The organism is Pontibacter anaerobius, from assembly GCF_026241195.1.
GTDB classification, from domain to species: domain Bacteria; phylum Bacteroidota; class Bacteroidia; order Cytophagales; family Hymenobacteraceae; genus Pontibacter; species Pontibacter anaerobius.
Map to the genome: position 1 here is coordinate 230,687 of NZ_JAPFQO010000003.1, position 115,343 is coordinate 346,029.

The 115,343-nt window shown below is 51.8% G+C and carries 91 protein-coding genes and 1 tRNA gene (2 of these 92 running past the window's edge); 59 read left to right on the top strand and 33 right to left on the bottom strand.

Annotation, left to right across the window (positions count from 1 at the left end):
- The 4 genes from OO017_RS06575 to OO017_RS06590 all read right to left on the bottom strand — a co-directional run.
- Positions 1 to 2,495, bottom strand: the 5' portion of a protein-coding gene (locus tag OO017_RS06575) for a DUF5916 domain-containing protein (protein ID WP_266051666.1). Its footprint begins 22 nt before the window's first position; only the first 2,495 of its 2,517 coding nucleotides appear in the window; the start codon lies at positions 2,493 to 2,495; its stop codon lies beyond the left edge, outside the window.
- 94 nt (positions 2,496 to 2,589) lie between these two features.
- Positions 2,590 to 3,432, bottom strand: a complete 843-nt coding sequence (locus OO017_RS06580) for a CvfB family protein (RefSeq protein WP_266051667.1) — start codon at positions 3,430 to 3,432, stop codon at positions 2,590 to 2,592.
- A gap of 886 nt (positions 3,433 to 4,318) precedes the next feature.
- Complete coding sequence (locus tag OO017_RS06585; protein WP_266051668.1) at positions 4,319 to 4,921, bottom strand: Dps family protein; 603 nt, start codon at positions 4,919 to 4,921, stop codon at positions 4,319 to 4,321.
- Positions 4,922 to 4,992: 71 nt separating this feature from the next.
- Positions 4,993 to 6,915 (bottom strand): BamA/TamA family outer membrane protein, encoded by a 1,923-nt coding sequence (locus tag OO017_RS06590; RefSeq protein WP_266051669.1) that lies wholly within the window; start codon positions 6,913 to 6,915, stop codon positions 4,993 to 4,995.
- Positions 6,916 to 7,143: 228 nt separating this feature from the next.
- On the opposite strand from OO017_RS06590, the gene OO017_RS06595 reads away from it, so the two are divergent.
- The 4 genes from OO017_RS06595 (at position 7,144) to OO017_RS06610 (ending at position 10,008) form a co-directional block, all read left to right on the top strand.
- Positions 7,144 to 8,409, top strand: a complete 1,266-nt coding sequence (locus OO017_RS06595; RefSeq protein WP_266051845.1) for a putative DNA modification/repair radical SAM protein — start codon at positions 7,144 to 7,146, stop codon at positions 8,407 to 8,409.
- 98 nt (positions 8,410 to 8,507) lie between these two features.
- Positions 8,508 to 8,639, top strand: coding sequence for a hypothetical protein (locus OO017_RS06600; protein ID WP_266051670.1), 132 nt, complete (start codon positions 8,508 to 8,510; stop codon positions 8,637 to 8,639).
- A 36-nt stretch (positions 8,640 to 8,675) separates the two neighbouring features.
- The gene (locus tag OO017_RS06605) at positions 8,676 to 9,452 is read left to right on the top strand and encodes a TIGR03915 family putative DNA repair protein (protein ID WP_266051671.1); all 777 of its coding nucleotides are present in this window, start codon (positions 8,676 to 8,678) and stop codon (positions 9,450 to 9,452) included.
- Between the two features lie 244 nt (positions 9,453 to 9,696).
- Positions 9,697 to 10,008: a hypothetical protein gene (locus tag OO017_RS06610; protein ID WP_266051672.1), complete on the top strand. Its 312-nt coding sequence runs from the start codon at positions 9,697 to 9,699 to the stop codon at positions 10,006 to 10,008.
- Between the two features lie 72 nt (positions 10,009 to 10,080).
- On the opposite strand, the gene OO017_RS06615 is transcribed toward OO017_RS06610, so the two are convergent.
- Positions 10,081 to 10,773 (bottom strand): hypothetical protein, encoded by a 693-nt coding sequence (locus OO017_RS06615; protein ID WP_266051673.1) that lies wholly within the window; start codon positions 10,771 to 10,773, stop codon positions 10,081 to 10,083.
- Between the two features lie 296 nt (positions 10,774 to 11,069).
- Between OO017_RS06615 and OO017_RS06620 the strand changes: the two genes are divergently transcribed.
- From OO017_RS06620 to sigZ, 6 genes are all read left to right on the top strand, one after another.
- Positions 11,070 to 13,055: a DUF3858 domain-containing protein gene (locus OO017_RS06620; RefSeq protein ID WP_266051674.1), complete on the top strand. Its 1,986-nt coding sequence runs from the start codon at positions 11,070 to 11,072 to the stop codon at positions 13,053 to 13,055.
- Positions 13,056 to 13,111: 56 nt separating this feature from the next.
- A complete protein-coding gene (locus OO017_RS06625) occupies positions 13,112 to 15,025 on the top strand; it encodes a DUF3858 domain-containing protein (protein WP_266051675.1) in 1,914 nt (637 codons plus the stop codon).
- A 25-nt stretch (positions 15,026 to 15,050) separates the two neighbouring features.
- Positions 15,051 to 15,635 (top strand): hypothetical protein, encoded by a 585-nt coding sequence (locus OO017_RS06630; protein WP_266051676.1) that lies wholly within the window; start codon positions 15,051 to 15,053, stop codon positions 15,633 to 15,635.
- A 174-nt stretch (positions 15,636 to 15,809) separates the two neighbouring features.
- Positions 15,810 to 16,226, top strand: coding sequence for an ArsI/CadI family heavy metal resistance metalloenzyme (locus OO017_RS06635; RefSeq protein ID WP_266051677.1), 417 nt, complete (start codon positions 15,810 to 15,812; stop codon positions 16,224 to 16,226).
- Positions 16,227 to 16,314: 88 nt separating this feature from the next.
- Entirely contained in the window at positions 16,315 to 16,830 is a 516-nt protein-coding gene (locus tag OO017_RS06640; protein ID WP_266051678.1) for a GNAT family N-acetyltransferase, read from the top strand.
- Between the two features lie 2 nt (positions 16,831 to 16,832).
- Complete coding sequence (sigZ, locus tag OO017_RS06645; RefSeq protein ID WP_266051679.1) at positions 16,833 to 17,474, top strand: RNA polymerase sigma factor SigZ; 642 nt, start codon at positions 16,833 to 16,835, stop codon at positions 17,472 to 17,474.
- 523 nt (positions 17,475 to 17,997) lie between these two features.
- On the opposite strand, the gene OO017_RS06650 is transcribed toward sigZ, so the two are convergent.
- Positions 17,998 to 20,088: a ComEA family DNA-binding protein gene (locus tag OO017_RS06650; RefSeq protein WP_266051680.1), complete on the bottom strand. Its 2,091-nt coding sequence runs from the start codon at positions 20,086 to 20,088 to the stop codon at positions 17,998 to 18,000.
- An 82-nt stretch (positions 20,089 to 20,170) separates the two neighbouring features.
- Here OO017_RS06650 and OO017_RS06655 point away from each other — a divergent pair, with 82 nt between their 5' ends.
- A complete protein-coding gene (locus tag OO017_RS06655; RefSeq protein ID WP_266051681.1) occupies positions 20,171 to 21,418 on the top strand; it encodes a cation:proton antiporter in 1,248 nt (415 codons plus the stop codon).
- Positions 21,419 to 21,452: 34 nt separating this feature from the next.
- On the opposite strand, the gene OO017_RS06660 is transcribed toward OO017_RS06655, so the two are convergent.
- A complete protein-coding gene (locus OO017_RS06660; protein WP_266051682.1) occupies positions 21,453 to 22,295 on the bottom strand; it encodes a PorV/PorQ family protein in 843 nt (280 codons plus the stop codon).
- A 314-nt stretch (positions 22,296 to 22,609) separates the two neighbouring features.
- On the opposite strand from OO017_RS06660, the gene OO017_RS06665 reads away from it, so the two are divergent.
- Both OO017_RS06665 and OO017_RS06670 read left to right on the top strand, forming a co-directional pair.
- On the top strand, positions 22,610 to 25,798 hold the full coding sequence (locus OO017_RS06665) for a SusC/RagA family TonB-linked outer membrane protein (RefSeq protein ID WP_266051683.1): 3,189 nt from the start codon (positions 22,610 to 22,612) through the stop codon (positions 25,796 to 25,798).
- 23 nt (positions 25,799 to 25,821) lie between these two features.
- Positions 25,822 to 27,183 (top strand): SusD/RagB family nutrient-binding outer membrane lipoprotein, encoded by a 1,362-nt coding sequence (locus tag OO017_RS06670; protein ID WP_266051684.1) that lies wholly within the window; start codon positions 25,822 to 25,824, stop codon positions 27,181 to 27,183.
- Positions 27,184 to 27,258: 75 nt separating this feature from the next.
- Here the strand turns inward: OO017_RS06670 and OO017_RS06675 are convergent, their stop codons facing one another.
- Together OO017_RS06675 and OO017_RS06680 are read right to left on the bottom strand one after the other, a co-directional pair.
- On the bottom strand, positions 27,259 to 29,592 hold the full coding sequence (locus OO017_RS06675; RefSeq protein ID WP_266051685.1) for a glycoside hydrolase family 20 protein: 2,334 nt from the start codon (positions 29,590 to 29,592) through the stop codon (positions 27,259 to 27,261).
- A gap of 774 nt (positions 29,593 to 30,366) precedes the next feature.
- Complete coding sequence (locus tag OO017_RS06680; protein ID WP_266051686.1) at positions 30,367 to 32,691, bottom strand: S46 family peptidase; 2,325 nt, start codon at positions 32,689 to 32,691, stop codon at positions 30,367 to 30,369.
- A 98-nt stretch (positions 32,692 to 32,789) separates the two neighbouring features.
- Here OO017_RS06680 and yidD point away from each other — a divergent pair, with 98 nt between their 5' ends.
- The 4 genes from yidD to OO017_RS06700 all read left to right on the top strand — a co-directional run bounded on the left by yidD (position 32,790) and on the right by OO017_RS06700 (position 37,438).
- Entirely contained in the window at positions 32,790 to 33,011 is a 222-nt protein-coding gene (gene yidD, locus OO017_RS06685; RefSeq protein ID WP_266051687.1) for a membrane protein insertion efficiency factor YidD, read from the top strand.
- Positions 33,012 to 33,902: 891 nt separating this feature from the next.
- Positions 33,903 to 35,378, top strand: a complete 1,476-nt coding sequence (locus OO017_RS06690) for a DUF5687 family protein (RefSeq protein ID WP_266051688.1) — start codon at positions 33,903 to 33,905, stop codon at positions 35,376 to 35,378.
- A 44-nt stretch (positions 35,379 to 35,422) separates the two neighbouring features.
- The gene (locus tag OO017_RS06695) at positions 35,423 to 36,118 is read left to right on the top strand and encodes an ABC transporter ATP-binding protein (RefSeq protein ID WP_266051689.1); all 696 of its coding nucleotides are present in this window, start codon (positions 35,423 to 35,425) and stop codon (positions 36,116 to 36,118) included.
- Positions 36,119 to 36,139: 21 nt separating this feature from the next.
- Positions 36,140 to 37,438 (top strand): serine hydrolase domain-containing protein, encoded by a 1,299-nt coding sequence (locus OO017_RS06700; protein ID WP_266051690.1) that lies wholly within the window; start codon positions 36,140 to 36,142, stop codon positions 37,436 to 37,438.
- A 76-nt stretch (positions 37,439 to 37,514) separates the two neighbouring features.
- Here OO017_RS06700 and OO017_RS06705 read toward each other — a convergent pair whose 3' ends face one another.
- The 6 genes from OO017_RS06705 to OO017_RS06730 all read right to left on the bottom strand — a co-directional run bounded on the left by OO017_RS06705 (position 37,515) and on the right by OO017_RS06730 (position 42,387).
- Positions 37,515 to 38,135 (bottom strand): class I SAM-dependent methyltransferase, encoded by a 621-nt coding sequence (locus OO017_RS06705; RefSeq protein ID WP_266051691.1) that lies wholly within the window; start codon positions 38,133 to 38,135, stop codon positions 37,515 to 37,517.
- Positions 38,136 to 38,209: 74 nt separating this feature from the next.
- Positions 38,210 to 39,079 (bottom strand): hypothetical protein, encoded by an 870-nt coding sequence (locus tag OO017_RS06710; protein ID WP_266051692.1) that lies wholly within the window; start codon positions 39,077 to 39,079, stop codon positions 38,210 to 38,212.
- A gap of 5 nt (positions 39,080 to 39,084) precedes the next feature.
- Complete coding sequence (locus OO017_RS06715) at positions 39,085 to 39,660, bottom strand: sugar O-acetyltransferase (protein WP_266051693.1); 576 nt, start codon at positions 39,658 to 39,660, stop codon at positions 39,085 to 39,087.
- Between the two features lie 108 nt (positions 39,661 to 39,768).
- Positions 39,769 to 40,545: a DUF3223 domain-containing protein gene (locus tag OO017_RS06720; protein ID WP_266051694.1), complete on the bottom strand. Its 777-nt coding sequence runs from the start codon at positions 40,543 to 40,545 to the stop codon at positions 39,769 to 39,771.
- A gap of 30 nt (positions 40,546 to 40,575) precedes the next feature.
- A complete protein-coding gene (locus tag OO017_RS06725) occupies positions 40,576 to 41,985 on the bottom strand; it encodes an alpha/beta hydrolase family protein (RefSeq protein ID WP_266051695.1) in 1,410 nt (469 codons plus the stop codon).
- Between the two features lie 21 nt (positions 41,986 to 42,006).
- On the bottom strand, positions 42,007 to 42,387 hold the full coding sequence (locus OO017_RS06730; protein WP_266051696.1) for a DUF6334 family protein: 381 nt from the start codon (positions 42,385 to 42,387) through the stop codon (positions 42,007 to 42,009).
- Positions 42,388 to 42,481: 94 nt separating this feature from the next.
- Here OO017_RS06730 and OO017_RS06735 point away from each other — a divergent pair, with 94 nt between their 5' ends.
- Together OO017_RS06735 and OO017_RS06740 are read left to right on the top strand one after the other, a co-directional pair.
- Positions 42,482 to 43,504, top strand: coding sequence for an AraC family transcriptional regulator (locus OO017_RS06735; protein ID WP_266051697.1), 1,023 nt, complete (start codon positions 42,482 to 42,484; stop codon positions 43,502 to 43,504).
- Positions 43,505 to 43,792: 288 nt separating this feature from the next.
- Entirely contained in the window at positions 43,793 to 44,716 is a 924-nt protein-coding gene (locus tag OO017_RS06740) for a DUF1684 domain-containing protein (protein ID WP_266051698.1), read from the top strand.
- Positions 44,717 to 44,996: 280 nt separating this feature from the next.
- Here OO017_RS06740 and OO017_RS06745 read toward each other — a convergent pair whose 3' ends face one another.
- Positions 44,997 to 45,965 carry an NAD-dependent epimerase/dehydratase family protein gene (locus tag OO017_RS06745; protein WP_266051699.1) on the bottom strand — a complete coding sequence of 323 codons (969 nt, stop codon included), beginning with the start codon at positions 45,963 to 45,965 and terminating at the stop codon, positions 44,997 to 44,999.
- A 277-nt stretch (positions 45,966 to 46,242) separates the two neighbouring features.
- Between OO017_RS06745 and OO017_RS06750 the strand changes: the two genes are divergently transcribed.
- A complete protein-coding gene (locus OO017_RS06750; protein ID WP_266051700.1) occupies positions 46,243 to 46,836 on the top strand; it encodes a thioredoxin family protein in 594 nt (197 codons plus the stop codon).
- Positions 46,837 to 46,890: 54 nt separating this feature from the next.
- On the opposite strand, the gene OO017_RS06755 is transcribed toward OO017_RS06750, so the two are convergent.
- Positions 46,891 to 47,310 carry a VOC family protein gene (locus OO017_RS06755; RefSeq protein WP_266051701.1) on the bottom strand — a complete coding sequence of 140 codons (420 nt, stop codon included), beginning with the start codon at positions 47,308 to 47,310 and terminating at the stop codon, positions 46,891 to 46,893.
- Positions 47,311 to 47,328: 18 nt separating this feature from the next.
- Positions 47,329 to 49,317: a peptidylprolyl isomerase gene (locus OO017_RS06760; RefSeq protein ID WP_266051702.1), complete on the bottom strand. Its 1,989-nt coding sequence runs from the start codon at positions 49,315 to 49,317 to the stop codon at positions 47,329 to 47,331.
- 119 nt (positions 49,318 to 49,436) lie between these two features.
- Here OO017_RS06760 and OO017_RS06765 point away from each other — a divergent pair, with 119 nt between their 5' ends.
- From OO017_RS06765 to cysK, 6 genes are all read left to right on the top strand, one after another.
- Positions 49,437 to 49,913 carry a hypothetical protein gene (locus OO017_RS06765; protein WP_266051703.1) on the top strand — a complete coding sequence of 159 codons (477 nt, stop codon included), beginning with the start codon at positions 49,437 to 49,439 and terminating at the stop codon, positions 49,911 to 49,913.
- A gap of 17 nt (positions 49,914 to 49,930) precedes the next feature.
- Positions 49,931 to 50,431 carry a hypothetical protein gene (locus OO017_RS06770; protein ID WP_266051704.1) on the top strand — a complete coding sequence of 167 codons (501 nt, stop codon included), beginning with the start codon at positions 49,931 to 49,933 and terminating at the stop codon, positions 50,429 to 50,431.
- 224 nt (positions 50,432 to 50,655) lie between these two features.
- On the top strand, positions 50,656 to 51,828 hold the full coding sequence (locus tag OO017_RS06775) for an MFS transporter (RefSeq protein WP_266051705.1): 1,173 nt from the start codon (positions 50,656 to 50,658) through the stop codon (positions 51,826 to 51,828).
- 288 nt (positions 51,829 to 52,116) lie between these two features.
- Entirely contained in the window at positions 52,117 to 53,283 is a 1,167-nt protein-coding gene (locus tag OO017_RS06780) for a hypothetical protein (protein WP_266051706.1), read from the top strand.
- A gap of 146 nt (positions 53,284 to 53,429) precedes the next feature.
- The gene (epsC, locus tag OO017_RS06785; protein WP_266051707.1) at positions 53,430 to 54,263 is read left to right on the top strand and encodes a serine O-acetyltransferase EpsC; all 834 of its coding nucleotides are present in this window, start codon (positions 53,430 to 53,432) and stop codon (positions 54,261 to 54,263) included.
- A 15-nt stretch (positions 54,264 to 54,278) separates the two neighbouring features.
- The gene (cysK, locus tag OO017_RS06790) at positions 54,279 to 55,196 is read left to right on the top strand and encodes a cysteine synthase A (RefSeq protein WP_266051708.1); all 918 of its coding nucleotides are present in this window, start codon (positions 54,279 to 54,281) and stop codon (positions 55,194 to 55,196) included.
- A 63-nt stretch (positions 55,197 to 55,259) separates the two neighbouring features.
- On the opposite strand, the gene OO017_RS06795 is transcribed toward cysK, so the two are convergent.
- Both OO017_RS06795 and OO017_RS06800 read right to left on the bottom strand, forming a co-directional pair.
- Positions 55,260 to 56,045, bottom strand: coding sequence for a hypothetical protein (locus OO017_RS06795; protein WP_266051709.1), 786 nt, complete (start codon positions 56,043 to 56,045; stop codon positions 55,260 to 55,262).
- Positions 56,046 to 56,122: 77 nt separating this feature from the next.
- Positions 56,123 to 56,557 (bottom strand): DUF2267 domain-containing protein, encoded by a 435-nt coding sequence (locus tag OO017_RS06800; protein ID WP_266051710.1) that lies wholly within the window; start codon positions 56,555 to 56,557, stop codon positions 56,123 to 56,125.
- A gap of 440 nt (positions 56,558 to 56,997) precedes the next feature.
- Between OO017_RS06800 and OO017_RS06805 the strand changes: the two genes are divergently transcribed.
- Together OO017_RS06805 and OO017_RS06810 are read left to right on the top strand one after the other, a co-directional pair.
- The gene (locus tag OO017_RS06805) at positions 56,998 to 57,198 is read left to right on the top strand and encodes a hypothetical protein (RefSeq protein WP_266051711.1); all 201 of its coding nucleotides are present in this window, start codon (positions 56,998 to 57,000) and stop codon (positions 57,196 to 57,198) included.
- Between the two features lie 409 nt (positions 57,199 to 57,607).
- Positions 57,608 to 59,068: an Ig-like domain-containing protein gene (locus OO017_RS06810; protein WP_266051712.1), complete on the top strand. Its 1,461-nt coding sequence runs from the start codon at positions 57,608 to 57,610 to the stop codon at positions 59,066 to 59,068.
- Positions 59,069 to 59,779: 711 nt separating this feature from the next.
- On the opposite strand, the gene OO017_RS06815 is transcribed toward OO017_RS06810, so the two are convergent.
- Positions 59,780 to 59,853, bottom strand: a tRNA-Ala gene (locus tag OO017_RS06815).
- A gap of 430 nt (positions 59,854 to 60,283) precedes the next feature.
- On the opposite strand from OO017_RS06815, the gene OO017_RS06820 reads away from it, so the two are divergent.
- Complete coding sequence (locus OO017_RS06820) at positions 60,284 to 62,833, top strand: TonB-dependent receptor (RefSeq protein WP_266051713.1); 2,550 nt, start codon at positions 60,284 to 60,286, stop codon at positions 62,831 to 62,833.
- A gap of 20 nt (positions 62,834 to 62,853) precedes the next feature.
- Positions 62,854 to 63,981 (top strand): hypothetical protein, encoded by a 1,128-nt coding sequence (locus tag OO017_RS06825; RefSeq protein WP_266051714.1) that lies wholly within the window; start codon positions 62,854 to 62,856, stop codon positions 63,979 to 63,981.
- A 69-nt stretch (positions 63,982 to 64,050) separates the two neighbouring features.
- Here OO017_RS06825 and OO017_RS06830 read toward each other — a convergent pair whose 3' ends face one another.
- Positions 64,051 to 67,179 (bottom strand): TonB-dependent receptor, encoded by a 3,129-nt coding sequence (locus tag OO017_RS06830; protein ID WP_266051715.1) that lies wholly within the window; start codon positions 67,177 to 67,179, stop codon positions 64,051 to 64,053.
- Between the two features lie 136 nt (positions 67,180 to 67,315).
- Positions 67,316 to 67,945: a C40 family peptidase gene (locus OO017_RS06835; protein WP_266051716.1), complete on the bottom strand. Its 630-nt coding sequence runs from the start codon at positions 67,943 to 67,945 to the stop codon at positions 67,316 to 67,318.
- A 74-nt stretch (positions 67,946 to 68,019) separates the two neighbouring features.
- On the opposite strand from OO017_RS06835, the gene OO017_RS06840 reads away from it, so the two are divergent.
- Positions 68,020 to 69,423, top strand: a complete 1,404-nt coding sequence (locus OO017_RS06840; RefSeq protein WP_266051717.1) for an FAD-binding oxidoreductase — start codon at positions 68,020 to 68,022, stop codon at positions 69,421 to 69,423.
- Between the two features lie 100 nt (positions 69,424 to 69,523).
- Here OO017_RS06840 and OO017_RS06845 read toward each other — a convergent pair whose 3' ends face one another.
- Both OO017_RS06845 and OO017_RS06850 read right to left on the bottom strand, forming a co-directional pair.
- Complete coding sequence (locus tag OO017_RS06845; protein WP_266051718.1) at positions 69,524 to 69,703, bottom strand: hypothetical protein; 180 nt, start codon at positions 69,701 to 69,703, stop codon at positions 69,524 to 69,526.
- 117 nt (positions 69,704 to 69,820) lie between these two features.
- Positions 69,821 to 70,714, bottom strand: coding sequence for an alpha/beta fold hydrolase (locus OO017_RS06850; RefSeq protein ID WP_266051719.1), 894 nt, complete (start codon positions 70,712 to 70,714; stop codon positions 69,821 to 69,823).
- Positions 70,715 to 71,455: 741 nt separating this feature from the next.
- Here OO017_RS06850 and OO017_RS06855 point away from each other — a divergent pair.
- Both OO017_RS06855 and OO017_RS06860 read left to right on the top strand, forming a co-directional pair.
- Positions 71,456 to 72,808, top strand: a complete 1,353-nt coding sequence (locus OO017_RS06855) for a UDP-glucose dehydrogenase family protein (RefSeq protein ID WP_266051720.1) — start codon at positions 71,456 to 71,458, stop codon at positions 72,806 to 72,808.
- A gap of 7 nt (positions 72,809 to 72,815) precedes the next feature.
- Entirely contained in the window at positions 72,816 to 73,778 is a 963-nt protein-coding gene (locus OO017_RS06860) for a UDP-glucuronic acid decarboxylase family protein (RefSeq protein ID WP_266051721.1), read from the top strand.
- Between the two features lie 92 nt (positions 73,779 to 73,870).
- On the opposite strand, the gene OO017_RS06865 is transcribed toward OO017_RS06860, so the two are convergent.
- Positions 73,871 to 75,118 carry a tetratricopeptide repeat protein gene (locus OO017_RS06865; protein ID WP_266051722.1) on the bottom strand — a complete coding sequence of 416 codons (1,248 nt, stop codon included), beginning with the start codon at positions 75,116 to 75,118 and terminating at the stop codon, positions 73,871 to 73,873.
- Positions 75,119 to 75,227: 109 nt separating this feature from the next.
- On the opposite strand from OO017_RS06865, the gene OO017_RS06870 reads away from it, so the two are divergent.
- The 11 genes from OO017_RS06870 (at position 75,228) to OO017_RS06920 (ending at position 87,813) form a co-directional block, all read left to right on the top strand.
- A complete protein-coding gene (locus OO017_RS06870) occupies positions 75,228 to 76,142 on the top strand; it encodes a M20/M25/M40 family metallo-hydrolase (protein ID WP_266051723.1) in 915 nt (304 codons plus the stop codon).
- A 906-nt stretch (positions 76,143 to 77,048) separates the two neighbouring features.
- Positions 77,049 to 79,307, top strand: a complete 2,259-nt coding sequence (locus tag OO017_RS06875) for a sodium-translocating pyrophosphatase (RefSeq protein ID WP_266051724.1) — start codon at positions 77,049 to 77,051, stop codon at positions 79,305 to 79,307.
- Between the two features lie 93 nt (positions 79,308 to 79,400).
- Positions 79,401 to 79,943 (top strand): hypoxanthine phosphoribosyltransferase, encoded by a 543-nt coding sequence (gene hpt, locus OO017_RS06880; protein WP_266051725.1) that lies wholly within the window; start codon positions 79,401 to 79,403, stop codon positions 79,941 to 79,943.
- 125 nt (positions 79,944 to 80,068) lie between these two features.
- On the top strand, positions 80,069 to 80,665 hold the full coding sequence (locus OO017_RS06885; protein WP_266051726.1) for an adenylate kinase: 597 nt from the start codon (positions 80,069 to 80,071) through the stop codon (positions 80,663 to 80,665).
- A gap of 19 nt (positions 80,666 to 80,684) precedes the next feature.
- Positions 80,685 to 81,677, top strand: a complete 993-nt coding sequence (gene obgE / locus OO017_RS06890; RefSeq protein ID WP_266051727.1) for a GTPase ObgE — start codon at positions 80,685 to 80,687, stop codon at positions 81,675 to 81,677.
- Between the two features lie 304 nt (positions 81,678 to 81,981).
- Complete coding sequence (locus OO017_RS06895) at positions 81,982 to 82,557, top strand: nucleotide exchange factor GrpE (protein WP_266051728.1); 576 nt, start codon at positions 81,982 to 81,984, stop codon at positions 82,555 to 82,557.
- Positions 82,558 to 82,560: 3 nt separating this feature from the next.
- Positions 82,561 to 83,700 (top strand): molecular chaperone DnaJ, encoded by a 1,140-nt coding sequence (gene dnaJ / locus OO017_RS06900; RefSeq protein ID WP_266051729.1) that lies wholly within the window; start codon positions 82,561 to 82,563, stop codon positions 83,698 to 83,700.
- A gap of 194 nt (positions 83,701 to 83,894) precedes the next feature.
- Positions 83,895 to 84,806: an ABC transporter ATP-binding protein gene (locus OO017_RS06905; RefSeq protein ID WP_266051730.1), complete on the top strand. Its 912-nt coding sequence runs from the start codon at positions 83,895 to 83,897 to the stop codon at positions 84,804 to 84,806.
- A complete protein-coding gene (locus OO017_RS06910; protein WP_266051731.1) occupies positions 84,799 to 86,157 on the top strand; it encodes an ABC transporter permease in 1,359 nt (452 codons plus the stop codon). Before OO017_RS06905 ends, OO017_RS06910 begins: the two co-directional genes overlap by 8 nt.
- A gap of 10 nt (positions 86,158 to 86,167) precedes the next feature.
- Entirely contained in the window at positions 86,168 to 86,824 is a 657-nt protein-coding gene (locus OO017_RS06915) for a DUF6624 domain-containing protein (RefSeq protein WP_266051732.1), read from the top strand.
- Positions 86,825 to 86,931: 107 nt separating this feature from the next.
- Positions 86,932 to 87,813: a ChaN family lipoprotein gene (locus OO017_RS06920; RefSeq protein WP_304608443.1), complete on the top strand. Its 882-nt coding sequence runs from the start codon at positions 86,932 to 86,934 to the stop codon at positions 87,811 to 87,813.
- Between the two features lie 154 nt (positions 87,814 to 87,967).
- Here OO017_RS06920 and OO017_RS06925 read toward each other — a convergent pair whose 3' ends face one another.
- Positions 87,968 to 88,315: a HesB/IscA family protein gene (locus OO017_RS06925; protein WP_266051734.1), complete on the bottom strand. Its 348-nt coding sequence runs from the start codon at positions 88,313 to 88,315 to the stop codon at positions 87,968 to 87,970.
- Positions 88,316 to 88,473: 158 nt separating this feature from the next.
- On the opposite strand from OO017_RS06925, the gene OO017_RS06930 reads away from it, so the two are divergent.
- Complete coding sequence (locus OO017_RS06930; RefSeq protein ID WP_266051735.1) at positions 88,474 to 89,022, top strand: DUF7935 family protein; 549 nt, start codon at positions 88,474 to 88,476, stop codon at positions 89,020 to 89,022.
- 483 nt (positions 89,023 to 89,505) lie between these two features.
- On the opposite strand, the gene OO017_RS06935 is transcribed toward OO017_RS06930, so the two are convergent.
- The 4 genes from OO017_RS06935 to OO017_RS06950 all read right to left on the bottom strand — a co-directional run bounded on the left by OO017_RS06935 (position 89,506) and on the right by OO017_RS06950 (position 96,910).
- On the bottom strand, positions 89,506 to 90,591 hold the full coding sequence (locus OO017_RS06935) for an aminotransferase class V-fold PLP-dependent enzyme (protein ID WP_266051736.1): 1,086 nt from the start codon (positions 90,589 to 90,591) through the stop codon (positions 89,506 to 89,508).
- Between the two features lie 161 nt (positions 90,592 to 90,752).
- Positions 90,753 to 92,645: a phosphoglycerate dehydrogenase gene (gene serA / locus OO017_RS06940; RefSeq protein ID WP_266051737.1), complete on the bottom strand. Its 1,893-nt coding sequence runs from the start codon at positions 92,643 to 92,645 to the stop codon at positions 90,753 to 90,755.
- Between the two features lie 107 nt (positions 92,646 to 92,752).
- A complete protein-coding gene (gene bshA, locus OO017_RS06945; RefSeq protein ID WP_266051738.1) occupies positions 92,753 to 93,889 on the bottom strand; it encodes an N-acetyl-alpha-D-glucosaminyl L-malate synthase BshA in 1,137 nt (378 codons plus the stop codon).
- A 72-nt stretch (positions 93,890 to 93,961) separates the two neighbouring features.
- On the bottom strand, positions 93,962 to 96,910 hold the full coding sequence (locus OO017_RS06950) for a serine hydrolase domain-containing protein (protein ID WP_266051739.1): 2,949 nt from the start codon (positions 96,908 to 96,910) through the stop codon (positions 93,962 to 93,964).
- Positions 96,911 to 97,338: 428 nt separating this feature from the next.
- Between OO017_RS06950 and mutL the strand changes: the two genes are divergently transcribed.
- The 5 genes from mutL to OO017_RS06975 all read left to right on the top strand — a co-directional run bounded on the left by mutL (position 97,339) and on the right by OO017_RS06975 (position 104,708).
- Positions 97,339 to 99,204 carry a DNA mismatch repair endonuclease MutL gene (gene mutL / locus OO017_RS06955; RefSeq protein WP_266051740.1) on the top strand — a complete coding sequence of 622 codons (1,866 nt, stop codon included), beginning with the start codon at positions 97,339 to 97,341 and terminating at the stop codon, positions 99,202 to 99,204.
- A 126-nt stretch (positions 99,205 to 99,330) separates the two neighbouring features.
- The gene (locus tag OO017_RS06960) at positions 99,331 to 100,110 is read left to right on the top strand and encodes a rhomboid family intramembrane serine protease (protein WP_266051741.1); all 780 of its coding nucleotides are present in this window, start codon (positions 99,331 to 99,333) and stop codon (positions 100,108 to 100,110) included.
- Between the two features lie 6 nt (positions 100,111 to 100,116).
- Positions 100,117 to 101,031, top strand: a complete 915-nt coding sequence (locus tag OO017_RS06965) for a rhomboid family protein (protein WP_266051742.1) — start codon at positions 100,117 to 100,119, stop codon at positions 101,029 to 101,031.
- 175 nt (positions 101,032 to 101,206) lie between these two features.
- A complete protein-coding gene (locus OO017_RS06970) occupies positions 101,207 to 103,798 on the top strand; it encodes a BamA/TamA family outer membrane protein (protein ID WP_266051743.1) in 2,592 nt (863 codons plus the stop codon).
- Positions 103,799 to 104,399: 601 nt separating this feature from the next.
- The gene (locus OO017_RS06975) at positions 104,400 to 104,708 is read left to right on the top strand and encodes a hypothetical protein (protein ID WP_266051744.1); all 309 of its coding nucleotides are present in this window, start codon (positions 104,400 to 104,402) and stop codon (positions 104,706 to 104,708) included.
- Here OO017_RS06975 and mdh read toward each other — a convergent pair.
- Entirely contained in the window at positions 104,689 to 105,630 is a 942-nt protein-coding gene (mdh, locus tag OO017_RS06980; protein ID WP_266051745.1) for a malate dehydrogenase, read from the bottom strand. The two genes, OO017_RS06975 and mdh, sit on opposite strands and share 20 nt — an antisense overlap.
- A 219-nt stretch (positions 105,631 to 105,849) precedes the next feature.
- Entirely contained in the window at positions 105,850 to 107,181 is a 1,332-nt protein-coding gene (gene tilS, locus OO017_RS06985) for a tRNA lysidine(34) synthetase TilS (protein WP_266051746.1), read from the bottom strand.
- 124 nt (positions 107,182 to 107,305) lie between these two features.
- Here tilS and OO017_RS06990 point away from each other — a divergent pair, with 124 nt between their 5' ends.
- The 9 genes from OO017_RS06990 to OO017_RS07025 form a co-directional block, all read left to right on the top strand.
- The gene (locus OO017_RS06990; protein WP_266051747.1) at positions 107,306 to 108,934 is read left to right on the top strand and encodes an OstA-like protein; all 1,629 of its coding nucleotides are present in this window, start codon (positions 107,306 to 107,308) and stop codon (positions 108,932 to 108,934) included.
- Positions 108,935 to 109,004: 70 nt separating this feature from the next.
- The gene (locus OO017_RS06995; RefSeq protein ID WP_266051748.1) at positions 109,005 to 109,829 is read left to right on the top strand and encodes an outer membrane protein assembly factor BamD; all 825 of its coding nucleotides are present in this window, start codon (positions 109,005 to 109,007) and stop codon (positions 109,827 to 109,829) included.
- Positions 109,830 to 109,840: 11 nt separating this feature from the next.
- Positions 109,841 to 110,170 carry a DNA-directed RNA polymerase subunit omega gene (locus OO017_RS07000; RefSeq protein WP_266051749.1) on the top strand — a complete coding sequence of 110 codons (330 nt, stop codon included), beginning with the start codon at positions 109,841 to 109,843 and terminating at the stop codon, positions 110,168 to 110,170.
- 12 nt (positions 110,171 to 110,182) lie between these two features.
- On the top strand, positions 110,183 to 110,743 hold the full coding sequence (locus OO017_RS19975; RefSeq protein WP_369426420.1) for a flavoprotein: 561 nt from the start codon (positions 110,183 to 110,185) through the stop codon (positions 110,741 to 110,743).
- A complete protein-coding gene (gene coaBC / locus OO017_RS19980; protein WP_369426421.1) occupies positions 110,724 to 111,386 on the top strand; it encodes a bifunctional phosphopantothenoylcysteine decarboxylase/phosphopantothenate--cysteine ligase CoaBC in 663 nt (220 codons plus the stop codon). The genes OO017_RS19975 and coaBC overlap by 20 nt, the downstream gene beginning before the upstream one ends.
- Positions 111,379 to 112,284: a type IX secretion system protein PorD gene (gene porD, locus OO017_RS07010; RefSeq protein WP_266051750.1), complete on the top strand. Its 906-nt coding sequence runs from the start codon at positions 111,379 to 111,381 to the stop codon at positions 112,282 to 112,284. The genes coaBC and porD overlap by 8 nt, the downstream gene beginning before the upstream one ends.
- Positions 112,285 to 112,356: 72 nt before the next feature.
- Positions 112,357 to 112,587 (top strand): hypothetical protein, encoded by a 231-nt coding sequence (locus tag OO017_RS07015; RefSeq protein ID WP_266051751.1) that lies wholly within the window; start codon positions 112,357 to 112,359, stop codon positions 112,585 to 112,587.
- Positions 112,588 to 113,183: 596 nt separating this feature from the next.
- A complete protein-coding gene (gene recN, locus OO017_RS07020; RefSeq protein WP_266051752.1) occupies positions 113,184 to 114,881 on the top strand; it encodes a DNA repair protein RecN in 1,698 nt (565 codons plus the stop codon).
- Positions 114,882 to 114,961: 80 nt separating this feature from the next.
- A protein-coding gene (locus tag OO017_RS07025; protein WP_266051753.1) for an enoyl-ACP reductase FabI crosses the window boundary here: on the top strand, positions 114,962 to 115,343 show its start. 431 nt of this gene lie beyond the right edge of the window; the window shows 382 of its 813 coding nt (coding positions 1-382); its start codon is at positions 114,962 to 114,964; its stop codon lies beyond the right edge, outside the window.

Sequence of the window (115,343 nt, forward strand, 5' to 3'; positions counted from 1 at the left end):
AGCGCTATATAGTCTATAAAGTATAGCAGTTTAACCGAGAAATTATTGTTTTGCGGCACTGCAAAGGTGTTAGACATATTATCGAAGTAGCGGTTCTCTATCTGGCTGCTTCTATCCTCTATAAAGTTCTTCCAGACAACACGCAGTTCGCTGCCCGGGGCAAAGCGCCAGCTATACACCAGGTCCATGGTAAAGGTGTTGTAGTTGATGTTGTTGATACCGGAAGTATAAACGCCCTGCTCCGCTGTGGCTGGCTGCAGCAGCCCCTCCTTTGTCAGCTCAAAAAACTCTTTGTAAGCGGCCCTGGACCAATAGTGACGCATGTTAAGCGTAAGGCCTGATCGCTCGTTAAAGATATAGGCGCTGCTGATGGTCGTGCTGACGGTGGTGAGGGTGCGGTCGCCGAAGAGGATGTGGGTGTTCTGTCCGGCATCTTCATACTTATCGGCAAAGCCGATATTGCGCTTGCCTATGCTGTAGCTGTTGCCATTCACGATAGAGAACTTATCGTTTACGCGGAAGCGCGGCGACAGGCTGAACGACCAGCTGTTCTGGTCGTAGCGGCGGGAGCGCCAGAAATTGGCCGTAGCATCCAGGGCCAGTCTTCTGCGGTAATCGCTGCTGATGCCGATGTTGGTGCTGACAGCCGGGGGCTGCACAAACACCTGCGGAAAAGTGCGTGCCTCAAAGTAATCATACCGCTCACCGGGGCGTAGGCCTACCCCCATCCACAGGCTGATAAAGTTACGGAAGCGCACACTGGAGCTGGCGTTCATATCGAAGGCGATAAACTTGCTGGGGTCATAGAGCATGCTGTGGCCCACGCTAAAGCTGTTGCTCCACGACAGGAACTTCCAGACAGGCTGATAGAAGTTATAGCTGATGCTAGCGCTTGTCCTTACCTCGTTGTTGTTGCTCAGGAAGCCCAGGTCGTTAATGTCGTAGGTGTCGGACTCCACGTTGTGGTTAACACCATAGCGCAGGTTGCCGCTTATCTTGCTCAGGTTTACGGAGTACTGGTGCCCCAGCTTAACGCCATTCTCTTCATCCTTGCCATAGAGCTGGCTCAGGTTACCGCCGGTGGTCAGGGCGAACATGTTGCGCTTATCGGCAAAGCGCATGCGCAGGCCGGTTACGTTGGCGTCGTAAAAGCCGTTGGCACGGGTTACGTTGGTATTGGTAAAGGTAACGTAGGAGTTGCGCGGCAGCGTCTGGTCCAGCACGAACACGTTGTAGTTGGTAAACGGGTCGGTAAGCACCTCGCGGGTGGCACCGGTAGAGTCTTGCACGGTGGCGTGGGTGTTGCCGGTAAACGCATTGAACAGGCCAATACCAAGGCCGCGGCGCGTCCTGCCCGATACCTTGGCGGCGTTCAGCAGTTGTGTCTCCACAGGGTTGCGGGTTATCTCTTCACCTTCCTCCAACTGATCCTCCACGCTGCCATACCCTACGGGCCTTGCCCCGATGCGGCGGGAGTAGAACAGGCCTGCTTTGTTGAACAGCTCCGTGCCTTCGGTAAAGAACTGGCGGTTCTCGCTATACTTCACTTCAAATGGCCCCAGGTTCAGAACCTGGTTATCCGACTGGGTTTGGCCGAAGTCAGGGATCAGCGTTACATCTAGGGTAAAGGCATCGTTGATACCATACTTCACATCCATGCCACCGTTTACAGAGTGGGTGAAATCCTTTGCGTCTGTCTCGCTGTTGTCTTTGTTAGGGTAGTGGTTCACGTAGCCCGACACGTAGGGCATAAATTGCAGCCGCACCGGCGACTTCACGCCTTCAATGCCGATCACGCGGCCTGCCTGGTTTATCAAGCCACTAACAGAGTTGTCTACATGGCTCCAGAACGATTTTTCGCGGTTGCGCCGAATGACACGCATGTAGTTTACGCCCCAGGTCTGCACCTCGGCCTTCGGAAAACGGATGGCCCCATACGGGATGCGCATTTCTACCGTCCAGCCTTTTTCATGGGTTTTTACGCTGCTCTCCCACACGGCATCCCAGTTCCAGTCCTCGCGCCCCTGCGAGTGCTTGATATCCGTTTGAACCCCGGCCGCTGAAATAAGGAAGGCGAAGGCGTTTTGCTGGTCGTTATACGTGTCGAGGTAAACGCCGAACATATCGGAGTTGTTCTCACCGGAGTCGCGCTGGCCTAGTTGGGTCAGCACGGAGTCGGGGGCGGTATCGTGCAGCAGTGCGCCAATGTACACGGCATCGTCATCATAGAGCATGTACACCTCGGTCTGCTGGGAAGAGGGTTTGCCGTTGAGCGGGTCGTAGCGGTAGAAGTTTGAAGCCGGTTTTACCTGTTGCCATACTTCAGGCTCCAGGTAGCCGTCCAGCACGGGCGCAACCTGCGTCCGCATCACCTTGGCGGTTTTGCTTGCTTTGTTATTTTCTGTTTCTGTGTCGTTGTTGTCTGTACTACGGGCCTGGGCCCCTCCGGCGCACAGGCCTAGTATCAGCGCGAAAGGTAATAGCTTGGTAAACATATGTCAGAGCCACGCCGGTACAGGGCGCAGCAGGTTTTAAAGTGAGACGTCAGGTATAGTAGGGTAGCGTGTACTGTGGTGGCGGAGGGGCGGGTTAGTCCTTCCTCAGCCGGATACTGTCTGGCTCAATCGTGATCTTGCCAGCTTTGTATAAACCGCCGATGGCGCGTTTAAAGGTTTTCTTGCTCATGCCCAGTGTCTGGTAAATATCCTCTGGAGAGCTGCTGTCGGAAAGGGGCATCCAGCCGCTGCCCTGCTCCAGGGAGCGCATGATCTTGTCAGCGGCCTCGTCTTTTTCCTCTTTCTGGTTTACGCCGAGCTTGCGCAGTGTTACATCGATCTTATTGTCGGGGCGGATGAGTTTGATATAGCCGGTGGTTTTGTCACCGATGCGTAGGTCCTGGAATACTTCATTCTTGTAAAGTATACCCATATACGCGCTGTTGATGAGAACCTTGATGCCGATATCCGTAAGCCCGGCCACCAGCAGCTCCACCTCGTCGCCCTCTTTCAGCTGGATGTCTTCGTTGTGCAGGTACTTGCCCAGTTTAGAGGTAGCCACTACACGGTCAGAGGTTTCATCCAGATATACGTATACGCAGTACTTGCGGCCCACCTGCATCTTGTTCTTCTGGTTGTTGAGCGGCACGAGCAGGTCTTTCTCCAGGCCCCAGTCCAGGAAAGCGCCGAAAGGCGTTTCGTCGGTGCAGGTAAGGCAGGCAAACTCCCCCACGGTGGCGTAGGGCTCCAGGGTAGTGGCAATCATGCGGTCTTCGGAGTCGCGGTACACAAACACACGCAGCTTGTCGCCTACCTTTGCACCTTCGGGGAGGTACTTGCCCGGCAGCAGAATGTCTCCGTCTTCTGAGGACAGGTATACGCCAAAGTCCACTTCACGCGCTATCTCCAGCTCGTTGTAATTGCCTAAATCTACCATGGTTGTGTTACTTAAGAGGTGTTTTGGTGCAGAGGTTGCACGCCCTCTACAAATCTAATAAAAAGCAGGCGGGGTTAAAAGTTGTAACAATAGATTAATAGGTGTAAAGTATATATTTTTCTAAAAGTATAAGTATGAGCTGGTTAATTTATATGTTGAGGGATGGAGATTGGTTTTGTTTTCTGGCGCAAGTCCTCAGACTTGTGTCCTTTTATGGTGTTGAGTTTGTAACTCAACTGGCTCGTAGAGCCATATTTTATACTTTAGCCGCTGGTTTCTTCAACCTGGACCAAGCTAAAGCTATCCTTGCTAGCCACCGTTCATCCTCAGTCTTACGAACCTACCGTTTCATCTTATACTTGGCTCCCTCAAGGCCGGGAGGCCTTGTCCTAGGGGTAGGGGCCCTCGATAAGGGCATCGCGCGGTGTACATTTCCTTTGCTGTCGCAATTTCGCTAAAGCTAAACCGGAGATCTACAAGGCGCTCTTTTTCGAGGGCCCCTACCCCCACCCAAGGACTGGGATCAGTTCTCGATAGGCGCCGCACTCGGCACTGTCCCCTTGAGGGAACCATAGGGGTGTAACCACCTGCCGAAAACTCCCCTCCAGGGAGGGGAATAAGGTGTGGTAAATAAGTCCCTTCAAAGTCGTAGATCCAGAACTTGTTCGGGAGGGAGCAGGGTGAGGTTAATCGTTTGGAGACTCGCGCCAGAAATAAACAGCGTGTTGCAGGAAAATCCTGTCTATCCACTATTCCTGCAAATCCTGATGCTGATGGCGAGACAACAACTTGATAAGAGGCCTCCAACGCAGTAAGGGGGTATCAAGTATAAACCCCGGTAGCCTGCACTACCGGGGTTTATACTTGATACTTGCTCTGGAATAACTTATGCCTTCGCCTTTTTCTTTCCTTTTGATTTAGACTCCTCAGCCCCTCCGTCTTCCATGATATCACTTGGCTTAGCAATCAGGCCGATGGACAGGCCGTCCTCACCCAGGAAGTGCTCAATGTGGTGGCAGCGGTCCTCAGTCTTCAGCAGGATTCCCTCCAGCAATGATTTAGTGGCGAAATCCTCCATTTCAAAAGCTTTTTTGATGGATTTGCGCAGCTCCACGGCAATGGATTTCTCATCATCCATATCCTTGTTCAGCATTTCGCGGATTCGGAACTCTCCCTCCTCCTCGTGCTCCAGGTAAGCTATCTTGAGTTGGTTGGCCGGGTGGCAGGTAGGGCAGTAACCCATCACGGTCAGGCGTTCGGCAATAGCGTCGTACTGCTCGTGTATTTCATTGTAATGTTCCTCAAAAAACAGGTGCAGGTCGCGGAACTGCGGGCCCTCCACCAGCCAGTGATGCTTGTGGTACTGATGGTATAATACAATAAAAGAAGCCAGGTGGCGGTCCAGCTCTTTTGCCATGGCTGTTGCCGTTTCCTTCGATAAGCCTACCGGGTTTCCTTCGTATTCGTTCTTCTCTCTAACTTTTTTCATAGTTGCGTTATTGTCGTTATAGGGTTTACACCCCCTATAAACAGGTGACAGCGCAAAAAAGATACAGGAGATTAGTAAAACTCTGCCACGCCGGGGCGGTCGAACTGGAAGTTGCGGAAATCGTAGAACGGCGCCGAGGATTCGTAAAGTCTGAAATCGCGCATGTTACTGTTGGGCGGCAGCTGCGGGTAATATCCCAAGGTAACCTGGATAGTGCTGAAGGACGTGAACTCGTTACGGAGCCTGAAGCCAATGCCGTAACTGCTGTAGGGTTTCTCTTTAAAAGGGGAGCTCTGGTTGCCAACCGATAGCCAGGCCACATCGGCATAAATAAAGGTGGCTAGGCGGAAGCCCAGCAGCGAGAGCGGCGTGTACAGGTTAGCCTCGTAGTTAAAAGATGCCCTTCGGGTGCCGCGCACCAGGTCGGAGCGGAAGCCCCGGATGCCGCTTTCGTTGTTAATGGAGAGCATCTCCTCCGGGTTCCGGTTAATACCCAACGTGCCGCGCCCCAGCAGGTAGTGCCGCAGTTTCCAGTTGCCCCACTCGGCTAGCCGCGTTATGTACAGCGTTTCCAGGTCCAGCACGCCCTGCTCCCAGCGGTCGTCGCGGATAAAGGTGCCGTAGCCTACCCGGCTGTAGAGGTAACCGAAATTGGTGCCGTACCTGGCAAACGAGAGGGAGGAGCCAAAATAACGCCTGTCCCATACTTCCCCGTCCTGGTAGCCGCCTGTTATAGAAAACAGTGTGCCCACGGGGATGTCCTCGGTGCGGCCGAAACCGAAAATAAAGCGGTCTTTGTAATACTTCCGGATGCTGTAGCCCACACTGCCCAGCATGAGGATGTTGTCCTGGAAATTCTCAGTGGGGGTGGTGGTGTAGTTGGTGTTAATGACGCGGGTGCCAAGTATAACCCGCCCCCGCGGCTCGTAGCCCAGGTTATAGGTTTTAAACTTTAGGGTACGGCCTAGCCAGGCATCCTGCCGCGTGTAGCCTACATTGCCGAACCGGGCCACTGTGTCCTCGGGTGTGGCGGGCAGCAGGATGCGCTCGTCTATCCAGCTGGCTCCTATCGCGCCTGCATACTTGGTGGTAAGGGAGAAGAAATCACGGCGCAGGAACAGGCTTTTCTCTTTGTAGTAATTCTCATCCACATAAGCCAGGTCTGCCGAAATGTAAGTCCTCCCGATGTTATCTACGGTATAATATCCGGCCGCCTCCCAAGGGCGGGGCCTGTTCAGGTTAAATTTATACGTGCCTTCCAGTTGGTGGCCTTGCCCCAGAAAGTTGAGCTCGCGCAGTGTAATGCGCCCTTTGCCGGAGGAGGGAGAGTAAGAGCCGGAGCCGCCCAGGCTAAAAATGTCCCGAGTGATCACGAATACGTCCACGCTGTCGTTGGTGGTGGTTTCTTCATTCACGATAATGCGGGCATCCAGGATGTGGCGCGTCTGGCGCAGCAAACGCTCCGATTCTACGAGGGCAAGCGGTTCCAGGGGCTCCATTTTCCGGAAGAGAAGTTTGTTGCGCACCTCCGCCCGCCCGGTTTTAACATGCAGCGAGTTGCCCGCTTTTTCAAAAAAGTTACGGGGCAGGCGGGAGGTGTCGTTCACGGAGTAGCCAAACGGGTCCAGGCTCAGGATGTCGATGTTGCGGACCACTTTGAAATTATGCAGCTCATATTCCTTTCGTATCAGCTCGGCATCCAGGCCATACACCTCTTCAGAGTTCCTCTCGAAGTCGAGCAGCGCCTTCAGCAACTTGCCCATAATGGTCTTTCGCTCCGACATCTGCTTCAGGTTCTGGATAACGCGATCGTTAAAGGTCTGCCGTACGGAGTCGTCTTGTATGGGCTGCGCCTGCGTGGTGTCTTGCGGCAGCACCTGGGCCCGGCACACATTCACGCAGAGCAACAGCATGCACAGCAGGCATGCCAGTGGCAACGGTCTGAATGGAGGGTGCAGATAAGGCATAGGTACGCGTGTGGCGATGTGGTTCACTTCAACCTCCTAATATAACGCTTTCTGCAGCCATAAGTAGCAGCAGAAGGCTATAAAATAGCTATACAGCCATGTTCAGGGGCTAACTGGGGAGAAAAAATGTTGCTAATAAAATTAGTTTGTCAACAGCTGTAGATAAGTGTGTGGATAAAATATTGCTAAAATTATTGGTTTTATACTTGTGATGCACGTATCTTTAAACCGTTGAAAGTACAGAAGCACAGCGTAATGGAAAGCAGGTTAATTGAAAAGCTAACTATTTTAGCAGATGCGGCCAAGTATGATGTGTCCTGCTCCTCCAGCGGCGGAAAGCGCAAGAATGAGAACAAAGGGCTGGGCAACGCCGAAGGCATGGGTATCTGCCACAGTTACACGGAAGATGGCCGCTGTGTGTCTTTGCTGAAGGTGCTGCTGACCAACCACTGCATCTATGACTGCGCCTACTGTGTTACCAGGAGAAGCAACGATGTGAAGCGTGCGGCCTTTACAGTGCAGGAAGTGGTGGACCTTACAGTTAACTTTTACCGCCGCAACTACATAGAGGGGCTGTTCCTGAGTTCGGGCATATTTAAGAATGTCGATTATACGATGGAGCGCCTTGTGCGAGTGGCTAAAAAGCTGCGGCAGGAGCACAGGTTCAACGGCTACATACACCTCAAAACGATACCGGGTGCTAGCGAAGAACTGATAAAGGAGGCGGGGCTGTATGCCGACAGGCTGAGCGTGAACATTGAGCTGCCCTCCGAGATGAGCCTGCAGCAACTGGCGCCGGAGAAGAACTACAAAGAGGTGCTGGAGCCGATGGGCAACATCAAACAACAGCTGGTGCAGGCAAAGGAGGAGAAGAAGCTGTTTAAGTCGGCACCCAGTTTTGCGCCGGCTGGCCAGAGCACGCAGCTGATTGTGGGGGCCTCGGCAGAGAGCGACCACCAGATACTGCAGCTCTCAAGCCAGCTGTACAAAGATTATAGCCTGAAGCGTGTGTACTACTCCGGCTACGTGCCCATCAGCAGCGACAACCGCCTGCCGATCATCACGGAGCCACCCATTATCAGGGAAAACCGCATTTACCAGGCTGACTGGCTGATGCGCTTCTACGGGTTTGATGCGAAGGAGATCGTGGATGAGCTGCATCCGCACCTGGACCTGGACATTGACCCGAAACTAGGCTGGGCGCTGCGTAACCGCCATGTGTTTCCGGTGGAGCTGAACACGGCAGATTACGAGATGATCCTGCGGGTGCCGGGTATCGGGGTGAAGAGTGCGCAGAAGATCGTGTCAGCGAGGAGGTTTACGTCGCTGAACTTTGAGCACCTGCGGCAGATGGGCGTGGTGCTGAAGCGGGCGAAGTATTTTATCACCTGCCAGACCAAGAGCCTGCAGCGGCAGGATTATGAATCGGAGTTGATCCGCAGAAAGATATTGTTTGGCGAGGGTTCGGTTCGTAGCGCCCTGCTGAAGCAGCAACTGGACCTGTTCCGGCAGGTTGGTTAACAAAAGAGGGGAGAGCAAGAGGCATGACAGCAAGAAAGAGAAAATCATTTATACCAAGTTATACTTCCAAGTCAATCCAACCTAAAGAGGTGTTAGTTATGAGAAAGAATCAGAAAGTAGCCCGTGTATCCGTTTACTGCAAGCTAAACATGCTGGTGCCACAGCTACAGAGCCTTTCGGCCCGCGCACAAGCCGACGCTGCCGACAAAAGCCGCAACGCGGGTAAGTAACATAGCCTGCAGGCAGCTGCCGGTTTATACTTCATCATGCATTTTTATACTTACGACGGTACATTTGAGGGGCTGCTGACGGTGGTTTTCGAGGCCTTTGAGCGAAAAGCCTGGCCAACCACCATTGAGCAGCAGCACCTGGCGCAACCGGGTATGTTCGGGGAGAACATAACTGTGGTAACCGACGAGGAGAAAGCAGGCCGCGTGTGGCAGGGGCTGCAGAAAAAACTTAGCGTGGGGGCGCTGCAGGCGCTGTACCATACTTACCTGTGGGAGCAGCCCGGCTTTGAGCAAACTGTTTTCGCCTATATAAAATTGGTTTTTAGCTCCGCGCAAAGTATAGAAGGCAACTATGCCGCCCCCTGTGTGCTGCAGGTGCAGCAGGCGGCCAAGCAGGTGCACCGAGAGAAACACCGCATGGAGGCCTTCGTGCGTTTTGAGAAGACTGCGGATAATTTATACTTTGCCACTATCTCCCCAGATTTTAATGTGCTGCCACTCATTGTGCGGCACTTTGAGAAGCGTTACGTCGACCAGCGCTGGGCCATTTACGATACCAGCCGTCACTACGGCGCCTACTATGACCTGGAACAGGTATCGCTGGTTAATCTGGAGCTGCCGCCCGGCAAGCGCCCAAATATAGTAGCGGCCGAAGCCAAAGACCAGGAGGAGGATATTTACCAGCAGCTTTGGCAGGTATACTTCGATAATGTAAACATACCCGAGCGTAAGAACCCAAAGCTGCACCTGCGGCACATGCCCCGGCGCTACTGGAAATATCTGTCCGAGAAACAGCCCCGGCGGCTAAGCTAGCAGCACCTTCTGCAGAAAATCCATTCTGTTGCATTAAAACGAGAATAAAATTGTACTCGTTATGCAACCTTTTTTCGATTTTATACGTTTATAAGTATATATATCTTTTTAACAGTATTACAGGGAACCAGCTTTGGGGATTTTTGCCACTCCTAAAGCTGGCCTGTGTAACCTCATATTTGCACCAATGAATTCACGCGTACGAAAGAAACTCATTCAAGTAGCTCGCGGTAGAGCGCATCTGATGTCATTTCAGAACCTTATCTACGAAGCTGAGCTGGGCCTCAACCTGGAAAACCCACACGAAAAGTCGATGCTGACCGAAGTGATCGACGAGATCTCGGAGAGAGAATACCGGGAAGGTCGCCCGCTGCTTAGCTCCCTTGTTAGAGTGAAAGGCCAGAAAAACCAGGGCGATAGCTTTTTCAGGATGTGCGAACGCCTGGGCTATGGCAACTGGAAAGACCTCAAGAAGAACTCTACCTTTATAGAAGAGCAGCGCGAAGCCTGCCGCGAGTTCTGGTCTGACAAGAACAATTTCACGGAGCATCTGTAAGCAGAAGCATCTGTAACTATAAAAGCAGAACGACAGCACCTTTTTTCACCCTTGGCTGTCGTTCTGCTTTTTTTATTTCCCCATCCATACCTCCTCAAACCTTCCTTCTGAGGTAACTTTTCCATCTTTCACAATCTGGAACACCAGCGGGAAAGTGTATCCTCCTCCCACTGGTTCATACTCCAACTCGTCAGCAAAGTATAAATACTGGCCATTTTCGTCCTCACGGCTGGAGGTCAGCACCTGCCCGTTTTCCTGATCTATAAACAGGTCCAGCACCAGCGTTTTGCTGTGCGGGTCGCTTACACGCACCACATCCACCCAGCGGGTTTTATACTTATCGCTGCGCAGGTACACAAACTGCAACTGCTTGTTTTGCAGCATAGGTATAAAGTTGAAGAAGAACGTACGCAGCAGCACCTCCTGCCCCTGTTCGGGTAAGGGTTTTCGCTGCCCGTTTATACTTTGCCAGGCTCCGCTTGCGTCTATACTTTTCATTTCTGTGCCAGCCGGGGTCTGTGTGGTGGTGGTTATGAAGCGGTTCTGTAGATCCAGGACATAGGTAGCGGAGCTGCTGGTGCCGCCGGGCGTGCTGCGGGTAAGGGTATAGCTGAAATGCGTGGCCTCCCTGATAAGCTGTTCTCCGCCGAAGGCATTGAGCATGCGCGCCCTGGCCGCTGCACCTTTTGTTGAGGCATCTGAAGACTGACTCTGCGCACAGGTGTAACAGAGGAGGAACAGGAGGAGCAGGATATGTTTTTTCATAGTTTAAGCAGAAAGTATAGAGCCAAAGTAAAGGTGCTGGCTCAAAATAAAAACAAGTTAAAATTACTTACTATCCTTATTTGTAAAATTTCTGCAAACAGATGGTGAAAAATTGTCATTGAATTTTAGGGTACATTTTGACTATATAGTAAAATATAGCTTTCTTTATAGAAAATTAGGGGGAGGGTAATAGGCTATTGCGCTGATTAAGCATAGGTTATGTAACTCTGCCTGTAGTTTTACATGCGCTAAGAATTGCACAGACAAAACAGTTATTTACTATTTGAGTATTGCCTATGAAAGCAAATTTTACAAAACTATTTGTACTGGCCCTGGTTTTGGCCGGTTTTTCACACCACTCAGCCGCTCAGGCTGTAAAGTTCGGGAAGGTTTCCGAAGAAGAGCTCAAGATGAGCGTGTACGACAAAGACACCTCGGCCGCCGCCGTTATACTTTCGGACTATGGTTTCTCCCGCTTCGAGTACATGGGGGAACTGAAGGTAGTTTTTGAGCGGCAGGTTCGCATCAAGATCTTAAAAAAATCGGCCTACGACTGGGCCGATATGGAGGTGCCATACTTCCAGAAGGGCTCAGGCAAAGAGCGGGTAAGCTCCATCAAGGGCTATACTTATAACCTGGACAACGGTAAAATCACGAAAGAAAAACTGGAAAGCAAAAGCGTTTTTGAGGAGCAAAAGTCAGAATACTGGTTTGCCAAGAAGTTCACGATGCCTAACGTGAAGGAGGGCTCGGTGATCGACATAAGCTACACCGTGACTTCTGACTTTGTGTACACCCTTCGCGACTGGGAGTTTCAGCACAGCATCCCGGTAGTCTGGAGCGAGTACCGCGCCCGCATACCCGAGTACTTTGACTATAAGTTCCTGATGCAGGGCTACCACGGCCTTTACAAGAACGAAAGCCTGAAAGAGGCTGCAACAGGCTCTGCCTCCGCCTCCCCGGACATGCTCAATAATGCCTATGTATGGATCATGAAAGACGTGCCGGCCCTGAAAGAAGAAAAATACATCACCACGCTGGATGACTATCAGTCTAAAATAGAGTTTGAGCTGCAGCGTGTGAGCTTTCCGGGGCGGCCATCGCAGATCATGACCGGTGACTGGGCCAAAGTTACCTCTGACCTGATGACAGCGGACAAGTTTGGCGTGCAGCTAAACCGCAATGGTTTCTTTAAAGATGAGTTAGCCGCCATCCAGAGCAAGCACAAAAGCCAGCAGGAGCAGTTAGCCGCCATATACAACCTGGTGAAGAACCGCATGAAGTGGAATGACAGAAATGGCCTGGAAGCCACCACCAGCATACGCAAGGCTTGGGACGAGCGCACCGGAAACGCTGCCGATATTAACCTGCTGCTTACCTCTATGCTGCTGGAGGCCGGTTTTGATGCGGCACCGGTAATTATAAGCACGCGTAACAATGGCCGAATCAATACAGCTATGTCGCCTATGGTTACCAAGTTTAACTATGTAATTGCGCAGGTAAAAGTTGGCGAGAAGGAGTATTTGCTGGATGCCACCGACCCTTTGTTGCCGCTGGGCGTATTGCCGGGCCGCTGCCTGAACGGGCAGGGCCGTTTGGTTAAGAAAGGCAGCCCCGGCCGTTGGGTAGACCTGGCCCCAGCCATCAGTTACACCAAGCTTGTTAGTGCCAACCTTTTTATAAATGGGCAGGGCGAGATAGTGGGCACCGGCAGCGAGTCGTTAGGTGGCTACGGAGCGATAAGCATGCGCAGAACCATTCTGGATGAAGGGGAGAATAACTATACTGAGCGCCTGGCCAAAGAGGTGGGCGACTTTAAACTGACAAAGCCTGTTGTCAAGAACCTCGATGACCTGACGAACCCTGTCAATATCACCTATAATATTAACGTGAACGGTAGCGGCCGTGGCAACGACATTATTTACCTGAACCCGATGCTGGGCCGTGGCGAGAAAGAGAATCCCTTTAAGCTCACCGAGCGCCTGTACCCTGTAGATTTCGGCATGCCGATAGACGAAACGTACATCTGCAGCTTTACCATACCTGAGGGGTACGAAATGGAGGAAGCGCCGCAAAGTATTGCTGTAAACCTTCCGGAGAACGGTGGCCGCTTCATGTACATGGTGCAGCAGCAGGGCAACGCCATCCAGGTGATGAGCAAGGTAAACATCAGCAAGCCAGTTTTTTACGCTCAGGAGTACGCTCACCTGAAAGAGTTCTACAACCGGATTATTGCAAAGCATGCTGAGCAGATTGTGTTAAAGAAAACTGCGGCGAACTAAAATAAAGTATGGCTCCTGCCCGGCGCCTGTTTTACAGCATATTTAAATGATCGGCTATGCTACGTTTTAACAGAAACTACAACTGGCTCTGCGGCCTGCTCTGCTGGCTGCTACTGTTGGCCCCACAGGTGTTTGCGGCCGGCTCCTTAGAGGAGTTGGCGAAAGGTGCGAATGCCATTATTCGTGCCGAGGAAACGGTTTTTACCGTCAACTCCACTACCAGCGGTGTCCTGCGCTTTAAATCCACCATCACCATCCTGAATAAGTATGGCGACCATCATGCCACGCTCTACGTGCCTTACAACAAGATGAGCAAAGTAAATGCTATCAGCGGCACCTCCTACGACCGGTTTGGCAAACGCATAAAAAAGCTCAAGAACAGCGACATTAAAGATGTGAGCGCCATCAGCAGCATCTCGGTGTATGAGGACAGCCGCGTAAAAATTGCCAGCCTGGAGTACAACGTGTACCCTTACACAGTGGAGTTCGAGTACGAGGTGTCCAAATCGAACATGATGTTTTACCCGCGCTGGTATCCGCAGGGCGAGGAGAAACTGTCGGTGGAGCGGGCCAGCCTGCAGGTGCAGGTGCCGCTGGGCACCAAACTGCGCTACCTCGAAAACAATCTGCCTAAAAAAGTGGAGGTGGGCAGCAACACCACGCACGAAATTTATACCTGGGAGGTGAGTAACCTGAAGCCGGTAAGCCGGGAGCCTTATGGCCCAAGCTTCAGTGAACTGGTACCTATGGTGCTGACTGGCCCTAATGAATTTGAGGTGGATGGCTACAAAGGAAGTATGGCAACCTGGAAAGACTTTGGCCTTTGGGCGCATAAGCTGAACCAGGGGCGAGACGAGCTGCCTGCTGAGACTGTAGCCAAGCTGAAGAACTTAACCGCCAACGCTAAATCCACGGAAGAGAAGGTGCGCATGGTATATGACTACATGCAGGGTAAAACCCGCTACGTATCCATCCAGTTGGGTATCGGCAGCTGGCAGCCCTTTGAGGCGAGCTTCGTGGACGATAAAGGCTACGGCGACTGTAAAGCCCTTTCAAACTACACCCAAGCCATGCTGAAGGCGGTGGGGGTGGAGTCATACTACGCCCTGATCAATGCCGGGGAGGGCACACCGGATATTAAAATCGAATTCCCGAGCAGCCAGTTTAACCACGCTGTACTTTGCGTGCCGATGGCGCAGGATACCATGTGGCTGGAGTGCACGAGCCAGACAGCGGCTGCCGGTTACAATGGCAGCTTCACCGGCGACCGCCACGCCCTGCTCATCACACCGGAAGGAGGCAAACTGGTGAAGACCACCGCTTACACCGCCACCGAAAACCAGCAGATCAGAAGTATGAATGTGAGGCTGGATGAGGCCGGTGGCGGCATTGCCAGCGTGAGCACCCGCTATACCGGCACACAGCAGGAATCCCGCGACGGGGTGATACAAAACCTGAAGCCCGAGGAGCAGCGCAAGTGGCTCTACGAGAACACCACGGCCCCGCCTTTCGAGATCAGCAAGTATAGTTTCACCCAGAAAAAGGAACGAGTGCCCAGCGTAACAGAGAACCTGGAGCTGAGCATGCGCCAATGCGCCACCCTGAGTGGCAAGCGCATGTTCATCAGCCCGAACCTGATGAGCAAATGGACCTATGTGCCTGACCAAAAGGAAAAACGCCTGACCGACGTGGTGCGCATACAGGCATATATGGATGTGGATACCGTAGAGATAGAGGTGCCGGCCGGCTACTCCGTGGAGTACCTGCCAGGTGAGGTGAAGTATAAGTCCGTGTTTGGAGAGTATGCCGCCTCGGTAAAGGTAGATGGGCAGCGCGTAACATACGTGCGCCGCATGCAAATGCACAAGGGCCGTTTTGCTCCGGAGACCTTCGCCCAACTGGTGGAGTTCTACAACAGCATCATCAAAGCGGATGCCGAGCAGGTGGTATTTGTAAAAAACGTGCAGTAGGTGTGAGTAGTTTTATACTAAGGCAATGAAAAAAACCATACTTGCATTATTCGTCATCGGGCTGTGCTCCGGCTGCATGCATCAAAATAAGTTTGGCGAGCTGGGGGAGAAAAACGGGCACCTGGAGCTGACCATGCGCAACTTTAAGCAGGATTTCAAGTTTGGCGACTCCTTCCTGTACCAGGAGAATGACGAAAGATACCTACTGATCGTGACCGGGGTGCACAAGGGGGAGTATACGAGCTTTCTGCCGGTTGCCATCCCTGCAGTAGAAAGTATAGATGAGTTTTCGGTAGGCAAGTTTATGGTTAACTACTACTCCCGAGAACCTGGTTTTCTGGATACGATTTTAGGCGGAGAGGCCCCGCATGGCGGCTTCGGCTTTTCGGTTTTCTCCGAAGACCTGCCTCAGGTTACCCAAAGCCTCGACTACCTTTTTACGATTAACCTCAGCCCCGATAAGATGAAGGAGTACGGAGGCACATCTTATGTTGCAGATCAACCGCTAAGCTATACCATTAGGTTTTGCCTCGATTTCGAAAGTATGCAGCGTAACGCTCCAGACAGGCCCTTGGTAGCCAAACTGCCTTTGGAGAACCTGTGCATGTAACCCTCATACTTTAAATCCAGGCCTCAAATTAATAAGAACTCCGCCTTTGTATTTTTAAGTGCAGGCGGAGTTTTTTTATCTCCTAAAAAAATATCTTACAACAGCTGCGTCTTTCCAGGAGTGTCTCCGTCATCAGGGTGTAATAAGAACAAAACACCTATAAAAGATAGAGCCATGAAAAGATTTCACGTAAACGTAAGAGTAAAGAACCTACAGGAGTCCACTGCTTTTTACACAGCTGTATTCGGTGCCAAACCAACGGTGCTAAAGCCAGACTATGCCAAATGGATGCTGGAGGACCCGCGCGTGAACTTTGCCATTTCGCATCACCCCGAGAACGCTGGTATTGAGCACCTGGGTATACAGGCCGAGAGCGAAGAGGAGCTCGGCGAAGTATACAGCCGCCTGAAAAAAGCCAAAGGCGCCATCCGTGAGGAAGGCAAATGCACCTGTTGCTATGCCAAGTCCGAGAAGTCGTGGATAACAGACCCGCAGGGCGTGGATTGGGAAGCGTTCTATACCTTCGGGGAGTCTACCGTGTATGGCGAGCCCCAAACCAAGTGCTGCCCTGAAGCCGCCGATGCCATTTAGTACAAAACAGAAACTAGGAAAAACAAAACCAGCAGCAGGTATACTTTTATACGTGCTGCTGGTTTATATTTACTTCTGATATAAAACTATGGAAACCGCAACCTCTCGCTCGGTGCTGGTATCGGAGATGCTGCCCGAGCACTACCCGCAGGTAAAAGAAATTTATGAGTCAGGCATTGCCACCAACAACGCCACCCTGGAAACCAAAGCGCCGGAGTGGGAGGGCTGGGATAACAAGTTTCTGAAAGCCTGCCGCCTGGTGGCGCTGGCCAGGGATGGCCGTGTGGCGGGTTGGGCCGCGCTGACGGCGGTATCAGGCAGATGCGTGTACCAGGGAGTGGCCGAGGATACAGTATACGTTCACCCCGAATATAAAGGCCAGGGCATCGGCAAACTGCTGCTGATGCAACTGATAGAGGCTTCGGAGCAGGCTGGCATCTGGACCTTGCAGGCACATATATTAAAAGAGAATAATGCCAGCGTAAGACTGCACGAGCAATGCGGGTTTAGAGTGGTAGGCCTGCGTGAGCGGCTGGGCCAGCTGCATGGCCAGTGGCGCGACACCTGGTTATTGGAAAGACGAAGCAACAAAGTAGGCATATAAGTATGGATAACTGCTGTATTAACCCCAAAACCAATTTACCCGAGGATAGCTGTGCTGCTGTGGCACCTGTCTTTCTGGCGTATGAGGCGCAGTTGCGTGGCTTTGTGCTGAAGCGTGTGCAGGATAAAGAGGAAACTGATGAGATTCTGCAGCAACTTTACCTGAAGCTGTATAAAAACTGTGAGCAGCTGCAGGGCGTGCATAACCTGAAGGCCTGGCTCTACCAGATCACCCGCAACACCGTGCACGACTTTTTCAGGGAGAGCGGCCGCCGCCAGCCGCTGCACCCGGAGGCAGAGTTTGCTGAGCCGGAGGAAATGCCGGAGCGAAACCGGCAGGAGGTGGAGGCGCTGGTGGAGCCGCTGATCAGCTTACTACCCGCTGAGTACGCCGAGGCCCTGCGCCTGAGCGAGTTGGAGGGCATGAGCCAGAAAGATATAGCCGAGCGGCTGGGCATCTCTTACTCCGGGGCTAAATCCAGGGTGCAGCGTGGCCGGGAGAAGCTGAAGCAGCTGTTTCTGGAGTGCTGCCACCTCGAGCTGAGCCATAACGGGCAGTTGCTGGGGGCGGAAGTAAAGGCTGATTGTAAGGCACTGCAGGAACCGCAAAGCTGCTACGAGAAGTACGCGACTGGAATAAAGTAGCGCACTGTTTGGGCCTGATAGTGATTGTCTGCAGCACCCAGTCCAACCACCCCTGCGCTTCCTTGGCTACGGCGGGGGCTTTTCACCTCTCCCCAACCCTCTCCTAAGAACAGGAGAGGGAGCCCGGCTCAAGCTCCGTCAGCGGCGGCTATTGGAAACTGTACCCAGTCCTTGGGTTAAGCGCCTTTGGAGCTTTTAGGTCCCGCAGGGATTGCAAAGCGACAGCGAGCAAAGAAAAGGTCCCAGCGCGATGCCCGAGGACGAGCCCTCCCGGGCTGGAGGGAGCCAAAGCCAGAAATGAAACGGTAGGTTCGTAAGACTGAGGATGAACCGTGGCTAGTATGGATAGCTTGGTTCAGGTTGAAGAAAAAACCAGCGGCTAAAGTATAAAGTATGGCTCTCCGAGCCAGTTGAGTTGCAAACTCAACACCATTGTAAGACACAAGTCTGAAGACTTGCGCCAGATGGGGTAATTTGTAATGGTACATGAAGGCGTAGATACCACATTCTTTCAGCCCTCAAACTAAAACTTATAGCGCACTTGCACCTTCACATCCGATCTGCTCGGCCCCTCGATCAACTCTAAGCCACTGCCAATGGTATCCTGGTTGCGGTAGTGCGTCAAACTATACTTTACCCATACATCCAGGTCACGGAGCGGGCGAAACTGCAGCAAAGTATAAAAGCGTGTGCCCTTGCCGCTGAAGGCAGGTATAGAGAAGGCATACAGCACGTCACGTTCGTAGGCATACTGGCGGGTGTCGTAGCTGTCGGTGTCGAAGAGGGCGTAGCGGGTGCTTAATCGTATTTTATCAAACGTAAAATTTACATCCTGCGAGATAAAATAGCCCGTCTGCTGCGGCGACTCCTGCTCGTAGGTGCCAAACTGTACCCGCGATTTCAGGTTAAGCGTGCGGGTGGGCGATGTCTCGAAGTATAAAAGGTAATTCCGCCGCTCAGCCTGCGCCACATAGTCTAGGGCAGTGGTATTGCCGCTGAGATTGCGGCCCTTGCTCTCGTGGCGCATTTGGGCGTAAAGGCTGCTCTGGCGGTTGGGCTTAAAGTATAACCGCAGCAAGTACTCATCGCCCTGGGAGGGGGCATCTACCAGGTAGCGCAACCACGGAAAGGTAAACCTGTCGTAGTAGGCTGTTAGCTCCCACTTAGGCATTGGTTTTATCTTGATGCCTGTGTAAAGACCCTGCTCGTTTATGTTGTGGGTGCTCTCGCCGAAGGCGCTGCCATAGAAAGTATGAAAATCTCGGGCATAGTAACGGTACAGCATCGACAGCTCTACTTTGTTGGACAGGTTGGCGAGAAGCCCATTTATACTTCCTATACCGCCGCTTTTGCTCATGGCCGTTTCCCCGAACAGGTACACATTCTGAAAAGTATAGCTGTAGTTAGCACCTAAGTTGTAGTTGTGCGTGCCGCCGAACTCAAAGCGCTGGTATGGGGCGCCTGCTTTTTGGATGGATGAGCTGTAGTGGGTGCCAAGGGCGGTTACCCCAGCCGAGAAGGACTTGTCTGAGGACTGATACTGGGCGCTTCCACCATATACCTGCTCGCGTACCGCATCTTTATTGGCCAGTTCCGTAGGGGTGCGGTGGAAGCCGGTGGTCTGGATGCCGGAGAAGAATTGCCGCTCCGTAAGCAAAGTGTCGAGCTGCGTTTGCAGGTTTGCGTCCACCAGCTTGTTGGAATAAAATCCTGTTACATCCACCTTGCCCAGGTCGTAAGTAACGGCACCGCCGCGCAGAAAAGCATATTCCAGCACCGAGCTGTAGGGCCGGATGCCCAGGTTCGGGCGGCTTACGGTGGTGATGGTCTCGCTGCCTTTGCCCACGCTGTAACCAGAGGAGAGCAGCAGACCCTGCCCGAACTGCAGTTGGTAATCGCCGAGGGCGATGGTTTTGAAGCGCCCCTTGTTGTAGAGTTGCAGGTGCGCCGTGTAGTAATCGAAACCGTAGCGGCGAGTGCTGGGGCTCCAGGTAAGCTGCTCACCGGCGTCTTTCTCGGCCGTAATGCCAAAACTGTAGTCGCGGGCATGGCTGGTGCGGTAGCGCATGAAAAGCTTGTATGGGGAGCCCAGGTAGCGGGTGGTGGCGCGGCTGCTGGTATCCACGGAAGTATAGCCCCGGCGTTGCTGCAGCGTGCGCTCGTACCGAAGTATAAGCGCGTTGTTGTCCTCACCGATCATACGTTGCCAAAGTGGCCGCGTATCGGCCTGAAGCCCCGCATCCTGCACCCGCACAAAGGGCAGCAGCCGGTAAATGGTAGCCTGATCGAAGCCCGGAATAGCCTGTAGTTCATAGATGCTCAGCAGATCCCCGCTCTCCTCCAGGTAGTTAAAGAAGGATGCAATCTGCGGCCGCGAGAGCAGGTAAAGCGACGCCAGTTCCTCCGGGGTGGTGCGGTTCAGGTCGATGGGGCGCTGGTAATACTGGAAAAGCGTTTCGTAGAGATCCTCGTAGCTGATGCTCTCGTCGTCCTGCTCGGCAAACAGCTCCTGCACCAACAGGTCAAGGTCTATGTTCTGGCGCGGGTAGTCCTGTGCCTGCAGGGGCGGCAGCCACAGAATAAACAGCCAAAACAGAAGTAAACCACGCATCATAAGCAACGAAGAAGTATAAACAACAGTATCAGAATATTCTCATACTTATTTTGTACTTTAAGGTTGAACATTCAGCAATGCCATGGAAGTCTTTCACATCATCTCTGCCATACTTATTATCTCGGCTGTATTTGCCTATATAAACCAGCAGTACATCAAGCTGCCCGGCGCTATCGGGCTGCTGTTGGCGGGCCTGCTGCTGTCTGTGCTGGTGCAGGGGGCGGGGGCGGTGTCGCCGCAGTTTGAAGCGCTGGTGGAGGAGCGGCTCATGGCACTTGATTTTTCGGAGTTTCTGCTGGAGTTCATGCTGAGTTTCCTGCTTTTTGCCGGCGCCCTGCACACCGACCTGGAGAAGCTTCGCGAGAGCAAATGGCCCATACTGGTGTTTGCCACAGTGGGAGTAATGATTTCTACGTTCGTGACGGGCACCATTTTTTATTACCTCATGCAGTTCTTGGGCAATCCGATCGGGTATATCTACTGCCTGCTGTTCGGGGCGCTCATTTCTCCAACTGATCCTATTGCCGTGCTCGGCATCCTGAAAAAAGCTAATATTCCGAAGTCGCTGGAGGTAAGTATAACCGGTGAGTCGCTGTTTAACGATGGCGTGGGTGTGGTGGTGTTTTTGGCTATTTTTCAGATAGCGCAGCTGGGTTTTGCCAACGTGGAGGGCTCTTTTGTGGCAGAGCTGTTTGTGATGGAGGTTGGCGGCGGCATTGGCCTCGGGCTGCTTATCGGTTATATTGCCTTTCACTTCATGCGCCGCATCGACCATTACCAGACCGAGGTGATCATTTCGCTGGCGGTGGTAATGGGTGGCTACAGTATTGCGCAGATCTTCCACTTTTCAGGACCTCTGGCCATGGTGGCTGCAGGGTTGCTGATTGGTAACCAGGGTACTAAGCTGGCGATGAGCGAGCAAACTGCCGACTACCTGACCAAGTTTTGGGAGATGGTGGATGAGATCATGAACGCAGTGCTTTTCGTGCTGATAGGCCTGGAACTGATGGTGGTGGAGTTCAGGTGGGAGTACGCTGTCATCGGGCTCATAACGACAGGCATCGTGCTGGCGGTTCGTTATTTCGCCCTGGCCGTGCCGAGTTATACCCTGGGGCTGCACCGTACCTTCGCGCCCGGGGCGCTTTCCATCATGACCTGGGGAGGACTGCGTGGTGGTATCTCCATCGCCCTCGCGCTTTCGCTTACCAATGATATGTTTCGGGATGAAATTGTGGCGATCACCTACACGGTTGTACTGATGTCGCTGGTGGTGCAGGGGCTTACTATTGAGCCTTTTATTAAGCGCGTATCGCGCAGGGTAGGTGTGTAAGTATAAATGCTGATGTGGTGCTGGCTGGCAACGGCTACGGAGATGTGCTAGCTGCTGAAGCAAAAGAATAAACTACCGCTACATGGTGGCTGTTGCCGATGGGGGTGGTGGAGCCGAAGGCATAGTCTACCTGCAGTTGCCGTGCCTTGAAGCCTGCGCCAAAACTGAGGCTGCCGGTGAGGGTGCTGAAGCCGGTCCGAAGTACAAATTTCTCCTGCAGCAGCGCATACTCGGCCCCTGCCTTAAAATCAGCACCGTGGTCTATACTTTTCTCTGTTTCGGCGGCTAACAGTAATTTGGCGGTGGGGCGGTAAGAGAGGCCCGCTTTCATGGTCGTAGGCAGTCGTTCATCCTCGAAAGAGGCTAACTTAGCCTGGTTCAGGTTGTAGGCAAAGGCGCCAAAGTATAAATCGGGCATCACTTCCCCCTGCACTCCCGCTGCCAGTGCCACCGCCTTGCGACTGCCGTACTCCTGCACCGACACCTGCCACACATCCGCCTTAATACCCAGGCTAAACTGCCCCAGTTTGTGTGCCACCCCCAGCCCCGCATGCTGCTGGCTGAACAGCGCGTCGCCGAACCGGCTCAGGCTCAGTCCATAAGCGCCATACTTTTGCGTAGGGTAAACGGCTTGTAAAGCTATAGTAGTAAAAGCGCGCTCCCCGAATCTGTTCTCGGCATACACGCCAAGTGCCGGGGCCGAAAGGTTAGCTATACCGGCCGTGTTGTTGCCCATCGCCCATACATCAGCTACTGCCACAGATGTATATCCCATTCCTGCCGATCGTGCTCCGAAGTTGCACTGTTGCTGTGCCTGTGCCCCCTGCTGCCCGGCCATCAACCATATAAAAAGTATAAGTATAGAGTTGTATCTCATAGCTCAGGTTTTGGTTGCCGGTCAGACAGGTTTGTAACGTTGTAGAACTGTATTTAAAATGTAAAATATTGGTTTATAGTGATTTTAAGGTGGTTATCATTGTACGGGCATCCATTTTAATTTGATTTATATTTTATAGATATGTAAGGTATAATTGTATGAGTCCTCTGGCTAAAGATTTAGGTGTGTTAACATTGTATTTTTATTTGTTAGTATGTATTTATTTAAAAATTGTATTATTTGAGTGTAGTTGACAGGTGGTGAGTACGTACAAATAAACTGTAATACTATGTTTTACAGCTAAATACGTGCTTATGAAAAAGATTCTACTACTTAGTCTGATGCTGGCGCTGTTACTGCCACTGTCAGGCTACTCGCAGGGAAGAGTTGTGACAGGGAAGGTGGTAACAGCTGCCGATGCAATGCCATTACCTGGTGTTTCTGTTGTTGTTAAAGGAACAACAACTGGTACCGCAACCGACGCAGACGGAAACTTTTCCTTAAATGTGCCTGAAGGAAATAACGTATTGGTTTTCCGGTTTATCGGCTACAGAACAATGGAGCGAACCGTTGGAAACGAAAGCGTGATAAACGTTGCCTTGCAGGAAGACACCAGGCAGTTAGAAGAAGTTGTTGTTACGGCAATTGGTATTGAGCGGGAAACGAAAGCCTTAGGGTATTCTGTGCAAGAAGTTGGTACTGAAGAACTAGCTAGAAGTACACAGCCAAGTATAGCTAACGCGATAAACGGTAAGGTGGCCGGTGTAAACATTACCAGCTCATCGGGTGCCCCAGGTGCCGGCCAACGCATTGTCATTCGGGGAGCTACCTCTGTTACAGGTAATAACCAGCCGCTGTTCGTAATCGATGGCGTACCGATAGACAACTCTACCACGGCCGCCGGTAACCCAAACCAAGGAACAAATGCAGTGCTTTCAGGCGTGGCAAACTCAAACCGGGCCGTGGATATCAACCCGGAAGATATTGAGTCAGTTACTGTGTTGAAAGGACCTGCAGCTACGGCGCTTTACGGCATCAGGGCGGGTAGCGGAGCGATTGTCATCACCACCAAGAAAGGTAAGGAAGGCCGTGCCGTTATCAATTACAACACTTCGTTTACCTTGGATTATGTAAACAAGCTGCCTGAGCTGCAGCAAAGGTATTCACAGGGCTCGGACGGCGAATTTACAGGTACTTTCTCCGGCTTCAACAGTGTTTTATCCTGGGGAGCGCCTTTGGACCAGCTGCGTTTCGACGGACAGCCATACCCCTATGATCCTAATGGCTTTCTGGTGCCGGCCGACTCCTCTGCGGCTACTGACCAGCGGGCAATCGCCTATGATAACTTAGATAACTTCTTTGAAACCGGAAAGACATGGACGAATACACTAAGTATTTCAGGCGGTACAGAAAAAGCGGAGTATTATGTGTCCCTGGGGCACACTGACCAGGAAGGTGTCGTGCCGAAAAGTGATTTCCAGCGCACCTCTGTCCGTGTAACAGGATCTACACAGCTGAATGATAAGTTCAGAACCTTTGGCTCGGCGAACTACATCAAGTCGGGTGGCAGGCGTGTGCAGCAGGGGTCTAATATATCCGGTGTAATGTTGGGCTTACTACGGGCGCCGATCACGTTCGACCTTTCCGGCGGCTTTGGAGAGGAAGGTGACGAAAACCCGGGTGCTTATGTTTTTGAGGATGGTACGCAGCGTACGTACCGCGAAGGCGCTGGCTATGACAACCCCTTCTGGACCGTAAACCGCAACCCATTTGAAGACGATGTAAACCGCCTGATAGGCTATGTAGGCGCACAGTATGATTTCACCGATTGGGTAAACGCCTCTTTCAGGTTAGGCACTGACTGGTACTCAGACAGACGCACCGGCGGTTTTGATATCCAGTCCAGGGCCTTCCCGGAGGGCCAGGTGTACGAAGACCAGGTATTTAACCGCGACATCAACACTGACCTGCTGGTGACCTTCGACCGAGAGGTGACAACTGACGTATCGGCCAGGCTGATTCTGGGGCACAACTACTTTAACTCCAGGTTCCAGCGCCTCTACACACAAGGCGACGGATTGGCCGTCCCAACCTTTTTCGACCTGGCCAACGCTGCCAGTATCACCACAACAGAGAATACCATAAGGATAGAACGTGCAGCTGTTTACGCTGACCTCTCCCTGGACTATAAGAATTTTATCTTCCTGGGCTTTACTGGGCGGAACGAGTGGTCTTCTACTTTGCCAACAGATAACCAGTCTTTCTTTTACCCATCTATCAACTTAGGCTTTGTGTTTACCGAGGCCTTCGACCTGACGGGGGATGTCTTTGACTTTGGTAAGGTAAGAGCCTCTTACGCTGTAGTGGGTAAGGATGCACCGGCTTATGCCCTTACCACCCCATTTGCCAGCTCCACCTGGGGAGATGGTTGGACAAATGGTATTTTCTTCCCGTTTCAGGGGGTAGCCGGTTTTAACCAAGTGACTCAGCTGGGTAACCCTGACATCAAACCGGAAAAGAACAAGTCCATAGAGTTTGGGGTTGATTTGAGGTTCTTTGATAACAGGTTGGGTCTGGATGCCACCTACTATAAGAATAACTCAGAGGATCAGATCATCCCTGTTTCCATTTCCTCAGCTTCAGGCTTCCTGTCTGCCGTGCTTAACTCGGGCGAAATTGAGAATAAAGGTATAGAAGCCGTGTTGCGCGGAACGCCAGTACAGACAACCAATTTCTCCTGGGATGTGATCGTGAACTTTACCAGAAACCAGAGCGAGGTGATTTCACTTTATCCCGGTGTTGAGACGATCACACTCAACGGTTTCACAAGCCCATCTTCCAGAGCTATTGTGGGAGAGCCTTATGGCGTGCTCTTTGGTGGCCGATGGGCCAGAAACGACCAGGGCCAGCTGCTGATAGGCAATGACGGTTTTCCGTTCCCGGCTGACGAGGACGGTGTAATCGGTGACCCTAACCCGGACTGGACGGCGGGTATCACCAATACCATTACCTGGAAAGGCTTGAGCCTGTCTGCTCTGCTGGACATACGCGAGGGGGGCGACATCTGGAACGGTACGATAGGGGTTATGAACTTCTTCGGTACCTCCAAGAATACAGAAAACAGGGGAGAGACCAAGGTGTTTGAAGGGGTGCGGGTAGATGACGGCACCCCCAACACACAGGAAGTGGTACTGGATCAGGACTGGTACCAAGCTAACGGTGGTGGTTTTGGAGCCGTGGAAGAGCAGTTCGTAGAGGATGGTTCATGGGTCAGACTAAGAGAACTCACCCTCTCCTATAACCTGCCGGCAACCCTGCTGGAGAAAACCCCTGTAAAGGCCGCAAGTATAGCCTTTAACGCTCGCAACCTCTGGCTGAATACAGACTACAGCGGCATAGATCCTGAGAACAACCTGACCGGGCAGGGCAACGCCCTGGGCTTGGATTATTTCTCCATGCCTAACACAGAGGGCTATGGCCTGACACTTCGAGTAACATTTTAATTCTGACCTTAAAATTTACAGCCATGACTTTATATAATTATTTCAAATATATACTTACAGGAATGCTGATTTGCATGGTGGCATCCTGCGACTTAGAAGAGACGAACGTGAACCCGGACAACCCGGAAGAGGCGCCAAACAGGGTGCTGCTATCCTCTGCACAAGCGGGTTTTGCTTATGCTCTTGGGGGTGATATGGGCCGTTACGCAAACGTGATCACACAACACTTGGCGGGTGTCGGACGTCAGCACCTGGTGATAGGCAGAAACCAGATCACAGAGAACGATGTGAACAACGCATGGCGATTTAACTTATACCCGATCATGCAGAACCTGAAGGTTGTCATCCAGCAGGCCCAGGAAGAAGGTTCACCACATTTCTCTGGTGCGGCAAAGGTAATGCTCGCCAGCGTGCTGGGGGTTACTACCGACGCGTGGGGAGATATACCCTATACCAACGCCTTTCAGGGCCGAGAGGAGTTTAACCCAACTTATGACCCACAGGAGGTAATTTACGATACCATACAGGCACTGTTAGATGAGGCCATCGTAGAGCTACAGGCTAGCGAGAGCCTAAACACGCTGGAAAGCGAGGACCTGATCTACGGCGGAAACCTGAATAACTGGATTAAAGCCGCCTACACTCTGAAGGCGCGCTATTACAACCACTTAAGCCAGGTTAACCCTACGGAGTCAGCCCAAATGGCCCTGGCCGCCTTAGATAGCGGTTTTACGTCTAATGCTGAGAACATGACACTGGCCTTTGGGGGAACACAGACAGAGGCAAATCCCTACTATCAGTTTAACCAGCAGCGGGGCGATATTGTGATGGCAGAATTTTTTACGGACCTGCTGATCGATAGGGATGATCCACGGCTGGATGAGTATGTGACACCCCTTAAGGGCAACTTCGCCGGCGCAACTTCCGGGGAACCCGAAACCGGCTCCGACATGGGGCCATTCGTAGCCTCGATAGATTCGCCGGTGCCCTTTATTACGTATCCTGAGGCACAGTTTATCAGGGCAGAGGCACTTTTAAGATTAAATCAAGGGGGGGAGGCTGCCGAGGCGTACAACGAAGCGGTGAAAGCCTCGCTGCGGGAAGTTACCGGCTCCGATGACTATCCTGATTTTATAGCGCAATATGCCAGTGCATCGGGTTCCGTGACTCTGGAGCAGATCATGACCCAAAAGTATATCACCATGTTCGGCACTTTTGAAACGTGGGTGGATATACGCAGAACCGGTTTCCCGGACACGCCTGATCCGGTCATGGCTTTGGGACCAGAACCACTGCGCTTCCCGTATCCGCAGAGCGAGCGAACGTTCAACGCCGCTAACGTGCCGGATGTAACGCTAACCACCCCTTTGTATTGGGATAGATAGAAGTGTTTTTTGGTTAAAGTAAAAGGGCGGCCAGAGTTAATCTCCGGCCGCCCTTTTATAATTCGTGCCTGGTTACTACTCCACGCTCAGTTCATCTACCAACAGCCATGTTTTCTGCCCTGCCGAAGGGTATTTCTCAGGGCTGACACCCACATTCCGGGCTGTGATTTTTACGTAGCGGGTTTTGGTAGCCGGAATCTCGGCGGTTACGGCTTTGCGCAGAATGCCTTCTTCGTTTCCGATTTCCCCGTTACTGATCACTTTCACCGTTGTATAGTTCTTTCCGTCTTCAGATACGGCATACGCTATCTGCGCCGGCAGGAAAACACGGTAGCCGATGTGCTGGAAGTATGAACTGCTGATCCGGCGGACAGGCTGCACCTCCTTCAGGTCTATCACGGCCTCCAGGTTATCGCCGAGGTAACCTAGCCATTGCCCGTCGTAGTGGTCGGTGGTGCCGTGCAGGCCGTTTACAAGTGCGACTGTGCCCGGCGAGAAGCTCTTGTGCGGCTCGGTGGCTAGCGATACCTGTTTGTTCAGGGCCTTGTGTGCATCAAATACCTTGGAGGTTGCCTGCTCCATTTGCTTGCCATCCACAAAGGAGGCGGCCTTGATTACTGCGGCTTTATTCAGCTCAATCGGGCCGTCATACTTATTGGTCTGGGGCGTTGGGGCTGAGCCATCCAAGGTATAAAATATGTCGGTGCCTGTGGCATCTGTGGCAAACGTGACCTTGGCCGAATTGTGCTGCGGGTTCAACTCCAGCTGCTGGCGTACCTGGTAGGCACTTTTGGCGTAATGTACACCCATGGCATCGTAGCGCCGGTACTGCTGCTGCATACGTTGCTTAAAGCTGTCCCAGTCCTTGAGGTTGGCTGGAGTCCAGAGCACTTCGGAAAGGGCAGCGATGCGCGGGAAAACCATGTACTGCACATGCTCTTGGGTGGTGATATACTCTGTCCAGAGGTTGGCCTGGGCACCAAGTATAAACTTTCTCTCCTCCGGGGTAAGTTCGGCAGGCGTTGGGTCGTAAGAATATACTTTAGAAAGCGGGCTGTAACCGTGGATGGCGGTAGGCTCTAGCTCGCGGTCGCCCTGGTAGTGGTCGAAGTATACATGTGTGCCCGGCGTCATTACTACGTAATGCTTTTCTTTGGCTGCCGCGATGCCGCCCTTGGTGCCGCGCCAACTCATAACGGCTGCGTTTGGTGCCAAACCGCCCTCCAGAATCTCGTCCCAGCCAATGATTTGTCTGCCGTTGGCATTCACGAATTTCTCCATGCGCTGCACAAAATAGCTCTGTAGCTCGTGTTCGTCCTTCAAATGCTCGTCTGCGATGCGTTTCTGGCACTTAGGGCATTCTTCCCAGCGGGCCTTCGGGCTCTCGTCGCCGCCAACGTGGATGTACTTGCTCGGGAACAGCGCCATCACCTCTGTCAGTACGTCTTCCAGAAAGGTGAAGGTCTGCTCGTTGCCGGCACAAAACACATCCTTGAAAATGCCCCACTTGGATTCCACGCCGAACGGGCCGCCGGTGCAGGAAAGCTCCGGGTAAGCGGCAAGTGCGGCTACGGCATGGCCTGGCATTTCTATTTCAGGAACTACTGTAATGTAGCGCTCCTGCGCATACTTTACCACGTCCTTAATCTGCTCCTGGGTATAAAAACCGCCATGGCGCTCCTTTTTGTAGGTTTGCGGAAGATCCCAATAATGGCCTTCCAGCGTGCTGTCGCGCCAGGCGCTAATCTCGGTCAGTTTCGGGTACTTCTTGATCTCGATGCGCCAGCCCTGGTCATCGGTCAGGTGCCAGTGGAAGGTGTTCATCTTGTGCATGGCCAGGTAATCGATGTACTCCTTCACGAACTCCACCGGCTGAAAATGGCGTGTAACATCCAGGTGCATGCCACGCCACGCATAGCGGGGCTTATCGGCTATACTTACGCCAGGCACACTAACCGGCGCCTTTGTTGGCTGAGGCGGCAGCAGTTGCTTTAGGGTTTGCATCCCCAGAAAAAGGCCGTTCGGCTGGTTGGCGGCAAGTATGATTTTATCTAGGCTTACCTCCAGCGTGTAGCCCTCTTTGCCCAAGGTATCCGGGGTAGATGTTAGGTTGAGCTGGATAAAGTTTTTGTCTTTCTTCTTGGGCTTTTTTTGCACCACCTGCGGCTGCACGCCTGTGGCGGCTTTTATACTTTGGGCCAGCTGGTTGGCTATACTTTGCAGGTCCTCATTTTTAGGCGGCACATAGATGCGGGTATCGGCGTTAAGTATAAACTCGCCTTTTCGGAGAGAGAGGTGCTGGGGTTTAGGGATGATGGAAATGCGACTATCGCTCTGTGCAAATGCGAAGCCGGCGCTCAGCAGCAGGATAAGGCTGAGGAGCAGGGGTAAGGTTTTTCTGAGACTCATGTGAGGTGACAGTGGTGTTGGAACATCAAGAATAAGGAATATTTGAGAGAAATACCAGATGTATGGGGTGTGATGCTGTAGCTGTAAGTATCTGTCTGAGGGTTTCTGCTTTTCAGATGTTTCTTTGATTTATACTTTGGCGATACTTGTTAGAAGCCCCCCGCTGTACTGTACACCGCTGTCCGAAACTCCCGCTGTTCCGGACATCTTTGTCCGGAACCCTTCTGCTGCGGACTTCCTAGTCCGCGTAAACCGCACTTTATATTTTGGCCGCTGCTTTCTGCAACTTGAAGCAAGCTATCCTTTTCTGTTACTGTTCATCCTCAGTCTTACCTATCTATCGTTTCATCTCTGGCTGTGGTGCCCTCACGGCCGGGAGGCCTCGTCTTCCCGCATCGCGCTGTGTTCCCTTCCTTTGCTGCCCTCCGGTCGCAATGCCCTTGGCGGGCACCGGAATCTCACAAGGCGCTCTTTATACGAGGGCCCCTACCCCCACGGAAAGACTGGGATCGAGTTCGATAGCCATCGCTATATTACTTGAACCGGACTCCCTCTCCTGTTTTGGGGGTAGGGGCCCTCGAGAAAAGGAGAGGGCTGGGGAGAGGTATGATTCCCCTCCTCGGAGGGGTAGGTTCAGCTTTCCCTGGCTCTAAACTCTAAACTTTTAACTTCCAGTAATGGGCCATGAATGGTGCAACTCCATCCCTACAAAAACAAAACCGGCGCTGAGGATGCCCCAGCGCCGGTTTTTTATACTTGGTGTAAAGCAACTGCTTAGTCTTTTACCTGCAGTTTTACTTTGGCTTTGCCTTTCTTTTTCTCCACCTTAAACTCGGTTTTGCCTTGTTTCAGGATCTGCTCTGCTTCCTCCACAACAGCGTCCAGAAGCTCGGCTTGCGGAGTGGTGACTTCGGCTTCGGCAGCATCGCCGGCACCCGGGCTGTCACTCTGTACTAGTGTCATCTCGTTAACCAGGTTAGTGGCACCCGCATACTTGTCAATCAGGAAAAGCAGGTAACGGGAGTCTACGTTGATGCAGCGCTTGTAATCGGCGTCGTATACCAGGTCGCCGGTCATGGCTTCCCAGTTCCCGTCGAAGGCCAGGCCGATCAGCTCTCCTTTACCGTTGATCACCGGGGAACCAGAGTTACCGCCCGTGATGTCGTTGTCGGTGATGAAGTTTACCACCAACTCACCCTCTTTGTTGGCATAGCGGCCATAGTCTTTGGCTTCGTACAGCTGCTTCAGCTTGGCAGGCACGATGAATTCCTCATTGTTAGGATCTTCCTTGGCCATCAGGCCCTCCATGGTGGTGTAGTAGTTATACAACACACCATCATGCGGGCTGTAATCCTTCACCGCGCCGTAGCTCAGGCGGATAGTGGAGTTAGCGTCCGGGTAGTATACTTTATCCGGGTTCATCAAGCGCAGGCCGGCCACGTAAAGTCGGTTTGCCTTGGCCAGTTTCGCCTCGCTCTCCTGCAGTTTAGGGGCAATGTTGTTTCTGTAGTTGCTGATGATGGCATCCACGATCTGGAAAGCCGGGTCGTTCTCCAGGGCCTTCTGCGTTGGGTTCTGCAGCCAGCTGTTCAGTTTCTGCTGGTTCACCACCATCGAGTTGCTGTACACGTAATCAGCCAGCTTCTCGAAGTTGCCGTTATACTTCTTTACCATGGCCTTGAAAGCTTCCGGCTGCTGGTCTTTGGCAATATCTTCGTGGTAGTACTTCATCATGGCTGCGAATACTTTTTTGTCGGCAGGCAGGTGGTAGTCCTTGAAGAAGGCATCTACGCGTGGCTGCACATCTTCTGCGGCTTTCTTGGCTGCGGCAGCGTTACCTGCTTTCAGCGCCGTATAAACCGGCGTCAGGCGGTAAGCCATCAGTAACGCCTCTGTGCCCAGTACCGCTTCGTTCAGGTACACAGCACCCAGGTTATACTTCTCAATAGTGGCGTAAGCGTTAGCAATGTCCGTCAGCACGTTGCCGTAAGTGGCTTTGCGCTCGGCATCGGCATTAGCCCAGGCTTGGAACTTGTCCTCGTCCACAATCTTGCCTTCGATGGTGCGCATGCGCTTAATGCCCTCGTTCTGGCCGATGGAGTACTTGTAGTAGTTTGAAGTAGAAGCATACTTGGAGGCATACTTAATGCGGTTGGCATCAGCCTTGTCCATTTCCTCTTTCCAAAGGGCAAGCTTCTCCTCGCGCAGCTTGATGCGTGATTTGTTCAGCTGGTTCACTTCCAGTTTCAGGCCGTGCGAGGTCATGAAACGCTTGGTGCGGCCCGGGAATCCGAATACCATCGAGAAGTCGCCTGGCTCTTTGTTGCCGATGTTGATGGGCAGGTGGTGCGCTGGCTTGTATGGTACGTTCTCTTTGCTGTAAGTGGCAGGAGAGCCGTCCGGGGCCATGTACACGCGGAACATGGAGAAGTCGCCGGTGTGGCGTGGCCACATCCAGTTGTCGGTGTCGCCGCCGTACTTACCGATGGATGATGGCGGGGCACCTACCAGGCGTACGTCTGTGTAACGGTTGTACACGAACAGGTAGAACTCGTTACCGTTGAAGAAATCGCGCACATAGGTTACATACTTTCCGTTCTCAGAGGCCTCTTTGGCGATGGCCTGCATGCGCTGCGCTATCAGTTGCTGGCGCTGCTCTTCTGTGGTATTGTTGTCGATGCCTTCCAGCACTTTGCCGGTCACATCGTCCATGTAGTTAAGGATGTCCACGAACAGGCCTTCGTTTGGCAACTCCTGGTCTTTGGATGTAGCCCAGAAACCATTGGTCAGGTAATCGTTCTCCGGTGTAGAGTGCGACTGGATCTGGCCGTAACCGCAGTGATGGTTTGTCAGCAGCAGGCCCTCAGGAGAGATGAACTCACCGGTACAGAAACCACCGAACTGCACGATGGCGTCTTTCAGGCTGGAGTTGTTTACAGAGTAAATCTCTTCGGCTGTCAGCTGAAGTCCCTGCTTCTGCATATCGGTGTGGTTCAGACGCTTGATGAGCATCGGGAGCCACATACCTTCGTCTGCCCTGGCCGCGAACGGCACACTCAGCGAGACCAAAAGTAGGAGTGAAAGGATTCTTTTTAGCATGGAAATTTGTTTAGATTAGTTAAACTGATACAAATTTAATAAAATATTGCAGCTCCTAACAGCTGTTAGGGTAGTTTAGCAGTTTCAAATAGCAAACCATGGCCTGGATTCTGAAAAAAATAATGCTTTCGCTGGTGTGGGTATACCAGCATATGATCTCGCCGATGAAGCCTGCCACTTGCCGCTATACGCCTACCTGCTCTACCTATGCCGTGCATGCGATCAACAAGTATGGGCCGTTTAAAGGCGGATGGATGGCGCTAAGGCGCATCGGCCGTTGTCACCCCTGGGGTGGGAGCGGGTATGATCCTGTGAAGTAGGGTTGTTTGTAGCAAGTCTTCAGACTTGTGTTCTTTTAATGATGTTGAGTTTGTAACTCAACTATAGCGATCCCTTATACTTTGGCGGTGCTTTCTGGCTGTTGCTGTTCCGGACATCCCTGTCCGGAACCTTTCTGCCGCGGATTTCCTAATTCGCGTGAGCCATACTTTATACCTTTACCTTAATAACTGCTGCTTTCTGTAGCTTGAAACAAGCTATCCTTACTAGCCGCCGTTCATCCTCAGCCTTACGAACCTAAAGTTTCATTTCTGGCTGTGGCTCCCTCCAGCCCGGGAGGGCTCGTCTTCCCGCATCGCGCTGGGAGCTTTTCTTTGCTCGCTATCGCTTTGCAATCCCGCTCTCGCGGGACCGAAAAACTCCAAAGGCGCTCAACGGAAAGACTGGGATCAGGTTCGATAGCCATTGCTATACCAGTGGGACCGGACTCCCTCTCCTGTTTTTAGGAGAGGGCTGGGGTGAGGTATGATTCCCCTCCTCGGAGGGGTAGGGGTGGTTGGATAATCGGCTGCTGGAATTCCCCTCCTCGGAGGGGCTGGGGGTGGGTTAATCGCTCCCTAACTCTTAACTTCCAGCAAGGATAACAGTCTGCAGCAGAACTCAACCTAACGCCTCCGGCCTCAGTGAAGTCGGAGACTTCACATCATAGGTAAGACACGCGTCTGGAGACGAGCGCCAGAAGACAAGGGAGAGCAAGAGCAGAAATAGTTGGACCCGCCACTGCGGCAAACCCTGTTTCTCACAGAGGTTTTTATCCCGTCTATCACTCTGTAAGTATAAAACATCCTTGGGTTAGTCTAAAAATATGGAAGTGCTATTGGCTTTCAGTGTAATTCTGGTCATATTTAAAAAACAGTATATACTTCAACCATATGCTTTTAACCTTACTCTCGCACCAGTGGAAAGCCAATTACCGCTCCTCCGTATTTCAGAAGGGCTTAGTGCTCAACATTATCATGGGCCTGCTGATTTTATACTTTGGGGCGATCTTTCTGGTGCTGGGGCTCGCACTCCACAAGCTGCTGGGAAAAGTAGTGCCCGGCGAGTCGGCGGTGGCGGTTTTGAACGGGGTGCTGCTGTATTATTTTCTGTCAGACCTGTTTTTCCGGTTCCTGCTGCAGGAGTTGCCGGTGCTGGCGGTGCAGCCCTACCTGCACCTGCCCATCCCCAAAAGCAGGCTGATACACTTTGTGCTGCTCAAGTCGGTGCCGAGTGTGTTTAACCTGATCTTCCTGCTGATTTTCGTGCCGTTCATGGTGTCGGCGGTGGTGCCGGCATACGGGGCCGGGGCGGCGCTGGCCTGGCTTTTCGCTATCATTGGGCTCACGTTCCTTAACAACTTCCTGCTGATCTACTTTAAGCGGCAGCTCAGCACAAAGCCAATCCTTACCCTGCTGTTCGGGGTGGCGGTGGCCGGCCTGATACTGCTGGACTACCTGGGTGTTTTCTCGCTGTATACTTTGTCTCAGTCTGTTTTTGGGACGGTGCTGCAGTACCCGGTGCTGGCGATGGTGCCGGTACTTCTGGTGGCCGGAGCATACTTGCTGAACTACCGCTTCCTGAAGGCCCACACTTACCCTGAGGAGCTGACCGTGCGCCAGCAGACAAAGGTGGAGGGGGAAAGGCTTGCCTTCCTGGGCCGCTTCGGCGAGTTGGGCAAACTGATTGAGCTGGAGCTGAAACTCATCTGGCGGCACAAGCGCCCCAAGTCGCTCCTCACCATGTCGGTGTTCTTCCTGTTCTACGGGCTGATCTTTTACCGCAACGAAGCATACCTGGACGGCTTCGGGATGCTGATTTTCGTTGGAATCGTGATGACGGGGATGCCGATCTTTAATTATGGCCAGTTTGTGCCGAGCTGGCAGAGCAACCATTTCGACGCCATACTTACCCGACGCATTTCGCCGTACCAGTTCTATGCGGCCAAGTTCTGGATCTTCGTGCCCGTGGCCACGCTGGCCTACATGCTAACGCTGCCCTACGGCCTTATCAGCTATAAAATCATACTTATCAATACGGCTACGCTGCTGTATAACATTGGGGTGAACGTGTTCATCATCTTCTTCTTCTCGGTTTACAACACTACCCGCCTGGATCTGAGCAAAGGCTCGGCTTTTAACTGGCAGGGGGTTGGCGCGTCGCGCTTTGTGATGATGCTTCCAATGATGGTGCTGCCCATACTTCTCTACCTGCCTTTTAAGTTTCTGGGGGTGCCTTTTATGGGCATTGCCGCCATAGGCCTGGTTGGGTTGAGCGGATTTGTGCTGCAGAAGCAGTTGCTGCAGTGGTCGGCGGGTTGGTTCTTAAAGCACAAGTATAAACTGGCCACCGGCTTCCGGGAGCAATAGGCAAAGTATAAATTGATATTCTACACATGGATAATAAGCGCAGTATGTTAGAGGTAAAAAACATCGAAAAGATTTACAGCGGCAAGATGGCCGTGAACATTCCGGAGCTTTCGCTGGCGGCCGGGGAGGCTGTGGGGCTGGTGGGCAACAACGGAGCGGGCAAAACCACACTGTTCCGCATGATTCTGGACCTGATCCGGCCAAGTAAGGGCGAGGTATACTCCAAGGGACTGAACGTGGCGCAGAGCGAGGACTGGAAAGCATACACCGGCTCGCACCTGGACGAAGGTTTTCTGATAGACTACCTGACAGCGGAGGAGTATTTCAAGTTTATCGGCGATTTGCACGGGCTTTCCGAGGGCGACATTACCGAGCGCCTGCTGCCGTTTATGGATTTGTTTAACGACGAGATCCTGAACCAGCGCAAGTATATCCGCGATTTCTCGAAGGGCAACCAGAAGAAGATAGGCATTGCCGCGGCGGTGCTCTCGAACCCGGAGCTGCTCATACTCGACGAGCCATTCGCCAACCTCGACCCGAGTTCACAGATCCGCCTGAAAAACCTGCTGCGCAACCTGCGCACGCAAAAGCAGATGACCATGTTCATCTCCAGCCACGACCTGAGCCACGTGATCGAAGTATGCGAGCGCATCATGATCCTGGAGAAAGGCCAGCTGGTGCAGGACATGCAGACCAACGAAAACACCCTCCGCGAGCTGGAGTCATACTTTACGGTGTAATTGCGGGTAATCCCAACTTAAATGAAGAAACTGTACATCACCTTTATACTTCTTACTGGGCTGTTTATAGCCATATCCTACAAAATAAAGGACGACTACTATCACCTGCCTTACCCCAATGCGATTGAGTATGTGCTGGTTTTGCTTCTTCTGTTGCTGACAGCCATACTTCTGATTTGGAAAAAGCACCGGCAAAAGAAAGTATACCTTGGCCTGGTATCGGCAGCCACACTGCTGTTAGTGGTTAACGCGATGACCTACTACTTTGAGTGGCATCCGCTAAACCTTTCTCTGCCCTTTACAGATTCGCAGTCCTTTGAGGTGAGTCATGAGCCTTATGCATGGCAAACTGCCACACCAGCACGTGCAGGGTATAACCAGGAAGACATTGCGCAGTACCTTACGGAAATTGATGACTGGGAAAGACTACGGGGACTGGTTGTGATCAAAGATGGTAAGCTGGTCGTGGAGAAATATCAGAAGGGAGCCACCAGGTATAGCGCCTTCAACGTTCATTCCGTTACGAAAAGCATTACCTCTGCCTTAACTGGCCTATCCATTCAGAAAGGCTATCTAACATCCGAAAACGAGTATGTAATGCCTTTGTTCCCAGAGTACGGGCAGCATCACTTGAAGGAAAAGTTAACCGTAGCCCATCTACTCTCCATGCGGGGTGGGTTTACTGGCTGGGATGGCCCACAGAACGTAGAGCAGGTGCTAGTGAATGAAGAAGTTTCTGAAAGCAAACTGGGCCAGGAGTTCAAATATTTTACAGGCTCTCAAATGGTGCTTTCAGCCATGATCACGAAGGCCGCTAAAACCACAACAAAAGAATTCGCCCAGGCAGAACTGTTCAAACCGCTCGGCATCCAGTGCGGCTTTTGGCGGAAAGTGGACGGCTACTATGCCGGAGGCGATGAAACGTACTTTACCGCACGGGACCTGGCCAGGTTCGGAGAACTGTACCTGAACAAAGGCAGGGTAGATGGGACCCAACTGCTGGACTCCGCGTGGGTGGAGAAAAGCCTGGCAAACTACACGCCCGAAAGCAAGGATTTCCGCACCTTAGGCTGCTACCAAGAAGTGGGGTATGGCTACTCATGGTGGCTGCTGAACCACAACAATAAACCGGTTTACACAGCAAGAGGCAAAGGGGGGCAGTATATCCTCCTGTTGCCTGAGCAAAAGGTTGTTGCTGTGATACTTCAGGAATGGAATCTGCGGAAAGACTTTGAAAAGGAAAATGCATACTTGTGCAAGCTGCTCTCCATCCTGACGAAAGAAAACACCGGTACTGCTAGCGGTCTCGCACATAAGTAATGCTTCGGCTACGCCTCATGTACAAGGTTAGCAGCGCCAACTCATACTTCTCTACAGAAGTATAAGATCAACTTGGCTATACTTTCCTGAAGCTGCAGAAGAGGTAGTTCTGGATGTTGCCGGAGGGTGTGGTGTGGTCGGTGTGTTTACAGGTGATCTTCTCGAAGTGCATACCAAACCGATCTGTCAAAGACTTTTCAGAATACTGTTGCACGGGTAAGCCGCTGCAGGTGCTAGGGCCTTGCTCCGAGAAAGTGCCGATCACCAGGGCGCCACCCGGGTTTATACTTTGCCGGGCCGTGTTAATGTAGTTCTCTGTCTCCCGCTCATCGGTCAGGAAATGGAAAGCCGCGCGATCGTGCCAGAGATCATACTTTTCTGTTAGTCTGAACGTGGCTGCATCTGCCTCAATCCACGTTACTTTGCCTGCCCGCTGCCCAAGGCGTTGCTGCGCACGTTCAAGGGAGGCCGCCGAGATGTCCAGCACGGTAAGGTGCTGGTAGCCCAGGTCCAGCAGGTGATCCACGAGCAGGCTGTCGCCCCCGCCGATATCGATAATCTTGGCTGTTTTGGGGAGTTTGAACTGGCTGATGAGCTCCAGCGAGGTGGCGGGCACTGCCTGGTACCAGCCCATTTTGTCTAGCTGTTTTGTCTGGTATACTTTCTCCCAGTGTGTTTTTCTGCTGAGGTTCTCCATATGCTTCTTTCTCTTTTCACACCACCTGTAGTATAGATACGGGTAATCAGGGATAAGATTCCGGCTTGCCTGTGCTATCGGCTGCCTTTCTTTAGTTTCCTGACTAACTGCCTTTTTCTGCCGGCTTTAACTGTTGAGTTCCTGATGGCTGTTGCAGCACCTGCTGTGTTAAGATGAGGAGGTAAGTCAGAAAGCTTCAGTTTAACAACATCAAACTCAATGTCGCTCAGTTGATTGACTACCTGTAGGAATTGGCCCGGGTTGTGATGCATTAAGTGCACAAGGGCCTCCTGGTCTATGTCGCAAGCGCCGTAGCTGTTCAGGAACTCACGCACGAAGTCCGTGTTTACCAGTGCCGGATTCCCCCTGATCCAGGAGAGCCTCTGGGCTTTTTGTTGCTTGATCTGTTCGATGCGGGCAAGTTGATAGTGGCGCCACTTGCTGACCAGCAGTGTGAAATCGCTGTGGCATGTGGCGCGTTCCGCTGCGATGGAAGGCCTGCGTAAGCTAATGCTGTCTCTGAACTGTCGGTTGTCGTACCCGATCTCCTCTCTGGCGAAGGCGTCCAGCGCTGCGTATGTTCTGTGGCTTAGGGAGGAGTTCCTGATGCTGTTGATCGTTGAGTCGCAGCGGCTGTGGGTGCTGAAATTTTTACTGAGTGACAGGTTTACCTGCTTGCCCACGAACAAAGAGTCGTTTACTGACCGGAGGGTGTCTGTTCTATCCAGCCAATACACGTTTTTGAAATGTGTATACTTTTCGTAGATGTAACTCTTGTTGGCGGCAGGGATAGCAAGTTCAATCTGTGTCGCGATTTTAGCGGGCAATACCCGCACATGTATACTGTCCTGTGCCTTCGCATCCGGAAGCAGGCCAAATAATACCACAACAGCTAACAGGAGGGGTTTTATAGTTGGGCTAGAGGCTACAGGTACTGTTGTCATTTAAGTTACGCATCACGTTCATCTTTGTCCAGGTGCCGGATCACCTTGCACGGGTTACCCGCCGCAAATACATCAGCCGGAATATCCTTGGTAACCACGCTGCCCGCCCCGATAACAGAGCGGCTGCCTATACTTACGCCGGGGCAGATTACCACGCTGCCGCCAACCCATACATCCTCGCCAATGGTAATAGGTTTGGCAAACTCCAGCCCTGAAGCACGTTCTACATGGTTTATTGGATGGGTGGCGGTGTAAACCTGCACGTTAGGGCCGAACAATGTCCGGCTGCCGATGGTTACCTGCATCACATCCAGCACCACGCAGTTAAAGTTGAAGAACACCTTCTCGCCGACAACCATGTTATAGCCATAGTCGCAGTAAAAAGGCGGTTGCAGCCACAGCCCCTCACCGGCATTCGGGATCAGCTCCTTCAGGACGCGCGCCCGTTCCTCCACCTCGTCTTCGCGGCTATCGTTAAGTTCTTTCAGCAGCAGCCTTGTGCGTAGCCTGTCGTCGGCGAGTTCCTGGTCCAGCGGGTCGTACAGCTCGCCGGCCAGCATTTTTTCTTTTTCTGTTTTCATGGGAAAGTATGAGTGAGGTGTGTTCAGTCTCTTATGCTGGTGCGAGCTTGTAGCTCGTATCTTTTTGACTTCAATTATGTAGAGATACGAGCTACAAGCTCGCACCAGCTATTGTATTGTCAAGTCCCTTGAGCTTTTTCCAACTCTTGCCATACCTGTACGACTTGAATTACACTCCCTTCTAACAACTCTTAAGACAGACTTATTTTTATGATATTCTCTGAAATCCTTTATCAATGTCTCATCTTTGAAGATGATGTGATTTTGTTCATTTGAAGTATATTCAATAACGTCATGGTTAATGTTTTTGACCTCCTTAAACCTATCCACAATTATAGAGAAAGTGTTTGGCTGCCTATGATCAACCACTAACTCAGTCCATGTTGATAGCTCATCTGTTTCCTGACATTTAACCTGTCCTTTTACTGAATTACTGTCAAAGTATGCTTGTTTTACTGAGCGAATATCTTGATGAACAGCGTTTCTGCAGGCAACATAAAAGAGCCTTTCCTGACTGTAGCCCTTATTATTGATAAGCATTAGGTAAGAAATGTACAAGCTTGTTCTATCGCTGTAGAAGACTTCGAAGCATTTAGTGTTGAACTGTACCCTTGATACCTTAATGTCCTCTATAACTATTTCCTCATTGCTGCTTTCTGTAAAATTACTGTTGTTATCAATTTCTTCTTGATTGGCCTCTGCTAAGTTTTCATTTTCAGTTAGATAATTCAAATAGTCATAGTAAAGTAAATCAAGTATGTCTTCAAAATCATCTTTGCTTAAAGACTCTCCATAATTGTAAGAATTGAGAATGCCTTTATAATGAGCAATAGCGTCCTTTTTACACTTATACTTTTTGTTGCCTATGATTAGTGCCTTTCTCATGATTTGCTTTTTCTATTTATGGTATAGCACCTACCTCACCACCCCCATCATCCAGTCACCGATAACCTCCAGCGCTGCCGGGGAAAAGGTTTCTTCCAGCTGCCCGTACTCTGCCGGTGAGCCGGTTTTAGCTGTCTGGAAAAGGTGGTTAAGGTCTGGCATCTCTTTGATGGTGTACTTTTTATTTCCGCCGGATTTCAGGGCTTTTTCGGTGGCGGGTAGGTTTTGCTGGTGAGGCACCTGCAGATCTTTGGTGCCGTTCAGGGCCAGTACGGGCATCTTCAGCTTCTGCAAGGTTGGGGCGGGGTTGTAGGCCAGGTAGTAGCGCATCCAGGGCGAGCTGAGTTGGGCTACTACAGTTTGCTCGGCTTTGTCGGTGAGGCCCAGTTGCTGCTGTTCCTGCGCTGTCATACTTGCTTTTGCCTCCTGCTCCAGATTGCGTATCTGCTCAGCGGCTTTGGTAACGTCTTTTTCGGTGGCGGCTACCTTAAACTGTGCCTCGCGTAGCTGCAGGTATTTCTGAAGCTGCTCCTGAGGCACTCCGGCATTCTCGAAAACGGCTTTGTTCTGCGCCACCAGCAGCTCGGTGCCGGGTACGGCGTTACCTGCCATCAGTACCACAAAAGCTACGTTCGGGTTTGCAGCGGCTACCTTGGCGGCAATCAGGGCGCCCTCGCTGTGGCCTAGCAAACCCACTTTCTTCTTGTTTATACTACTATGATTTCGGAGGTAGTTGTATGCAGCGGTGGCATCTGAGGCAAAGTCCTCGGTGGTGGAGGTGGCAAAGTCGCCGCCCGATTTACCGGTGCCGCGGTCGTCGAGGCGCAGCACGGCAAAGCCCTGGCGGGTGAGGTAATCGGCCAGCACCAGGAACGGCTTATGACCCAAAATGGTCTGGTCGCGGTCTTGCGGGCCGGAGCCGGTAAAAAGTATAACTCCCGGGTGTGGTCCATCTGTGAGCGGAATGGTAAGCGTGCCAACCAGCTTAATGCCCGCTGCCTTATTCTCTATCGTTACCTCCGTGTTCTGGTAAGGGTATGGCTCTTTAGGTGTCTGCGGGCGCTTCATGGCTTCGGCGGGTGCACCTTTCTTCAGCAGCAGTGCGAAGCTCTGGCCGCCCTGCTGCCACTGCCCGTCTATGGTTTGGGCATCTGTAAGTTTGCCTACGTAGGCCGCGCCAATGTTTTTCATATCGATGTACAGGCTGTCCTGCACCTGCCGCACCTGCTGCACTGGTATGCCTGTAGCGCCTTGCTTGGGGCTGTCCATGGTGGCGGAGAGGGTGCCATCCTCGGCGGTGCTGATGTGGAAGATAACAGGGAGGTCGGTGCCCATTACTTTCAGGGAGCCACTCCAGTCACCTACGAATTGCGCTGGCTGCTGTGCATGAACTGCGGCTGTAAGCAACAGCAGCAGGAGGGGGAGGAGGAGTTTGTGCATCGTTTTATGAAGTATAGGTTATCAGTATCGCTGAAAAATGGTAAGCCGTAATTGCGATGCCTCCGCCAACAGCTGCACATTCGTCCCCTCTGCATCGTCAAACTCCAGCTGAAAGCCATCTTCGTAGCCATGCTGGTTGGTCATGCGCCAAAGCCAGCTAATTTTCTTGCGCTGGTTCGATATCTGGGTAAGGCTGAACTGCCGCTCCAGCATCCCGAAATCCAGCTCCGGAAGTACGGAAAGTATGATCTCGTCCGTCTGCTCGTTTACCGCCACCACCAGCCATACTTCCCCCACCCGAAATACCACCTGCTGCAGCCAGCCAAACGCCAACTCGTGCAAGGCAAAGGCTTGTGTTACATCTGTTCCGGCCAGCGCTTCTAAATTCGGGAGTTCTTCCATTTCCTTTCTAAGATAGAAAATTATACTTTGCCAAACTATAGCTGCATCTAAGCAAGCGCTTTATTATTTTTACAGTGGTTTATACTTTAAATTGATGACTCCCGAATCCCATTCGCTCAGTGCGCCATCGGTAGGTTTGCTTTTGCATGTGCTGCGCCAGCAGGGGCAGAACGTGGAGGCCATTTGCCAACAGGTAGGGCTGGGCCAGCAGCTGGTGCATGATGTGAACGCACGCGTTTCGGTAGAGATGGTGCAGGACCTGTGGACCGCCGCCATCGCCTCCACCAACGACCCCGACCTGGCGCTGCACGTGGCCGAAAGTATAAACCCGACCTCCATGGGCACCATTGCCTACGTGATGATGAACGCGCCAACCCTGCACGAGTCGCTGCGGAAACTGTGCAAGTACCAGGACATCATCTGCGGCGCCATCCGCACGAGCCTGGAGGTGCAGGGGCAGCAGGCGTTCGTAAAGCTGGAGGCAGTAAGTCCGGTGCTGCAGCACCCGCGCAATGCCCTGGACTCAGAGCTGGTGATCTATAAAAACGCCTTTCCGGCGCTGGTTGGGCAGGAACTGAAGTATAAACAGGTGCTGCTGGCCTACCCCCAGCCCCAAAGTATAAAAGAGCACAAACGTATTTTTGCGGGCGCGGAGCTGGTGTTCGGGGCAAGGTATAGTGGGCTCGTTTTTGATGCGGCTTACCTGCAGCTGCCGGTGGTAACGGCCAACCCGGAGCTGAACCAGTTTTTTGAGAAGTATGCCGAGGAGTACCTGCAGCGGCTGCACCAGCCGAAAACAGTGCGGGAGCAGGTGCAGCGCGAGATTGCCAACTTGCTAAAAGGGGAGGAGCCAGGCTTGAATACGGTAGCCCGCAGCCTGGCCATGAGCATGCGCAGCCTGCAAGGCAAGCTGAAGGAAGAAGGTACCACCTACCAGGCCCTGCTCGACGAAGTGCGCAAGCAAATAGCCGTAAAGCACCTGCAGGATAACCAAAGCACCATTACCGACATTGCCTACTTGCTGGGCTACTCCGAACCAAGCGTGTTCTCCCGCTCCTTCAAGAAATGGACCGGCATGGCCCCGGCTGCCTACCGGCAACGTATGGCTGCGGCGTAGGGTATTTTGTTCCTGCCGCAAGATTGCATCTTGTGGCTTCTGATGGGGCAAGTTTTCAGCTTGCGTAAGTGGGAAATGAGCAATCAACGCAAGCTGAAAGCTTGCCTCATGGGGAACCACGAGTTGAAAACTCGCGGCAGGTTAGGAGACTAGAGAACTTTAACCCAGTTTCTTTAGAACTTAACGGCCCTGCATTCTCTAAAGGAAGGCGAGTTTGTTATCAGAACAATTACCCGCATAAGTTTATACCTTTGTTCCTGCATCCAACACAACCATATCACCAATACCATGAAAAAGCTTCTTATTTCTGCCGCACTGGCCGGGTTTATACTCTCCTCCTGCTCCCAAACCCAGGATACCAACACCCAAAGTATGGCAACCGCTGCAGCGGCTGACTCCAGCTATGTGGCAAGTATAGACCAGTGGCACGCCACGCGTGTAGAAAACCTGCAGAAGGAAGACAGCTGGCTAGCGCTGGCCGGGTTGTATTGGCTGGAGCCGGGCAATAACAGCTTTGGCAGCGCTGAGGGCAACAAGGTGGTTTTCCCGGAGGGGAAGATTGCCGGACAGGCGGGCAGTTTTATACTTGATGGCGATGTGGTGAAGCTGCAGGTAGCCCAAGGTGCCGACATTACCCTGAACAACGAACCTGTGCAGCAGGAGGCGATAGTGTATAGGCCGGAGATGGAGCAGCCGGCAGAAATGCGCCATGGCTCTTTAAAGTGGGTGGTGATACAGCGCGGCGACAAGTATGGCGTCAGGTTGTGGGATGCTGAGAGCGAGGCCCGAAAGAACTTTGCCGGGATAGAGCGTTACCCGGTGCAGCCGGAGTGGAGGCTGGAGGCAGTGCTGGAGCAGAACCCGTTGCCAAAGCAGATCGCCATTACCAATGTGCTGGGGCAAACTTCGCAGGAGCCGTCGCCGGGGGCGGTGGTGTTTACTAAGGATGGACAGCAATACCGCCTCGATGCGCTGGAGGAGGGCGACGAACTGTTCATCATCTTCGCCGACCAGACAAACGGAACCGAAACCTACGGCTCCGGGCGCTACCTGTACATGCCAAAACCCGGCACCGACGGCAAGACAATCATTGATTTTAATAAAGCCTACAGCCCGCCCTGCGCCTTCACCGGCTTTGCCACCTGCCCCTTGCCGCCTAAGCAGAATATCCTGCCGATGGCCGTTACCGCCGGCGAGAAAAGCGAGCATTAGAAGTTAAAAAGTTAGAAGGTGGAGTTCTGCCGCAAGTTTAGCGAAGCGTAACTTGTGGCCACCTGTGGCAGAAGTTTTCAACTTCTTTGCTTTGCAAAAGCAAGGATAGTAGGGGCTGAGGCTACCTTCAAAGCTGATGTAAACCTGTAGGTGATTATATACTTTTGTATATTTTTCTGCTCCGCAGAAAGCAAGTTGAAAACTTGCGTGCATAGCAGCCACAAGTTACGCTGTTGCTATACTTGCGGCATAGTCCATCACTCCTAAACTCCTAAACCCTCTACCTCTCTAACTCCCCCATTTCTCTGTGCCACGCCAGCGTTTCGGCTATAGCTTGCTTCATCGGGGTGTGTTTCAAGTTCGGCAAGGTACGGCGCAATTTATCATCGTTCAGCAGGAGGGTGTTTTGCCAGAGGTAGCCCATTTCGCTGATCTCGCGCATGTCGGCAGAGAACAGCCCCATCAACCTGAAAACCCAGCCCGGGTACAGTTTATACTTAGGTGCAGTGCCCGCCCCTTCGGCAATCTGCGCTTGCCACAGTTTTATACTTGGTAGTACCTCCCCGGCATAGTTATATTCTGTGTATGCAGCCTGCTGAGGCAGTTTTGCCAGCTCGTAAAAGGCGTGGGCGGCATCAGGGGTGTACACCAACTGGTGCGGGATGTCATTGCGGTAAAGCCAGGGCATAGGCTTGCCCTCCAGCGCAGCTCTAAAAACAGGTGCAATTCCCTCATTCATAACGTTTGGGCCCCAGAAGTCGGGGAGGCGCAGGGTGATAACGCGGCATCTGTTGTGCTCCGCCGCCTGCTGCAGCATCTGCTCCAGTTTTACCCGTATCGCCCCCTTTTTAGTACCGGGCTTCTGAGGCGTGTCTTCGGTGATGACCTCAATTAATCCAAAATTATATATGTTTCCCGGGAAAAAAATTGTAGCTTTGTTTACGGCCGCGGCCTCAATCACGTGTTGCGTTACACGCTCCATATTTCCTTGCCACTTTCCGTAAGGGTAGTTTACTCCATGGAAGATGTGCGTTGCTTCTGCTCCCAATTTCTTCAGTAGATCACCGTTCTGTGCATCTCCTTCTACCAGCTGTAGCGTGGGCCACTGGCCGAATAACTTTTGCGCCTTCTGCTTGTTTCGTACCAGCAGCGTTACCTGCTCCTGGTGCTGCAAAAGCTCTTGTGTAAAGGCATAGCCAATGCTGCCTGTGCCGCCTAGTACTAAATAGCTGGAGTTGTTCGTAGCCATGTCTCGTTGTGTTAAGATGATGCTGCAAAGGTATGGCTGCCGGCAGGTTTTATACTTGGCAGATGCCGCAAACCATTTGACCGATCGCGCAGAAACCAACCTGAACGTATAGCCTTGTTACGGCAGGCAGCGGCGGCAGGCGGAACTATTTGAAGTATAGATTTGTAATATATAGTTAGCTCAATATTTCAAAACCAAGACAGATAACAATATGATAGATACGACAATGGCAAATTCAGTAATCACTCCCGAGCATCTTCAAAAGGCTTTTTCTTACATGCAGTACCGCGATATGATCGATAAGCTGCTGGCCGAGAATAAGACTACAGGCACAAACCACTCTGACGCCATGGTAGAGTATACCCGCATGAACATGCACCGTATGCGCCGCGTAGAGAAAACCGTGCTGGAGGATGAACTGGTGCAGGTGATGCTGAGTGTGCAGACGCGTATGACGTGGGTGGTGCTGACGGAGGCATGGTGCGGCGATGCGGCCCAGTGTGTGCCGGCTATCGTGAAAATTGCCGATGCCTCCCCGCTTATCGATGTGAAGCTGCTGCTGCGCGATGAGAACCCGGAGATCATGGATGCCTACCTAACCCACGGCGGCCGCTCCATCCCAAAGCTTATTGCCCTGAACCCTGACACTATGGAAGTGTTGGGTAGCTGGGGGCCGCGCCCGGAGCCGGCACAGCAGCTATTCTTTGAGATGAAGGCACAGGATGCGCCTTACAGCGAGTTTGCCGAGAAGCTGCATGCCTGGTACGCCAAAGACAAGAGCCGTACGCTGCAGCAGGAGTTTAAGGAGCTGATCAGAACCTGGTCGAAGCTCACAGCCCCTGCCGACATGAACGTGGCCCGCTGCTCGTAGAAACAAGTTGCCAGTAAGTATAAAAGGCTGCTCCCACCGGAGCAGCCTTTCTTTTTATCCTATCCCTTGGCCTGGCATGAGCACGAGCCGCCAGCCGTCGGGGTCTGCTATCGTAGTGGCTCCCTTTTCTCTCCAGTAAGGGTTTTCCGGCTCCACCTCGGGGTAGCCCATACTTGCCAGCCGCTGCACCACGCGCTTTATACTTGCCGGGTCAGGGATGTAGAGCACGAGCAGGTTGTCTTTGGTTGGGGCAGGGCAGGGGCTGCCGTGGGCATGCTGCGTAAACTCCAGGTGGTACGGAAAACCGGGCAGGCCCAGCATGAAGCCGTCGTAGCCGTTATGGTTCTCAAATCCGCCTAACTTACGCAAACCAAGGCCCTGGCAGTAGAAACGCTCCACTTCCTGCAGATTGTCGGTGGGGCGTGCAATGCGCACCTGCGCCACCGGTAGCGCTTCAGGCCATGCTTCCTGCATCAACTCAACGTATAAATCTTACTCCGCCGAGCTGGTTACCACGGGCTGCAGGTTCAGTACCTCCACATCCACAATCTTATCGCCTACCTCAAGGCGGTGCACCACATCCATGCCGTCTATCACTTTGGCAAAAATGGTGTAGCGGCCATCCAGGTGCGGGGTAGGAGAGTGGGTGATAAACCACTGGTTGCTCTCGGTATCCTTGCCGGCAGAGGCCATGCCCACGTAGCCTTCGTAGTAGTGCATCGGGGTAAATTCGGAGCGGATGGAGTAATCGGAGCTGCCCCAGCCGTCGCCGCGCTTGTCGCCACCCTGCGCCACAAAGTTCGGCACCACCCTGTGGAAGTACAGATTGTTAAAGAAATCCTGTTTTGTCAGTTCCACAAAGTTGGCCACCGAGCCGGGTGCATCCTCCACAAACAGCTGCAGAATGATGCTTCCTTTCTCGGTGCGCAGGAGCACCTGCTGGTTAGGCCGTATGGTTTTTACCAGTTCCCAGTCAATCGGGTGGGTAAACGGGTTCTGCGGTGTTTCGCTTTCCTGCTTGCCGCTCAGGTAGTCGATAGTTTTCTGAAGCTCGATGTTTGTTTCCATGTCGCGGGGCAGCTCCAGCTTTTGCTGTGCCTGGCTCAGGAAAGCATAGTTGCCGTACTGGTTGCGCAGATTCAGCTTCGGGTCGCGGATGGCTGCTGCGGCCATCCCTACCAAGGCTACATCACCTGAGCCTACGGCATGCTTAAAAATTTCGGCAAAGGCAGACTCCAGGCGCTTCGGGAAGTCAGGCTGCTGGCGCATCAGGATCAGGGCCTCCATGCCGGTAGTGGCGATCACGGGCTGCTCGGCTACAAAAACCTGCTCGGCAATAAATTCATAGTTGTTAAAATCGCCGGAGAGGGCTTTTAGCAGCTGGGCCTTATCGTAGGCGGTGCGGGCATTATGAAACTGCTGTTTATAGCGTGGGTTCAGGTACACGCGGTTCTGCACCTGGCTGTTTTTCAGGATCACCCAGATCACGTTGCTACGCACGCGGGCATCGAGCAGGTTAGGCAGCACACCTAGCAGTGTTTGGGCCGGCACACTGGCATTGTTCGCCACTAAAAACTCAGAGGTAGCCACAGCGGTGTTAATGTTCTGGTCCTGCAGGGCTGCCAGTATGGCGGTTTTGATATCACCAAAGTCGAGGCCGCTCATCGAGCGCACGGCACTCAGGCGCACACGGTAATCAGGGTCGCTTTGTGCTATGGTGGAGAGGAAGGTGGCCTTATCCAGCGCCCTTACCTTGGCCAAAGCCTGCGCGGTAGCCATGCGTACTTCCGGCGCCTTATCTGAGGTAGCGGCATTCAGCAACTGCTGGCGGTACTGTGTCAGGTCCAGTTTTGGGGTGCGGGCCAGGAAGTGTGCAGCAGCAAGGCGCGCCTCATAAATGGTGGACGGGGCCAGCAGGCCAACCGCTTTCTGCACCACCGCCTGGTTCTGCTGCTGGCGCAGGCCCAGGCGGTAAAGGCCCCATGCCTGCCCGGCCTGTGCCTCAGGGCTGGTGGCCTGGTAATTCGCCAGAAAATCGGCGGCCTGGGCCGTGCCCGTTTTGCCAAGCGCCTCCAGCAGTTGCGCCTGCACTTCCGGGTCCTGCTCTTCGCTTATTCTGTTGATGATCTCAGCCTCAGAGCGCTTATGGCCTATCTGGCCAAGCGCGTAGGCACTGGCCTCCCGCACCGATGCCACAGAGTCTTCCAGCATGTCTTGCAGGGTAGCCAGGGCGGCTGTGTCCTGCACGGAGGCAAACGCCAGCGCCGCGTGGCGACGGTAAGAGGTGTTCGGGTCGCTCAGGTATGGCAGCAGCCCGGTAGTGTTTCGTGTGTCCTGCAAAGTATAAATCTGTTGCAGGGTTACATCGCCAAACTTGTTGTTGGCCGGCTCCAGGGTGCTGGTGGTGCTGCGCTGCAGGGGCAGGTACTGGCAGGATGCGAGGGTGCCCAGGGCAAGCAGCCAGGTATAGCGTAGTTTCATGAGTGTTTTCTTATTAAGCGCCTTAAGTTACTAAAATGTGCCGAAATGCCGTAGGTGCCGGAACTTTGATATATAAGCTAAGTTTTCTATTTTTAGACTGGAAATATGTTTAAGCGCTCATGCAGGACATCAGCTTCAGACTTTTTGAAGGAGCCTATACCATAAAGCCCCGTGCCGAGCAACGGATGCTGCTGCTGGCCGCCGCCGCCATGGCGCTGCAGGTAGGCTTGCTGCTATACCTGCTTGTTTCTAAGGCTTTTGCAACGGAGCTGGTGGTTGTTTTCCTGCTGAACCTGTTCGTGCCCGCTTACTTTATCTTCAGTATCTGGCTGGACCACCGGCCGCAATACCGCCGCCACCTTACTCTGAGTTCTGACGGAGTGCGCTACCGTACCCGCTTTATGCGGCCGGAGCACGAGTTTGAGTGGAATGAAATTGATTTGGTTAGATTGAAACTTTTTAAAGTTATATTCATATTAAAGAATGAGGAGGTGCATGAGGTGAGCCTGGAGCGTATACAGCACGACGGGGTACTGCAACAGGTAAAGGAGCAGTTACTGCAAATGGCTCGGCTCAAAGGGTTGGAAATCCACTAATCTCTGGGGGTAACACTATGTATGTAAATCTATATCCGGGCAAGCAATTGCAGGCCACAAAAAGATCAATGCTTTTGATTGGCCTGTTTTTGTTCCTCGGAGGAGGATACGCACTGCTGCGTGAATTTCTGTGGTTGGATACCTTCCGGGAAGGCTGGGCAGTGGCAAGCGGGGCTTTAATGGTGCTGGGTCTAATTCCGTTGGCCTATGGCACGGACATTTTCCGTTTTAAGGATGCCTTCTTCTCCATGACCCCTGACCGGATTGTGTACCGCCTGACGTTGCTGGGCACCGAAACGAGGGTGGAGTGGCAGCAGATACAGGAACTCCGCATTACAGAGCACATCATCACTTTTATTCTGAAAGAAGGCGCAGCCATAAAAATGCGTCTGGGTGCCATTCAAAGGCCGGATATTGCCCGCCATGTGTCCCGAAGCATTCACCTCGCGGCCCTGGAGCAGGGAGTTATGATTAACGGGAGAAAACCCTCCCCACCCGAACCCGCTCTGCAAATATAAATCCCTGAATAGTCAAGCGATGCCCTGCTTTGCCCAGGCGGGGTTTGTTTTCTGTACTTTCCTGTCATGACCCTGCCAAAGGTTTAACTGCCTCCCCAACGCAAAATCTAGGCTGGAAAATGCCTGCCAAAGTAGGCGGCTATACTTGCAAATTAGGCTCTACCCCCGCTGCGCATTAGCACAAAACCCAAACCTTTGCCAAATTGCGTGCTGAAGTATACACTATGGCAGAACAGAAAAAGCGGGTTTACGGGGTGCAGTTTGGGTTGCTTTGCCTGAGTTCCTTCCTCTTCTTCTCCAGCTTTAACATGATAATTCCGGAGCTGCCGGACTACCTGTCCAGCCTGGGCGGCGAAGAGTACAAGGGCCTTATCATAGCGCTTTTTGCGCTTACCGCTGGCCTCTCCAGGCCGTTTAGCGGCAAACTTGCCGACAGCATTGGGCGCGTGCCGGTGATGGTTGTGGGTAGCCTGGTGTGCGTAGTGGCGGGCTTTCTGTACCCGCTGGTGGGCACGGTGGCCGCTTTCCTGCTGCTGCGGTTCGCGCATGGGTTTTCCACCGGCTTTACGCCCACCGGCAAGTCGGCTTACGTGGCAGATGTGGTGCCGGTAGATAGGCGTGGGGAGGCCATGGGCCTGCTGGGGCTCTCAGGTAGCCTGGGTATGGCGGCAGGACCGGCATTGGGCGGTTTGATTGCGAGCGAGTACACGGCCGACACCATGTTTTATACTTCGTCGGCGGCTGCTTTTCTGTCGGTGGCCGTAATCTGGCACATGCAGGAAACGGTGCAGAGGCCGCAGAAATTTAACCTGGGGCTGCTGCGCATCTCCCGCAGCGAGGTGCTGGAACCGCGGGTGCTGGCCCCCTCGCTGGTTATGCTGCTCACGTCTTTTGGCTTCGGCACCGTCCTCACCATCATCCCAGATTTCAGTGCGCACCTGGGTATCCAGAACAAAGGACTCTTCTTTACCTCGTTTACCCTTTCCTCGCTGGCCATACGTTTTCTGGCCGGCCGTGCCTCCGATAAGTATGGCCGTGTGGCTGTGTTGCGTGTTAGCTCCGGACTTTTAACGCTGGCTATGCTGGTGATCGGGTCGGTGTCTTCAGATACAGGCTTGCTGCTGTCGGGTGTGCTGTTTGGTGTGGCTACTGGCATGAACTCGCCCACCATTTACGCCTGGACGATAGATCTGAGCCACCTGGAGCACAGGGGCCGCGCCATGGCCACCATGTATATTGCGCTGGAGGCGGGTATTGGTCTCGGTTCACTCGGCTCGGGGTGGCTTTACGGCAACCAAAGCAGCAACTTTACGATGGTATTCTGGTCGACAGGCGTGTTCACATTCCTGGCTTTTTTGTACCTGGTACTGGTAGTGCGTTCAAGCGAAAATACTTAAGTTGGAGTTTTGGGGAATTGGTACTTTAGAGGTGCGGTTCTATACTTTGGTTTTTGCTTTCTATCCCTTCTGTTAGAATAAAATACAATTATAAAAAGATCATTTAAAAGTGTTTTGGTGCATTTATTTGTACTGAATTAGCTATGGTTATACTTTAATATTTGATTTTTATTGATTTTGGGTATCTTTTTTTGAACGAATCAAGTATGAATTTCTATTGCTGCTTGTGCTGCTAAACCCGGTGCTTGGAAGCAAGTTGTGAAATTTATTATATACCTAAAATTAACTATGAAAAAGAACTTTTATTGGAATGTGCTAGGATGTAGCTTGGCTGCCCTGACTATGGTGGGCTGCGAAAAAGCCGAAGAAGTAAACCCGGATTTTACGACCGGAGTTAACCAAAACCTGATGGATGACAACTGCTATGCCATCAACTTTGAAGAGTACACCGCCGAAGACCCCGAAAACCTCCCCTTTATTGACCATGTAACTACCCCATTCGGTAAAGTAGCAGTAAAGAATACACACAGAAGCGAAGCCGGCGTTTATGCAGACGTGAACGTTGCTCGGATTTATGATACCATGAAGCCAACCGGCGACGATGCCCACGACCTGGGCAAGGCCACCGCGCTTGGGAAGATACTGGTGGCAAACCAGTTTACGCAGCAGGAAATAGCTGAGAACCCAGACGGAACGTATGCACCATCTGGACACGCCATCAGGATAGCAGGCCCTAACGACAATGCCTGGGGGGCTACCATGGAGCTGGACTTTACTGGTATAGAAGGAAATGTAACGATGCAATCTATTGATGTGGTGGACATTGATGCTACGCCGCTGGAGAATAAATCAATAGTGCGTTTAGTGGTAGCCGGCGGCAGCCATGTTGACTTTCCGCTCGCAACGTATGAAGAGGAGGGAAGTATACAAACCGTTGACCTAAAAGGCACAAAGAACGTTGAAAAGCTGATCGTAATGCTGGATGGGGAAGGAAACGTAGGCTCCGGAGGCATAGACAACATCATGTTCTGTACAGAAACGGCCATTGTTACGCCACCGGCCACCGGCGGCTGTACCCGCACCCAGGGCTATTGGAAAACCCACGCCGACAGCAACAACGAGAAGAAGTATGACGACACCTGGGACGATTACCACAGCGATACCTTCTTTAAATCCGGGTTTACCTACTACACCATCCTGCTGGAGCAGCCTAAGGGCAACGCCTATTACATCCTGGCGCATCAGTATGTGGCCGCCACGCTTAACATGGCAGCAGGCGCAGGTATGAGCGGTGAGGCGCTGGAGGCTTATAACAAGGCAACGGACCTGTTTAAAGCGTACGCCCCAAGCCAGATTACGAAGAAAGACAAAAAGCTGCACGAGAAATTCACATCCCTTGCCTCCACATTGGATAAGTATAACAACGGAATCATTGGCCCCGGCCACTGCGATTAAAAATACTAAGCTAAAAACATAAAAGGGAGCCTGAAGAGGCTCCCTTTTATGTTTAGGCTGCGTAAAACCAGCGCATCCTCAACAAAAGCCTTCTTTTTTTGTTGAGGCTAAAACACGAACCAACGGCATACGTTTCTAGAAACATCATGAACAGCCAGTTTTTAAACACTTTATTCGAGAGCCACCACAGGGCCAAGCACCAGGTACCGGCTTCCGCTATGTGCAAGTTAGTAGAAGGGGTGCTGCAGTTGCTTTTCCCGCCGCTGGCCGATGTGCGCTTTGAAACGGTGCAGGAGCTGGAGGAATTTAGCAATGGACTTAAGGTGAACATGATGCGCATTTTGACAAGTATGGAGCGGGAGCTGCCGATGTCGCCCGAGGTTATTTCGGAGCGGATGATGCAGGAACTGCCACATATTTACGAGCTGCTGCTGATGGATGCCGAGGCCATTGCCGCCGGCGACCCCGCCGCCCAGAGCATAGAGGAGGTGGTGCGCACCTACCCGGGCTTTAAGGCAGTGGCCATGTACCGGATGGCGCATGCCCTCTACCAGTTGGAAGTGCCGCTGCTGCCGCGCGTGCTCACCGAGTATGCCCACGCCCGCACCGGCATCGACATCCATCCCGGCGCCCGGATCGGTACCCATTTCTGCATAGACCACGGTACCGGCATCGTGATAGGAGAGACCTGCGTGATCGGCAATTACGTGAAAGTATACCAGGGCGTAACCCTCGGGGCTCTCAGCGTAGATAAGGCCATGGCCAACATCAAGCGCCACCCTACCATAGAGAACAACGTGGTCATCTATGCCGGCGCGACCATACTTGGGGGCAATACCGTGGTGGGTGCAAACAGTTTAGTGGGTGGTAACGTGTGGCTTACGGAGAGTGTGCCGCCTTACTCGCGGGTGTACCACCGTCCGCAGATAGACGTGCGGCGCTCCGCAGAATCGGCCAATGTAATCAATTTCTCCATCTGATAAAGTACACATAGCATGAAAATAAATACAATACTCGAGTCCATCGGCCGCACTCCGCACCTGCGCCTTAACAAGCTGTATAAAAAAGATGTGGAGGTATGGGTGAAGCTGGAGCGCAGCAACCCCGGCGGAAGTATAAAAGACCGTATCGCGCTGGCTATGGTGGAAGATGCCGAACGCAAAGGTATACTTACCAAAGACAGCGTGATCGTGGAGCCGACTTCTGGCAACACAGGTGTAGGGTTGGCCATGGTGGCTGCCGTTAAGGGGTATCAGTTGATTCTGGTGATGCCGGAGTCTATGTCGATAGAGCGCCGCCGCCTGATGACAGCCTATGGCGCCCGGCTGGAACTGACGCCGCGTGAGATGGGAATGAAAGGGGCCATAGCGCGGGCACAGGAAATTCTGGAGGAGAACGATAAAGCCTGGATGCCGATGCAGTTCGATAATGAAGCAAATACCCAGATCCATATCGACACAACGGCCCAGGAAATTTTGGAGGACTTTCCGGATGGTGTTGATTACATGATTACCGGGGTAGGAACGGGTGGCCACATTACGGGCGTGGCCAAGGTGCTTAAAGGTAGGTTTCCGAACCTGAAAGTATACGCCGTGGAGCCTGCCGCATCGCCGGTGCTAAGTGGCGGGGAGCCGGGACCGCACCCGTTGCAAGGCATAGGAGCTGGGTTTATACCTAAGATACTGGATACCGAGCTACTGGATGGCGTGGTGCAGGTGCAGCAGGACGAAGCCTACGACTATGCCCGCCGTGCCGCCCGGGAAGAGGGTTTGTTTATCGGAGTTTCGTCCGGGGCATCGTTGGCGGCTGTTGGTAGAAAGCTGGAGGAAGAGATTCCTGAAGGAGCCAAAGTGCTAACCTTCTGCTACGACACCGGCGAACGCTACCTCTCCGTAGAAGGGCTGTTTGTGTAGCAACAGACCCAAAGCAAGTATAAAACGATCCTGCCGCTAAAGTATAGTGGCAGGATCGTTTGTTTAATCGCCGGCTACCAGGGCGGTCATTTGCCACTTGCCCCGCTTGTTTTTGTTGAAGATGGCGCGGTAGCCAACCGGGCTGTGCACATCGGGGTGGTGCAGGTAACCCTGCAACTCGCCGTCTGCTGACTCTACATGCCACCATTCCTTCTGGGGAGCATCCTCAGGGTATGATTTGCCATAATCCACTTTAAGTATAACCTGGTTCAGCGAGCAGACAGCCGAGGCGTTGGCCGCAGGTTCCTCCCTAAGTATGGCACCTGTTTTCACCACGGCCACATGCATAAAAGCGTCTATTGAGTCGGGCCAGTTGCTGTAGACATAAGGCAGGGCGAAGATGTCCTTTCTGCCTTCTACGGGATAGCCGCCGCCTAAACGCAGCAGGTGCTCCAGCAGCAACCATACTTCTGCGCCTTCGTTTTCGGGGTGCCACTGCCGTGCAAAATCGCTCCAGCCGCCGCTTCCGTCAAAGCCGGTGCTTATGTCAGGTGACACTAACTTTCGTAGCCCCTCTGGGTTCTGCGCCTGCACGACCTGCTCCATTTCCTGCAGATAAGCTACCAGGCTGGTGTCCGATGGCGGGTTATCAGGGGGTAAAAGCGTTTCGGCCTGCACCTGGCAATTTGCTATGCCAGCAGCGGCAGCAGCGGCAGTGATATCCGGCAGAGTGTCTTGTGTAGCAGTTTCCTGGTTAGCTGTAGCAGATGACGCCAGCTCGGACTCCTGCTGTTTGCAGGCGCTAAGTATAAGTATGGGAAGGAGAAGGGTAAAGGTTATTTTTTTCATAGGGTTGATTTAAACAAAAGGCGCAATTCCGCTTATACTACGGAAGTTGCGCCTTTTATACTTTAATTTGCTGAAATTTATACTTCCAGCAACTCCTGAATATCCTGGTGCATAGCGTCTTTCACTTTCTGTAGTTCCTCCGCCGACACACAATGGTGCAGTGCTTTAAACACCGCCTGAAAAGCCCCGATAATATCGCTGTCCTGAAGAAAGTCGTTATTGGCCGCGAAAGCATTCTTGCTCCGGATAAAGTTTACCCATTCCTGCCGGTCCCGGATCTTAACAGGTACTATGGCCGGGTCATACTGGTCGTAGTAAATGCCTTTCCATATAGTGGGCAGCTGTGCGGCAAAGTGTACGGCATCGTTTACAGGCAGCCTGTCACGAATGGCCTGCAACACCGCCCGGAATACGCGTCCCGCCTGGTTCAAGTCCTCTGTGCCCATTTCCTCCGCCACTTTCTTGAGCAGGTTGATCGCATCTTTCTGCTTATCCTCAAAATTAAAAGCCATAGCTACCTCCTTTTTTAGTGAAACTAGTTCTAAAGAGGTACGGCCTGCCCACAGGGTGGTTCCGCAAAAGAAAGTATAAGCCGTGAAGGGGCGGGGATATTGAGGAAGTAGGGATTTGTCTTATGACTCTCACTAAATCTGGAAGGTACAATCATGCCCTCAATAAAAGGCACGGCCGCTCTTGTGATATCCTTGTTTTAGTAACCGGCTAGCCTACTCACAATGTGATAATATTAACGTGTGTTTAACTGTCTGTCACACAATTCACTGTTTTTATTTGCTCATAAGTCATAAATTTCGTTATAATATAATATTAATAAAAATTATAACTATTTATATAGGATTAATGTTGCTATAATCTTCAATCCAATGCTTCAGCCACAGTTAATTTAAAGTAACTCTGATTATATGAATCATTTATACACCATACTCAATTGGCTATGAAAACAACACTTAATACGTGCCTTATTGCGGTGCTAATTCTTTTTAGCGTACATCAATCGCATGCACAAAAATCATCTAAGTTAAAATTAGGTAGAGTCTCTGATGTGGAGGCTATCTTTAAGGCTAAGGCTAAAGATGTGTATAGCGAGAAAACTAAGCGGCAATTACTCATTCATTTACTAGTGGCCCTGCCATAACCCTTCAACTAAAGTCGAGCAGAAAAGAAGGGGCTGCAGCTGTATATTATGGTGAAGTCAAGAATGTTGAGAACAGCAAGTTCTATCTGAAGGTAGTTGGCAGCAAAGTTACCGGTTCAATTATACTACAGGATCAGAAAAAATATTACGAGTACTCATCCTCTTCAGATGGGCAGGTATATTTAACAGAGAAGGACATTGATAAAATGCTATGCGTAGATTATCCCCATAGGGAATTTGAAGCGTCTTATAGCCAGGCTGGCACTATTTAGGCAGCAGTACCAGTCCTGGAAAGCCTTCCGGGGCAGAAGCTGTAGTGCTACTGGATTTCGATGGACAGACTGTAAGCGGTACTCTGTGGAATGAGCAGTTTACTAACGGTGAACCCATTGTCGCGGCACCTGCTAACATGACTGAAGCAGAAATGGAAGAGGTATGGAAACTGATGAGTGAAGACTTTCGTCCTTTCGATCTTAATGTGACAACCAGTGAAGCTGTATTCAACAATGCCCCAGCTGACCGTAGAATGAGGGTAATTTTTACACCTACAAACTACTTTGCTCCTGGCTACGGAGGCTATGCCTACATAGGGTCTTTTACCTTTGGAAGTACTAGCTATGGTGAAACCCCTTGCTGGGTATGGAACGCAGGTGTTATTGGGGCTGGTGAGGCTGGCTCGCATGAGGTTGGCCATACATTAGGCTTGGTTCATGATGGCAGGGGAGCACCCTACAGTGAAGAGTATTATTCAGGTCATGATTCTTGGGCACCTATCATGGGAACTGGTTACTACAGATCAGTGGTGCAATGGAGTAAAGGAGAGTATGCTTACGCTAATAACACGGAAGATGATCTTCAGACCATCACAACGAGGAATGGGTTTGGCTACAGAGCTGATGATCATGGTAACACCGCAGCGTCGGCTACCTCCATGGTAATAGAGGATGGAGGGGAAGTGTTGGCCTCAGTAAATAAAGGAGTCATTTCTTCAAGAACAGATGTGGACATGTTTTCTTTCACCACAAGTGGAGGCGAAATTGCCTTCGACGTAAATCCGGACCCATCTTACCCGAACCTGGATCTAATGTTAACTGTCCGCGATATATTTGGTGAGTTAGTTGCAACGGCTGACCCTTCAACCCTAGCCGCATCCCTTCACGTAGTGTTGGAGGCCGGAACATACTATTTGGAAATAGATGGTGTAGCTGGAAGTATGGGTGCTAATTCAGATTTCGCGTCGCTCGGTGAATACTTTATAGCAGGTAACATTCCTGTTAATTTCAATCAGTCACCATTGGTGTCTCTGGTTACCCCTGTGGAAGGACAAGAGTTTACTGCCAATCAAAAACCGATCAGAATTACTGCTACTGCTTTTGATTCCGATGGTACGGTGTCAAAAGTCGAGTTCTATAGTGGTGATGTCAAGCTTGGTGAAGACCTGAAAGCTCCTTACAGCTATCACTGGAAACGGGCAGCCGTAGGCAATTATGTTATTACGGCGCATGCTACCGATAATATGGGGGCAGTTACAGTCTCTGAGCCTGTATCTATAAAAGTTGTTGCACCTGGAATAAAGAAAAACCAAATAGCCTCATCAAAGATACTCGCTACCGAGATGCCAGCCGGGGTTGAAGTGTACCCTAACCCGATCACAACCGATAATTACGTGAAAATTGCTTTGCCTGCACACTTCCGCGTGGTAAGCTTGATAATTTATGAATTGGGTACTGGTAAGCGCTTATCAGAACGTAACTATAAAGATGCTAGCTCGCTGCAAGTAGAAGTGTCAGCGCTGCCTCGCGGACTGTACGGGCTTACTATAAAAGCTGAGGGGCAAGTATGGACTAAAAAGCTTGCTGTTATAAAATGATAAATATATGTAAAGATATTACTTACCAGCCTTACCACAGCAGCCTTTCTAGCTTGCGGTGGCAAGGCTCTGTCAAGATATTCTACAGGGAGTTAGATGCTGTATGGTTTCAAGCGAATTTAGTTTTGTTGTGCCTGTTTAGCTACATCTTTCTTTGTACTGGTTGTCAAGAAACGGAAGGAGGGGCATCTGGCGGACAGCACAACTCTATGGTAACAACCTCAGGAGATACCGCATTAGTTGGAAAATGGGTGGTAGATAGCTTAACAGTGAGTCCTGTAGCTATACCCTCACTCAGTAAAGACCTAGACGAAGGTGCAATTTTTGAATTTGCAGAAAACAATAACTTAGGATATACCCTAAAGGTGCTTTAGAAGCCTGTGATAGCTATCAATACCAAGTAAATGAAGGTGTGATCCACGTGATGAAGGCAAACATGATTATGCTAACGGATTATGATCTGGTAGAAGAGACACTGATACTAAATTCCAAAAGCTTTTTTAGGTGGAGCGATGCAGAGGTGAAAGATAGTTTAGCTTACCAATCATTACTGAAGAATGGAGTAACTGCTTACCTGAGCAAAAAGTAGTAACCAGTACTTGCTACATGTCCCGTTTATAACCCGTCCCTGTATCACAAAGATATCCTTGCATCAAGAGGTGAGAAGGGCGGTTAAACAAAAAAGGCAACCGCTTTCGCAGTTGCCTTTCGTGGAGAATATCGGAGTCGAACCGATGACCTCTTGCATGCCATGCAAGCGCTCTAGCCAGCTGAGCTAATCCCCCGAATTGTGTGCACAAAAATAGCACAAATATTTTAGATGCAAAACATCCCATTAAAAAAATGTGCAAAAGAAAATGTGGTCAATTTTCAGCGAGGGTAAAATTAAACTTAATATGAGATGTTGGGAGGAGTATTTGTAAAAAGGAACGCACATTAAACCCCTTCAGGGTCCGTTATAACATATTACCATAGTATTTTATACTTTAATTAATAGGAGAGGGAGTTGCAGAATTCTTTTGCATGAAAGTGGGGCTTGCAAATAATTAGAAATCTTTTAAGTACAAAGTTGTTCCTGAATTTCAATGTTATACTTTGGTTAAATTATTAATCTAGCTTTTACATTTTTTTAATCTTTTTAGTTGAAAGTTACCGAATTACGGTTGTAATTTCGCCCCCAAATTAATCAACCAACCAATTCTTAACAGCTAAAAGATGAAGTACAATTTACTAAGTCTTGTTTTACTGGTCTTACTGACCGGTTTGACGTCTACAGACTTGTTTGCTCAAGGTACCGTTACAGGTAAGGTTGTGGATGGCGCAACCAAAGAGCCACTACCAGGAGCAACTGTCATTTTAAAAGGATCGGAGAAAGCAGCCCCAACTGCTTTAGACGGTACTTTCACATTGCAAGTTGATGACCCTAATGCTTCTGCTATCTTGGTTAACTACGTTGGCTACATGCAGAAAGAAGTATCCATCGCTGGACTGAGCGGTACTAAAAAACTGGGCACTATCCTGATGGAGTCTAACGTGACTTCAATCAATGAAGTTCTAATTACTACAAACAGCTATGCGATTGACAGAGAGACTCCGGTTGCGATGTCTACTATCACGAGCGAAATCATCACAGAGAAAGCTTCTAACCAGGAATTCCCGGAACTGCTGAAGTCTACACCGGGTGTGTACGCTACGAAGCAGGGCGGTGGCTTTGGTGACTCCCGTATCAACCTACGTGGTTTCAACTCAGTAAACGTTGCTGTAATGATCAACGGTGTGCCAGTAAATGATATGGAAAACGGTAACGTGTATTGGTCTAACTGGGCTGGTCTTTCAGATGTTACCAAGTCTATGCAGGTGCAAAGAGGTCTTGGTGCTTCAAAAGTAGCTGTGCCTTCGATAGGTGGTACTATCAACATCATTACAAAAACTACAGATGCTATAAAAGGTGGGAGCATTTTCCAGGGCTTTGGTAACAACGGTTACTTGAAAACAGGTATCTCTTACTCTACTGGCTTAGATGAGAATGGCTGGGCCTTCTCAGTAGCAGCTTCTAAAACAGAAGGTAACGGCTGGGCTGAAGGTCTTGAGTTCGAAGCTTACAACTACTTCTTCAACGCTTCGAAACTGATTAATGAGAAACACACTATTTCTTTAACAGGTTTCGGTGCTCCACAGTGGCACGGCCAGCGCCAGAACCGCGCTTCTATCGAAGACTACAGAAATGCTCCGCAAGGCAGAAGATGGAACTCTGACTGGGGTGTAAAAGATGGTAAAGTAGTTAACGTAGAAGATAACTTCTATCACAAGCCACAGTTCTCTCTGAATCACTACTGGACAATCGATGAGACTTCGTTCTTGTCAACTGCAGTATATGCCTCTATCGGTACAGGTGGAGGTGGTGCTTATACAGGCACATTCACCAGAACTGGCGACAAATACTCTCCTTACGACCTTGACGCAGCAGTTGACGCAAACGTAAACTCTACTGATGGCCGTGCGCTTTCTTTCCTGAGAGCTTCAAGAAACGACCATACTTGGGTAGGTATGCTTTCTACTTACCAGAAGAGCCTGAACGATAAGATTAACCTGTTGGGTGGTATTGACCTGCGTCATTACGAAGGTAGACACTTTACAGAAGTAACTGATCTGCTTGGTGCCCAGTACGTGCTGGATAACTCAGACGTTAACAATCCAAATAACAAAGCGCGTGTAGGTGATAAGATCAGCTATAACAACGATGGTATCGTACTTTGGGAGGGGGGCTTCCTTCAGGGTGAGTACACAGATGGCCCGCTGTCTGCTTTCGTTTCCCTGGCAGCTTCTAACACTTCTTACAAGCGCATTGATTATTTCCAATATGAAGAAGGAAACCAGGAGACGGACTTCCAGAACTTCTTCGGTTACCAGGCCAAGGGTGGTGCCAACTATAACCTGACTGAAAACCACAACTTGTTCGCAAACATCGGTTATTTCGAGAAAGCTCCTTTCTTCAATGCAGTATTCCTGAACAACCAAAACATTGTGAACGCAGATGCTGAGAACGAAAAGATCCTGAGTTACGAGCTAGGGTATGGTTACAGAAGCTCATTGTTTTCTGCAAACATTAACCTGTACAGAACATCCTGGAAAGACAGATCTTTCACAAGAGGTTACAGTGTACCTGCAACTGGCGAAGTTTACTTTGCTAACCTGCTTGGTGTAGATGCCCTTCACCAAGGTGTTGAAGTTGACTTTACTTACCGCCCAACCAACAAGCTGAACCTGACTGGTATGCTGTCTGTAGGTGACTGGACATGGCAGAGCGACCTGGATGCTATCACTGTATTCAGCGAAGACCGAACTGCTTCCCGTACTATCGGACCTATCTACATGAAAGATGTAAAAGTTGGTGATGCCGCGCAGACAACAGCTGCTCTTGGCCTAAGCTATAACCTAACGGAAGAACTGAAGATCGGTGCTGACTACAATTACTACACTGACTTGTATGCTTACTTCGATCCGACTACGCTGACTGCACCAGACAGAAAAGTATGGGAAGTACCTAGCTACTCACTGCTTGACCTGAATGCGTCGTTTAAATTTAAGATTGCTGGTATCAATACCTCGCTGTTTGCTAACGTTAACAACTTGTTCGATACAGAGTATGTGTCTGATGCCTCTGCTACATTTGACCGCGAAACAGGTTTGAGCACTGCCGCTAATTCATATGTATTCTATGGTGTTGGCAGAACTTGGACAACAGGTTTAAAAATTAACTTCTAAGAATTAACTTATCTAGATAGATGAAAAAGTTTTTATATCTAATCTGCTCGTTGGCGCTCACTGTTACTGCCTGTGATCCAATGGAGGATGTTTACGATGAACTGGACGCGGTGAACACAGAGTCTGATCTGAAGATGGCTCTTACGTTAACACCAGCTCACTATAAAGTAGTTACTAACAAGACCTACTTTCTGTCTGAGGAGGATGCGGCTGCTAAGATTCCTGCAATCTTAGATAACAAGTTCCCTCACCTGGATAACGGTACTTTGGCTACTATTACCTACAATTCTGCGACTACAGTGTTTACTAACACGTACGTTTCAACTGAGGAGGAGTACACAGTAACTGACGAAGACTATGCAGCGCTGAATTTTAAGTATGGAAACTTTGATAGTGCAGATGACATGGTAACATTCCTGAACTACAAGTATCCGAATGCTGAAGATAAGCAATTAGTTAAGCTTACTTTCGACTGGTACAGCGGTGCTGCTAGCCCATCTACACAGGAGAAAATAGATCACTTTTTCTTTGTGAATGGAGAGTGGGTTGATACCTATGTGGTAACAGAGGAAAACTATGAATCAGTAGAGCATACAAAATATTCTTTCTCGTCTTCTGACGGTGCTAACCTGGACCTGTATTTGGACAAATTCCTGCGCGAAAGCGTACTTGGTGCTAAGCCTGGTGATGTGCAGTATGTGAGCTATGCCTACTACAGCAGCTCAAGCAGAACAACTTCTCAGCGCGTTACTGCAATGGCTTTTGATGGCACCAGCTGGAAATCGTTGAAAGATAGCGTTACTGAGGAAGCCACCCTGAACCTGTCTAAGCAAAAGGGTATCTGGGTTCCGGACCTTTCTATCAGATACACCCTGGTTGCTGATGATTACGGCTGGATTGCTCAGCAGGAAGGCATTGCTGATGCAACCGCTATCGCTAGCTTGTCCCGCTACCGTAACTTCGATGTTTCCATGTGGAGCACCGATAATATTGTGAAAGCACTGGGTACGTTGATGAAGAAATACTACCCTAATGCTAAAGCAGGACAGAAGTTCAGCATTACGTATGTAATCTATGCTGGAGGAACTAGCTCTACAAGCATTAAAATTATGCTGAACGAGTCTGGTAACTACCAGCTTGCTGAATAAGTTATAAGAATACCGTATTAGAAGGTCTCCCGGTTTCGCCGGGAGGCCTTTTTGTTTTTAGGAAGTTTACTACCTGTCATTGAACAGGTAACGAAGCCCCAGTTGCCCTTGCCACCTGGAGTCGAAAGGAGCAATGTTATACCGTATGTTTCTTGGGTTGAAAGTAAAGGTAGGGTTGCCTGTTTCGTCAAGGCCGGCGTAGCGGATAACTTCGTTCGCATTATTGTTCACAAAGTATTGACGACCCCAATCGCGGTTTAAAAGGTTACCTACATTAAAGATATCAAACGTTACCTGGAATTTGTGGCTGTTGTTTCCGGCTTCCAGCACAAAGTCCTGGAAAATGCGGAGATCGAACTGGTGCGTCCAGGGCATACGCGCTCCGTTCCGCTCGGCATACTGGCCGCGTCTGTCACTCAGGTAATCATCATTCTCAATAAAATTATCTAAAGCCTCCCACTGCTCATCTGCCGTATAGGTCACCCCTCCGGACGTGAAGGATATCAGGTTAATGTCGCTTTGCTGGCGAGGCACGTAGATAAGGTCGTTTGCAAAGTTCCCCTCTCTGTTAAGGTCGCCGTTGTAGAGATAGGTAAACGGCTCCCCGGACTGTCCCTCATAAAACAGGGAGATGCCTGTGGCAAACCGATCATCGGTGCCGTAACGGAAAGTATAGCCGGCACTGCCAACTATGCGATGCCGTATATCGAACCTGGAGTAGGATAGCTGAGGGTCATTAGGGTTATTGACGATCTGGTTAAACTCGTAGTTTGAAAGAGCCGTGGAACTGGTGCCGCTGTTTACATCCTTGGACTTGCCATAAGTATAGGCCAGTGTGGTCTGAAGGCCGTTTGTAAAGTCTTTGCGCAGTTGGCCGGTAATGCTGTAACGGTAGCCTTCATCTGTGTTATCCAGCAGGATCACGTTTGTGTAGCTCTCGTTTATACGGCGGTCAGACGGGTATACTTCACGGTTATCCGGTCCTCCTGGTAAGGTGCCTTCTGGGTCAACCAAGTTGAGATCTTTGTACACTACATCGTTCAAAGTCTTGGAGTATATACCTTCTACAGTCAGGAAAACCTCATAAGGCAAAGTATAATCTACTGCCAGGTTGCTGCGCCATACTTGCGGCAGGTTGAAGTCATCCTCAATTACGTTGATCTCAAAAGTCTGCGGCAGGGTAGGGTCCACCAGTTGGTTAACATCTACAACAAAGCCACCAGGATTACGGCGGTCGATGGTGCCAAGTAAAGTGCCTGAGTTTACGAACTGGTTGGAAAGCCAGACAAAAGGCACACGGCCTGTAAATATGCCGCTACCGCCCCGTATCTGCAGCGAACGATCTTCGGTAGGTGTAAAGTTGAAGCCAAAGCGGGGTGCCCAGAGTAACTGGCCGCTCGGAGCACGGTCTGTTTCCAGTCCTGGGTAAACGTCACGGAAGTCGCTTTCGAACGTGGTGTTCTCCTGAGGTTTGTCCGGGAATACAGGTATATCCAGGCGGAGACCCAAGGTGAACTTCAACTGCTCCGATGGGGTAAATTCATCCTGCACATAAAAGCCCAACTGAAGCGCGTTAAACTCAGCTGCCGGTGTGGGATTGTTATCCAGCAGAGAGTATGTTGCCCGCACGCGTCTGGGGCTGTCGTTATAAAAGTCCTCCAGGCTATTGAACTCCCACCGCCCGTTAAAGTTATTGATAAACAGGTTTCGGAACTTGAAGAACTCGTTATGGGTGCCGAAAGTGAAATTGTGGCGGCCCATCAGGTACGTAAAGTTGTCGGTGAACTCAAAAATGTCCTGGTCCAGTTCATTGGCGGTTGAAGAACGCTGCGATCCAAATTCAAAATCGGCGATAGGGTCGAAGATGGTGATCTGTGGGAAGAACTCGCCCTGCGTTTCGCGATGCTCCCGGATGCGGGTGTACCCGACAATCAGGTTGTTGGAGAAGTCATTAGAAAAGCGGCTGTTTACCTCTAACACCGAGCTGTGGGTGGTGCTGTTGAAGCGGTAGGCGTTGTTACCGAACCGGATAAAGTCGCTGCTGCGCGAGATGTTGTCATCATAGGCATCCACAATGTTGTGGCGCAGTGTTAGTTGGTGCATGTCATTGATGTTCCAGTCTATGCGGCCAAAGAACTTGTCGCTTTGTGTTTCCCGGTCAATACTGCCGAAGGACCCGACATCATACCCATACGTGTTCTGCACAAAATCAGAGAGTTCCTGTGCTACGTCCAGCGGAATCTGCGACTCGGCAGAGCCCGGTGCAAAACGTACAGGCTCCGTGAAACGGGTAGCATCGTAGTTGAAGAAGAAAAAAAGCTTATCCTCTATAATAGGCCCGCCCACGCGTACCCCATATTGGTAATTTTTAAACTGATCTGCCTTCTCTCTGGGGCCAACTACAGACTTGCCTATAATATCCTCATTGCGCCCGTAGCCATACACTGAGCCAGTGAAGGTGTTGGTGCCCGAGCGCGTAACAGCGTTTACGCCGCCACCAGTAAAGTTGCCGAGCTTAACATCGTAGGGTGCTACTACCACTTGTATCTCTTGTATGGCATCCAGCGAAATGGGTTGGGTGCCCGCCTGCCCTCCTGGGGTGCCGCTACCAGACAGGCCGAAAACGTCATTGTTCACTGCACCATCTATCGTGATGTTGTTGTAGCGGTTATTGGAGCCTGCAATAGAGTTGCCCGAAGCCTGTGGGGTGAGCCTGGTAAAATCCTGTAGGCTGCGGCTAAGTGTGGGCAGGTTCTCGATTTGCTCTCTTGATACGTTGGTGGCCGCGCCGGTGCGGTCCTGGTTGAAGATGTCGTTCTGCTCGCCTACAATCTCTACCTCGCCTAACTGCCTGGTGCTTTCAGCCAACTCAAAATCTACCCTTGCTGTCTGGCCTAACGCCAGGTTTACATTGATAATGCGCTGCTCCTGGTAGCCTATGTAGGAGGTTGTGATGGTATAAGGACCACCCACACGCATGTTCTGTATATTGTAGTACCCGTCTGTGTTAGTGCTGGCCACATACTGAGCGCTGGTAGGGGTATGTATGGCTATAACAGTAGCACCAGGCAATGCCATACCGGCCTGGTCCTTTACTGTGCCACTGAGTGCTGCTGTTGTTGTGCCCTGTGCCCGTGCTAGTTGTGCAGGAGAAATACAGAAGCTACAAAAGAGTAATAAACTGTAGAAAATTTTCATGATACGTACTAACTAATTGAACAACAATTGTTTACTTTAGTTAGTACGTACGGGGATTATGAAAAAACTAATGTTATTTTAATGTATAAAATATAAATAGTTATATATTTATGGAGTTGTATAACACAGGATAGGCTTAAAAAACAGGTGGGCGTACGGCTTTGATAAAGATTTTCTTGTAGTAGTCTGAATAAAGGTTGTTTTCTATAACGCCTAAAGAGGTAGAGGCATGTATAAACCGCACATCATCCTGGCTGATAACTTCGGTTACCATGCCCACATGGGTAATGTTGCGTTTACTGGATCCGAAAAAGACGAGGTCGCCCTCACGCAGGTCTTTTGTTTTTACATCGGTACCATAGCGGCTTTGCTCCTCGGAGGTGCGCGGCAGAGCCACATTTATACTTTGGAAAGAAGTGCAGAGCAGGCCAGAGCAATCCATACCCACGCGGGTAGTGCCGCCCCAACGGTAAGGAACACCAGTGTAAGAGCGCGCGGCCTCAATTACAGTGGCGACGTCTGCATCCAGGTTGCGTTTGGGGATGCGGGTGCGGCTGGTGCGGTCCTTTGAGGTGCCTGTAACACCGCCTGCATACTTCCCGCCACCACGGTTATTCTTTTTAGCGGCACGTTTCGCAGCGGCAATTTCACGCGCAGACTTGTATTCTTCCCCACGCTTGCTAAAGGTTGGCTGCGACGTTTGGCAGGAAGCCATCAGCAACAGGAAAAAGATAAAAAGGGCAGAAGTAGTAAAAAGTGTTTTCAAAGCGTATTTTAGCAACCAGGTACAACAACACAAATTCCACTGGCTAAAGTAAGCATTAGTCCAGCTTTTTTAAAATGAAATTTAACCCAATCACACCTGAAGCTGTAGCGGCCTTCACCAATATAGTCGGCCAGGAGCACGTGCTGCTGCCTGCCGCTGCCGAAGACATGCTGCGCTACACCCACGACGAGACAGAAGACCTGCGCTACGAGCCGGAAGTGGTGCTTAAACCTGCTAACGCTGCCGAAATAAGCCGTATTATGCAGTACTGCCACGAAAATTACATACCGGTTACGCCACGCGGTGCTGGCACGGGCCTGAGCGGCGGAGCGCTGGCCATCCACAAAGGGGTTATACTCTCAACTGAGCGCCTGAATAAGATCGTGGCTATTGATGAGCGTAACCTGCAGGCTACCGTAGAGCCGGGCGTTATTACGCAGGTGTTTCAGGAGGCGGTGATAGAGCGCGGCTTGTTTTACCCGCCAGACCCATCGAGCCGCGGCAGCTGCTTTCTGGGCGGCAACCTGAGCGAGAGCAGCGGTGGCCCGAGAGCCGTTAAGTATGGTGTAACCAAAGACTACGTGCTGAACATGGAGGTGGTGCTGCCAACCGGCGAGATCACCTGGACCGGAGCCAACGTGCTGAAGAACGCCACGGGTTATAACCTGACGCAGCTGATGGTGGGCAGCGAGGGCACACTGGGCATCATTACCAAAATTGTTTTCAAACTAATTCCTTACCCAACGCAGAACCTGGTCATGCTGGTGCCTTTCCGAAAGGAGGAGGAGGCCTGCGCCGCCGTGTCCCAAATCTTTATAGCGGGCATTGTGCCTTCGGCTATGGAGTTTATGGAGCGTGATGCCATTGAGTGGACCTGCCGTTACCTGAGCATGGAAGTGCCCATGGCAGCGGATGAGGAGGCGCACCTGCTGATTGAGTTAGACGGCAACGACTTGGACCTGCTGTTTAAGGATGCGGAGCGCGTATACGAGGTGCTGGAGCAGTTTAATGTAGGCGAAATCTTAGTGGCTGATTCCGAGAAACAGAAGGAGGACCTGTGGCGACTGCGTCGTAATGTGGGCCATGCCGTGAAAAGCAACTCTATTTATAAGGAGGAGGACACTGTGGTGCCACGCGCCGAGCTGCCCGTGCTGCTACGCGGCGTGAAGGAGATTGGGGCCAGGTATAACTTTAAATCAGTTTGCTACGGCCACGCCGGCGACGGAAACCTGCACATCAACATCGTGAAAGGCGATATGAGCGATGAGGACTGGAACAACAAGCTGCCTGAAGGTATAAAGGAGATCTTCAGGCTGTGCGTGGAGCTGGGAGGCACGATTTCCGGTGAGCACGGCATCGGGCTGGTGCAGCGGCAGTACATCAACATCGCCCTGAACGAGGTGCAGTTGCGGCTGATGCGCGGCATCAAGGAGCTTTTCGACCCGAAAGGTATACTGAATCCGGGGAAGATTTTCTAGTCAGAAGTATAAAGTATAAAAAGGAACAGGCGCAGTTTATAAAAGCTGCGCCTGTTTTATATAGTAAGTATAGTAGTGCTTCGGAGTCGGGAGGCGTCTATCATGCTCTGCGTCGCTCTTTTGACGTTTTAGGGCTGTCTGCAAGGTCCGAGAACTTGGTTTGCGCCAGTTTGTTATCCAGGCCGCGCAGGTTCTGCCACGACTGCATCAGGTTAATGTGTGACTCATTTAATGGGGCCTCTCCATGGGGGTGCTGGGGTTGGTTTTGTGGTACTCTCATAGCGTATAATTTGTCTTGTGATTGGTGTTCCTGTTCTGATGCGCTGTGCGCTCTGAAAATTGCTTCATCTATGGGTTTATCGGTCTTCATCTTCTGTTAAGTATAAAATAAATTAGGTTACTGGTTTACCAACTCGCGCTTCTTCTGCTCTTCTTTTATGAAGTTGCTCACGTAGCTGGCTATTTCCTCTGCATTCTCTTCCTGTAAAAAATGGCCACCATCCTCAAAGGGAATCACGTAGCACTCATGGAAAAACTTCTTCCAGCGTTGCAGCGCTTCGATTTTGATCAGCTTATCACGCTCTCCCCAAAGTATAAGCGTAGGGATGTCCTGTATTTTTCTGCGTTCTTTCCAAAGTTCATCATACCATTTGCTGGCACCAACCAACTCGCGGGCACAGGCGAGGTTGCGTACCCGTTCCTCGGGGCCGCCGAGGCCGTTTATATAGTGTTTTTTTATCGGCTCTGGCAAGTCATCCTCATCCTTAAACAGCTCATGTATAAGCACGTTATTCGAAACGTTCAGCTTGGAGTGCAGGAATTTGCCTAAAGGCCCTACCAGGTACTTGCTGGCCTTGGTAAACGTCTGGTGCTTGGAAAGAGACCAGGTCCAGGAGTTAAGCATGACCACACTCTTCACATTCTCGGGGTATTTGATGGCGTAGGCCAGCCCTATAGGCGCCCCAAAATCATGCACAAGTAGCGTAATGTCCCGGAGCTGCAGGTGCTCCATCAGTTTCTCAAAATTGGCAGCATGTGCCCGCGGTTTATAACTCCAGTCCTTTGGTTTGTCCGAAAGGCCAAAGCCGATCATGTCCAGGGCAATGCAGCGGTGATGCTTTCGCAAAATCTTAATCAGGTTGCGGTACATGAATGACCAGGATGGGGTGCCGTGTATCATCACGATCGGAGGCCCCTCGCCTTCATCAATGTAATGCATCCTGCCTGCTTCAAGGTCTATATATTTAGATTTGAAGGGATATTCTTTCTTATCCAGCCAATCCGGTTTCATAGCTTTAGGGTGATAGTTACTTAACTATACTTCTAAACCGGGGGCAGGTTGTTTCTTAACTCAAAAAAGAGGCACGTTTAGATGAAATACAGGTTGGCAAAGTATAAAAGCGCTTTAGGGTAAAAAGTATAAAGGCGACAGTTAAACACAAGCTGAATGACCCTTGCAGGATTATAAACGGGCAAGGAAGGAACTTAAGCCGGTAAAAACTTTTTAAAGGCCTTATGTGCTGATAATTATATAGTTATAGTGTGATGATGGGCGGCCTCTTGGTTAAATACTATAATTACCTGTGTAACAGAGAACAATTATACTTTGTACCACGTAATTTGTGCGTGCTGATGTTACTGCTGAACGTAGAGTTACTTATTGCGTTTGGCTTAAAGCACACATGTAGAAGAACCTGACAATAGCGCAAGGCAGCGGCAGAAAGATTTGCAGAGCAAGAATACCGTATTATCCCACTCTCCATTTATGCCTTTGCTCCATGCCTCCTTACCCTCAGCCGGAGTGGAATGAGCGTTATCGAAGTATAAATTTGTGCTGTACGGGGATATTTCTGAACTTGCATAGTTTTCTGAAACTGTCGCAGTTGTTAGGTAGCAGAAGTATAACTTTATACTTTTCTGCGCTGTTTCAGAAGAAGTTTGATTTTATACTATACTATATAGTGTTGCGCAACGGTTCATAAGGAGGCGTTGCCGCTTTTATTTAATTTTTAGCCTTTAGAAGAAGATACCTATGAGAATAGCTGTAGTTGGCACAGGGTACGTTGGCCTTGTTACGGGCACGTGCTTTGCCGAGGTGGGCATCGACGTGACCTGCATCGACATCGACTCCAAGAAGATAGACAACCTCAAGAAGGGCATCCTGCCGATCTACGAGCCGGGGCTGGAGGAGATGGTCGTGCGCAACGCGCAGAAGGAGCGCCTTAGCTTCTCCACCGACCTTGCCGGCTCGATCCAGGGCTGCGGCTGCGAGGCGGCCTTCATCGCCGTGGGCACGCCCCCGGGCGAGGACGGCTCGGCCGACCTGAAGTACGTGCTCTCGGTGGCCCGCGAGATAGGCCGCAACATGACCGACTACCTGGTGGTGGTGACCAAGAGCACCGTGCCGGTGGGCACGGCCCGCAAGGTAAGGCAGGCGATAGAGGAGGAGCTCGAGGCGCGCGGCGAGCAGATCCCCTTCGACGTGGCCTCCAACCCGGAGTTTTTGAAGGAGGGCGCCGCCATCGAGGACTTCCTCAAGCCCGACCGCATCGTGGTGGGCGTGGCCAGTGAGCGGGCCGAGAAGGTGATGAAGAAGCTCTATAAGCCCTTCCTGATGAACGGCCACCCGCTCATCTTCATGGACATCCCCTCTGCCGAGATGACCAAGTACGCGGCCAACGCCATGCTGGCCACCAAGATCAGTTTCATGAACGACATCGCCAACCTCTGCGAGATCATGGGCGCCGACGTGAACATGGTCAGGAAGGGCATCGGCTCGGACGCCCGCATCGGCAACAAGTTCATCTACCCGGGCATCGGCTACGGCGGCTCCTGCTTCCCCAAGGACGTGAAGGCGCTGATCAGGACCGCGAGCGAGAACGGCTACCAGATGCGCGTGCTCAAGAGCGTGGAGGAGGTGAACGAGAACCAGAAATCGGTGCTCTACAACAAGATCCACAGCCACTTCAACGGTGACCTGTCGGGCAAGACCTTCGCCGTGTGGGGCCTCTCCTTCAAGCCCAAGACCGACGACATGCGCGAGGCGCCCTCGCTGGTGATTATCCAGAAGCTGCTGGAGCAGGGGGCCAAGGTGCGCGCCTACGACCCGGTGGCCATGGCCGAGGCCAGGCACACGCTGGGCGACACCATCGAGTACGGCAAGGACGAGTACGAGGCGCTCATCGACGCCGACGCGCTGCTGCTGGTGACCGAGTGGCCCGAGTTCCGCTCCCCGAACTTCGCGGTGGTGAGCAAGCTGATGAAGGACAAGGTGGTCTTCGACGGCCGCAACATCTACGACGGAGCCGACCTGCGCGAGAAGGGCTTCGCTTACTACGGCATCGGCGTCAGGCAGCAGGTGGCCCAACTAGACCCAACCCTATAACCAAGACATGACCAAGAAAAGAGTACTTATAACCGGTGGGGCCGGGTTCCTGGGTTCCCACCTCTGCGATAGATTCATCAAGGAGGGCTACCACGTGATCGCCATGGACAACCTGATCACGGGCAGCCTGGAGAACATCGAGCACCTGTTCAAGCTGGAGCACTTCGAGTTCTACCACCACGACGTGAGCAAGTTCGTGCACGTGCCGGGGCACCTGGACTACATCCTGCACTTCGCCTCGCCTGCCAGCCCAATCGACTACCTCAAGATACCGATCCAGACGCTGAAGGTGGGCTCGCTGGGCACGCACAACCTGCTTGGCCTGGCCAAGGCCAAGGGTGCGCGTATGCTCATCGCCTCCACCTCCGAGGTGTACGGCGACCCGCTGGTGCACCCGCAGCAGGAGGATTACTGGGGCAACGTGAACCCGGTGGGGCCCAGGGGCTGCTACGACGAGGCAAAGCGCTTCCAGGAGGCCATGACCATGGCCTACCATATGCACCACGGGCTGGAGACGCGCATCGTGCGCATCTTCAACACCTATGGGCCGCGCATGCGCCTCAACGACGGACGCGTGCTGCCCGCCTTCCTGAGCCAGGCGCTCCGGGGCGAGCCGCTGAGCATCTTCGGCGACGGCAGCCAGACGCGCTCCTTCTGCTACGTGGACGACCTGGTGGAGGGCATCTATCGCCTGCTGCTGAGCGACTACCACCTGCCGGTGAACGTGGGTAACCCATCCGAGATCACCATCCGGGAGTTTGCTGAGGAGATCTGCCGCCTGACGGGGGCGGAGCTGAAGGTGGACTACCAGCCGCTGCCCAAGGACGACCCGCAGCAGCGCCAGCCGGACATCACCAAGGCCAAAGAGCTGCTTGGCTGGGAGCCTAGAGTGGACAGGGCCGAGGGGCTGAAGCGCACCCTGGAGTACTTCAGGGAGAAGATCCTGACGCCAGCCGAGCAGAACGCTTAACGCTTACTCAAAGTATAAAAAGGGAGGGACTTGCCGATTCAGATCGGCAAGTCCCTCCCTTTTTATACTTACTTATACTTTTTAAGAATGGCTTAACCCTTCCTGTTCTCTTTCAGAAACTTCTTCGCCTCTTTATAGTTTGCAGATTTCTTGTCGCTGGCCTGCATCACAACGGAATAATAGCTTTTTGCTGCGGCCTTGTCTTTCTGTTGTTTGGCTATGCGGGCCAGGTTCAGGTATGAATTCACAAAGTAGCCAGAGTCTCGTTCGTTCGTCATCTCGGCAAACATAATAGCCTCTTTGTAATGACCTTTGGCCTTCTCAAAATCGCGGTACTTGTGCTGGTTTATGTAAGCCAGGATATAGGAGGCATAGCGTCCGCTTACCGGCTCATACCCTGGCATCTGCTGTTCCAGTTTATACAGTATCTCCTCAGAGACACGTTCTGCCTTGGTAAAATGGCCGTTTACAAACAAAAGGCGTGCGTAGAACCGCTGAAAATAAGCATTGTCAGGATACTTAAGGGCAAGGTCTTCTGCGATAACCAAGGCTTCCTGCATCTGCTTCTCTTCATTGGCTAGTATCTTCATCAGGAAGAGTTTGGACTCTGTGCCCGTGTAAAAGCCTGTTTTGGAAACGTATGACAGTTGCTTTAACCCAAGCCGTTTATCCCCGTTAGGGAAAAACACGAGCACAGGGCGCAGCATAGGGTAGTTTTCAGGGATCCAGATGGAGTAGTAGTTGAAGAGTGCCTCGCCAAACAGGAACTCGGGGCTCAGGCCGTTGCCGGCTTTCGCTTTTTCAAGAAAATCAAGGGAGCGCTTGCTGGCCACGGTGGCTTTGCGCCAGTTGCTGCGCTCCGAGTGGAGCCGCGCCGTAAAGCCATAGGAGGCCGCCAGAAAGAAGGCCGCCTCTACGTTGTTTTCATCCTTGTCATACATGGCCTCTGCTTTCTGTATGGTGGTATCCATGTAGGCAAAGAAGAGGTCGTCATACTTCAGTGTCTGGATGTTGGTCGGCACAATTTTCCACCACTGGCTCAGGCCCATCAGGAAGTAGGGGAGCGGGTGCTCCGGGTAGCGGCGGCGCAGCGATTTAAACTGTTTCTCAGCCCGTGCATACTTGAAGTTGTACATGTTGTCCACGGCACCCTCCAGCTCATACTGCACATCCTTGTTCAGCAACAGCATACCTTTCACCTTTGCTGCAGCCGGCAAAACCTCTACCTCACTCATGGTTACCTGGCGCATGGCCGTGGAGTCAGTAGGTAGGGCAGGTTGTTGCGCTACAGCTAAAAGCGGTAAAAAGAGTGTGAAGATGGCGGAGATTAAGTTCTTCATGTAAGGCCAAAAATTGTAAGTTTGTTTGTGCCGGTTATACTGTTGGCGTTGTTAGTTATAAAAGTACAACAAATCTGATTATTATGAATTCCATAAAGATAAAATAATTATGAAACTTCTGGAAACCCTCTGCCGCATACATGCCCCATCGGGCAACGAACAGAAACTTACAAATTTTCTGTTAAACTACATTGCCGAACACAAAGTTAATTGGAAACAGCAACCCGTTGTGCTACATGGAGAAGGCTTTCAGGACTGTATCCTGCTGGTGTTCGGCAAGCCGAGGAGTGCAATTTTTGCCCACATAGACTCCATCGGTTTTACGGTGCGCTACGGCAAGCAGCTGGTGCGAATAGGTGGCCCTGACCTGGAGACTGGTTATACGTTAGTAGGCGAGGATGCACAGGGCGAGATAGAATGCACCCTGAAGTATGAGGAGGAGGAGCACGAACTGAGCTACGAGTATGAGCGGGAGATAGAGCGGGGCACAGAACTGGTGTTCAAATGTGATTTCCGGGAGACGGAGGACACGGTGCAAAGCTGTTACATGGACAACCGCCTGGGGGTTTGGTCGGCCCTGCAGGTAGCTGAAACAATGGAAAACGGCATTATTGCCTTCTGCTGCTGGGAGGAGCATGGTGGTGGCTCTGTGGCTTATTTAGCGCGCTACATTCATGAGCAGTACGGCGTAACACAGGGGCTGATCTCTGATATTACCTGGGTGACTGAAGGGGTGCACCCCGGCAAAGGTGTTGTGATCTCGATGCGGGATAGCCTGATTCCGCGTCGGTCTTACGTGCAGCGCATTATAGATATTGCCAAAGAGGCAGGTGTGCCTTACCAACTGGAGGTAGAGGGCGCCGGGGGCAGCGATGCCAAGGAACTGCAGCGCAGCGCCTATCCCTGGGACTGGTGCTTTGTAGGTGCCCCCGAAGATAATGTGCATACGCCGAATGAGATTGTGCATAAGAAGGATATCGAAAGTATGGTGGCTTTGTATAAGGTGCTGATGGAGAAGTTGTAGGTTGAGGCACAAGCTGTTTTTGCTGCCTAGAGGCTGTGAATAACAGCTTGTGCTTTTCGCGGGTATACTTGCTCACGGCTTTGCGTTTTTTGATCGCGGTGTAACCTGAGTTTATACTTTGGCTATACTTTTTAGCTGTTGGTCTACTTATACTTGACACAAGGATACACTTTCTAGCTGCTGCTCATTCTCAGCCTTACAAGCGGCTCTTTGGCTTTGGCTCCCTCCAGCCAGGGAGGGCTCGTCTTCCCGGTCTGGGACCTTTTCCATTGCTCCTACGTCGCAATGCTTCGCTCCCGCTCGGCACCGGAAAAGCTCCAAAGGCGCTCAACGGAAAAACTGGGATCAGATTCGATAGCCACCACTAACGGAGCTTCAGCAGAACTCCCCTCTCGGGAGGGGTTGGGGTGGGTTTACACCTTCGTAGGTACAGGTCGCGACCTGTCCGCGCTATACCAGCGGCAATAAAACTTATACTTCAGCTACAGCAGCTACAGAACTCCCCTCCTTTGACAAGGAGGGGTTAGGGGTGGTTGGACCAGGTGTAGCACTATATCACATGAGGAGGCAGATTCCCTCAGGCACCAACAAACGCTTCTGCCTGGCCGGCTTTCTGCAAGATTCAAAACTCCTACGAGGTATAACCACCTCCTTTCACACGACCATATTTCAAACTACTGCACAACCATACCTCAAAGTATAAAGCCAGCCCTTTTCCTGGTTTGTGACTATAATTGCCGGGGGTTACCCCGTTTTGCCAGGTCGATGTTGCAACTCGTTATAGCCTAGAAGTATAGGTGAAATCTGCTTCTAAAGGAAAGGATATGGGATATTTGGAAAAGTCTACGGAATCACTTTTCTTTAATAACTATATAGAGATATCCCTTTAACCTTTAATCTAACTGAATGGAACCGATTCTTTACGCAATTCCTGCCTTTGGAGTGGCAGCCCTGATCTATACAGCTATCAGGTCGGCCTGGGTGACGAAGCAGCCGAACGGCAATGAGCGCATGACGGAAATTGCACGCCACATCGCCGACGGCGCCATGGCCTTTCTGAAAGCCGAATATAAAGTGCTGACCTATTTTGTTATCATCGCCTCCGTATTCCTGTTCTACCTAGGCTACACCGGCGAAAAATCTCACCCACTTATTGTAGGTGCCTTTGTGATAGGTGCCGTTTTCTCGGCCCTGGCCGGTTTTATAGGCATGCGCATTGCTACCAAAGCCAACGTACGCACGGCAGAGGCCGCCCGTTCCAGCCTTTCCAGAGCTCTGAATGTGTCTTTTGCTGGTGGGTCGGTGATGGGTATGGGAGTGGCCGGACTGGCAGTGCTGGGGCTTGGCTCGCTGTTCATACTTTTCTACTACCTGTTTGTGCAGAGCACGGGTGGCGATGTGCACGGAGTGGAGATGGAGATCGCCCTGGAGGTGCTCACGGGTTTCTCGCTGGGTGCTGAAAGTATAGCCCTGTTTGCACGTGTGGGTGGCGGTATTTACACCAAAGCTGCCGACGTGGGTGCTGACTTGGTAGGCAAGGTGGAGGCCGGTATTCCGGAGGATGACCCACGTAACCCTGCCACCATTGCCGACAACGTGGGCGACAACGTAGGAGACGTGGCCGGTATGGGCGCTGACCTCTTTGGTTCTTATGTGGCTACTATACTTGCTACCATGGTGCTTGGCCGTGAGGTGGAGGTGTCGGATAACTTCGGAGGGCTATCTCCCATCATACTTCCCATGCTGATCGCGGGCCTGGGCATCGTGTTCTCGCTGATCGGGATGCTGTTTGTGCGCGTGAGCGAGGGCGGTGATGTGCAGGCTGCGCTTAACCGTGGTAACTGGATCTCGGTTATACTTACCGCTATCGTTTCATACTTTGTAATTCACTGGCTGTTGCCGGAAAACCTGGCGCTCCGCAATTTTGAGTTTACCAACAACGGTGTATTTATGGCCGTGGTCGTAGGCCTGGTGGTAGGTACACTCATGAGTATCATCACGGAGTACTATACGGCTATGGGCAAAAAGCCTGTTAACTCTATTGTGCAGCAATCTTCCACAGGTCATGCCACGAACATTATTGCCGGTTTGGCGGTGGGCATGCACTCCACAGTGCTGCCGATTATTGTGCTGGCGGCTGGTATCGTGCTGTCTTACGCGGCGGCTGGTTTGTACGGGGTGGCTATTGCGGCGGCCGGTATGATGGCCACCACAGCCATGCAGCTTGCCATCGACGCCTTCGGCCCAATTGCCGATAACGCCGGTGGTATTGCTGAGATGAGCGAGTTGCCGAAAGAAGTACGCGGTCGCACCGATATTCTGGATGCCGTGGGTAACACCACGGCCGCAACGGGTAAAGGTTTTGCCATCGCCTCTGCCGCCCTTACCTCGCTGGCGCTATTTGCCGCCTTTGTGGGCATAGCCGGCATCGAAAGTATAGATCTTTACAAAGCTCCGGTATTGGCAGGCCTATTCATCGGTGCCATGATTCCGTTTATTTTCTCGGCCCTGGCAATCTCTGCGGTGGGCCGTGCGGCCATGGCCATGGTGCAGGAGGTGCGCCGCCAGTTTCGTGAGATTCCGGGCATTATGGAAGGAACCGGCAAGCCAGAGTATGAGAAGTGCGTGGCGATCTCCACACAGGCTGCTATTAAAGAGATGATGCTGCCAGGTGCCATTGCGCTGCTGGTGCCGATCATTATCGGGTTTGGTTTCAGAGATGTGTTCCCGGATACCTCCTCTGCCGAGGTGCTGGGTGGTACGCTGGCAGGTGTAACTGTTTCGGGTGTGCTGATGGCCATGTTCCAGTCGAACGCAGGTGGTGCCTGGGATAACGCTAAAAAGTCTTTCGAGAAAGGTGTGATGATCAATGGCGTGATGGAGTACAAAGGCTCTGAGCCACACAAAGCATCCGTAACCGGCGATACCGTAGGTGATCCATTCAAAGATACCTCCGGCCCAAGTATGAACATCCTGATCAAGCTGATGTCAATTGTTTCTCTGGTGATTGCGCCGCACATTGCGCTGGACCAGGAACCTCCGATTCCGGAGCCACCGATCGAACTGGAGGAGATCAACATGAACCAGGAGCAGCTGACGCCGGCAACGGCAAGTATAAACGAGCAAAATACCGTGATGCTATCCTTCGCTAACGCTGCAAAATAGCCACTGGAAGCAAATATGAAGATAAGCCCGGCTTTTGGTTGGGCTTATCTTTTATTTTATACTTACCTTTGTTCAGGATCAACCCAATTTTACATGGAACCGCGTACCATTCAAATTCACGATTGTGAGTTTAGCACTTATATTTTTGAAGAGGAAATCATCGCTCGCATTACCATGCTGGCCGAGCAGTTAGATAAGGATTACGCCGAAAAGCAACCCCTGTTTCTGGCCGTACTCAATGGCTCTTTCATGTTTGTGTCAGATTTGCTGAAACGCGTTTCCATACCTTGCGAGATCTCGTTTATACGTTTGGCAAGCTACCAGGACATGCACAGCACAGGTAAAGTAAAAGAGATACTTGGCCTGACGGAGGACATCCAAAATCGCCACGTGGTGGTGCTGGAGGATATTGTGGACACCGGCCATACCGTGCACGGCCTGTTGCAGCAGCTGCAAGACCGCAGCCCTGCCTCAGTGGAGGTGGCAACCCTGCTCATGAAGCCCGACTGCCTGCAGCACCCGCTGGATGTAAAATACGTGGCCCGCACCATCCCGAACGACTTTGTGGTAGGCTACGGCCTGGACTACAACGGCCTGGGCCGAAACCTGCGCGACATTTACAAGATCGTGTCGTAACCCTGAAGTACAAGTAGCGTTAGGAGGCTTTTAAGCCAGGAGGTACAGCCGCTGGCGGTCCTCATAAAATCAGAAAGTACATAGAATTTATACTTATATTTGCTCTTTATAAAAAGCTATAAGATATGCTTAACATCGTTTTGTTTGGCCCTCCAGGTGCTGGTAAAGGTACCCAAAGTCAAAAACTGTTAGATAAATACAACCTTATACACCTTTCTACCGGCGATCTGCTGCGTTCTGAGATTGCTGCCGGTACAACCCTTGGCCTGGAAGCGAAAAAGCTGATGGACAATGGCCTGTTGGTGCCCGACGAAGTAGTGATCGGCATGATCGAAAATAAGGTAAAAGAGAACCGCCAGGCAGCGGGCTTCATCTTTGATGGCTTTCCGCGCACTGTGCCGCAAGCCCAGGGGCTGGATAAGCTGCTGCAGGACAACGACACCGAGATATCCTGCATGATCGCACTGCGTGTGGACGACGAGGAGCTGACCAAGCGCCTGCTGCTGCGTGGCCAGACATCCGGCCGCCCGGACGACCAGAACGAAGAGCTGATCCGCAAGCGTGTGCAGGAGTACAACACCAAAACAGCACCGGTGGCCGACTACTATGCCGGCCAGGGGAAATACTATGCGGTAGATGGCATTGGAGAGATAGAAGATATCTTTAATGCGCTGTGCCAGCAGATTGATGCAGTGAAAGAAAAACAGGAAGAGAAAAAATAAGCCACAGGCTTAACAGGATTTGGCATCAAGCAACTTTATAGACTACGTTAAGATCTGCTCACGTTCCGGGCATGGTGGCGGAGGTTCGGCACACTTGCATCGAGATAAGAAAACAGCTAAAGGCGGCCCTGACGGGGGCGACGGAGGCCGTGGTGGGCACATTATACTTCGCGGCAACTCCCAACTCTGGACGCTGCTGCACTTGCAGTACCGTAAGCACATCATAGCCGAGAACGGCCTGAACGGTGGCCCAAGCCACTCGTCGGGTGCGCAAGGTAAAGATGAGGTGCTGGAAGTGCCGCTGGGTACTATTGCCAGAAATGCCGAAACTGGCGAACTGATGTGCGAGATCACAGAAGACGGTCAGGAAATCATACTTACTCCTGGTGGCCGTGGAGGCTTGGGTAATGCTCATTTTAAATCGCCTACAAACCAAACACCGCGCTATGCCCAGCCAGGTGAGCCAGGTATTGAGGAGTGGGTAATTCTGGAGCTAAAGCTGCTGGCCGATGTAGGTCTGGTAGGTTTCCCGAATGCCGGTAAATCCACGTTGCTGTCAGTAATGTCAGCGGCGAAGCCTAAAATTGCCAACTACCCTTTTACAACCCTGGAGCCTAACCTGGGTGTGGTTGCCTACCGCGATTACAAATCTTTTGTGATGGCTGATATACCGGGAATCATAGAAGGGGCCTCGGAAGGGAAAGGGCTTGGATTGCGCTTTTTGAGGCACATAGAACGGAACTCCATGCTGCTGTTTATGGTTTCTTGTGAGAGTGCCGATATAGCCGAAGAGTATAAAGTACTGCTAAACGAGCTGGAAACATATAACCCGGAGCTGCTGGATAAGAAACGCATACTTGCCATCACCAAGTCCGATATGCTGGATGAGGAACTGGAGCAGGAAATGCGTGAAACCTTGCCTGAGGGACTTCCGACGGTGTTTATCTCCAGTATCACCGGCAAGAATATCACCCAACTGAAAGACATGATCTGGGAGGCGCTCAACAGCTAAAGCACAGCCCGGTAAACGTATAAAACCAGGATCGGTAGAGGCTGCAAAGCTTGCTACCGATTTTTTTTAATGAGTGAGCCAGCGATTAAGTGAATGCGTTCCACTCTGTTGCCATCCTGCTAAGGATTCTTGTTGTAGGGAGGTTAAGCTACAACTACAAAGTATAGCTTAAGTCGATCATCGTTCACCCATTTAGTGAATCACTCATTCAAAATTAAAAAGTGCCAACTTGGCACAAAGAGCGGTTTGGCAAGACAATTGACAAGACAGTATAGACCAATCAACCTAACTTTTTTAAGGCATTATGTCAGATAAAAATATTAAAAAGGAGCAGGAACAAGAGGAATTGCAGGAGAACACTGCCAATGCAACCACTGATGAGGAACTGAACCAAGTGGATGAAACAGCGGAAGAAGCCACTGCCGAGACGCAGGAGGAGAAAACAGCTGCAGAACTGGCAGAAATGAAAGATAAATTCGTGCGCCTGATGGCTGAGTTTGAGAACTTCCGCCGCCGCACGGCAAAAGAACGCCTGGAGCTGATTAAAACGGCTAACCAGGATACGATGAGTGAGCTTCTGCCGGTGCTGGATGATATGGAGCGTGCACGCCAGTCGATGGAAACCACCAAAGACGTGGATACCATGCTGCAGGGCTTGGAACTGGTGTTCCATAAGCTGAAGCACGTAACGCTGCAGAAGGGCCTGAAGCCGATGGACACGAAGGCAGGCGATGACTTCGATAGCGACATGCACGAGGCGATAACGCAGATTCCGGCTCCGTCCGAAGAGCTGAAAGGCAAGATTGTAGATGTAATTGAGAAAGGATACACCCTAAACGAGAAGGTGATCCGTTTCGCGAAAGTAGTAATAGGAGCGTAAGCTATGGCTAAGAGAGATTATTATGAGGTTTTGGGGGTAAGCAAAAGCGCCACACAGGAGGAGATAAAGAAATCTTACCGCAAAATCGCCATTAAATTCCACCCGGATAAGAACCCGGACGACCCCACCGCAGAAGACAAGTTTAAGGAGGCGGCGGAGGCCTACGAGGTGCTGAGCGACCAGCAGAAACGCCAGCGCTACGACCAGTTCGGTCACCAGGGCATGAACGGCGGCTTCGGCGGCGGTGGTATGAACATGGATGATATCTTCTCGCAGTTCGGCGATATTTTTGGCGGCGGTGGCTTTGAGAGCTTCTTCGGAGGTTCTGGCCGTGGCGGCGGGCGCCGCACCCGCAAAGGCTCCAACCTACGCATTAAGCTAAAGCTGAACCTGGAGGAGATAGCCAATGGCGTAGAGAAGAAGATAAAAGTAAAGCGCTATGTAGCTTGTGCTACCTGCGGTGGCAACGGCGCCAAGAACGGCACCGACATGCAGACCTGTGGTACGTGCCAGGGCTCCGGCCAGGTGCGCAAGGTGGTAAATACCATGCTCGGCCAGATGGTATCCACGGCGACCTGCCCAACCTGTAACGGCGAGGGCCGCATTGTGACCAACAACTGCGAGGCCTGCCACGGTAGCGGCAGAGAGTTGCAGGAGGAGGTGATCTCGATCAATGTGCCGGGCGGCGTAATGGATGGCATGCAGCTGTCTATGAGCGGCAAGGGCAACGTGCCGGAGCGCGGAGGCGTACCCGGCGACCTGCTGATCCAGATTGAGGAGGAGCCGCACCCGACCCTGAAGCGTGAAGGCAACAACATCATTTTTGAGCAGTACATCAGCTTTATAGATGCAGCCCTGGGTGCTGAGGTAGAGGTTCCGACCATTTCGGGCAAGGTGAAGATCAGCATTAAGCCGGGAACGCAGAGCGGCGAGATCTTCAGGCTGCGCGGCAAGGGTATCCAGGATATCAACGGTTACGGCAAAGGCGACCAGCTGATACACGTAAACGTGTGGACACCGAAGAGCCTGAGCAGCGACGAGAAAGCGGTGCTGGAAGGCCTGCGCTACTCCAGCAACTTTACCCCGAACCCTGGTAAGAACGAGAAAGGTTTCTTTGAGAAGGTGAAAGACTACTTCCAGTAAAAGACCTTCCTGAACTATAGTTTTAAGCCCGGTTTTCCGTATACACGGAAGGCCGGGCTTTTTATTTATACTTTCTGCAGCAGGTATAGCCGTTTTTGGTCTGCTTTATACCTGGCTTGGTCGATTAAGTATAGCGTAACAGGTATACTCTACGGCATAATATTTATATTTGAGTAAACTAAAACCAAACACCCTTGAGTATTCTGAAGATTGATGGCGTAACCAAAACCTACGCCAACCACACTGCCCTCGACAACGTGAGCTTCGAGATTCCGCAGGGATGCATTTTCGGCTTGCTTGGCCCCAACGGTGCAGGAAAAACATCGCTCATCCGCATTATAACCCAGATAACCGGCGCCGACAGCGGCAAAGTATACTTTAAGGGCGAGCGCCTGAAGCCCAGCCATATTAAGGATATGGGGTATTTGCCGGAGGAGCGCGGCCTGTACAAGAAGATGAAGGTAGGAGAGCAGCTGCTGTACCTGGCGCAGCTCAAAGGCTTGAGCAAAGAGGAGGCCACTGCCCGCATCAAAGCCTGGGTAGACCGTTTCGAGATTCGGGAGTGGCTGGGCAAGCACATCGAGGACCTCTCGAAAGGCATGCAGCAGAAGGTGCAGTTCATCGCTACGGTGCTACACGAGCCCTCTCTGATCATCCTGGACGAGCCGTTCTCTGGCTTCGACCCCATCAACGCCAACCTGATAAAAGACGAGATACTGAGCCTGCGCGACAGGGGTGCCACTATTATCTTCTCCACGCACCGCATGGAGTCGGTGGAAGAGCTGTGCGATAACATTGCGCTGATAAACCGTGCACAGAAAGTGCTGGACGGGCCGGTGAAGGAGATCAGGGATGCGTATAAAACTGACACTTTCCAAATCATCGGGAACGGCCATTTATTGATAACCTCCCCGGACTTTGAGGTGCTGGAGCAGCATGACAGTCACGGCATTTTCAGGGCCAACGTGCGGCTGCTGAACAACACCACACCAAACGACCTGCTGCGTTACCTGATACAGCGCGTAGAGGTGCACTCTTTTGTGGAACTGGTACCAAGTATAAATGAAATCTTCATCCGAAAAGTAAAGGAAACACACCATGCATAAGATCTGGTTGATCATACAGCGCGAGTACCTGACACGTGTGCGCAAGAAAAGCTTCATCATCATGACACTGCTCACCCCGCTGTTGCTAGCTACGTTCATGATCCTGCCCGGCCTGCTGATCTCGATGTCGGGTGAGACGGAGACGGTGATGGTGCTCGATGAGAGCGGCCTGTTTGAAGGTAAGCTGGAGGACAAGAAAGACCTGAAGTTTATACCGTTGGCCGGCACCCTGGACCAAGCCAAAACAATTTACCAGGAAACGGATAACACAGCCCTGCTTTATATTCCGGAGATGTCCATTAGCGAGCCAAAGGGCTTTACCGTGTATGGCAAGAAGAATATCAGCATACAAACACAGGTGCGCCTGGAGAACGCGCTGGAGAAAGAGATTGAGAACCAGCGTTATATTGCCTCTGGTATAGACCGCGAGACGCTTGATGAGATAAAAGCCAATGTGTCGCTGACTGCCGTTAACCTCAGCGACCAGGGCGAAAAAGACAATAACGCTGTGATTACCTCGGTGGCCGGTGTGGCCGGAGCGGTGATCATCTACTTTTTCATCTTCCTGTATGGCGTGCAGATTATGCGCGGGGTGATTGAGGAGAAAACCAGCCGCATTGTGGAGGTTATGATCTCCTCGGTGAAGCCTTTCCAGTTGATGATGGGTAAGATTATAGGTATAGCCGCCGTGGGCCTAACACAGTTTCTGCTTTGGATCATACTTTCTTTTATAGCCGTAACAGCTGTTTCGGCTGCTTTCGGGGTGGATGCCGCCCCATCGCCGGCCGCGCAGTATGCAGCTGGGCAAGTGGCCGCGCAGGGCGAGGATATGGAGAATGCTGACATCAGCGCTATGGAGAACCCTGAGGGAAAGAATGAGTTTGCCAGCACTTTCAACGATATTAAGTCCAGTTTTGCCAACCTGCCGGTGGCGCTAATTTTCGGCTGCTTCCTGTTTTATTTCCTAGGCGGTTACCTGCTCTACGGGTCGCTGTTCGGGGCCATTGGCGCCGCCGTGGATAACGAGACGGACACGCAGCAGTTCATGATGCCAATCACGATTCCGCTGGTTATCGCCTTCATCATGTCGTACTCCATCGTACTTAAAAACCCGGATGGCCCGGTAGCCTTCTGGATGTCCATGATTCCGCTTACCTCTCCGATTGTGATGATGGTGCGCGTGCCGTTTGGTGTGCCTGCCTGGGAGCTATTGTTGTCGATGGGTATTCTGGTGGCCGGCTTTATCTTTACCACCTGGATCGCCAGCCGCATTTACCGCGTGGGCATCCTGATGTATGGCAAAAAGGTGAATTACAAGGAGCTGTCGAAGTGGTTGTTTTACAGGGTGTAAGTATTGAAGTATGAGAACTTTAAAGCCATTTATACTTCTGCTGATGTTAGCCGGATGCCAAAACACAACTGAAACAACTTCTACTACAGAGGAGCAGCCTGATTATACTTTGCTGCAAAAGGAGCTGGAGGAGATATATGACCTTGACCAAGGTGTGCGAGATGCAAACTGGGATTCTATCAGTGCTGTCCCTGGTGCGCAGAGGGCCTATATAAACAGAATGCACCAGACAGATTCTACCAACCAAACAAAGATGTTGCCCATACTTGAAAAGTACGGCTGGTTGCCGAAGAGCAGCATAGGGGAGAAGGCGGCTGATGGTATTTTTTATGTGGTACAGCACTCCAATACCAAAACAATAGAAAAGTACCTGCCACAGATGGAGGAATTGGCTAAACAGGGAGAGGCAAGCGCCACGGATGCGGCTAAAATGCGCGATAGGCTATGCATGTGGAAGGGTGAAAAGCAGCTCTATGGCACGCAAGCCGTTAATTTTATAAGAGGTGATGGCACGCATGTCATATGGCCCATTGAAGACGTGGAGAACGTGAACAAGCGCAGGGCAGATGTTGGTTTTACCAACACTATAGAAGAGTATGCCGCAGAAATGGGGGCTACTTTTAACCCTGACGAGGAGCTGCCCAAGGTAAAGATTAATTTCGAGTAAGCACTCTCCCCGGAGGGATCTCAAGCATCAAGTTTAACGATAGCCGGTACATTGCGTGCTGGCTATTTTTATTATCTTGAAGTATAAAAATCAGATTTATAAAGGTGATGAAGTATAAACTCCTGACATTTCTTTTGATTGCGATAACGACAGTAGCCATGGCGCAGAAAAATGACAAACCTGCTTACCGCCTGTTCACGGCGGAGGGTAAAAGTATAAACTACGGCAAAATGCTGAAGGAGCTGCAGGAGGCGGAGGTTATACTTTTTGGCGAGCAGCACAACGACCCGATTGCGCACTGGCTGCAGTTGGAGGTGGCCAGGGATCTTCACCGGGAGAACCCTCAGAAATTTGCCCTGGGAGCCGAGATGTTTGAAGCCGATGTGCAGCTGGTGCTGAACGAGTACCTGGCGGGGCAGGCGCCGGAGAAGAACTTTGAGCAGGAGGCCAGGCCATGGCCCAACTACGCCACCGACTACCGGCCTGTAGTGCGTTTTGCCAAAGAGCAGCAGATTCCGTTTATCGCCACGAATGTGCCGCGCCGTTACGCCGCCATGGTGTCTGGCGGAGGCCTGGCCGCCTTGGAGGGTGTGTCGGCGGAGGGGAAGCGCTACATTGCCCCGCTTCCGGTTACCGTGGACATGGAGCTGCCCGGGTATAAAAGTATGATGAGCATGTTTGGCAACAGCACGCACCGCAACACCAAAAGCATAAACATTGTGCAGGCGCAGGCCCTGAAGGATGCCACCATGGCGCATTTTATACTTGGACAGGTAGGGCAGGGGCGGCAGGTACTTCACCTGAACGGCGCCTACCACTCGGATAACTTTGAAGGCATCGGTTGGTACCTGAAGCAACTCAGGCCGCAGGTAAAAACGCGCACCATCACCACCGTGTTGCAAGCCGACCTGGAGGATCTATCCGAAGAGAACAAGTGCAAAGCCGACTTTATACTGGTGGTACCTGAAAGTATGACGAGAACCTATTAAGTTAGTGAGTTTAGGAGTTAGAGAGTTGAAGAGTATGAAGGTAGCATGACCTCACAGCATCTTCTAGACCTGTGAGTGTCTGAAGTATAAAACAACAAAGCCCGGTTACAATAACCGGGCTTTGTCTATTCTAAAGAGAAAGAAGGTTTCTTAATTATGCGGAGAAAGAGCTTCCGCAGCCGCAGGTGCTGGTTGCCTGTGGGTTGTTAAAAGTAAAGCCACGTGCATTCAGGCCATCCTGGAAATCAACCACCATGCCCATTACATACATCCCGTGCTTCTTGTCCATGATCAGCGTTACGCCGTCTAGCTCAAACGTCTCATCAGTATCTTTCGGCTTGTCGAAGCCCAACAGGTAAGAAAGTCCCGAGCAGCCACCGCCCTGCACACCAACGCGCAATCCATACTCAGCTGGTACGTTTTTTTCCTTCAATATATTTTTAACCTCTTGCAAGGCTTTTTCAGTCAGGGTTATAGGTGCAGTTTTAGTTTCTGTTGCCATAGTATAAAAGTCTTTATTTGTAGCCACAAACTTACACAATAATCTACAAAGATGCTTGCAGGGGCTACATTGTACTTAGTAAACAGGCAAAGCTATGAAATGATTCATGCATCCAGAATTAAATTTTTGCGATATTTATACTTTCAAAGACAGAAAATATGGCCGACTTTTTCGCATTACTGATAGAACTTGTAAAACTTGCCCTACCCGCACTGGTGTTGGTGGGTGGATTATACTTTTTGCTGCAGAAGCACTATGAGCGTGAAGACCGCCTGCAGGCAGAGCGGGCGCAGCAGAAGGCCAGCAAAGCCTCTGAAATTGTAACCCCGATCCGGCTGCAGGCCTATGAGCGGGTAGTGCTGCTGCTGGAGCGCATTACACCCAGTAACCTGCTGCTGCGCGTGAGCCCTGCCGGGCAAACCGCAGCGGAGTATCACCGCTTGCTGCTCTCCGAGATCCGAAATGAGTTTAACCATAACATGTCGCAGCAGGTGTACATGAGCGAACAGGCCTGGCAGCAGGTAAACCATGCCCGAGAAGATGTGGTTACTCTCATCAACAAAACCTATCAGGAGTTACCCGAAAGCGCCCGTGGCACCGACCTGGCCAAACGCGTGCTGGAAACAGTGCTGGTAAACGAGCAGGACCCGACCTCACAAGCCATCAACCTGGTGAAGCAGGAGGTGAGGCAGACGTTTGGGGGTTAAATAAGTAGAATTGCGTTTGTGGAGTAAGCATTACTTTGCTTTGTTATCTTCTTGAAAGGTGATTTTCTGGTAACGATAAACCCACCCCTAATCCCTCCGAGGAGGGGAGTTTCACCTCTCCCCAGCCCTCTCCTAAAAACAGGAGAGGGAGTCCGGTTCAAGTGGTATAGCGGTGGCTATCGAAAACTGATTCCAGTCCTTGGGTTGAGCGCCTTGTGAGATCCGGTGCCCGAAGGGCAGCGCCCTGGCGCAGGAGGGAACACAGTGCGATGCGGGAAGACGAGCCCTCCCGGCCGTGAGGGAGCCACAGTAAGAGATGAAACAATAGGCAAGTAAGACTGAGGGTAAGCGGAAGCTAGTAAGAATAGCTTGGTTCCAGTTGCAGGAAGCAGTGGCTAGTAAAGTATAAGCTAAAGCCAAAACACCATGTATGGCTTACTAAAGCTTAAGTCTGAAGTCTTGCGCCTTATTTTGCCTCACTTACTACCCTAACTCTCCCAACTTTTCCAGTAACTTCTCTACCTGCTCCGGGCTGTGGGCCGGGAAATTGGCGATCCGGATCTGGGCCTCTTTATACTTGCCATAGCCGCTGCCCACCTGCAAGTCATATGTTGCCAGGTGCTTGTTTACCTCTGAGGCGGGTACGGTGGAATTAGCTACAATGGTCGTTTTAGAACGGTGCTCCGGCTTCTGAACGGCAGGCGAGAAGCTGTTGCTCTGCTCCAGGAAAGTATAAATCTGCGCTGCCTTGGCCTCTGTTTCCTGGCGGATCGCCTCAACTCCTTTATGGTTCATGTCCTCCAGTACTTTACCCAGCAGGTAGATATTGAGCACATTCGGCGTCTCCACCGTCTGGCTGACGAGCGCTTTCTCCAGGAGCGCAGGCAACGTATGGTAGGAGCCGATGGACAGGCCGCCCTCCTGCATCTCCCGTGCCTTGGCCATACAACGATCGTTTACCAGCCATACGCCCAGACCTGCGGGCAAGCCGAAGCACTTCTGCACCGAGAAGTATACAGAGTCCACCTTCGCGTAATCGAAGGCAGGGTAGGGCAGGGACGATACCGTATCCACGTAAATCAGTGCATCCGCAGAAACTTTCTCCCTGAACCGGTTAATGCCTTCCACCGGCATGCAGGCGCCGGAGCTGGTTTCGTTCTGGATCAGGGCCACCAGCTCGGCCGTTTCCGGCACGTGTATACTTTCCACGTCAAAGCCCTGGCCAAACGGCACCTCATGCTGCTGCGCCTCGCGGCCCAGTTCTTTCGCCGTCTCATAAAAGCGCTTCGAGAAGGAGCCGTTCACCAAATGAAAGCTCTCCCGGCGCACGTTGTTCTGAATGGCCCGCTCCCAGATTTCCGTAGCCGACGACACAAAGAGCACCTCATACTCATCGGGCAGCTGCAGCAGCTCTCTCAAGCCACTTTCCGCACGTGCATAGATCTCCTGAAACTGCTTGCTACGGTGCGAGATGCTGCCAATCTTCTGCGCCATCGCCTCCTGCATGTGCTGCGGCACGGTAGGGTACAGCTCCGACGGGCCAGGGGTAAAGTATATTTTGTTGTTCATGACTGACCAGTGATTAAGAAGGATTCTGACCAAAGATTAAGTGTGATAGACCAGTGATTAGAGTAATTTTATGGATTAAAAAGCTCCACGAAATAAATAAGCAGCCACGATGCACAAAATACAACATCATAAAAACCTATAAAATCATACTTAAATGCCGGTTAATAAAGTATGCGGAACTTGATGGTATGGGCTACTTGCCGCATATCACTCACCACTTGCTTATCATAGGCCTTATCGATGTCGGTGATCACGTAGCCCACGCGTTCATTTGTCTTCAGGTACTGGCCTAGGATGTTTACTTGGTTCTTGGCGAGTACTTGGTTGATGTTGGCCAGCACACCAGGCACGTTGGCGTGGATGTGGATGAGGCGATGCGCGTTCTTCAGCTCCGGCAACTGCAGGTTCGGGAAGTTCACGCTGCCGTAGGTATTGCCAGAGTTAATATAATCCATGATGCGGTTGGGAACGAAGTTGGCGATGTTTTCCTGTGCCTCTGAGGTGCTGCCGCCGATGTGCGGTGTCAGGATAACGTTTGGCAGCCCGCGCAGCTCACTCTCAAAGGGCTCGCTGTTGGTGGCAGGTTCCTCGGGGAACACATCCACGCCTGCGCCGCTGATCTTGCCCGAATTTATACTTTGCACCAGCGCTGTGATGTCTACCACGTGGCCACGGCTCAGGTTCAGGAAAATGGCCCCTTCTTTCATGGCGGCAAACTCCTCTGCCCCGAACATGTTTTTGTTCTCGGGCCGGCCGTCCACGTGCAGCGTCACGATATCGGCTTTCTCCAGCAGCTCGGGCAGGAAGCTTACCTTGCGGGCGTTGCCCAGCTGCAGTTTCTCCACTACATCATAATAGTACACCTCCATGCCCATAGCCTCGGCCAGCACCGATAGCTGCGCACCGATGTTGCCGTAGCCCACAATGCCCAGCTTCTTGTCGCGCACCTCAAAACTGCCCTTCGCCGATTTGTCCCACTTGCCCTGGTGCATCTTGTTGCTCTTGTCCGTCACGTTGCGGCTCAGCATGATAATCTCTCCGATGGCCAGCTCCACTACACTGCGGGTATTGCTGTAAGGTGCGTTAAACACGGTTATGCCGGCCTCCAGGCAGGCGTCCAGGTCAATCTGGTTCGTGCCGATGCAGAAGGCACCCACACACATCAGGCGGTTGGCGTGCTCCAGCACCCTGCGCGTTACATGCGTTTTGCTCCTGATACCAAGTATGGAAACGTTCTTGATCTTCTCGCACAGTTCGTCCTCGCTCAGAGCGCCGCTAACAGTCTCCACCTGGTAACCCTCTTGGCGGAAAAGCTCTACGGCCTGCGGGTGCACGTTCTCCAGCAGCAGCACGCTAATACGGTTTTTGGGGTATGATATGGCCATAGGAAGTTTATTTTGATATAGAAATTCATCCAGGCTGGGGGCAATGTGCTCTGCCTTGGCTACCACGCTCTCGCGTGTTACGTTTTCGGTAAAAGCGTAGAATTTGTTGGCTAGTCCGGCTTCTTTTACCTCGTAGTCGGTGTAGCCGTCGCCCAGTACGTACACATCGCCGGGCAGGGCCAGGTGCTCCAGCAGCTTTATCTTGCCCTTGTCCAGGCTCAGCAGGTTCTCCTCATCAAAACCTACCAGGTTGCCCTGCTCATCTGCTTTAAACGTGTTGGCGTAGATATTCTCCTCCTTAATCCCATACTCTGTTACAATAGGCGTGATGAACTCCTTAAACCCGCTGGAGATGATGTAGATCTGGTCGGCGTACTGCTGCAGAAAATCGCGGTTGCGGCGGATGGACTCCGATACTTTCTCTTTGAGAGTGCTGATGAGCTGCGGCAGGTGGCGCTGGTGAGCCTGCAGTATGCTGAGGCGTTGTGCCAGCCCCTCCGAGAAAGAGCTTTTGCCGGCCATGGCACTGTCGGTTATCTGCTTTACCTGCTCCAGCAGTTGCTCACGCTGGGGGTGGTTCTGCAGGGAGATCGCACCCAGTTCGTCCAGCGCCTCCACCTGTGTAAAGGTGCTATCGAAATCAATGATGAAATACTTGTCTTTGCTCATGGTTAGGTATGGCTCTAAAAGACTTAGCCTGTAAGGTATAAAAAAAGAACCGGCCATGCAGTAGCAGGCCGGTTCTTTTTGATGTTATACTTTTGCGAGTGCGCGAATTACTGCAACGCCAGTTGTTCTGCAATAACACGCTGGTAGAAAGCTTCATAGAGCGGCACGATCTTCTTAATGTCAAAGTCTTTGGCGCGATTAAGGGCATTGGCCTTGAACTGCGGCAGGTGCTCGTCATCCAGCACGTAGAGAGCGTTCTGCACCATGTCGTCTACGGCACCAACGGGGCTCGCAAAGCCTGTAACGCCGTTTATGTTCAGCTCCGGTATGCCGCCGGCGTTCGTAGAAATAACCGGCACCTCGCAGGACATGGCCTCGAGGGCGGCCAGGCCGAAACTCTCCTTCTCGGAGGGCATCAGGAACAGGTCGGCGATAGAAAGCACCTCCTCCACGGCTTCCAGTTTTCCGAGGAAGCGCACATCCTGGCAGATCTGCAACTCGCGGCACAGCTTCTCCATTTTAGGTCGCTCAGGCCCGTCGCCTACCAGCAGCAGCTTGCTCGGTACTTTTTCCCGCACCTTGGCAAATATCCGGATCACATCCTCCACGCGCTTTACTCCCCTGAAGTTGGAAGTATGCACCAGCAGCTTCTCATTGTTCGGGGTAATGGCCATGCGGAAGTGCTCCTTTTTCTGGCGCTTGAATTTCTCCAGGTCAATAAAGTTGGGGATCACCTCAATGTCTTTCTCTATCTGAAAGAAATCGTAGGTCTCGGCACGCAGGCTGTCGGAAACGGCCGTAACTCCGTCAGACTGGTTGATGCTGAACGTAACCACCGGCTCAAAAGAGGCATCCTTGCCCACCAGTGTAATATCCGTGCCGTGCAGCGTGGTAATGATCGGGATGTTAATGCCTTTGGTGCGCAGGATCTGCTTGGCCATGTAAGCCGCCGAGGCATGCGGAATGGCATAGTGTACGTGTAGCACATCCAGCTTCTCGAACCGGACAATATCCACCATTTTACTGGCTAGTGCCAACTCGTATGGCGGGTACTGGAAAAGCGGATAAGTAGGGATGTATACTTCGTGGTAAAAGAGGTTCTCGTTGAAAACATCGAGGCGGGCCGGCTGGCTGTAGGTGATAAAGTGTACTTTATGTCCCTTCAGGGCAAGCTCTTTGCCGAGTTCCGTGGCTACCACGCCGCTGCCGCCAAAGGTAGGGTAACAGACTATACCAATTCTCATAGTTCAGGATTATGGCAAAACAACAAGTGCAGCCAACTTTTGTTGCTGCACTCGCTAAAATACCGATTTTTTTTAAGTTTTAGGCACCATGGCTTTGTAGATCACATCGTGTATCCTGGTGCGGATGTTATACTTCACCAGTTTGTTGTTGCTGGCATCTGGGTACACCCTGTTCGACAGGAAGATGTAGATCAGCTTGTTCTCTGGATCTGTCCAGGCGGCAGTGCCGGTAAAGCCGGTGTGGCCAAACGTGGCAGGGGAGGCCATGCTGGATGTTGGCCCGTTGCCATCCGGGGCTGGCTTGTCCCAGCCAAGTCCGCGGCGGCTGGTGTCAGATTGCCTTGCCGCAAACTCCGAAACCACCTCGGTGCCGTAGTACCTGTGCCCGCCGTAGTTACCGTTGTTCATGTTCATCTGCATCAGTATAGCCAAGTCGTTTGCGTTGGAGAACAGGCCTGCGTGGCCGGCTACACCTCCCATCATGGCAGCGCCCTGGTCATGCACTGTTCCCCGTATCAGGTTTTTTCGGAAATAATTGTCTTCCTCTGTCGGCGCAATTCGCTCGCGCGGGTGCTTCAGAAGTGGTGTGTACGTTAAAGTGCTAAGGCCAAGCGGCGCGTAGAAGTTCTGGTCCATGAACTCATCTATCGGCTGGTTCAGCATGGTTTCGGCCACACGTTTCATAATGTAAAAGCCAAGGTCGCTGTATTGATAGTCGTAAGTTCCATTCTTTTGCTTTGGCAGCAGCGGCGTTTTCACGGTCCAGGCCCACAGCGAGTCTTCCATGGAGTTGATAGAGTATACCCCCGGAATCACCTCGTTCATGTAAATGTCATTCTGCGTGCTGGCGTAAAACGTCTCTTTCAGCTTACGGTTGTCTATTGTTTTCTGCCAGGTCGGGATGCCCGGTTTCAGCCCTGCCTGGTGCGCCAGGATGTCGCGCATCCTCAGGTTGGCTTTGTTGGTTCCTTTCAGCTCCGGCAGGTATGTTACCAGTTTCTCATCCAAATTGATCTTGCCCTGATCCCTGAGAAACATAATGGCCTGCAGCGTAGCCGCCACCTTGGTGATAGAGGCAATATCATAGATGGTGTTCTTCGTTACCGGTTTCGCAGTATCGTAAGTATAATGGCCATAGGCTTTGTTGTAGACTACGGTTCCATCTTTTACTACCAGCACCTGCATGCCTGGCGTGGCAGCGTAAGCAATAGCTTCTGTGGCTATGTTGTCAATCTGCTCCAGCACTTTAGAGTCCATGCCCACACTCTCCGGCACGCCATACTTCAGGCGGCCGAGCGTGGCAGTTGGCAAACCTGTGCCTGCAGTATACTTGGCAGAGGCCGAAACGGGTAGCTTACCCATGGCTGCACGGGCACCAAACAGCACCTGCGGCACCAGCGACTGCGACACCGGGTTGTCCTCGTAACCGCTCACAAGCCACTTGTTGCCTTCAAAAAGCTTCAGGCTGTAAGCGTTTCCCATCACGGCTACTACCACTTTCTTATCGGTACGCTCACGCAGGTACTGGATAAAGGCCAGCGTGCCGGTTCCGATACCGAAGTTCTTAGCAGGCGTATTGTTCATGCCGTGGATGCTCACCACCACTACATCGTTGTCGTGCAGTTGCGGGATGATATCTGTAAAGGCCGTGTCTGGGGCATAGCGGTCAGGAATGGTGAAGTTTTTAACAGGCGCATAGTTGCCCATCGTCTCCTGAAACGTATTGTTCACCGAGGCGCCTACCGCCACAGAGGCAATGCTCAGGGTATCGAGGTTGCGGAAGGGAAGCAGGTTGTTCTCATTCTCCACCACCGTTACGGCATGTTCATACAGCTGCTCCTGTATCACGCGGCTGGTAGGGCGGTCTATGTCCGCTTGCAGGTTCTGCAGCTTGATGGGTTTATACTTGTTGAGGCCGGCCCAGTACTTGGCGTGCAGAATCTTACGCACGCGCTGGTCTATCTCTGCCTGCGTTATCTGGCCTTTCTTTACTGCTTTTGTAATCTTCTCTACAGCCGTAGGTACATCCTCCGGAAACAGCAGTACATCGTTGCCAGCCATCAAAGCCTTCAGGTCAACCTCGCCGGGTTTGTGGAAACGACTAACGCCCTGCATGTTAAGGGCATCGGTAAACACCAGGCCCCTATACTTCATTTTCTCCTTCAGCAGGCCTGTAACAATAGGCTTGGAGAGGGTAGATGCCTGGTTTTTGGTAGAATCTACGTTAGGCAAGTATAGATGGGCCACCATCACACCCATTACACCAGCGTCAAAAGACTGCTTAAAAGGGTACAGCTCTACATCAGTCAGGCGCTTCAGGTCGTGCTGGAGCACAGGCAAATCGTAGTGAGAATCAATATCTGTGTCGCCGTGGCCCGGGAAGTGCTTGGCCACCGCCATTACCCCATGGTCCTGCAAACCGCGGATGTAGGCAACGCCGTAACGGCTAACAGCCTCCTTAGACTCTCCGAAGGAGCGGTTGCCGATGACAGGATTGTTAGCGTTGTTGTTCACGTCGAGCACCGGAGAAAAGCTTACGTTCACGCCCAGGCGCTTCATTTTCAAGGCTATCTCACGGGCCATCAGGTATACATAACGGTCGTCGTGCATAGCGCCGAGCGTCATCTGGCGGGCAAAGTGCATGCTACTGTCCAGACGCATGTTCAGGCCCCACTCGGCATCCATAGCCACCAAAAGCGGCACTCTGGCTTTACTCTGGAAGCGGTTGGTAAGTACGGCCTGACGCTTAGGGCCGCCCTGCATAAACATAAGACCGCCGATGCTGTACTTACTCACCAGGGAGTCGATATGCTCAACGTGTTTCTGATCTTTGTTGGAGTAGGCTGCCACCATAAACAGCTGCCCGATGCGCTGCGCGGGAGTAAGCGTAGTCATCACACTATCGACCCATTGCTGTTCCCGGGGGGGCGCAATAATCTCCTCTGACGGGTTAAACGACATCAGGGGCCCCATAACAAGAAAAACAAGAATCAATACACCTACACTAAAACTCTTCAACATCTACGCTACTATTTATTAATTGGAACAAGTCAAAATTAAGCCTAATTTTGCACAAGGCAGTTCGGAAATACAGACTTTTAACAGCTTGGTTGGCGGCACTTTCGCCAGCTGGCCTGATAAGATGAAGGACAACCTTACAGCCTATCTGCAGCTAATGTGGCCTCAAAGGGTAGCCTCACAGTGCTAACGCCACCAGCCCCGGCAATGATATAACAAATCGCTATACTTTTTAAGACGAAAAGAGAAGCGAACCTGTTAGCAGAATTTCCACTCTCTGATCAGGAGCAGTCTGTAAATTAATAATAAATTTATTTCTGAAATAGTTCTGTATTTACAAATTAGTAAGAGCAAATATTTGGCCATAAAAGTAGAACTGCCTGATTTAGAGTAAAAATAAACTATATAGTAAAAAGGAGTTAGAAAAGCGGATGCCCGATATCATACATTTACTGCCTGATTTTCTTGCCAACCAGATTGCGGCCGGTGAGGTGGTGCAGCGCCCTGCCTCTGTGGTAAAGGAGCTGCTGGAAAACGCCATCGATGCACAGGCCACTAACATACAGTTGATCGTGAAGGAAGCGGGCAAGCAGCTGGTGCAGGTGGTGGATAATGGTGTGGGCATGACGGAGACAGATGCCCGCATGTGCTTTGAGCGCCACGCCACCTCCAAAATTCGCTCCACTGAAGACCTGTTCCGCATCCGGACGATGGGTTTCCGGGGAGAGGCCATGGCCTCTATCGGGGCGGTGGCGCAGGTAGAGCTTAAGACCAGGCCACAGAACGCCGAAACAGGCACCAAGCTGTTGATAGAAGGCTCGGAGGTAGTGCTGCAGGAGCCGGTGGTGACGCCGGAGGGCACCTCTATTGCGGTGAAGAACCTGTTTTACAACGTGCCGGCCCGTCGTAATTTCCTTAAGTCCAACGCGGTGGAGATGCGCCATGTGCTAGAGGAGTTCCAGCGGGTGGCGTTGGCTTACCCGGAAATCACGTTAACGCTGCACCATAACGACATGGAGGTGTTTAACCTGCCGGCCACCAAGCTGAGCCAGCGCATTGTGAGCATCTTTGGCAGCGCTTACAAAAACCAGATGGCCTACTGCGAGGAAGACACGGGCTTTCTGGTGGTGAAAGGCTACGTGGGCAAGCCCGAGCACGCCAAGAAAACGCGTGGCGAGCAGTTCTTCTACGTCAATAACCGCTACGTTAAAAGCGGCTACCTGAACCATGCCGTGATGACGGCCTTTGAAGGCTTGGTGGCCAAGGAAAACCACCCGTTCTACGTGCTCTTCATTGACATCGATCCGGAGAAGATCGACATCAACGTGCACCCTACCAAAACAGAGATCAAGTTCGAGGACGAGAAAACGGTGTACGCCATTGTGCATGCAGCCGTGAAACGTGCCCTTGGAGCCTATAATATTGCACCCTCGCTGGATTTTGAGCAGGATGTGAACTTTGCCCCGCTGCAGCCCATTCGCCTGCAGGGAGGCTTTAACAGTGAGTTTGAGCCGGAGCGCAACACAGGGGGCAGTAGCAGTGGCGGAGGTAGCCCTTTCCCGGGGTTTACGCCGCCGGCCACTACCACCAAGCGCGCCACCTCCAGGGGCTGGGAGCAGCTGTACGAACCCATGAAAGAGGTGGAGCAGGAGGAGCGGGTAAGTATGGCCTCATCAGGTACAGGCTTACTGAGCGATGCCTTTGCCGCGTCAGACGCCGCACCTGCCTCCACCAAAAAAGCTATCCAGATACACCAGAAGTACCTGCTGGTGCAAGTTAAGTCGGGGATGATGGTGATAGACCAGCAGGCGGCGCAGGAGCGTATACTCTACGAGAAGTACATGGCCTCACTGCAGAAGAAGACCGGTGCCTCGCAGGCGCTGCTGTTCCCGCAGACCGTGGAGCTATCAGCCACCGATGCCGTGCTGATAAAGGAACTGGCGGCGGAGTTCAAGGACATGGGCTTCCAGTTCGAGGACTTTGGCGGCAACACCATCATCCTGAACGGTATACCCGCCGATGTGCAGGCTGCCGACGAAAAAGAGCTGCTGGAGGAGCTGGTTGAGCAATACAAAAACAATTCGGCTACGTTAAAGCTTGATAAGAGAGAGAACCTAGCCCGGGCCATGGCCAAACGGCTGTCGGCACGTACGCTGGCACGCATGAGCGACCTGGAAATGAATTCGCTCGTAGACAAGCTGTTTGCGTGTCAGGTGCCGAACTATACCCCGGGAGGCCAGAAAACGCTGGTGATCATGGAGCTAAGCCAGCTGCACGATCTTTTCCTGAAAAACTAACTTAATAGCTGATTGTTAAGCTGTTGATTTCCGGCAAAGTCCGGATGTGCAACGTTACTATTGATCTAAAGTATAGGTCTGGACTTACACAGGCTTAGGATTTATACTTTAACTAACGATAAAAGCATGTTCAATATCACCCCTATGGTCAGGAACCTCCTGGTCATCAACGTGATCGTTTTTCTGCTACAACTCAGCGGAGTAGTTAGCCTGGAAAACTTTGCGCTGCATTATTTCGGGTCCGACCTGTTTCGGCCTATACAGCTGTTCACCCACATGTTTATGCATGGCGGCTGGTCGCACCTGTTCAGTAACATGTTCAGCCTCTTTATATTCGGGCCTTTGCTGGAGCGCTTCTGGGGGCCGCAGCGTTTCCTTGCTTTCTACCTGATCACAGGTTTGGGCGCCAGCCTTTTATACTCTGGTGTGCGCGCTTACGAATTGAATGGGCTGGAGAACGAGACGGCAACCTATATGGTGAATCCTGAACCGATGGCTTTTTATAACTATATGGAAGACCACTACAAGGGGCGATACAATACCGAATTTGCCGTGGAGTTTCGCCGCGACCCTAATAACGCTACCTATATAGAAGAAAGTAAGGAAGCCGTGCGTTATGTGTTCGGGCAGGTGTTTAACAGCCCGATGCTGGGTGCCTCCGGGGCCGTTTTCGGCATCCTGATGGCATTCGGATTGCTGTTCCCGAACCTGGAGCTTTTCCTGATCTTCCTGCCCATACCTATAAAGGCCAAGTACTTTGTGCTGCTCTACGGAGGGTATGAGTTATACGCCGGCTTTAACCGTGTGCCCGGCGATAACGTAGCACACTTTGCACACCTTGGCGGTATGCTGTTCGCGTATATACTTGTAAAGATGTGGCAGCGCAACGACTACAGTAATTACTAAGGTATAATGAGTATAACCAACGATATAAAAAACGCTTTCCGGCAGCCTAACAACACGCTCAAGCAACTCATCCTCATCAATGTGCTTGTTTTTGTGGTGCTGATCGTGACGCGCACCATCCTGATACTCACGAACGGGACGTGGGTGTACAATGTCATCATGCGTTTCCTGGCGCTTAACTCCGACCCGTTTGTTTTTATTACCCGCCCCTGGACGCTGATAACCTATTTCTTCACCCACGAGGGTTTTCTGCACATCATATTCAACATGCTGAACCTGTACTGGTTCGGGCAGCTGCTGCGCGAGTACCTCGGCGACAGGAAACTGCTGAGCCTGTACGTGCTGGGTGGTATTGCGGGCGGCGTGCTATACATGCTGAGCTATAATTTTATCCCATACTTTGCCGACCGTTCCTCGTTCTCGTTTATGATCGGAGCCTCGGCAAGTGTGCTGGCCATTGTGGTGGGCGCGGCCACCTTGCTGCCAAACTTCGCCTTTAACCTTATCCTGATCGGTCCCGTTAGGATCAAGTATATTGCCGCCTTCCTGGTGCTGCTCTCCATTTCCGGGGCAGTGGGCGACAACGCCGGCGGTAATATTGCCCACATCGGTGGAGCCTTTATCGGTTGGCTATTTATTAAGCAGTTGCAGCGCGGCAACGACATGGGCCGCCCGGTGCTAGCCGTAATCGATTTCTTTGCCAACCTGTTTAAGCGTAAACCGAAACTCAAGGTGACGCACAGCCGCTTTACCGGCGGAGGCAGCGCCAAGCCCAACGGCAGAAGCAGCAGAAGCAGCGGTCCCGGCACCCCAGACCAGAGCGAGATAGACCGCATCCTCGACAAAATATCCAGCTCAGGCTACGAGAGCCTCTCCAAAGAAGAAAAGCAAAAGCTTTTCCAGGCAAGTCAAAAGGATTAAATCCAACGTTTAGAAAGTATAAAGCGGCACCTCCCCAAGTGCCGCTTTATGTTTTTGCGGGACACGGTAACTAACAAGGTGTTAATCTGTTAGAGTATGGTTGCCGCCAAAGCTGAGGTATCAGGGAAAACCCTACAGCGGCAGGTAAGTATAAACTGGCAATCACACAGATTTTATGACACCAAGTATAGATAAGTGCAATTTTCTGGGCCTGCTGCTCGGATGCTGGTTCTGTTGCCACACAGCCGCTGCACAAACCATACTCCCCCAACAGGATAGTATAAACGTAGCCATTGCGCCTGATTATAATGATGTAAGTAAGCGCCACCGCTTCTGGTTCGGCGACAACTACCGTGCACTGTGGGCCACGCCCGTAAAGTTACGCGTGTTCAGGCTTGGAGAGGAGCGCGGAGGCATGACGATACTGCAGCGCGGAGGCGGGCAGCAAACCAAATCACTGCGCCTGGCAGACCCCACCGGCAAGGAGTGGGTGTTGCGCACTGTGCAGAAAGACCCGGAGAAAGCGTTGCCAGAGAACCTGCGCGAAACTGTGGCCAAAGACATTGTACAGGACCAGATATCCGCCTCACACCCCTTTGGTGCCCTGGTGGTACCACCGCTGGCCGAGGCACTAAACGTGCTGCACACGAACCCCGAGATCGTGTACCTTCCTAATGATCCCGCCCTGCCTGACTCTCTGGCCGAGTATGCCAATGCCGTTTACCTTTTTGAGGAACGCGAACCGATCAGGGCTGGTGTGGATACGGATAATACAGAAACAGTTCTGGAGAACCTGGAGGAGGACAACGACAACCGTGTAAACCAGCAGGCTGTGCTGCGAGCAAGGCTCCTGGACATGGTGATAGGCGATTGGGACCGCCACGAAGACCAGTGGCGCTGGCGGGAGCTGGAGGATGAGACAGGCGATTATTACGACCCTATTCCCCGCGACCGTGATCAGATTTTCTTCAAGAACGAAGGCTTAATCCCCAAGATCGGATCGCGGAAATGGATCATGCCCAAGTTTCAGGGTTTTGATGAAGAGATACGCGGCATAGAGGGTTTCAACTTTAACGCCCGCTACTTTGACCGTATGTTCCTGTCACACCTAGGTGAGGAGGATTGGCGCGAGGAGGTGAACTTTGTGCAGCAGCAGCTGACCGATGAAGTGGTTGACCGTGCGGTGCGCCGCATGCCCCCAGTTATTTATAAGCAGAGCGGCCCGGAGATTGCCCGTAAAATAAAGGCACGGCGCGATAACCTGCAGGAGCAGGCGCTGACCTATTATCGGTTTTTGGCAAAGGGTGTGGACATACCGGGGTCAGATAAACATGAGGAGTTTCTCCTGGACTACCTGCCGGGCGGTGATATAAACCTGAAAGTATACAAAATACTGAAGGAGGGCACCCGCGACCGCCTGCTGCTGGAGCGCACCTTCAGCCCAGGCACCACAGAGGAACTGCGCCTGTACGGCCGTGGCGACGAAGACGTGTTTACGGTGCAGGGCAACGAAAAGTCCGCTATAAGAGTGCGCCTGATAGGAGGGGGCAGTGCCGATAGGTTTAATGTGGGCCGCGACTTCCGCAACAAAGGCAAACTGCTGATCTATGACCGCTCAGACGAGGAAAACACACTGCCTGCTAAAGGAATGGCGAAGCTGCGCACCTCCACCGACACCATTGTAAACGACTATAATCCGCGCAGTTTCAAGTATAACCAGCTGATGCCGCTTGCCACCGTAGGCTATAACCTCGACGATGGCATTCTGCTGGGGCTGGGCTTTAAGTATACCAAGCACGGTTTCCGGAAGGAGCCTTACGCGGCGCAGCATAAGTTGTTAGTTGGGCACGCATTGGCAACAAACGCGTTCTTCGGGAGCTACGAAGGTGATTTCCCGCACCTGCTGGGCAAGTTTGACCTGGGGGTGGAGTTGGATGCCAAGGCCCCAAACAACACCAGCAACTTCTTTGGCGTGGGCAATAACACCGAGTTTATAGATGAGGGCGACAAACCGATCCGCTACTACCGCACCCGCTATGACTTTGTGGAGGCGCAGGTGGTGCTACGGCGCCAGCTTACGAGCAGGTTTCAAATGTATGGTGGCGTTACAGGTCAGTTCTTCAGTATGCAGCCCGGCGACAACGAGGGCCGCTTTATAAACCTGTACCAGGTGCAGCACCAGGAGGAGAACCTATTCGAGAGCAACTATTATAGTGGTTTGGTTGGCGGTTTCTCCCTCGATACCCGCGATGATAGCCTGCAGCCCTCCAGAGGGTTGATATGGAACACCAGCATGCGGGGCGTCGGCCAGTTAAACGACGAGAAGGAAAAGTATGGGCAACTGCAATCGGAGTTGGGGCTATACTTTAAGCTAAGCAAAAAGTTTGTGGTGGCCAATCGTATGGGGGGCGGCACCACCTATGGCGATCCGGCTTTCTTCCAGCTTTTATACTTAGGCGGCACCAATAACCTGCGCGGCTTCCGCAATTACCGCTTTGCCGGCGAGCAGATGCTTTACCATAACCTGGAGCTACGCCTTAAGCTGTTTGATTTCACCTCGTACCTGTTGCCTGGCTCCGTAGGCCTGATCGGCTTTAACGACGTGGGTAGGGTGTGGGCTGAGAACGGTGATGACGGCGGCGGACTGCACCACGGCTATGGCGGCGGCCTCTACGTTCTCCCCGCTGAACTCATACTGCTGCACGGCGTGGTCGGCTTCTCCGAGGAAGGCGTGTTGCCATACTTTTCGGTTGGGTTTAGGTTTTAAGCTGATTTAGCAATGCTGTGATTTTAGTGTAAAGAATAAGTGGCAATGCCATTGCGCAGACAGGTCGCGGCCTATCCCCAAGAAGGTGTAAAACTAACCACGCCCCCTCCCGAGAGGGGAATTATCAAACCACCCCTGCCCCTCCTTATCCAAGGAGGGAAGCCTGTGATGACTGATGTTGAAGTATAAGTTACATCGTTGGAGATGAATGTCATCAGCAAAAGTATGAACGAACCCACCCCTAGCCCCTCCGAGGAGGGGCTAGGGGTATACCTCTCCCCAGCCCTCTCCTTTTCTCGAGGGCCCCTACCCCCAAAACAGGAGAGGGAGTCCGGTTCAAGTGGTATAGCAATGGCTATCGAGAACTGATTCCAGTCCTTGGGTTGAGCGCCTTGTGAGATTCCGGTGCCCGTAAGGGCATTGCGACCGAAGGGTAGCAAAGGAAGGGAACACAGCGCGATGCCCGAGGACGAGCCCTCCCGGGCTTGAGGGAGCCAAGGCTAGAAATAGAAAAGGATGCTTGTAAGGCTGAGGATCAGCAGCAGCTTGCAAGGATAGCTTGTTTCAAATTATAGGAAGCAGCGGCTAGGGAAGTATAAGTATGCGGACTAGGAAGTCCGCGGCAGAAAGGTTCCGGACAAGGATGTCCGGAACAGCGGTAGCGACAAGTATAAAAGTATGGCCAAAGTATAAAGTATGGCTACAGTTGAGTTACAAACGCAACACCATAAAAGGACACAAGTCCGGAGACTTGCGGCAGAAGGGAAAAACTACGCTTACTTATTTACTAAGAGCCTCGCAGGAGCTTGGCACACGGCGAGGCCAGAAAAAACAAAAGCGCCGCTCCTTTTCAGGAGCGGCGCTTTTTATCAATAAGTATACTTCTATGCTTAAGCTTTGGCAGCGTTGATGTTGTCCAACGCATCCATAACTTCTTTCACGTGGCCACGAGAGGTCTCCAGCAGCTGCTTCTCTTCGTCGTTCAGCTGCAGCTCAATGATCTTCTCGATACCGTTCTTGCCAAGGATTACCGGCACACCCAGGTAAACACCATCGATGCCGTACTCGCCTTCCAGCTTCACGCAAACCGGGAACACACGGCGCTGGTCGCGCACGATCGCCTCCACCATCTGGGCAGCTGCTGAGCCCGGTGCATACCAGGCAGATGTACCCATCAGTTTCACCAGCTCGCCGCCACCGTTCTTGGTGCGGTCTACAATGGCGTTCAGTTTATCTTCCTCAATCAGCTCCGTTACCGGGATACCGCCCACAGTGGTGTAGCGCGGAAGCGGAACCATGGTGTCGCCGTGGCCACCCATCAATACCGCCTGGATATCTTTTGGAGACACGTTCAGGGCCTCAGCCAGGAATGCACGGTAACGGGCCGTATCCAGAATACCGGCCATACCCATAACGCGCGTGCGTGGCAGTTTAGAAGTGATGTGCGCTGCATACGTCATCACGTCCAGTGGGTTAGAAACCACAATGATGATGGCGTTTGGAGAGTGCTTTACAATGTTTTCCGTTACCGACTGCACGATACCGGCGTTGGTAGAGATCAGGTCGTCGCGGGTCATGCCTGGCTTGCGTGGCAGGCCCGATGTGATCACCACCACGTCAGAGTCAGCGGTTTTGCTGTAATCGTTTGTTACACCTACAGTGCGTGTGTCGTAAAGGTTGATTGGCGATTTCTGCCAGATATCGAGTGCTTTACCTTCGGCAAATCCCTCTTTAATATCCACTAGTACTACTTCGTTCGCGATTTCGCGGTAAGCCAGCACATCGGCACATGTAGCGCCAACGTTACCTGCTCCAACTACAGTTACTTTCATGGTCGGATATAGTTTTTAATTTGGTTTGAGATTCTGTTAAGTCCTGTAAAATTAGAAAAATCTATTAGAAAAACTTCGTTTTCGTGTCAAGTATCATGATACACCTAGCACGACTTTTTTAAATTGAGAAAAGACTGTCCTTACTAAAGTATAATAACCCAAAAAGCTCATTGTCCTTTGTCAATAATACTGGATTAAGTACTTTTTGAAGGCGTCGTGCTACGTGATACGCTCTATGCTTATTTCCACCACCCGCTCGGTCTTTTCCGTCACCTTAAAGCGGTTGTCGAGGCGCTGGCCCACCACCCAGGCCACAGACTGGTCAGAAATCAGCAACAGCGTCTGGCTCTTAAGGTTTGCGGGCACTTTCTTGTCTATCAGAAAATCACTTATCTTTTTCTTGCCGTTCATACCCAGCGGCACAAACCAGTCGCCCTCCTGCCAGCTGCGCAGCTTTAGCGGGAACTTGAGCAGGTCGGCATCCAGGGCGGCCACATGCGGTTTAGTGTTGAGTTTATACTTGTCAGCTTGTATGTACTTTATGCTGAAGCGAAGGTTGCCGGCTTCAGCCTCCGTATCGCCCTCGTTTAGAAGTATGCTCCCGTAGCTGCTCAGGTTGCGCGGCGTTATCACCAGTTGGTCGCGGTCTTTCACCAACGTATGGGTTGGCGAATCGAACTGCTTGCCCGATATACCCTCCAGCGCCTCCACCAGCTCCAGCACCACGCTGTAGCTGAAGTTAAACGGCCGCAGCAGCTCGTGCAGCACCACCGGCAGGCCTGTGGCGTTCTGCAGCGGCACCAGCGAAATGTAGAACGCGTTCTCGGCCTCTTTTATACTTTGCTCGCGCAGGTTCTCGATGTAGGTGGCCACAATGCTTTCGGCGTGGCTCACGCGCTCGGCCGTGTGCTGCATCGTCTCCTCCAGGCTCGGGTTTATCTCCTTCAGCACTGGGATCACCTCGTGGCGGATCTTATTGCGCTGGTACTTGGTGGTGATGTTGGAGCTGTCTTCGCGCCATATCAGTTTGCGCTCCGTCACGTACTCATAGATATCATCCTTGGTTACGGAGAGCATGGGGCGGATAATATGCCCGTTCTTGGGCGGGATACCGTGCAGGCCCGCAATGCCTGTGCCTTTGGTGAGGTGCAGCAATATGGTTTCCGTCAGGTCGTTACTGTGGTGGGCCGTGGCAATGTGGTCGTAGCCTTCCTGTTTCCTTACCTGCTCAAACCACTCGTAGCGCAGGGTGCGGGCAGCCATCTGGGTAGAGAGTTTCTCCTGCTCGGCAAAGGCGCGGGTGTTGAAGTTCTCGGTAAAGAACGGCACGTTATACTTTTTGGCCAGCTTTTTGACGAACACCTGGTCGGCTTCGGCGTCCTCGGCGCGCAGCCCAAAGTTGCAGTGCGCCACCGCAAACTCATACTTGAGTTGGTACAGCACCTCGCACAGCACCACCGAGTCGATGCCGCCGCTAACGGCCGCTAAAATTTTATCCGTAGGCTCACAAAGGCCTTGTGATTGTATGAAACCTGAAACTTTCTGTAGCATAAAGCAGCGGCTGGTGATTTTTTTCTAATTTTGAAGTATAAAATAGACGAAAGACTGTTAGACAAAGGACAAAAGAATTGGAATCCTTTGTCATAATGTCTTTAGTCCTTTGTCTACGATCTAAATGAACTACACAAAACTACTGTTTTCTCTTGTCTTTAGCCTGATTACATTCACCGTTTTCGGGCAGAACCAGCGGCCAAGGCAGGGCCAGACGGAGAAAGTGCCCGTAGACCTGCAGCAGGCCGACAGCCTGATTGGCGGTACCTTTAACGGGCAGCGCATCGATAAGCTTATCGGCAACGTGATTTTTAAGCAGAAGGACGGCATGCTGTACGCCGACTCCGTGTACCAATACAAGGAGAAAAACGTGCTGGAGGCCTTTGGCAACGTACGCATAAACCAGGCTGATACCGTGAACATCACCGGTAACACCGCCACCTACAACGGCGATACCCGCACTGCTAAAATCATAGGCGATGTGGTGATGCGCGACCCGCGGATGACCCTCACCACGCCCAGCCTGGATTATAATCTGAACTCCCGCACCGCCACCTATACCGAGGGAGGCGTGATCGTGGACCCGGAGAACCGCCTGGTAAGCCGCCGCGGCTCTTATAACACCAAGACTAAGATGTTCGATTTTCAGCAGGACGTGAACGTAACGACGGCTGACTATACTATTAAGGCCCAGAACATGCGTTACAACACGCTGACGAAGGTCGTGTACTTTCAGGGGCCAACTTTTATCAAGGGGCAGCAAGGCGATCTGTACGCAGAGGAAGGGACTTACAACACCATCACCAAAGTATCGAACTTCGGGCGCAACGCTTATATTCTGACCCCGGAGTATAGGTTGGGTGGCGATAAATTATTTTATAACCAGGCCACCGGCTACGGCTATGCGGAGAAAAACGTGTCGTTGCGGGCGCTGAAGGATGACGTGACCATACGTGGGGAAATTGGCCGCTACTGGCGCAACAAGGGCGAGGCCAAAGTATACGGCAACCCGGTTATGGAAACGGTGATGGAGGGCGACACGCTGTTTCTCTCAGCGGATACCTTGTACTCGCAGGAGCCCAAGGGAGCCAGAACGGCAAGTATGATCTTTGCCTATCCGAACGTGAAGATCTTTAAGTCTGACCTGCAGGGCAAAGCCGACTCGCTGAGCTACAACCGCACCGACTCTGTTATGCACATGAACGTGAAGCCGGTGCTCTGGAACGAGGAAAGCCAGTTGGTGTCTGATACCATCCACATACAGCTGCGAAACCAGACCATAGACCGCATGTACATGTACAGCAACGCCTTTATCACATCTGAGGACACGCTCCAGAACTACAACCAGGTGAAGGGCCGCGACATGACTGCATACTTTGCAGACGGTGATATCAAACGCGTGAATGTGAACGGTAACGGGGAGAGTTTATACTTTGCCCTGGAAGGCGATACCGCCCTGACAGGTATGAACAAAGCCATCTGCAGCGACATGATTCTGAAGTTTGCAGAAAATAAACTGCAGACAATTTCGTTTCTGGTGCAGCCGGATGCCAGTTTTGTGCCTCCTCACGAGCTGAATGAGGCAGACAGGAGGCTGGAGGGCTTTGCCTGGCTATCAGAGCTGCGGCCAACCAAGCAACAGGTGTTGTCTAAAAAAGCACCAGCCGCCAAAGTTGCCCCGGCCACAAAAACGCCAGCCGCTAAACCCGGCGCCAGTAAAAAGCGGGCAAACAGGAAGAAAAACAAGCAGTAGCAAAGAAAGCTGCCCCCATTGCTTAATCTCTTTTGTAAATCAAACGGATATTCTATAATTTTGCCTGTTCATGAATAGAGGCTTTTTCCATAGTATCGCACTGTTTTGCCTGTTACTGCTGGCCACCGGCTGTAGTAACTTTCAGCAATTGCTGAAAAGCAACGATGTCAGCAAGAAATATCAGGCTGCACTGGAGTATTATGAGCAGGAGGAGTATTACCGCGCCTCCCAGCTGCTAGACCAGGTTACCGACCTGATGGCTGGTACCGAGGAGGCTGAGAAAGCCCAGTTCTACCGCGCCAAGGCGCACTTCCTGCAGGGTAATTACATCCTGAGCGACGCCTACTTCCGCAACTTCTACACCACTTACCCGCGCAGCCCGTTTGCCGAGGAGGCTATGTTCCTGCAGGCCCAGTCGCTGTACGAGCAGTCGCCGAGCTACGAGGAGGACCAGACACCAACCATTACGGCCATTGAGGCGTACGAGGAGTTTTTGGTCCGCTATCCGAACAGTGAGCGCGTAGAGAAGGCAAACCAAGTGCTGGAGGAGCTGTACACCAAACTCGACAGAAAAGACTTTTACCAGGCCCAGTTGTACTATAAACTGCGCTACTGGCGCTCTGCGGCGGTTGCCCTGAATAACTTTTTACAGGAGCACGCCTCTTCCCCATATGCCGAAGAAGCCGCTTTCCTGAGATTCGATGCCCAGCACCGCTTTGCACAGGAAAGTGTGCCGGACAAGCAGGAGGAACGCTATGACGTGGCGCTGGATTACTTCCAGTCTTTTGTGGACATGTACCCGGAGAGCAAGTATAAGCGTGAGGCCGAGCGTGTGTTCGACGCCGTACAGACTGCCTTGGCAGATATCAGAAAATCAAAACAACAGAATTCATAAAGTATACATATATGGCATCAGTTCCATCATCAATCGTTACCCGCAACATGGCCGACTTTGCAGAGCAAACCGGCAACGTGTACATGTCTGTGTCTGTTATCTCTAAAAGAGCAAACCAGATTTCTGTGAAGCTGAAAGAAGAGCTGAACTCTAAGCTGGCTGAGTTTGCCACTACGGTAGACAACCTGGAGGAGGTGTTCGAGAACCGCGAGCAGATCGAGATCTCTAAGTACTATGAGCGTTTACCAAAGCCTACCAGCCTTGCTATCGAGGAGTTTCTGGAAGGAAAGGTATACGTTAGAAAGCCAGACGAGGAAACCGAGGAGGACATCAACCTGTAATATTACAGGCGGATGCTGCAAGGTAAAAAGATCATATTGGGAGTTTGCGGAAGTATAGCAGCCTATAAAGCTGCCTTGCTCGTCCGCCAGCTCATAAAAGCAGAAGCAGAAGTACAGGTCATTTTGACTGCTTCTGCTTCTGAGTTTATAACCCCTCTAACGCTGGCTACCCTTTCTAAAAGGCCGGTGCTTAGCCAGTTTGTTAAAGACGAAACCGGTACTTGGAACAACCACGTGGACCTTGGCCTCTGGGCCGATGCCCTGGTAGTGGCTCCGGCCAGCGCCAACACCGTCGCTAAAATGGCAAATGGCTTCTGCGATAACCTACTTAGTGCCACGTATCTATCGGCACGTTGCCCCGTTTTTGTAGCCCCCGCCATGGATCTGGATATGTACCAGCATCCGGCAGTTCAAAACAATTTTACCAAGTTGCAGGGCTACGGCAACCGCATTATAGAGGCTGGCTACGGCGAATTAGCCAGCGGGCTGGTAGGGCAGGGGCGCATGGCGGAGCCGGAGGAGATTGTGCAGGTGCTTCAGAATTTTTTTTCAGGTGACAGAAAGATTGTTTAACGGCAAAACAGTACTGCTTACGGCAGGTCCTACCCACGAGCCCATCGACCCGGTGCGTTTTATCGGGAACCACTCTACCGGTAAAATGGGTTACGCTTTGGCAGAGAGCTTTGCGGAGAGAGGTGCGAAGGTCGTGCTGGTGTCGGGGCCAACAAACCTGCACACGCACCACGCAAACATCAAAGTAAAGCACGTAACTACGGCTGAGGAGATGTATAAGGCGGTACTGAAGTATGCCGATGCCGCAGATATCTGGGTGTTTGCCGCCGCCGTGGCCGACTACCGCCCTAAAACGGTGGCCGATAAGAAAATAAAAAAAGCCGGCGACGAGCTGACGATAGAGCTGGTGAAAAACGTTGATATTGCAGCGGCACTGGGCAAGCAGAAGGAGGAGTGGCAGTTTTCGGTGGGCTTTGCCCTGGAAACCGACAACGAAAGCGCAAACGCCCGAGAAAAGCTACGCAAAAAGAACCTGGACATGATCGTGCTTAACTCGCTCAACGACCCGGGTGCTGGTTTTGCGCACGATACGAACAAGATCACTATAATTGAAGAAAACGCCACGCATACGTTTGACCTGAAATCTAAGCGTGAAGTGGCACAAGATATTGTAAACTTAATCTGGGAGCGGATATATGGCTAAGAGGGTACTTGTTTTGCTAATGCTGATCTTTACCGCCTGGGGCGCCAGGGCGCAGGAGCTACAGTGCGATGTGGTAGTAAACAGCGAGCAGGTACAGTACACCGACAGGCAACTGTTCACGGATATGCAAACCAGCATTTTCGAGTTTATGAACAACCGCCGCTGGACAAGCCAGGCCTACCGCCCCGACGAGCGCATCAAGTGCCGCATCCTCATTAATCTGACGGAGATGCCGGAGATCGGTTCTTTCCGAGCCAATGTGCAGGTACTGTCGGTAAGGCCGGCCTATGGCACCGGCTACGAATCCGTACTCTTCTCTTTTATCGATAAAGACTGGACCTTCCGGTTCAATGCCGCCCAGCCGCTGGAGTTTGCCGAGAACAACTATTCCTCCAACCTGTCGTCGATGCTGGCTTTCTATGCCTACATGATCATCGGGATGGATAACGACAGCTTTGGCCGTTTAGGTGGTTCCCCGGCCTACGACAGAGCCAGGGCCATACTTAACCTGGCCGCCTCGCAAGGCTCCGGCTACCCTGGTTGGAAAGCCTTCGACAGCAACCGCAACCGCTACTGGCTGATCGATAATGTACAGGACCCGCAGTTTTTGCCGTTCCGCGAAGGGCTTTATACCATGCACCGCCAGGGGCTGGACCAGATGGCCGAAAAGCCGGAGGAGGCACGGCAGAGTGTGCTTGGTATGCTAACTAACATACAGCGCCTGCAGCAGCAAAAACCGAACTCTGCCATACTACGCGCCTTCTTCGATGCGAAGGCAGATGAGCTTGTGAACATGTTCAAGTCCGCCGCCCCGGCGCAGAAACAGCAGGCTTACACCATCCTATCCCAAGCAGACCCTACCAACAACAGCAAGTATGGTGTTTTGCTAAAACGCTAAAATTTTTAGAATTCTGCTAAAAGAGTGTAACTTCGCGGAGCAAAATTTGCTGCCGGCTTTATACTTGCGCCCATGGGAAAACGCCAGATCCGCATCTTCCGAAACAACCTTTTAAACCGCCGCTTCGAGCTGCTGCAAACTCCGTCTGTGCAGGTGGTGCTGCGCGATAAGGTGGTATTAACCGGCAAACTGAAGGAGCTGAACGAAAAAGGGGCAGAGCTGCAGGACCAGCGTTTCAACCACCACACTTTCCCGCTGGAGCAGGTGGAGGAGATGATCTATGATGTGGAGGCGCCGTACTAAAGTGGGTTGCTTTTCTATAAAACATGATTGTAGCAAGTAATAAAGGGTATTGCGTAACCAAAGGAAAAGCTTTCCCAGTTTTTCTGGGAGGCGCCTTGTGAGATCCGGTGCCGCGCGAGCGGCAGCGCCCTGGCGCAGGAGGGAACACAGCGCCGAGCAGGAAAACGAGGCCTCCCGGCCTGGAGGGAGCCAATGCCAGAAATGAAACGTTAGATATGCAAGGCTGAGGATGAACCGTGGCTAGTAAGGATAGCCAAAGTATAAAGGCTTGCGCGGACTAGGAAGTCCGCAGCAGAAGGGTTCCGGACAAGGATGTCCGGAACAGCGGTAGAAAGTCCGGAACGGCATTACATCGGCAGCCGGCAAGTATAGCCAAAGTATAAAGTATAGCTACAGTCGGGTTACAGACCGTCACCATAAAGAGGCACGAGTTGTAAACCCGCGAAAGCAGCAGGAACATGCAGACGCTTACACCAGGCACAACAGAAGTAACAGCAACAGAAATCCGAATCCCATACTTCAAAAAAAGAACAGAAATAACGAACTTTAGCATAGGCCAAAATCCTTCTTATGTCTATAGTCTTGCGTCATAGTATATGCTGATAGATCTTAAAATAAAGAATTACGCCCTGATAGAGAAACTGGAGATGAACCCTTCGCCGGTGCTCAACATCATCACGGGTGAGACAGGTGCCGGTAAGTCCATTATGCTGGGGGCTATTGGCCTGCTGCTGGGCAACCGCGCTGATACCAAGCTGCTCTTTAACCAGGAGGAGAAGTGTGTAATTGAAGGCGTGTTCGACATCTCGAGCTATAACCTGCAGGAGCTTTTCACGAAAGAGGACCTGGACTTCGACAACCAGTGCATTCTGCGTCGTGAGATCAGCCCCAGCGGTAAGAGCCGCGCCTTCGTGAACGACACGCCCGTAACCCTGGACGTGATCCGCAAGATCGGCGAGAACCTGATGGATATCCACTCGCAGCACGACACGCTGCAGCTCGGCGACACCAGCTATCAGCTTAACATACTCGATATTTATGCCGGCAACACCTCGTCGATGGGCAACACCACGTTTGATATTTACGCAGGCAACCTGTCGTACCTGCGCAAGTATAACGAGAGCTACCGCAAGTATAAAAAGCTGGAAAGCGATTATAAGAAGCTAACCGACCAGCTGGCGCAGGCGCAGAAGGAGCACGATTACCACGCCTTTTTGCTGAACGAGCTGGATGAGGCAGGCCTGCAGGAGAACGAGCAGGAGGAGCTGGAGGAGGAGCTGAAGCAGCTGGAGAACGCCGAAGATATCAAACTGAAGCTGACGCAGGCGGTACAAAGCCTCACGGAGTCGGAGTTTAACATCACCTCGGCCCTGAAGGATACCGTGCATACGTTGAGCCAGCTGGCCGCTTTCTCTAACAAGTATGAGGAGCTTCGCAGCCGCGCCGAGAGCTGCATGATAGAGCTGAACGACGTTGCCGGGGAGCTGGAGGATGCCGAGCGCAACACCGAGGCCGACCCGCAGCGCACCCTGGAGGTGCAGGAGCGCCTGAACCTGATTTATACGTTGCAGCGCAAGCACCAGGTGCAAAGCAACGCGGAACTGCTGCAGCTACAGCGCGAGCTGGAGGAGAAAGTGGGCAGCGTGCTCAACCTGGATACCGCCATCGCCAACACCGAGAAAGCCGTGAAGGCTGCTGAGCAGGAGGTACTGGAGAAGGCAGCTTTACTTTCGGAGCGTCGCAAAGCGTCTTTCGGTACGTTTGAGGAAGAACTGTACAAACTGCTGGCTGAGCTAGGAATGCCGAACGCACGCATCGTTATTCAGCATAACGAGGTAGCGCCATCCGCTACCGGCACCGACGACATCAGTATACTTTTCAGCGCCAACAAAGGAGCGCAGCCACAAACATTGATCAAGGCTGCCTCGGGTGGTGAGTTCTCGCGCCTGATGCTAAGTATAAAGTATATGCTTGCCGATAAAACCGCCCTGCCGACCATCGTTTTCGATGAGATAGACACGGGTATATCTGGTGAAGTGGCCGTGAAAGTGGGCAAGATGATGCAGCAAATGGCGCAGAAACACCAGATCATCGCCATCTCACACCTGCCGCAGATTGCCGCGCAGGGCAACTCGCACTATTTTGTGTACAAGCACGACACCGAAGACCGCACTATCAGCCGTATTAAGAAGCTGGATGACCAGGAGCGCATAAACGAGATAGCGCACATGATTGCCGGCGCGAACCCGAGCGACAATGCGTATCAAAGTGCAAAAGAGTTGCTTTCACTCTAATTAGTAATTGCTATATTGCTGCTTCGTTTCCGGGGTAACCGGTAAATCTAGGTTAGGCAATCAAAAAAATAACAAAAGACATGTCTTATAATCTTTTAAAAGGAAAGAAAGGGATCATTTTCGGTGCGCTGGATGAGAAATCTATCGCCTGGAAAGTGGCCCTGCGTGCCAAAGAGGAAGGTGCGGAGTTCGTTCTGACAAATGCGCCTATCGCGATGCGAATGGGCGAGATCAACAAACTGGCTGAGCAGTGTAATGCGCAGATCATCCCGGCTGATGCCACCTCTGTAGAGGATCTGGAGAACCTGTTCACGAAGGCACAGGAGATTTTGGGCGGCAAAATCGACTTTATACTTCACTCTATCGGCTCCAGCCCGAACATCCGTAAAGGCAAAGAATATGGCGACCTGAACTACGACTGGTTCCAGAAAACGCTGGACATCTCGGCGCTGTCTTTTCATA

Bases quoted from the DNA above. Each gene is read 5' to 3' on its own strand.
- OO017_RS06580 (WP_266051667.1), bottom strand. From the start codon at position 3,432: ATGGTAGATTTAGGCAATTACAACGAGCTGGAGATAGCGCGTGAAGTG.
- OO017_RS06585 (WP_266051668.1), bottom strand. From the start codon at position 4,921: ATGAAAAAAGTTAGAGAGAAGAACGAATACGAAGGAAACCCGGTAGGC.
- OO017_RS06595 (WP_266051845.1), top strand. From the start codon at position 7,144: ATGGAAAGCAGGTTAATTGAAAAGCTAACTATTTTAGCAGATGCGGCC.
- OO017_RS06600 (WP_266051670.1), top strand. From the start codon at position 8,508: ATGAGAAAGAATCAGAAAGTAGCCCGTGTATCCGTTTACTGCAAGCTA.
- OO017_RS06605 (WP_266051671.1), top strand. From the start codon at position 8,676: ATGCATTTTTATACTTACGACGGTACATTTGAGGGGCTGCTGACGGTG.
- OO017_RS06610 (WP_266051672.1), top strand. From the start codon at position 9,697: ATGTCATTTCAGAACCTTATCTACGAAGCTGAGCTGGGCCTCAACCTG.
- OO017_RS06615 (WP_266051673.1), bottom strand. From the start codon at position 10,773: ATGAAAAAACATATCCTGCTCCTCCTGTTCCTCCTCTGTTACACCTGT.
- OO017_RS06620 (WP_266051674.1), top strand. From the start codon at position 11,070: ATGAAAGCAAATTTTACAAAACTATTTGTACTGGCCCTGGTTTTGGCC.
- OO017_RS06625 (WP_266051675.1), top strand. From the start codon at position 13,112: ATGCTACGTTTTAACAGAAACTACAACTGGCTCTGCGGCCTGCTCTGC.
- OO017_RS06630 (WP_266051676.1), top strand. From the start codon at position 15,051: ATGAAAAAAACCATACTTGCATTATTCGTCATCGGGCTGTGCTCCGGC.
- OO017_RS06635 (WP_266051677.1), top strand. From the start codon at position 15,810: ATGAAAAGATTTCACGTAAACGTAAGAGTAAAGAACCTACAGGAGTCC.
- OO017_RS06640 (WP_266051678.1), top strand. From the start codon at position 16,315: ATGGAAACCGCAACCTCTCGCTCGGTGCTGGTATCGGAGATGCTGCCC.
- sigZ (WP_266051679.1), top strand. From the start codon at position 16,833: ATGGATAACTGCTGTATTAACCCCAAAACCAATTTACCCGAGGATAGC.
- OO017_RS06650 (WP_266051680.1), bottom strand. From the start codon at position 20,088: ATGATGCGTGGTTTACTTCTGTTTTGGCTGTTTATTCTGTGGCTGCCG.
- OO017_RS06655 (WP_266051681.1), top strand. From the start codon at position 20,171: ATGGAAGTCTTTCACATCATCTCTGCCATACTTATTATCTCGGCTGTA.
- OO017_RS06660 (WP_266051682.1), bottom strand. From the start codon at position 22,295: ATGAGATACAACTCTATACTTATACTTTTTATATGGTTGATGGCCGGG.
- OO017_RS06665 (WP_266051683.1), top strand. From the start codon at position 22,610: ATGAAAAAGATTCTACTACTTAGTCTGATGCTGGCGCTGTTACTGCCA.
- OO017_RS06670 (WP_266051684.1), top strand. From the start codon at position 25,822: ATGACTTTATATAATTATTTCAAATATATACTTACAGGAATGCTGATT.
- OO017_RS06675 (WP_266051685.1), bottom strand. From the start codon at position 29,592: ATGAGTCTCAGAAAAACCTTACCCCTGCTCCTCAGCCTTATCCTGCTG.
- OO017_RS06680 (WP_266051686.1), bottom strand. From the start codon at position 32,691: ATGCTAAAAAGAATCCTTTCACTCCTACTTTTGGTCTCGCTGAGTGTG.
- yidD (WP_266051687.1), top strand. From the start codon at position 32,790: ATGGCCTGGATTCTGAAAAAAATAATGCTTTCGCTGGTGTGGGTATAC.
- OO017_RS06690 (WP_266051688.1), top strand. From the start codon at position 33,903: ATGCTTTTAACCTTACTCTCGCACCAGTGGAAAGCCAATTACCGCTCC.
- OO017_RS06695 (WP_266051689.1), top strand. From the start codon at position 35,423: ATGTTAGAGGTAAAAAACATCGAAAAGATTTACAGCGGCAAGATGGCC.
- OO017_RS06700 (WP_266051690.1), top strand. From the start codon at position 36,140: ATGAAGAAACTGTACATCACCTTTATACTTCTTACTGGGCTGTTTATA.
- OO017_RS06705 (WP_266051691.1), bottom strand. From the start codon at position 38,135: ATGGAGAACCTCAGCAGAAAAACACACTGGGAGAAAGTATACCAGACA.
- OO017_RS06710 (WP_266051692.1), bottom strand. From the start codon at position 39,079: ATGACAACAGTACCTGTAGCCTCTAGCCCAACTATAAAACCCCTCCTG.
- OO017_RS06715 (WP_266051693.1), bottom strand. From the start codon at position 39,660: ATGAAAACAGAAAAAGAAAAAATGCTGGCCGGCGAGCTGTACGACCCG.
- OO017_RS06720 (WP_266051694.1), bottom strand. From the start codon at position 40,545: ATGAGAAAGGCACTAATCATAGGCAACAAAAAGTATAAGTGTAAAAAG.
- OO017_RS06725 (WP_266051695.1), bottom strand. From the start codon at position 41,985: ATGCACAAACTCCTCCTCCCCCTCCTGCTGCTGTTGCTTACAGCCGCA.
- OO017_RS06730 (WP_266051696.1), bottom strand. From the start codon at position 42,387: ATGGAAGAACTCCCGAATTTAGAAGCGCTGGCCGGAACAGATGTAACA.
- OO017_RS06735 (WP_266051697.1), top strand. From the start codon at position 42,482: ATGACTCCCGAATCCCATTCGCTCAGTGCGCCATCGGTAGGTTTGCTT.
- OO017_RS06740 (WP_266051698.1), top strand. From the start codon at position 43,793: ATGAAAAAGCTTCTTATTTCTGCCGCACTGGCCGGGTTTATACTCTCC.
- OO017_RS06745 (WP_266051699.1), bottom strand. From the start codon at position 45,965: ATGGCTACGAACAACTCCAGCTATTTAGTACTAGGCGGCACAGGCAGC.
- OO017_RS06750 (WP_266051700.1), top strand. From the start codon at position 46,243: ATGCAGTACCGCGATATGATCGATAAGCTGCTGGCCGAGAATAAGACT.
- OO017_RS06755 (WP_266051701.1), bottom strand. From the start codon at position 47,310: ATGCAGGAAGCATGGCCTGAAGCGCTACCGGTGGCGCAGGTGCGCATT.
- OO017_RS06760 (WP_266051702.1), bottom strand. From the start codon at position 49,317: ATGAAACTACGCTATACCTGGCTGCTTGCCCTGGGCACCCTCGCATCC.
- OO017_RS06765 (WP_266051703.1), top strand. From the start codon at position 49,437: ATGCAGGACATCAGCTTCAGACTTTTTGAAGGAGCCTATACCATAAAG.
- OO017_RS06770 (WP_266051704.1), top strand. From the start codon at position 49,931: ATGTATGTAAATCTATATCCGGGCAAGCAATTGCAGGCCACAAAAAGA.
- OO017_RS06775 (WP_266051705.1), top strand. From the start codon at position 50,656: ATGGCAGAACAGAAAAAGCGGGTTTACGGGGTGCAGTTTGGGTTGCTT.
- OO017_RS06780 (WP_266051706.1), top strand. From the start codon at position 52,117: ATGAAAAAGAACTTTTATTGGAATGTGCTAGGATGTAGCTTGGCTGCC.
- epsC (WP_266051707.1), top strand. From the start codon at position 53,430: ATGAACAGCCAGTTTTTAAACACTTTATTCGAGAGCCACCACAGGGCC.
- cysK (WP_266051708.1), top strand. From the start codon at position 54,279: ATGAAAATAAATACAATACTCGAGTCCATCGGCCGCACTCCGCACCTG.
- OO017_RS06795 (WP_266051709.1), bottom strand. From the start codon at position 56,045: ATGAAAAAAATAACCTTTACCCTTCTCCTTCCCATACTTATACTTAGC.
- OO017_RS06800 (WP_266051710.1), bottom strand. From the start codon at position 56,557: ATGGCTTTTAATTTTGAGGATAAGCAGAAAGATGCGATCAACCTGCTC.
- OO017_RS06805 (WP_266051711.1), top strand. From the start codon at position 56,998: ATGAAAACAACACTTAATACGTGCCTTATTGCGGTGCTAATTCTTTTT.
- OO017_RS06810 (WP_266051712.1), top strand. From the start codon at position 57,608: ATGACTGAAGCAGAAATGGAAGAGGTATGGAAACTGATGAGTGAAGAC.
- OO017_RS06820 (WP_266051713.1), top strand. From the start codon at position 60,284: ATGAAGTACAATTTACTAAGTCTTGTTTTACTGGTCTTACTGACCGGT.
- OO017_RS06825 (WP_266051714.1), top strand. From the start codon at position 62,854: ATGAAAAAGTTTTTATATCTAATCTGCTCGTTGGCGCTCACTGTTACT.
- OO017_RS06830 (WP_266051715.1), bottom strand. From the start codon at position 67,179: ATGAAAATTTTCTACAGTTTATTACTCTTTTGTAGCTTCTGTATTTCT.
- OO017_RS06840 (WP_266051717.1), top strand. From the start codon at position 68,020: ATGAAATTTAACCCAATCACACCTGAAGCTGTAGCGGCCTTCACCAAT.
- OO017_RS06845 (WP_266051718.1), bottom strand. From the start codon at position 69,703: ATGAGAGTACCACAAAACCAACCCCAGCACCCCCATGGAGAGGCCCCA.
- OO017_RS06850 (WP_266051719.1), bottom strand. From the start codon at position 70,714: ATGAAACCGGATTGGCTGGATAAGAAAGAATATCCCTTCAAATCTAAA.
- OO017_RS06855 (WP_266051720.1), top strand. From the start codon at position 71,456: ATGAGAATAGCTGTAGTTGGCACAGGGTACGTTGGCCTTGTTACGGGC.
- OO017_RS06860 (WP_266051721.1), top strand. From the start codon at position 72,816: ATGACCAAGAAAAGAGTACTTATAACCGGTGGGGCCGGGTTCCTGGGT.
- OO017_RS06865 (WP_266051722.1), bottom strand. From the start codon at position 75,118: ATGAAGAACTTAATCTCCGCCATCTTCACACTCTTTTTACCGCTTTTA.
- OO017_RS06870 (WP_266051723.1), top strand. From the start codon at position 75,228: ATGAAACTTCTGGAAACCCTCTGCCGCATACATGCCCCATCGGGCAAC.
- OO017_RS06875 (WP_266051724.1), top strand. From the start codon at position 77,049: ATGGAACCGATTCTTTACGCAATTCCTGCCTTTGGAGTGGCAGCCCTG.
- hpt (WP_266051725.1), top strand. From the start codon at position 79,401: ATGGAACCGCGTACCATTCAAATTCACGATTGTGAGTTTAGCACTTAT.
- OO017_RS06885 (WP_266051726.1), top strand. From the start codon at position 80,069: ATGCTTAACATCGTTTTGTTTGGCCCTCCAGGTGCTGGTAAAGGTACC.
- OO017_RS06895 (WP_266051728.1), top strand. From the start codon at position 81,982: ATGTCAGATAAAAATATTAAAAAGGAGCAGGAACAAGAGGAATTGCAG.
- dnaJ (WP_266051729.1), top strand. From the start codon at position 82,561: ATGGCTAAGAGAGATTATTATGAGGTTTTGGGGGTAAGCAAAAGCGCC.
- OO017_RS06910 (WP_266051731.1), top strand. From the start codon at position 84,799: ATGCATAAGATCTGGTTGATCATACAGCGCGAGTACCTGACACGTGTG.
- OO017_RS06915 (WP_266051732.1), top strand. From the start codon at position 86,168: ATGAGAACTTTAAAGCCATTTATACTTCTGCTGATGTTAGCCGGATGC.
- OO017_RS06920 (WP_304608443.1), top strand. From the start codon at position 86,932: ATGAAGTATAAACTCCTGACATTTCTTTTGATTGCGATAACGACAGTA.
- OO017_RS06925 (WP_266051734.1), bottom strand. From the start codon at position 88,315: ATGGCAACAGAAACTAAAACTGCACCTATAACCCTGACTGAAAAAGCC.
- OO017_RS06930 (WP_266051735.1), top strand. From the start codon at position 88,474: ATGGCCGACTTTTTCGCATTACTGATAGAACTTGTAAAACTTGCCCTA.
- OO017_RS06935 (WP_266051736.1), bottom strand. From the start codon at position 90,591: ATGAACAACAAAATATACTTTACCCCTGGCCCGTCGGAGCTGTACCCT.
- serA (WP_266051737.1), bottom strand. From the start codon at position 92,645: ATGAGCAAAGACAAGTATTTCATCATTGATTTCGATAGCACCTTTACA.
- bshA (WP_266051738.1), bottom strand. From the start codon at position 93,889: ATGAGAATTGGTATAGTCTGTTACCCTACCTTTGGCGGCAGCGGCGTG.
- OO017_RS06950 (WP_266051739.1), bottom strand. From the start codon at position 96,910: ATGTTGAAGAGTTTTAGTGTAGGTGTATTGATTCTTGTTTTTCTTGTT.
- mutL (WP_266051740.1), top strand. From the start codon at position 97,339: ATGCCCGATATCATACATTTACTGCCTGATTTTCTTGCCAACCAGATT.
- OO017_RS06960 (WP_266051741.1), top strand. From the start codon at position 99,331: ATGTTCAATATCACCCCTATGGTCAGGAACCTCCTGGTCATCAACGTG.
- OO017_RS06965 (WP_266051742.1), top strand. From the start codon at position 100,117: ATGAGTATAACCAACGATATAAAAAACGCTTTCCGGCAGCCTAACAAC.
- OO017_RS06970 (WP_266051743.1), top strand. From the start codon at position 101,207: ATGACACCAAGTATAGATAAGTGCAATTTTCTGGGCCTGCTGCTCGGA.
- OO017_RS06975 (WP_266051744.1), top strand. From the start codon at position 104,400: ATGCGGACTAGGAAGTCCGCGGCAGAAAGGTTCCGGACAAGGATGTCC.
- mdh (WP_266051745.1), bottom strand. From the start codon at position 105,630: ATGAAAGTAACTGTAGTTGGAGCAGGTAACGTTGGCGCTACATGTGCC.
- tilS (WP_266051746.1), bottom strand. From the start codon at position 107,181: ATGCTACAGAAAGTTTCAGGTTTCATACAATCACAAGGCCTTTGTGAG.
- OO017_RS06990 (WP_266051747.1), top strand. From the start codon at position 107,306: ATGAACTACACAAAACTACTGTTTTCTCTTGTCTTTAGCCTGATTACA.
- OO017_RS06995 (WP_266051748.1), top strand. From the start codon at position 109,005: ATGAATAGAGGCTTTTTCCATAGTATCGCACTGTTTTGCCTGTTACTG.
- OO017_RS07000 (WP_266051749.1), top strand. From the start codon at position 109,841: ATGGCATCAGTTCCATCATCAATCGTTACCCGCAACATGGCCGACTTT.
- OO017_RS19975 (WP_369426420.1), top strand. From the start codon at position 110,183: ATGCTGCAAGGTAAAAAGATCATATTGGGAGTTTGCGGAAGTATAGCA.
- porD (WP_266051750.1), top strand. From the start codon at position 111,379: ATGGCTAAGAGGGTACTTGTTTTGCTAATGCTGATCTTTACCGCCTGG.
- OO017_RS07015 (WP_266051751.1), top strand. From the start codon at position 112,357: ATGGGAAAACGCCAGATCCGCATCTTCCGAAACAACCTTTTAAACCGC.
- recN (WP_266051752.1), top strand. From the start codon at position 113,184: ATGCTGATAGATCTTAAAATAAAGAATTACGCCCTGATAGAGAAACTG.